Source organism: Trinickia symbiotica (assembly GCF_002934455.1).
Lineage (GTDB): Bacteria > Pseudomonadota > Gammaproteobacteria > Burkholderiales > Burkholderiaceae > Trinickia > Trinickia symbiotica.
In genome coordinates, this window is the sequence record NZ_PTIR01000003.1 from 227795 (window position 1) to 343131 (window position 115337).

The following is a 115337-nucleotide window of genomic DNA, read 5'->3' on the forward strand; positions in this document are numbered from 1 at the left end:
GGCTGCGCTGGATCATCAAGCGGCCCTCGGCCAGAAACTTCTGATAGTCGACTTCAGGACAAAGAGAGTCCATTCCCCGCTCCTCCAAATCGTTTTGCCACAGGCTCACGCCGATGAGAGCCGCAATATCGGGTGAACGTAAAACGTATACACGAACGATGTTCCAAATACTAAACGCACTGGAAGCGCCCTGTCAACGGCGGGAAAGCGCTGTCATGCCCCGCCGCGCAAGGCTGACACTACATCGCGGGAAATGCTGAACCTACCCCGGACAAACCCGCGGCGGCTTGTTTCCGCGCTTGACGTCTCCTGGACCATTCGTTTACTTTATCGAACATTGTTCATGTTTTCGAAGACTGATGCCGAGCGATGTTCAGGAGAGGCCAGCGGGGGAAGGTTTCCCCACTCCGGACGCGAACCACGGCCTGGCACACCGTTAGCAAGAGAGCCCGAAGTGACATACGAACTAACAGACGACCAGGTTCAGATCCGCGACCTCATCCGGCGCGTCGCGAGGGAGCGCGTGGCGCCGCGCGCCGACGAGATCGACCGCACGGCCGAGTATCCGCATGACATGTACGCACTACTTAAGGAATTGGGCCTCTTCACGCTACCGTTCCCCGACGCGTACGGCGGCGCTGGGAGCGTCATGTCGGCCTGTATCGCTGTCGAGGAGTTCGGACGCGTTTGCTACAACACCGGCTATCTTCTAGTCGTGCAGTGGACGCCGTTCGGCGCCATTCTCGAAGGCGGCACTGAAGCTCAAAAGGCGCGCCTGCTACCGGGCCTGGCCTCGGGCGAGCTGCGCGGCGCGCTTTCCATCACCGAAGCACAAAGCGGCTCCGACGTCTCCGGCATCCGCACCACGGCGCGACGCACAGAGGGCGGCTATGTGCTGAACGGTTCGAAGATCTGGTGCACGAATTCGCATATCGCCGACTTCATCCTCGTCGCGGCGAGGACGCTCGATGAGGAAGGCCAGCCGCTCGGGATCAATCTTTTCATCGTCGAGCGCAACACGCCCGGCCTCGCGATCGGCAATGAGGAAGACAAGATGGGTGCCCGCGGCGTAGCGTCGTGCCCGCTTTATTTCGACGACGCCTTCATCCGTTCCGAAGACCGTCTCGGCCCGGAAGGCGGGCAAGGATTCAAGGTGGCCATGGAGGCGCTCAACACGAGCCGCCCCATTGTGGCCGCGCGCGCGGTCGGCATCGCGCAGGGCGCGATTGATCACACCGTCAAATTCATTCAGGACCGCGTGGCATTCGGTCAGACCATCAGCAACTTCCAGGGCGTGCGCTGGATGATCGCCGACATGGTGACGCAAACGGAAGCCGCGCGCCAGTTGGTCTATCGCACCGCGTCGCTCGTCGACGCCGGCGTGCGCGGCCGGGAACTGGCCCCGATGGCCGCGATGGCGAAGATGTTCGCGTCCGATGTCGCCATGAAAGTCGCGACCGACGCCGTGCAGCTCTTTGGCGCGGCCGGCATCTCGAACGAATATCCGATCAACCGCTATTTCCGCGACGCAAAGGTGGTGCAGATCATTGAAGGCACCAACCAGATTCAGCGAAACATCATCGCGGACAACGTGCTTGGCCGCGTCAGGAAAAACTGACAAGACAGTTCGGCAAATGGGCAAGCGACAATAAAGAGGACAGGCAAATGGAAGAAATCGAAACGGTTGGCTTGGGGATTCACTGGGAAGACCTGCCCATTGGACGCAAGTTCAAGACCGTCGGCCGCACGGTCACCGAGACCGATGTCGTCAACTTCGTTTCCGTGACCGGCATGCTGGAGGTGCTGTTCACGAACACCGAATTTCTCCGGGAGCAATCGGCCATCAAAGGGCGCGTCGCGCCGGGCGCGCTGGTTTTTACGCTGATGGAAGGGCTGCTCACGCAAGCCACCATGCAAGGCGTCGGCTTCGCGTTCTTGAACATGGAACTCGACATCAAAGGTCCGACGTATGTCGGCGACACCATTCATGTGGAATGCGAAGTGACCGAATGCCGGCCAAGCAAGGGACGACCCGGGCTTGGACTCGTGCGTACGCGTAATCGCGTGATCAAGCAGGACGGCACGGAAGTGATGGTCTATACGCCGCTCAGGCTCGTGAAGGGCAAAGAATACAAGGCTTGAGCATGCACAACCCCCAACAACCGCTGCAACGGGCGACCGGACCGTTGGCCGGCGTCCGCGTGATCGATCTGACCATCAATGTGCTCGGCCCCGTCGCGACGCAGCTTTTGGGCGACATGGGTGCGGATGTCATCAAGATCGAACCGCCCGAAGGCGACCAGAACCGCAAGAACGGTCCCGGCCGTAACCCGGACATGGCGGTCTTCTACACGATCATGAACCGCAACAAGCGCAGCGTGATCCTGAACCTCAAGCAGGCCGAATGCCGCGAGGCGTTGCTCAAGCTCGTCGAGACGGCCGATGTCATCGTGCACAGCATGCGCCCGAGCGCGGCTGAGCGGCTCGGTATCGACTATGACAGCGTGAGAGCGCGCAACCCCCGCATCGTGTACGCATCGGGCGCGGGCTATCGCATCGACGGTCCCCACAAGGACCGCCCCGCTTTCGACGACGTCATCCAGGGCGAAAGCGGCATCGCCGCGATGAACCGCGATGCGGACGGATCGCCACGCTACTTCCCGACGGTGATCGTGGACAAGTTCTGCGGCTATGTGCTGGCGTCGTCGATCGGCATGGCGCTTTATCACCGCGAGCGCACGGGCTCGGGTCAGCTCGTTCACGTGCCGATGTTCGAGACGATGCTGCAGTTCAATCTATTCGAGCATCTGTGGGAAGGCGCGCTAGGGTCGAACGATGGGACCGGTCTCGGCTATCCGCGCATGTTCTCGCCGCATCGCCGGCCCTATGCGACAAAGAACGGTCACATCTGCCTGCTTGCGGTGAACAACGAACAATGGCGCCGCGTGCTGCGCGCGATCGATGCGGCTCACCTTCTCGACGATCCGCGTTTTTGCCACATGGCGGAACGCATGCGCAACATCAACGAGCTTTACCGCATCGTCGGCGACGCCATCCTTACCAAGACCACCGAGGAGTGGAACGCCATTTTCGCCTCGGCCGACGTGCCTCACGGTCCCGTGCGCGACCTGAAAGACCTGATGCAGGACACGTACCTGAAGGAGACCGGGTTCTTCCAGCGATTCGAGCACCCGACGGAAGGCGAGATGGTGATGACCTCGATTCCAGTTCACTTTTCCGAGTCTCCGGGCAATGTGCGCTATCTGCCGCCGAATCTCGGCGAGCACAGCGTCGAGGTTCTGATCGAAGCGGGCTACGGCGCGGATGAGGCGCGCGCGCTCGTTGCGCGGGCCACGGGGAAAGGCGAGGCGGTTTCGGAAGCGCTCAGCAAAGACTAATCGGCGCGCGAGCGCCTGGCACATCACGGAGGGAATCAATGAAGGGGCTCAAGGATAAGGTCGTCGTCGTTACAGGCGCCGCAGGCGGGATCGGAACGGCAATCAGCAAGCGGTTCGGCGAAGAAGGGTCCACCGTCGCCCTGTTTGACCTCAATCAAGAAGGCGCCGAACGTGTCGCGGCCGAAATCGAGGCGGCAGGCGGAAAGGCGCGCGCGTATCGCGTCGACATCACGGATCACGAAGGCGTCCACGCTGCCGTCGCCAAGGTCGAGCAAGAGCTCGGGCCGATCGAAGTGCTCGTCAACAACGCCGGCTGGGACATGGGCGCCTTCTTCCTGCAAACCGAAAAGCCGTTCTGGGACAAGGTCGTCGCTATCAATCTCTATGGACCGCTCAACATGCACCACGCCGTGCTCAAGCGCATGGCCGAACGCGGCCGGGGCCGCGTCGTCAATATTTCCTCGGATGCGGGACGCGTGGGTTCGTCGATGGAAGCGGTGTACTCGTTCTGCAAAGGCGGCCTGATCGCATTCACGAAGACGATGGCGCGCGAGATGGCGCGTCAGCAGATCCCCGTCAATGTCATATGCCCTGGCCCCACCGCGACGCCGCTTCTCGACAACCTCGCGCAAGGCGAAAAAGGCGAGCGCATCAAGGCCGCGCTCGTCAAGGCCGTGCCATTCGGGCGCATGGGTGAGCCTGGAGACATCTGCGGCATGGTCGCCTTCCTCGCAAGCGACGATGCAGCCTTCATCACCGGCCAGGTCATCAGCGTGTCCGGCGGCCTGACCATGGCCGGCTAAACGGCTCGGCCAGCGACATCCAACAACCACATCGGAACGCGACATGGAATTCAAGGACATTGTTTATCAGGAGGCCGATGGGGTCGCCACGATCACCATCAATCGCCCGAAGGTCTATAACGCATTCAACGCCAACACCTGTGAAGAGCTCATCAAGGCTTTCGGGCTCGCTGGATGGAACAAGGATATCGGCGTGGTCGTGCTCACGGGCGCCGGCGACAAGGCGTTCTGCACGGGCGGCGACCAGTCCGGCGACGGCTACAACGGGCGCGGCACCGTCGGCCTGCCGATCGAGGAACTGCAAAGCATCATTCGCGACATTCCGAAGCCCGTGATCGCGCGCGTGAACGGCTATGCGATCGGCGGCGGAAACGTGCTCGTGACGATCTGCGATCTCGCCATCGCTTCCGAGACCGCGATCTTCGGCCAGGTCGGCCCGAAGGTGGGCTCGGTCGATCCCGGCTTCGGCACGGCGTACCTGGCGCGCATCATCGGCGAGAAGCGCGCGCGGGAAATCTGGTACCTGTGCCGCAAGTACAGCGCGAAACAGGCGCTCGACTGGGGTCTCATCAATGCGGTTGTGCCGCCCGAGCAACTCGATGCGGAAACGAAGAAGTGGTGCGATGAAATTCTGCAGATGAGCCCGACCGCCATCGCACTCGCGAAGCGCTCCTTCAATATCGACACGGAGAATATCCGCGGCATCGGCGCCTTTGCGATGCAGGCGCTCGCGCTTTACTACGAGACGGATGAATCGAAGGAAGGCGGCAATGCATTCCGTGAGAAGCGCAAGCCGGAGTTTCGCAAGTATGTGAAGTAAGCAGGTGCGCGCGCTTTCGGGGCGATTTGCGGGATGACGAGCCGCCCCGAGGTTGCGCGCATTGTTGTCACCCGGTCGGCCTACGTCACCAGCGCATTTAACCGGTTCATTGCGAGCGCGGCATCGTCGATGATCTCGTCGAAAATCGCCTCGACTCGTTTGATTGCATCGGCAAAGATCGCCGCATGGCCATAGTCGATCATGCCCTTGCGCGTATCGCCGGTCACGTAGGCCTGGTGCGCAAGTGCGCCCATCACGTGAGGACGGAACTGCTCGAATTCAGTCACCTGCGCGCGATCCAGTTCCAAGACCGCTTCTGCGCTCTCATTACGCAGCACGCGGTGGTGATCGCGAATCGCAGATTTGACGACGACGCTTTCGCTGCCGTCTCCCGCCACCACCTTTGCCTTGATGTCGGGATGAATCCACAGTTCGTCGGCAACCATCATGCGCGTGCCCATGATCACGGCGTCCGCGCCCATCGCGAGGACGCCCGCAAGTTGCCGCCCGGTGCCGATGCCGCCGCCGATCACGACAGGCAAGCCGATTTCGCGAGGCGCCTGCGCCGCCTGCACAATGCTGCCAATTTGGTAGATGCCGGGATGGCCGCCGCATTCATTGCCGACGACGATCACACCATCGACACCCATGCGCACCGCCGTATGCGCATAGCGCACAGCGGGCACCTTGTGCAAAACCTTGATGCCCGCTTCCTTCAGCAGCGGCACGACCGCTTCGGGGCTTGCGCCGGCCGTCTCGACACAAGCAACCTTCTCGTCAATCAGGATGCGGATCTGCTCCTTGACTCGCTCCGCACCGCCCGCTTGCCGCGATAGGTAGAGATTGACGCCGAAGTTCTTCCCACCGGTGAGTTCGCGGCAGATGCGTAGCTCGTTGCGGAATTCGTCGGCGTCGGGAAAACCGGCCCCCACAATGAATCCCATGCCGCCCGCATTGACGACGGCCGCGACATAGCGGGCGTCTGACACGCGTGGCCCGAGACCACCGCAAAGTATCGGGTGACGGATGCCGAGCAGATCAGTGATCCGCGTCTTCAACAATTGTGGGCGCACCGTGCGTTCCCTTCCTGCAATTCAGTTGAATGAGACGGTGTGACCGCCGCCCACTGCGCTGGTTTGTCAATTGCTGTAGCGCCTTGCCATGCGAGCCCAGTCGGTTATTGCCCCGCTTGCCACGCCATGCCGCCGTTCTGCTTTCTCTCCGCCAGCGCAGCCTTCTCGATGCGCAACGCCTCGTGCAGCGACGCCAGTGCGCCCTGATCGATCACGCGCTTGACGGTTGCGACGAGATCCGGACGGCGGCTCGCGATCGTCCTCGCGAGGGCCCCAACACGCTCCATCAATTGATCGTGTGCGACGACCTCGTTGACGAGACCAATGCGCAATGCCGTGGCCGCGTCGAGCGGATCGCTCGTCAAGCTGATCTGCTTGGCCCACCTCGGCCCGACGATATACGGGAGCCTGGCGGTCATGCCGCCGCCGGCAAGCGCGCCGATTTTCGTATGAGTGTCGGCGAAGCGCGCTCGCTCGGAAGCGATGATGAAATCGCATCCCATCGCAAGCTCGAGTCCGCCAGTGACGGCAGCGCCGTTGACTGCCGCGATTGCGGGCTTCGAAAGGCGCGGCCACATGTCGATCATTTCCGCTACGCACGCCCGCGGCGCATCGGGCGCGGAAAAATCGTTCAAGTCGAGTCCCGCGCAAAATGCCGGATCGGCGCCCGTCACAATCAGCACCCGCAGGCTCTCGTCCGCTTCGAAGTCGCGCAAGGCATCGACGAGCGCGCCGGTCAGCGCAAGGTTGAGTGCGTTTCGCGCATCGGGCCGATTCAGGGTAAGCGTGAGAACGGCGCCCTCACGTTGCAGGCCGAGCCAATCCGCTTGTTTTACGGTCATGACGACACCTCATGCATGTTCAAGCTGCCGCAGCCAACGCCTCGTCCTGAATGCGGCATGCGTAGCGATTCAGGTGATATTCCATGTTGCCGAACAACACATCGAGCACCAGATGCCGGCGATAGTGATGGCCAACCTTGTATTCGTTGGTGATGCCGTAGCCGCCGTGCAGTTGAATACCCTGCTGCGTGACGAACTTCGCGCTGCGCGTGGTCTGCGCCTTGCACCCCGATATCTCCACGCTGCGGTGCGCGCCGTCTTCGCCAAGTGCGAGCAACGCGCGGTGTGAGGTCGCGCGCGCCTGCATCGCATCGATCGCCATGTCGGCCATGCGGTGCTGCAGCGCCTGGAAACTTCCAATCGCGACGCCGAATTGCTTTCGCGTCTTGAGGTATTCCGCGGCGAGCTCGATCACGTCTTCGATGTCGCCGACGAGCTCGGCGCAGATTGCGACGATCGCTTCGTCCACGGCAGCCTGCAGCCCATCGAACGCATTCCCTGCTTCGCCAAGCACGTCCGCTTCGGCAACGATGACGCCATCGAGCTGTACGTCGGCGGACGGCGTGCCGTCGAGCAGCGCGCACGTCTTGAGCGACACGCCCGCCTGCTTCGGATCGACACGGAACACGCCGATACCGCCCTTCTCGTCGGCCGCGCCCGCCGTGCGGGCGACGACGAGCAGCCGGTCAGCAACGGGCGCGCCCACCACGATCGTCTTGTATCCGTCGAGCCGCCAGGTGTTGTCGACAGTTCGCTTCGCCGTGGCGCTCACATAGTGCACCTGTCCACGCGCCTCTCGCTCGCTGTGGGCGACGGCATAGATCATTTCGCCTGCCACCATGTCACCGAGCCATGCCTCGCGCTGCCCTTCACGGCCACTGCGCGCAACGAGCGACGCCGGAAATACGCCGCACATCACATAAGGCTCCAGCACGAGTGCGCGGCCGAACTGCTCGGCCACGATCGCGCTTTCGACGGGCGAAAAACCCATGCCGCCCATGCTTTCCGGAACGGCAACACCGAGCCAGCCCATCTCGCCGAACGCGCGCCATGTCTCGCGCGAGAAGCCACCCCCTTGCGACGCCAGTTTGCTGCGATGCTCGAACGTATAGCTCTTTTGCAAGAAGCGCTGCGCGCTTTCCTGCAACATGCGCTGTTCGTCGCTCAACTCAAAGTCCATGCTGCATCCTCTGTAGAAAACGCCGGGCCGCCCCAAGTTCTCTGCCCCGCGGGCACGGCATCACAGGCCAAACATCGCCTTGGCGATGATGTTCCGCTGGATTTCGGCCGTCCCCCCATAGATCGTGCAAGCGCGGCGATAAAAGACCTCCGCCGCGAGCCCCGGCGCGTACTCAGGTCCAGGGAACGAAGCGCCGCGCAGTTCACGCTCTTCGTTCGGATCGGCATAGAACACGGCGCCATAGTCTCCAATCACCTCGAGCAGCATCTCCGTGAGCTTCTGATGGAGTTCCGATCCGCGCACCTTGAGCATCGACCCGATCGCCATGCCGCCGCTGCGCTCGTCGATTCCCTGGTGCAGAATCTTTTGCACGGCCATGTCGATTGCGCGGACCTCCAGTTCATGCTGCGCAAGCCGCGCGGCAAACGTCGGATCCGCAATGAGCGGCTTGCCGGCCGCCCGTTCACGAGACGCGTAGTGCCGGACCTTGCGCAGATAGCGCTTGAGCGCGGGCGCTTCGGCGCCGAGGAACGCACGCTCGTTGAAAAGGAGAAACTTCGTATATCCCCAACCCTTGTTCACCTCGCCGATCAGGTTCTCGGCCGGCACGCGCACGTTGTCGTAAAAGACTTCGGCGAGATGGTGGCAGCCGTCCAGTGTGCCGATGGGCCGCACGGTGACGCCCGGGGAGGACATATCGAGCAACAGGAACGAGATGCCCTTTTGCGGCTTGGCCTCAGTATCGGTGCGGACCAGCACGAAGTTCCACTGGCCGTAGCTGCCGAAGCTCGTCCAGATCTTCTGTCCATTGACGATGTAGTGGTCTCCCTCGCGCACGGCCGTCGTCCGCAGCGATGCGAGATCGGAACCCGATCCCGGTTCCGAAAAGCCCTGCACCCAGAACACTTCGCCGCGCTGAATAGGCGGCAGAAAGCGTCGCTTCTGCTCTTCGTTGCCGAACTCGCAGATCACCGGCCCGACGAGCGAGACGCCGGCCTGATTCTGCGCCGGCGCGCCTGCCAGATAGCACTCCTCTTCGAAGATGTAGCGCTGCATGGCGGTCCAGCCCGTGCCACCGTCTGCAACCGGCCAATGCGGCACCGACCACCCGCGCGTTTCGTGCAGGATGCGGGTCCAGCGCTGGGAATCGTCGTCCCCGGCGAGGAAACCCTGCTGCCCACGAAACGCCAGGTCCGCCGGCAAATGTTCCTTGAGGAACGCCCGCACTTCGTCACGGAATTCGATGTCCGCAGGGTCTACGCGAAAATCCATTGTTCTAGGGTCCAGTGATTCAGCTGCGTTGAACTCAATTGGTCTCGACTGCGCCCGAACTGGGATTGCCGACCAGTGTGCGCGGCGTGGGCGGCACGCGATAGAGCTCCTCCACGACGCTGCGCCGCCGGTCGAGCACGTTGCGCTGGCTGATCGCGCTCTTTGCGCTCAATTCGCCGTTGTCGATCGTCGGCTGCTCGGTTTCAAGCACGATGCGCACGATGCGCGCCGAGCTGCCGCCCGGACGCGCGGAAAGCTTGTCCACGCCCTGCTGGAAGAACGCTCGCACACCCCGGCTACCGACGACTTGCTCGGCGTCCGCCGCCGGGTCGTGAACGTCGTCGCAAAGAGCCCGGCAGGCTTGGATATCCGGAAAGACGAGCGCGGTCAGATAGTCCCGGTCGTGCCCCGCAATGACGATGTCTCGCGCATAGGCACCGAATACGTCGAGCGCATGCAGACGTAATTCCGCTACATTGACCCACGTTCCCGTGGACAGCTTGAAGTTCTCGGCAATGCGTCCGTCGAAGCGCAAGCCGAGTTCGAGGCGCTGCGGGTCAATGAACGTGCCCGCGTCGCCGGAGCAGAAATAGCCTTCTTCGTCGAACGAGGCCGCGGTGCGCTCGGGATCCTTCCAATAGCCAGGCGTGACGCAATCCCCGAAATAGCGGATCTCCCGCTTCGCGCCGACCGGCACCACCTTCACCTTCGTGCCGGGCACGGGCAATCCCGCGATCGCTTCTCGGCGCGGGTCCCAGGCCGCCGACATCGGCGTTGGGCCCGCCTCCGTGCAGCCAAGCCCCGACATGATCAACACACGTTGCCCGATGGTACGCAGCGCGAGCTCGTCGAACTCCGCCCAGATGTATCCGGGCAGGCTCGCGCCACCGTAGTAGATCAACGCAAGCTTGCTGAAAAACTTCTCGCGCAACGCCTTGTCCGCTTTGAGGTGCGGAATGAGCGAGGTCAGCCCCTGAGGCGTGTTGAGGTAGATAACCGGCGCGATTTCACGCAACGCCTGCACGGTCGGGCCGATCGCCTCCGGCGCCGGCTTGCCCGGGTCCATGTAGTAGGTCCCGCCGCCATAGAGCACCATGCCGAAGTTGTGCGTGCCGCCGAACGTGTGATGCCAAGGCAGCCAGTCCACCAGATCCGGCGGCCCGTCTTGAAGGAACGCGAACACCTGCGCGACCTGCTGGCGATTGCTGCACAGCATCCGCTGCGAATAGATGACACCCTTTGGCGCGCCCGTCGTCCCCGAGGTAAACATGATCTTGCCGATCGTGTCGGGGCCGACCGCGCTGAACGCCCTGTCGACCTCGACCGTGACCGGCGTTGTCAACCAGTCCGCAACGCGCGACGCATCGCGTCCCTCGGGCAGCGAGCCGGCGACGACACACTCGATGTCTCCGAACACCTCACGCAATGCGCGACCATACTGCACACCGCACTCTGCGAATACGAGACCCGGCTTGCAAACGGCAGCAAGATGCCTGAGCTTCACGAAATCTTCGGAGAGCAGCGAATAGGCGGGCGTCACCGGGATATAGGGAACGCCGACATGTAGCGCCGCAAGCGCAAATAATGCGTGCTCGAAGCTTCGATCCGAGAGAATCATCAGCGGACGCGAGGCGGACAGCCCTCGATCTAGCAGCGCCTGACCGAGTGCCCGGGCACCGTCCAATGCCTGCCTGTAGGTGAGGTATTCCCACGACATGCCGTCGCGCGTGCGCCTGGCGAGCAGTCCGCGATCGGGCGCAACGTTCGCCCAATGTTCGAGCCGCTCCGTCAAACGCATCGGATACGGTTGGAGCGGTTCCTTGAGTTCATACACCACGCTTCCGTCCGGACGCCGTTCGACGAGCGCTTCCATGCTGCCGAGGCGAATCGGGCGGAACGGTACATCCATCAGCGCATCGTGCGAAGCGGAACCAGCATCCATCTGGATCATCCTGTTGTTATCCGGTTAGACAGGGCCTGCGAGCCATTGCAACGCTACCGCGCATCCATCGGTCTCCACGGCCCAGTCCGCAACGAAACCAATAATTGAACGTTGATCACGTATACGAATTTAGCATAGCGCGAAATCGAACGCCCGTCTATCAGGCGTCACCCACATTGGACTGTCGACAAATCACACGCCGAGCGAGCCTGTCGTGCGCAACGTGTGCGTCGCCGTGACGATCCGGCGCCGGCGCGAGAACGTGGACAGCAAGAAAAAAATGGACTATTTTATGAACGTCGTTCGTATTTTTAAACTCCGCTCAGATGAGTAGCCATCTGCCGAGTCCTAGGAGCCGTCATGCAAGATGAAGTTGTAGTCACCGCTGCCGTTCGAACCGCCATTGGAGATTTTGGGGGGGCGCTCGCGACCGTTCCGCCCACGCAGCTGGGCGCCACCGTCGTGCGTGCGTTGCTCGACCGCACCAGTCTGCAGGGCAGCGAAGTCGGGCATGTTGTGTTCGGCAATGTGATCCATACCGAGCCTCGTGACATGTATCTGTCGCGCGTTGCAGCGCTCGAAGGCGGCGTCAGCGCCGACGCGCCGGCGCTGACGCTCAATCGTCTATGCGGCTCCGGCCTTCAGGCGATCATCTCCGCTGCGCAAGCGATCGCGCTCGGCGACACTGAAGTCGCCATCGGCGGCGGCTCGGAAAACATGTCGCGCGCAGCATACGTCGCGACTAGCGCACGCTGGGGATCGCGCATGGGCGATATTCGCCTGATCGATATGATGGTCGGTGCGCTCACCGATCCGTTCAGTGATTGCCACATGGGAGTGACCGCCGAGAACGTCGCAAAAAAGTGGGGCATTTCGCGCGACGATCAGGACAGACTCGCTGTGGAATCGCATCGGCGCGCCGCGGATGCAATCCTTGACGGCTATTTTCGGGAACAGATCGTGCCGGTTACGCTGCGTACGAAAAAAGGCGAGAGTGTCTTTGATACGGATGAGCATGTGCGGGCCGGGACGACGATCGAGGATTTGGCCAAGCTGCGTCCGGCATTCCAGAAAGACGGCACGGTGACGGCCGGCAATGCTTCCGGTCTCAATGACGGTGCCGCGGCAGTCCTCCTGATGACACGACGCAGTGCGGAGCAACGCGGCATTCGCCCGCTTGCGCGCCTGGTCTCTTATGCTCACGCTGGCGTCGACCCGCAATACATGGGAATCGGCCCAGTGCCCGCAGCGCGCAAAGCCCTGCGGCGCGCAGGCCTGAGCGTGGCGGACATCGACGTCATCGAGGCGAATGAAGCATTCGCTGCCCAGGCTTGCGCGGTAGCGAAAGAACTGGAATTCGACAGCGCCAAGGTCAACCCGAACGGCTCGGGAATCTCGCTCGGGCATCCGATCGGCGCCACAGGCGCGGTGATCGCAGTAAAAGCCATCCACGAGTTGCAACGATGCAGTGGGCGCTATGCATTGGTGACAATGTGCATCGGCGGAGGCCAAGGCATCGCGGCCGTCTTCGAGCGCATCTAGCTCTTGCCGGCGGGAATTTGCCGCCCCTGCAGTGCGGCGCGGCAGCGGTATTCGATCGCCGGCGCCGCGTGAGCCTGCTTGCTCAACCCTCATCGGCGAGCGCAGCGAGCCGGCCCTGAATCAGTGCACGGGCCTGCGCAACCATTCGGTTCACGAGTTCCGCGCAGGTCGGGATATCGTCGATCAGGCCGATCGCAAGACCGGCCGGGAACGTACCGTCATCCGTGTCGCCCGTCTCATACATCCGCTTGCCGCGCTCTCCGCTCACGAGCGGCTTCAGATCGGCGAACGTCGCACCTTCCTTGTGTTCCAGTTCCAACACCTGCTCCGCGACCGAATTCCTGAAAATGCGCGACGTGTTCTTCAGTGTGCGAAAGATCAGCGCGGTATTGAGCTCGTCATGCTCCACGAGCTTACGCTTGACGTTCTCGTGTATCGGCGCTTCTTGCGTGGCCATGAATCGCGTACCCATGTTGACGCCATCGGCGCCGAGCGCGAGTGCCGCGACCATGCCCCGCGCATCGGCGATACCGCCCGAAGCAAGCATTGGAATGCGCAGTTTCGCAGCGGCCGCAGGCAACAAGATGAGATTGGGCACGTCGTCTTCGCCCGGATGACCGGCGCACTCGAAGCCATCCACGCTCACGGCATCGCAGCCCAACGACTCAGCTTTGAGTGCGTGCCGCACCGATGTGCACTTGTGGATGACCTTGACTCCCCTGGCCTTGAACGTCGCCATGTAGGGTTCCGGATTGCGCCCCGCCGTCTCGACGATGTTGACGCCGCTCTCGACGATGGCTTGTACGTACTCGTCGTAGGGCACGGGCTTGATCGTCGGCAAAATGGTCAGGTTCACGGCGAAGGGTTGATCCGTCATCGACCGAACCCGTTCGATCTCGATGCGCAGCGCCTCCGGCGTGGGCTGCGTGAGCGCTGTGATGGTGCCGAGCGCCCCCGCGTTCGACACTGCAGCAGCCAGTTCCGCGCGTCCCACCCACATCATGCCGCCTTGCACAATGGGATATCGAATTCCAAGCAACTCTGTAATGCGTGTTTTCATTTGCGATCCTCTGATGTATGCCGGCCTCGCTCTGCGCCGCCGTCGGGCCCTAGCAAACCACCGTTTGTATTTACGAACACTGTACGATTATATACACTTAGTTCGAGTTGCCGACATCGGTTTGCAGCACGCGCACGCCAGCACGCTGCACGCACCAGGCATGAACGATGAGGAGCGTGGATGAATAAGCGGGACAACGAATTAGCCCCGGACGAAGCGTCGGCCCGTCCAACCCGGAACGATGCAGAAGAAGCCGTGCGAACGCTGATCCGGTGGGCCGGCGACGACCCTGACAGAGAAGGCCTGATACAAACGCCCGCGCGCGTCGCGCGTGCTTATCGCGAGTTCTTCTCGGGGTACCAGTCCGACCCAATGCAGATTCTCGCCACGACCTTTTCGGAGGTGGACGGCTACGACGAGATGGTGGTGCTTAAGGACATCCGCTTCGAAAGCTACTGCGAACACCACATGGTGCCCATCATCGGGCGCGCACATGTTGCCTATTTGCCCGAACATCGCGTAGTCGGCATTTCAAAACTCGCCCGCCTCGTCGATGTCTATGCGAAACGGTTGCAGATCCAGGAGAAGATGACGGTTCAAATTGCTGACGCGTTGAATACCGTCCTGCAGCCCAAGGGCGTCGCCGTGATCCTCGAAGCCGCGCACCAGTGCATGAGCACGCGAGGCGTGCATAAGCCCGGCGCATCGCTCGTGACTAGCCGAATGCTGGGCGCGTTTCGCGATGATCCGTCCACGCGGCGAGAGTTTCTTGCTATCGTCGGCAACGGCACCATCATGCCTTTGCCAAATAGCTGAAGGCCGGCGTCGGCTCCACCGATGTCGGCCTTCAAGGCATGGCAACACGAGTACCCGTTCGAACGCCGCGCTACGATTGCGCTAGGCCCGAAACTTGGCTGCGTTCACGCGTCGTCAGCGGCCGCTCATAAGAAACGTCCTCACGATTTCGCGCACTTACACCGTTGCTCATCAGTACCTCACGCCAAGCAGCAGGCACGTCGCTGGGCGTCAGGTCGTTGATCGCTTCTGAAATGCACACGCGAGCCGCGATAGCCCATACCCCCTCACGTTTTTCAAAGCGGTCGATATAACGCCCGACCGCCAGCGTGTTCGGTTTGACGCGATTGTCGCCGAAGAACAGCCAGTAGGTTTCCGCGTGGGCCGTGTCGCCGTGCAACTCGACGCTATGATTGAACACCATGTGATGGTGAGACAGTTGATACTCGGCGTGGTACGCGAACGCCCAATCGACGAATTCCTCCGCGTTCCCCACGAACGCGCCGTGATCGTCGATCGCGTCGGGATGGTATGCCGACAACGTCAACTCGCGGTCCATCCGATCGATCCCGCGGCAATACCGGTGCACGCATTCGAGTATGGCCTGTTTGTCCAGCAGCGCTTGAATGCGTAGGTTCAACGCTTCGCTCATGGCTTCCGCCGTTAGATAGTCATGGCGAAAAAGAAGATCACCGCGCCGATCAGCGCGCCGACGAAACAGTACCCCTCGCCTGCCGACAGCTCGGTTTCCTGCGCGCGGGCATGGCTTGCAATCGCACATCCGACGATACCCGCGAGCGCCGCGGCGCCCAGGACGGCAATCGTCATCACAATGTCGAAGATCGCGGAACGACCCAGTTCTTCGATGCGCACGTCATCCAGCAGCATCCACGCCGCGACCGCGGAGATCGACAGCAGGACGAGCGGTAGCCATACTCGCCGGGCTTCGCGAGCGCTCTCTTGCGTCAGCGCTTTCATCGCGCCTCCCCTTCGTGCGGCGTCAGCTCGAAGATATTGAGTGCCATGGCCCCCAGTACGCGGGCCACCCATTTCGATCGTTTTACGCGAGCCGGCCGGCCTGTTGAGGGGGGACCCTTGTCGACGGGCTGGTGACCATAGTGAAACGTGTAGTCCGCGAGAGGACCGCGTAAATCGCTGTCGAGAAAGAACATCGCATGTCTCCAATCAGGCCTTTGCCTTGCGGGCGCCTGTGTGGCGCCTCTTGATGGACATCCTAGGCGACGAAAAACCGTTATGCAACTACTCGTTCAATTAATCGCGTCGGTGTTTTCACTACCCGCAAGTGCAAGGTTTGCGGCGCGCGCGAACGCTAGCGTGACGCGCGCGTACACCGGCGCGTACCGAGCGCTCAACCGGAGCGCAGTCAGGCGAGGAAACCGCCCGCAATCGGAAGCCGCGGTGCTCATGCGGCTCCGGTATGCGAAAGCGGAACGCGTGGAGGTGATCAGGAAACCTGGAAGCCGCCGTCGACAGCCAGCAACTGGCCGGTGACATAGTCAGACGCAGGCGAAGCAAAGAAAAGCACCGCTTTCGCGATATCGGAAGCGACGCCAATGCGCCCAAGGGGCATGCGGCCGGGTTGCGTAATCGGCCCGCTCGCTTGGTGCACCTTGGTCGACGCGGCAGCGCCTTCGGTTGCCACGCCGCCGGGCAGGACCGCATTGACGCGAATCCCGTCCGCGGCGAATTCGAGCGCAGCAACCTTGGTCAGGTTGTTGACACCTGCCTTCGATGCGCCGTAGTCGCCGTTGTCAAAAATCACCGGCTGCAGCGAAGCCACCGAGGAAATGTTCACGATGGAGCCCCCGGACTTCGCCGCACGCATGCGTTTGATGCCTTCACGCATGCAAAGGAAAGTGCCGCGCAGATTGACGCCGAGCACCTTGTCCCACTTCTCGGCGGACGTCTCGACGAAATGCGTCTTCGGGTAGATGCCGGCGTTGTTGACGAGGACGTCGAGACGCCCGAGCTTCGCCTGCACGGTTTCGAACATCGCGAGAACCGACCCTTCATCGCCAATATCGACTTTGACGGCAATCGCCTTACCCGATGCGCTCTCGATTTGGTTGACGGTCTGCTGCGCTGCTTCCTCGTTCAGGTCGGCAGTCACCACCGCCGCGCCCGCCGACGCGAGCAGCAGCGCGGTCTCACGGCCGATGCCCGAGCCTGCCCCCGTTACCACGGCCACCTTCTGATCGAGACTGAATAGATTCGCCAGATTCAACGTGCTCACTGCTCCTCCTTTGGCTCGCCGCGCGAGCGGGTTTATTTTGTGAACGCCATTCGTAAACATAAACGCCCCGTCCTGGGGTGTCAAGGACGAGGAGGCGAATACCGGAAGGAGTAGCGCGAAGGGACCGGATGAGCAACGCCGCAGCGCATGCTATGCGGCATCCGGCGATGCGATTTCCCGCATGATCTCGAGCATCGACCGGTGATAGGGCTTATGAGGGCGATCTGCCCAAACCAACGATACTTCGGTCTCGCAAGATCCAGGCACATCCTCGATGTCGACGAACGAGACGCCCTGCACGGGCAAGTGGCGGCCTGAATCGAGCATGAGCCCAATGCCCAGCTCATTCGCGACGAGATTGAGCATCGTGTATGGGTGCCGCGCTTGCTGAGTGAGTCGAGGAGACAGATTGGCCTCGCGGCGCGCCGCTTCGAACGCGGCAAACACCGGCTGGGACATTTGCTGCGGGAACATGATGAGCGGATATTGCGCAAGATCGACGATGCGGATCGAGCGTTGTGTCGCTACCGGCCATGCCTCAGGCACGGCCGCCACCACGCGCAAACGCTCGATGACGACGCTTTCCAGTCCCGAGACATCCGCCAAACTCGTGACCACCACGCCCAGATCGATACTGCCATTCTTGACGCTCGCGACCGCCAAGGCGCTGCCGCGCTCGATCAACCGGACGTCCACGCCGGGCCATTGCTTGCGCAAGGCCTGAATGGCGAGCGGCATGATACGCATTGCACACATGGGCACGAACGCGATGCTTAGGCTCGCCAGCTCGTCGGCCGCTTGCCTGACACGCCGCTCGGCCAATTCCGCTTGTGCAATGAGCGGCTTCGCTTCCGTCAGCAGCGCGGCGCCGGCAGGCGTGAGCGAAACGCCGCGCGGCGTGCGTTCGAGGAGCTTGATGCCAAGCTGCTCCTCGAGGCGCATGATCGATTGGCTGAGCGGCGGCTGCGCCATGCCGAGCCGCGCGGCCGCGCGGCCAAAGTGCTGGGTCTCGGCGACTGCAACAAAGTGTCTCAGGTGACGCAATTCCATGGTGTGATATGACTTCGATATCGAGTGCCGCCAGCATATCGCCATCCCCCGCTGCGCCTCACCAAGGGCGAACCCTGATCACAATTCGAGCGAACGCGCCGAGGCCTGCCTTGGGCTAAAGCCATACCCCGTCCGTCCGCAAGTCTGCCCGCGGGTCTGCCCGCGCTTGACTGCGTACAGCATTCGCAATAGATTTAACTGAATGACGTTCTGAATTTCGAATGCAAGACTGACCTGATATCGGTACATGCCCGCGCCACGGGGAGCGTGGCGTCGAGATCACCCAAAACATCTGGAAGAGAGATGGGGCAAGAGAACAATTCAAAGCTCGAGTTCGAACTGCACGACCATGAACTGATGGTTTCGTGTGTCGGCGCCAATTCGCAGGTCGTTTATTCGAACCCGGTCTACCAGCGGGTCACGGGGTATTCGCTGCAGGAAAGCCAGGCCATGCAAGGTGCGAACCGCTTACGGGATGTCCCGCCGCAAGTCCTGGCCGATCTGGGAGCCGCCGTGCGGCAGGGCAAGCCGTGGTCCGGCCTCATCAAGCTTGCCTGCAAGAGCGAGCGGCTCGTCTGGTGCCGCCTGAACGCCGCCCCGCTCCTTTCTCATGGCCAATACATCGGATCTCTGATGGTCTTGAGCAAACCTGCTCAAGGGGAAATCGAGCGGTATGAAACGCTCTATCGCCGACTGCATTCGGACCGCGACAAGAAGCTTGGCTGGGAGCAAGGTCGCATCGTCCCTCTGAATTTGCTGGGGAAAATCACCCGCCAGATCCGCTCATTGGGCCTGAAACGGTACATCTGGGGTTGCGTGTTCGCGCTCGCCATGGTTGCGATTCTCGTCGTGGCGATCAACGGTAACGGCCTCGCCTCGTTCGCATTTTTGGCCGAGGTTTGCACCATTCTCCTCTCTACTGTGGCCGCCGGCGCCTTCCTGTCCCGTGCGATCGCCTTGCCTTTGCAAGACGCCGTGCAAGCTGCCATGAAAATGGCGGCCGGCGACCTATGCGCCAGCTACGGCAGCGAGCGATGCGACGAGATCGGCGATGTCATGCGAACCCTCAACCAAGTCAGTATCAACATGCGCGCCACCGTCCTCGATGTTCGAAACGGCGTAGCAGCGATGCGGCAGGCGACGACCGAGATCGCCGCAGGCACGATGGAGCTTTCGGGCCGCACGGAAACCCAGGCCAGCAGTCTCGAGGAGACGGCCGCATCGATGGAAGAGATCAACTCGACGGTCGGCAACAACGCGGACGCCGCCGGGCAAGCCAGCGACCTCGCCACACTCGCAAGCGAAGCGGCTGAAGATGGCGGTCTGGTCGTGAATCAGGTCATCGCGACGATGGCGCAGATCAAGGAATCGAGCCGCAAGATATCCGACATCATCTCTGTCATCGACGGCATCGCTTTTCAGACCAACATACTCGCCTTGAACGCAGCCGTTGAAGCGGCTCGGGCCGGCGAGCAGGGGCGCGGGTTTGCTGTCGTGGCCGGCGAAGTCCGCAACCTCGCCCAGCGCAGCGCGCAAGCGGCAAAGGAGATCAAGGCGCTGATCACGCAGAGCGTCGAGACCGTCGATGACGGATCGAAGCTCGTCGACTCCGCGGGTAAGACCATCGCCGAGATCGTCTCGCAGGTACGCGGCGTAACGGACCTGGTGGGCCAGATCGCCAGGGCATCGCGCGAGCAATCGGCGGGCGTCGGTCTGGTGAGCCAGGCTGTCGAGCAGTTAGATCAGATGACGCAGGTGAACGCGACGCTCGTTCAAGTGCATACGGAAGCCGCAGGCAACATCAAACAACAGACCGAGCGGCTCGCCGAGATGCTCTGCGTTTTCACGCTTTCCCGCGACGAGCGGAACCTGCACTTGTCCGCACCGGGGGACTGAATGACGACAATCAATCGCCATTCGTGCAAAGCCGCGCGGCCACTTCTTGCCCCATTTGAGCGCATGCTTCTGCGTGTCGTTGCAGAAGTTCCAGACGTAGTTCACCGCACGGCTTTGCCGATTGAGCAAGCCATTGAGGGATTTCACGCGGTAGCGGTAGACGAGCATCGTGCCGACGATGCTAACCCAGGAATGCCGCCTTTCGGCGGCGCCCCTTTCCTCCTCGGACTGAAGTCCGAGGTTTCTCGGAGCAAAATCTGATGAAAACCCTCGAAGAAAAGCACGCCTATGGCCTAAAGGTATTCGGCGAAATCATGGGCGAAGAAAAGGCAGCCGGCTTGCGCGCCGCAAGCGAGTCCAGCGGTTTTGGCGCCGACATTTCACGACTTGCCGTCAACTATGCGTTCGCGGATGTATGGGGCGACGACAAGCTCGAGCGCAAGCAGCGCAGTCTCGTGACGCTCGGCATCCTCATCGCCAGCCGCCAGACGCTCGAGCTCAAGAACCATGTCCGCATTGCGGTGCGCAACGGTTTGAGCGCACGCGAGCTGGAAGGCGTGCTGATTCAGGCGCTCCCCTATGTCGGATTCCCGGCAATCGCCTCCGCCACCACGGCCGTTCTCGAGACGCTGAGGGAACTCGGTATCGACACCACCACCCGAACTTCGGAAGAACGCGGGCTGCTGTAAAGCGGCCTTCGCTCGCACAGCTCCCCGAGGAGAACACCGTGGAAACAACAATCGTGGATATCGTGCCGACGATGCGCGAGCTCAATGTATCGAACGATTTGCTCGGCAATCAGGCCGCGCTGCAAGCCCGATGGGACGAAGACGGTTATTTGTTTTTTCGCGACGTACTGGACCACGAGCCGCTGGAACGAATGCGCGGCCTGCTCGTCGATCATCTGGACCGCCATGGCTTTGCGCTCCGGCAAGATCGCGAAGTGCGATGGACCGGTAAGGAACGCGAAAACTTCAGCTTCTTTCCCGTCAAGGAAATGAACGAGCAGCGCGCCGCGCGCATGGTGATGGAAGATCCCGCTATTCGCGCGTTCTTTCAACGCCTCTTCGGCGTACCGCTCTATTGGGTGCCGTTCACTGAATATCGCACTTCGCCTCCCGCCATCGACAAAAGCCGCACGCGCTTCGATTTCATTCACGCAGACGCAATCTACAGCGACCGGCTCGATTTCATCATCTGCTGGGTTCCGCTCAGTGATATTGACGCGCAGGTGGGCGGGCTGGCTGTTGCCGAGGGCTTGCACAACCTTCCCTCTCTGCATACGAAGGACGGCGACAAGATCAACCCGATCCAGCTATCGCAAGTACCGCGAGACGCATGGCGACGCACGAACTACCGCTTGGGCGACGTCCTCCTGATGAGCCGTTACACGCCGCACTCCGGTCTGAGCAATCACTCGGATCGCTTTCGGCTTTCGCTCGACACGCGCATTCTGCCGCACGGCGGCACGTTCCCGTTTGCGCCGCGCTTGCCCTACGTCGGCACACTGACGTCGATCACGCCGAATGGGATCGTCTTGCGCGATGGACAAGGCGAGCACGTCTTGCGGTTTGACGAAACGAGTTATCTGCGCGGCTTACAGGGCAACCGAGTGCGCGGCGAAGAGATCCGCGACGTCTATCAGCCGGGCTGCGAGGTCATCGTTGCGTATGAAGGCGACCTCGTTCAGACGATGCGGCCGCAGCATTGACATCCATTGACATCATTTCGCCGGAGCCTCAACCTCGTTCAAGGCCCCAGGCTTGACTTATCCGAGCCGTCACGCGCTGCCCGATCGCCACATGGCAGCCGTGATAAGCCAACAGCTGCTGTTGGTCTGGCAGCCTGATCAGCACCTCGTAGCGCTCGCCGCGGAACACGCAGTCCCGCACTTCGCCTACCACCCCGCTTTCATCCAAACGAACGTGTTGCGGGCGAACGAGAACCGGCCCGCGTTGCCCCTCTGCGCAGCCGAGTGCGTCCATCAACGGCTGCCCATCGATAGGCCCGAGCGGCTGTCCGGCTACCTCGAGCAGGCTCCCGTTCCCGATGAACCGCGCGAGCCACTCGGTACGTGGACGTTGATAGAGTTCCTCAGGCGTCGCCCATTGCACAAGACGCCCGCGGTGCATCACTGCAACGCGATCCGCGAGCGCCATCGCTTCAGCCTGATCATGGGTGACATAGACGAAAGTGGCACCGGTGCGTCGGTGGAAGTCCCGAAAAGCCTGCTCCATCGACGCACGCAGATGACGATCGAGGTTGGCGAGCGGCTCGTCGAGCAGCACGACTCTCGCTTCGCTCGCGAGACAGCGCGCCAACGCCACGCGTTGACGCTGGCCGCCCGAGAGGGCTTGCGGTGCGGCATCGGCGTATTCGGCGAGGTGCACCGATTCAAGTGCCTCGCGCACGCGCCGCTCATATTCCGCTGCGCGCACGCCGCGTAGTTTCAACGCGTAACCGACGTTTTGCGCGACGCTCATATGCGGCCAAAGCGCGTAGGACTGAAAGACCATCCCCATCCGCCGATGCTCCGGCGGAACGTGTGTGTCCGGGCTCGATAACACGCGATCGCCGAGTGCGATCTGCCCCGCATCGACGTCTTCAAAACCGGCGAGCATACGTAGCGTCGTCGTCTTGCCGCAGCCGCTCGGGCCGAGCAAAGCAACGAAGGCGCCAGCCGGTATCGCCAGGTCCAACCCATCCACCGCCGTTGCATCGGGATAACGCTTGCTCACGCCCCGCAATATCAAGTCCGCCACGGAATCACCCCTTTTGGCAGACGGTGCGAAAAGAGACCGAGCAGTCCCATCAGCGTCCCGACCAACAAGACGATTGCTACGGCAACGGCAGCCGCAAGTGCATTCTCGCCACTTTCGTTCAAATTGAAGATCAGCACGCCCAGCGTTTCGTTGCCGGCGCTCCATAGCAATGCCGAAACCGTCAATTCGCTGAACGCCATGAGAAACACCAGAACGGCTCCGGCAAGGGCCGACGGCGCCACGAGCGGCAACACAATGTCGCCGAGACTTCGCCTGTGATTGGCACCGGCAAGCCGCGCTGCCTCCTCGAGCGACAGGTCGAGCTGGGCGATGCTGGTTTGCACCGGCTTGAGCGCGACAACCATGAAGCGCGCCAGATACGCAAGGAGAATGATGATCAGGCTGCCGTAAAGGCTAATTTCGATGAACGGCAATGGACGGGCGAACAGCAAGATGCAGGCGATGGCCAGCACAACGCCCGGCACGGCGTACGGGATCTCGATGGCTGCAGCGAGCCACGCGCCTAACCGACCGGGACGGCGTACCAATTGCCATGCCACGGGCACGATCAACAAAGGCAACAGGACCGCGGCCGTAACGGCAAGCGTCGTGCTATTGCGCAGCGCACGCAAAGTCACGCCCTGTCGGCCGAGCATTTCCCCATAGGCCTGCAAAGTCAATGTGTGAGGGTTGAGCGCGACACCTATTGCAGGCACCAGCGAGCTCGCGACGAGCGCCAGCAGCGGGGCAAACAAGATCGCCGCAAGGATCAACGCCATCACCGCTTCGACGACTCCGCGCGCCCGGCCCAGGCGCAGCATGACGCGAGCGCTCTGGCCGGAAAGCCGATGCGCGGGGCGCGCCAGTAGTCGAGACTGCAACCCGATGCCGGCCAGGGCGACCGCGCCGATCAGCAGCGATAGCACCGCGACCTGGGGCAGCGTCGCGTTGCCGAAGCTCACCATCTTCTGATAGATCAGCGTAGGCAGCACGTAATAGCTGGCCGGAATGCCTAGCAGTGCAGGAATGCCGAAGTTGCCGAGCGCTGACACGAACACGAGCGCAGCAGCGGCAAGAAGACCAGGGCGAACCAGGGGGACAACGATGTCGCGCCACACGCGCACCCGGCTGGCGCCCGCCAGCAGAGCCGCTTCGATAAGATCCGCAGGCAACGCCACCAGGCTCGCCCGCAACGACAGAAATACCATTGGCGCGTACTGGATTCCCAACAACAGCGCGATGCCGCCGGCCGAATAGAGCGGCTGGGGACTACCAAGAGGTGGTGCAAGCCCCAGCGTCTTCAACAATGGACTGGCTGGGCCCGTGAGTTGCAGCCATGCGAGCGCCGTTACTTGCGGAGGGATCATCATCGGCAGCACGAAGCAGAAGGCAAAGATGCCCTTTGCGCGCAAGTCGGTCAGCGTCAGCGCGAAAGCAATGAAACCGCCCAGCAGTAGTCCGACGATCGTACCCAAAGCGCACGTATAGACGCTGTGGCTCAGCGCCTGCCAGGTGGAGGGCTCGGTCAGCACGTCCAACCCTGACGGATGGGTCGACCATTGCCGCGGGCTCAACGCTTCCCATACTAAACGCGCGGTTGGCGCGACGGTGAGCGCCGCCACGGCGAACACCGGCAGCAGGAACGCTCGATCACCCATTCGCGTGGAGCCCGCCGCGCGGGCCGCACGTGAGCCCGTCATTTAGCCGTCCCGAACAGGGCGTTGAAACGGGCCTTGTTGGTTTCGGCAGCCGCAAGCGCCCGGGCAGGATCGACCGGCAGCGGTTTGATCTGATCGCGACTCGGGAAACCGGGCGGAACCGGCAGCGAAGCGAGCGCAGGAATATAGCCCTGCGAAAGCACGAGCTTCTGACCGTCCTTGGACAGCAGGAAATCGACGAATGCCCGCGCCGTCTGAACGTGTCGCGCCTGTTTGAGGATCGCGACCGGCTCGGTGACCACACTCACGCCCTCTTTGGGGAATACGAATTCGATCGGGGCACCTTTTGCCTTTTCACGAATCGCCATGAAGTCAACCAGCATGCCGCAGGTCTTCGCGCCGCTCGCAATCGCGCTGAGTACACCGCCATTACCACCTTGCGCGCTCGCCCCGTTAGCTTTGAGCTTCTCGTAATAGGCCCAGCCAAGCTGCGGATTTGCGCTCAGCGCAGCGAGGTGAATCATCGCCGCGCCCGAATACAGGGGGCTGGGTAGCGTGACCTGGTTCTTCACCTCAGGCCGCGTCAAGTCGTTCCAGTTGGAAGGTTTGAATGGGCTGCCCGTGTTGTACGCGATGCCGGTCGTAATCAACTTCGTCCCGTAGTAGTAGCCCTCTTTGTCGTACAAAGTCGGGGCGTATTGTCCGCGCTCGTCGCTCAGATACGGTTGAAGCAGGCCCTTCTGCTTGAGGGCTTGCATGGTGAGGCTATCGGCGATCAACAGGACATCGGGTTTCGTCACGCCCGCGGCAATCTCAGCCTCGAGGCGTGTCATCAACTGAGACGTGCCGTCTCGCACCCATTCCACCCGTACTTCCGGATGGACTTTTCTAAAGGCGTCCACCGTTGTTTGCGCATCGGCGGTCGGTTGGCTGGTATAGAGCACGAGCGCATCGTCGGCTGCCTGCGCATAGCCTGCGCCGAACGGGGACACGAGCCATCCAAGCATGATGGCTGTAAAAAAACTTCTCGTATGTGCGCTCAAGGTTGCAGTCGGACGTGTCATTAGTCGCAAACAGGGCATGGCTGGCAAAATCCAGCAAGCTGCACGATTTGTGTGACGGGCCGATGAACCGCCTGCGAGCCGCGACGCCACCAAGCCAAACCCCGCAACGCCCTACGCGATGCGGGTTTATGACAGACTTTTCCGGAGGATCCAGGAAAAGATTTTGGTGGCCCCCCGGGAGTCGAAAGATTCAGCCTTTGCCAGTACCAGCAAGACAGCGTGGATTCTCAGCATCCGACATACCGCCAAAAATACCGTCGTTCATCAGTCCTTCAAACGTCTAATGATTCGGCGTTGCTCCCGCAAGCCGACTGCGGAGCAGCTTCCTTCTCTGTGCTAAGGCAGCGCAGATGCAGCGTGGCAAACCCTTATCACGTCAAGGCCCCGCTTCGCCTGGCATTGCCAGCATAGCCGGCGCAGTCGTATTGCGCCCGGTTAGCATCAGTCAGTCGTCAGGCAGGCGCTCGCGAGCGCCAGGCGCGCAACTTCCGCAAAATAACGGGCGCCCAGCGGGAGTATGTCGTCGTTGAAGTCGTATGCCGCGTTGTGCAACGGCACGCCACCCTTTTCGCGGACATCGCCGTTACCGATAAAAATGAAGTTGCCCGGAACGGCCTGAAGGAATGCGCCGAAGTCCTCCGAGATCATCATCGGCTGAACGTTAGCATCGACACCTTGTGCACCGGCCACTTTCGTCGCCGCGGCCACGGCGAGATCGACGTACTCGGGTGAATTCACTGTCGGCGCGAATTCGTGCGTGTATTCGAAGTCGCATTCGACTCCATGCATCCGGCAGATGCCCTCACTGACTTCGCGCATGCGTGTGGCGAGCAGATTCTGCACATTCGGCGAATAGCTGCGCGTGTCGCCTTTGATCGTTACGTTCGATGGAATCACGTTACGCAGACCGTCTGTGATGATCTCCGTGCACGAGATCACCGCCGGCAGGCTCGGATCAAGGTTACGCGAAATGATCGTCTGCAGACCGAGCACGATCTGCGAGGCGATCACGATCGGATCGACTCCCATATGCGGACGCGCCGCGTGCGTGCCTCTCGCCTTGATATGGATGACGAAGTTGTCTTCGCTCGCCATGATGCCGCCCGGCCGCGTCGAAAACGATCCTGCGGGCATGCCCGGCATGTTGTGCGCGCCGAAGATCGCATCGACGGGGAAACGCTCGAACAGGCCGTCTGCCATCATGGCCTTCGCGCCGCGTCCGTGCTCCTCCGCCGGCTGGAAGATAAACCGCACGGTACCGTTAAAGTCGCGCGCTTCCGAGAGCAAGCGCGCCGCTCCAAGCACCATCGCCATATGCCCGTCGTGCCCGCACGCGTGCATCTTCCCAGCGGTGCATGACGCATAGGCACGCCCGGGCGCATCCTCCGAAATGTTCAGCGCATCCATATCCGCTCGAAGGCCGATGGCGCGCGTCCCATCACCGACCTTGAGGTTCGCCACGACGCCGGTCCCGCCAATGCCCCGATGGACCTCCAAGCCAAAGCTCTCGAGAACCGTGGCGACGTAGTCGGATGTCGCGACTTCTTCGAACCCGGTCTCGGGGTTGCGGTGAAAGTGATGCCGCCAATGCTTCAACTTCGATTGCAGTGTGCTTTCCATGCTCGCGATATCCCTCAAAATCGACATAAAAGTCGCGCCTGCAACGGCTCGCCGCAGCTTCAGGAAAAACGGCGATCCCCCGCCGCACCGCCCCGTGGATGGCGGGAGGGTCCTGCAGGCAGTGCCTGCGGACGAATTCCTCCAGCCGCTGCAGCGTTCCATTGACGCGATGCCAAGGCGAAAATAATATTTCAAAGCATGCTCAATTCGGATGCGTTCCGCCCCGCAGCTTTGCAATAAAATTTCACGGCCTGCCCCATGACCATGCTAGACAACTACGATCTCAAGTTGCTGAGCGAGATCCAGCGCAACGCCGATACGCCCCAAAGCGAACTGGCGAGCCGCATCAATCTTTCGCCGGCGGCCGTCAACCGCCGGCTCCGCCGATTGGCTGACGAGGGAGTCATTGACCGCTACACGGCTATTCTGGCCCCGGAGAAGGTCGGCTATCCTCTAACGATCGTGAGCATGATCGAAGTCGAAAGCGAGCAAATCGACCTGCTCGACGCGATGAAACGCACTTTCGAGGCATGCCCGCAGATCCAACAGTGCTACTACGTGGCTGGCGAGTGGGACTTCGTGCTGATTTTCTCCGTCCGCCATATGGAGGAATACAACGACCTCACTCGGCAGCTCTTCTTCGCCAACAACAACGTCAAGCGTTTCAAGACGCTCGTCACGATGAGCCGCGTCAAGGCCGGACTTGACATACCGGTCGCGCCGTCAGCGTGAAGTCTCAGCAAGAAATGCGACGAACCAGCGACGATCGTGAGGCTCCGGCAAGCGCACACGATCCCCCGTTCAACGATTCCGATGCTCGGGATCGAGCCTTACCTCACGACGCCCTGGTCGTGCCACTCGCCACCGCCATATCGGCGCACGGTGATGGCACCATTGCGAATATCGCCGTTCTCGTCGAATTGAATGACTCCAGTGACGCCCTCCATCCGGAGTTCACGAAGCTTGGGCAGATACACCTTTGGGTCAGTCGACTGAGCCAACTGCATTGCATTCGCGAGCGCCATCGTGGCATCGTAGGAATATGGCGCGTACAGCTGAACCGGCACCCCGAAACGCTGCTGGTAGCGCTTGAAAAACGCCTCCCCCTGCGGCATGCGTGCGCGCGGCACACCTGCCAGAGTGCAATACATGTCGTCGTTCATCGACGCGCCTGCAAGCGCGATAAACTGCGGTGTGCAGGCCTCGTCTCCGGCAATCAGCTTCGCGTTGATTCCCAGCTTGCGCGCCTGTTGAGCGAACGCAGCGGCCTGCGTGTCTCCCCCTGAGAACATGATGGCCGACGGCGTATGGTTCTTGATGGTGGTGAGCACGGCCATCCAGTTGGTGGTCTTGTCCGTCCCATATTCGCGATCCACGACCGTGCCGCCTGCCGCTTTGACAGCCTTTTCTACTTCATCGGCCAAGCCTTGGCCATAAGCAGTCCGGTCGTCGACGATTGCTACCTTTGTCGCCTTCAGACCTTTCACAACGTAAGTGCCAATTACGTTGCCTTGCCGAACATCATTCGCCACCATTCGAAACACGTTCCGATAGCCCTGCTGAGTCAGCTTCGGATTTGTCGCGGACTCGGAAATCATTGGAATACCGGCATCGGCATAGATTTTTGAAGCGGGAATCGACGTCCCCGAGTTCGCGTGACCTATCACGCCCGCCACACGATCGTCCACCAACTTCTGGCCCACGACCATGGCCGTTTTTGGATCGGCCGCATCGTCCTGCGAATCGAGCACGAACGTGACGGCCTGTCCACCGATTCTCAACCGTTTCGCGTTCAGATCCTCGATCGCGAGGCGTACGCCATTCTCATCATCCTTTCCGATGTGTGAGAGTTCACCGGTCAGTGGCGAGACCTGCCCAATTTTCACGGTGACGTCGGCCTGAGCCGATATCGTCTGGAGGGCCAGTGCGACGCCAAGCATCGCGGGGAAAACTTTTGAGATGTTCATGATCGGAACTCGCATGGTGAAGTACTCGCGTGGCAAATGAGCGGCCGTTGCTTCCGCTCCAGTCCGGCACGTGCGCGCCGGCTGGATCAATGCTACGGAATGGCCTCGATCGCCAATATTGGCTATCCGAGCCGAAAGGGAATTTGCACGCATTCGAGGCGGCCGAAACGAGGAATCCTTGCGTTTGAGCGAGAAAGGGATACCGTCGTCGCCATCGCGGCGATGGCTCAGAGTTGCCTGGCGGGGGCGTCGGCGCGCCACATCGTTTGGCGAGCGAGCACCGATTCGGCGGTCTCACCGACCAGTTCCTCATACGCCGCAGGCGCGGTGGCCCCCTCCGTATTAATCACGAGTACGCGAGAACGGTGATCGAGCCCGGCCTGGCTGGCCAATTCCGGCTGCCGCAGCAAGACGGCAAGTCCAGCCAGCCCCGCGACGCCCGACTCGCCGCCCACGACTGGTATATCGCCTTCGCTGCCCGATGCCAGTACACGCATCGCGTCGATCGCATCGATGTCGCGGATCGTCATGAACTCGTCGACAGCGGGTTGCAGAAACTTCCATGCGAGCGGCGACGTCTCGCCGCAGGCGAGACCCGCCATAACGGAATCCACCGAACCTGTTGCCCGGGAGGGCTGCCCGGCCAAGGCACTCTGATATAGGCAATCCGCCTGCTGCGGCTCGACCGCGATGAACCGGGGACGATGTGCTCCATGGAACTCCCACATGTAGCTGATCAGTCCCGCGGCCAACCCGCCCACGCCACCCTGAAGGAAAACGTGCGTGAATGCAGGCGCATCGGGTCGACCGTTGCTCTGCGAGACGACCTCCGCGGCCACCGTGCCATAGCCTTGCATCACATCGCGTGGAATATCCTCATAGCCGTCGTAAGACGTATCCGAAACGACGTGCCAGCCGTTGACCGACGCGAGTCGCGCGGCCTCTTCCACTGACTCGTCATAGTTGCCGGCGATTCGGACGATCTCTGCACCGTACGCCGCAATCGCCGCTTCCCGCTCGACGCTCACGTTCGCATGCAGCACGATGACGCATCGGCAACCAATCGTCTGCGCAGCGGCCGCCAGTGCCTTACCGTGGTTACCGTCCGTCGCGCTGATAACCGTGAAGTGCGTCAGCAAATCCCGATAGCGCCCTTGGAACAATGCACGCGGATCCAGACCATGATCAGGCCACAACCGGAGAATCAGACGTACCAACGCGATTGGTGCGCCCAACGCCTTGAAGCTGCCGAGAACGGAACGCATCGACTCGTCCTTGAGGCTCAGGCCGCCGATGCCAAGCTCGGCTGCCAGCCCGGGAAGCTCGCGCAGTGGCGTCGCGGGCGACGATATCTTGTCCCAGCAAGACAGCCATGAGCGGCTCTGCTCCGCTTTCTCGATGCTCAGGATGCGCCTGAGTTCCTCGGGATACGGGGTGCGCGTGGCGCGGGGATTGGCGATCAGCATGGTCGTGGGATTCCAACGGTGATGTACGTGAGATAAGAGCGGGACAGGGATACCAACATCCGCCCACCGCACGGTGGTTGAGGACCATGCCAAGCGGCCAGTTCTCGCGAGGTGCCGCAGTGATGGAGATCGCGGTGCCAAGGCGAGCATCCCTGTTCCATGAAGAAGCGTTCGGGCGAGCGCCCGAGCTCATGGAGGAGAATGTTATTTCAGACAGCGCGGTATATACGCGCAACGTCGCGGATCGATATGCAATTTTCTTGCGTTTGCATACCACCCAGCTGAACGAGTTCTCCGCACATCGATGCGTAGCGGCAAGCGGAGGCCGATTCAGTCCGATGTCTTTTCGCGTACCGCGTTACGCAGATGGAGCTTCATGAAATCCGCTGCGGCCTCGCGCTGATCCTCGAGAAGAAAGTCAATCAGCGTGAGATGTTCGCGGCAGCGCCGTTCTGCCTGATCGCGGTCTACGGCCTTTCGATACTCCATCAGCCGGCGTAAGCGATCGAGACGACGCAAGCCGTCGAGAATAAAGACATTGCCCGAGCAGGCGGCGATCGTTTCATGCAGCCGGCTATTCGCGTCGAAGAGCGCCGCCGGCGACGCCGTTCGCACACCGCCGTTCGCGAGCCCCTCCTGCTCGATACGGCAGCGCATCAGCGCGTCGCGATCCAGCCGGAATGTCGGCTCGAGTATCCCGGCCGCCTCAATCAGCAGCCGATACCGGTAACCCTGTCGATAGGTCTCCGCAGACGTCAGCACGGACTGGAACATCCAGCCATGCCCCGGCCGTCTTTCGATCCATCCTTCCTGCGCCATCCGCCGCAGCACCGCATGGAGTTGCGCACGCGTGATGCCGTACCGCCGCATCAGTTCGTTTTCCGTTATGCGGTCTTCCAGGCGCCCCGCGAGACGATCTTCGGCAATCGCAAGATAGGTCTGCTCGTCGGCATCGACGGTTTCGATCTCGATGACGCCCGCGCCGCTTGCGGGCGCAATGCCCTCCGCTACCGCATAACCGCCGTCCGGATGTGCGGCGACGACTGATTGGGCAGCGAGCCGTTTGAGCGCCTCGCGCACCGGTGAGCGCGATACGTTGAACTGCTCCGCGAGCGCGCGCTCCGGCAACCGCGTACCAGGAGCCATACCAGACTGGGTGATGTGCTGGTGGATGTTCGTCGCGAGCACGTCGGCTAAAGCGCGGGGCATGGCAGTCGAAATGGTGGAATCCTGGTCATGCTATCACATTTCGTTTATTGGTTTTTTGATAGTACACAGAACCTCATCGCATGCCGCCCGACCATCCATCGGCAACCACCCGAAGGCGCGCTCGCCCACCATCTCCAGCGAATGGTTCCGCTTCTAGCGATTTGCCTGACACGTGCGCCGGCACTGTGGTTTACCCTGTATGGTACTAAAAACGCACAAAAAACCTTTACATCGTATCTTGTAAACATAAAATACAAGCCAGTTCCGATCGTGCGAGAGTCATATGTATCGCAGCAACCTTCCTACAGCAGGCTTTGCAGCGGCCGACGGCCGGGTGCCGCCGGCATGCGCGGATGCGTCCCCATCCGGCGCTCCGGGCAGTTCCGCCGTGCCGGCGCCGTGCAACAACCCTAGCCCGCCAGCGTTCGCACTCCCGCGCGGAAGCTGCGACTGTCACATTCACGTGTTCGACGCCGAGCGGTATCCGTTCGCGGCAAAGCGCTCGTACACGCCCGGCCCCGCGCTGATTTCGGATCTGCTTCAGTTTGAAAATCGCCTCGGCATTGAGCGCGTCGTCGTTGTGCAGCCAAGCGTGTACGGTACCGACAACGCCGCTATGCTCGCCGCGCTGAAGGAGTTGGGAACATGGCGCGCGCGCGGCATCGCGGTCATCGATCCGTACTCGATCACCGCGGCGGAACTGAGCGCGTTGCATGACGGTGGCGTACGCGGCGTTCGCCTCAATCTCGAGGTAAAGGGCGTGCGCGACGAGACAGTGGCCCTCTCGCAGCTCAAGCGTGCGGCACGGACTGTCGCCCCACTGGGGTGGTCGATCCAGATTTATGCCGATGTGGATGTCGTTGCCGCGCTCTCGCCCGCGATTGCCGAGCTCTCGGTTCCGGTCGTACTGGACCATTTTGCCGGCGTGCGCATCGCCAGACAGCCCGAGCAGCGGGATGCATTCGAGACGGTTCTGCAGCTAGTAAAGGCCGGCAATGTCTACGTGAAGCTCTCCGCCCCCTATCGTGCATCGCGGCAGGCGCCCGACTACGCCGATATCGCCCCGTTCGCGCAGCGGCTCGTCCAAAGCCGGCCGGACCGCATGCTGTGGGCGTCGGACTGGCCACATACGGGCAGCGCGAGTCATCGCGACGGTGACCTCGCGCGCATTGAGCCATTCCGCAAGGAAGACGCCGGCCGCGCGCTCAATCAGATGCTCGCATGGGCGGAAACCGCCGCTGTACTGCAACAGATTCTGGTCGACAACCCCGCACGACTTTATGGCTTTGCCGCCGAGGCAAGCTGACCCACCCGCTGCCCACCGAGGATTTTTTCATGTTTCGCACCCTTAACCCCGCCACCGAACAAGTTGTCGCAACCTTCGGCTCAGATACACCCGAGCGCATCGAGCAGGCGCTCGCGAACGCGCAGATTGCCCAGCGCGCATGGGCGAAACAGCCGCTGAATGTTCGCACCGCCGCCGTCGCGCGCATCGGTGAAGTCCTGCAACGTCGCAAGGCGGCGCTCGCGGCGCTGATCACGCTGGAAATGGGCAAGCCCATCGCCGAAGCGGAAGCGGAAGTCGAGAAGTCCGCATGGACCTGCCGCTTCTATGCGGAGAACGCGGGCAACTATCTCGGCGACGAAGCCGTGTCGAGCAACGCAACCGAAAGCTACATCGCGTATGACCCGCTCGGTGTCGTGCTGGCTATCATGCCGTGGAACTACCCGCTGTGGCAGTTCATCCGCTTCGCTGCGCCCGCACTCTGCGCAGGCAACGGAGCGATTCTCAAGCATGCGGGTAACGTGCCGCAATGCGCGCTCGTCATTAACAATCTTTTCGCCGAAGCGGAAGTGCCCGATGGACTCATCGCATCGCTGCTCATCGAACCGGAAAACGTCGCGGCACTCATCGACGACCCACGCATTGCGGCCGTGACGCTGACCGGCTCGACCGCCGTCGGCAAGCTGGTCGCCTCGCAGGCGGGCCGTGCGATGAAGAAGCAGGTGCTCGAACTGGGCGGTTCGGACCCATTCATCGTACTGGCCGACGCGGACGTGGAAGCCGCCGCGAAGGCCGCCGTCAAGGCACGCTTTTCGAACACCGGCCAGAGCTGCATTTCGGCGAAGCGCTTCATCGTCGACGAGACGGTCGCGGATCGCTTCGTCGAGCTGTTCTGCCAAGGCGTCGCGCAGCTCAAAGTCGGCGACCCTACACGGCGCGACACGACGATCGGCCCGATGGCGCGCGCAAATCTACGCGACGAACTGCATCGTCAAGTCGAGCGCACGGTCGAAGCCGGCGCTGTCCTCAAGGCTGGTGGCCATGCCATCGCCGGTCCGGGCTTCTTCTACGCGCCGACCGTGCTGGACCATGTCGCGCCCGATATGGCGGCGGCGGTCGAGGAAACGTTCGGCCCGGTCGCGGCCATTCTGCGCGTCAGCAGCACTGAAAAAGCCGTCGCGCTCGCGAACGCGACGGAGTTCGGCCTGGGCGCAGCGCTGTGGACTGCCGACCTGCAAAAAGCGAGGACGCTCGTGCGCCAAATCGAAGCTGGAGCCGTATTCGTCAACGGCCTCGTCGCGTCGGACGCCCGTTTGCCTTTTGGCGGCATCAAGCAATCGGGCTATGGCCGAGAACTCGGCGCCGCCGGCATCCGCGAATTCACCAACGTCAAAACAGTCTGGATTGGCCCCGCCGCCTGACTCCGCACCCTCGACCGTCCCCAAAGGAACCCGCCATGACCATCAAGACGCCCTCGGGAGCCGCCCTCCTGAAACCCGAGCAACTTACGACTTACGATCGCGGCGGCGGCGCCAGCACCACGCCGCTCGTCGGCAAGTCGGTCGGCTCGGACAGCTTCATCACCGGTTATACGTCGTTCGCACCCGGCGTGAAGATTCCGTTCCACAGCCATAACTGCCAGGAAAGCGTGGTACTCGTCCAAGGGCATGCGATCCTCGATATCGACGGCCTCGAATATGAACTCAAGCCGCTCGACACGACGTTCATTCCACCGAACGTGCCGCATCGATTCCGCAATATTTCGGAGACCGAACCGATGAAGATCCTGTGGATCTATGCGCGTCAGGACGCGACGCGCACGCTCGCAGACACCGGTGAGACCCGCCCCGTCTCCGCGGAGCATCAAAGCCCTTCTTCGAATTAACCCGATCAATCATCATGCGTATCCTCGTTTGTCCGGGCGACGGCATTGGCCCAGAAATCACCGCCGCATCCATCCACGTTCTCGGCAAAGCCGACCAGCTCTTTGACCTCGGCTTGGAATATCACTACGAAGACATCGGCTTCGCAAGCCTCGAGAAGTACGGCACGACGCTGCGCCCGGAAGTGCTGAAAAAGGCGCCCACCTTCGACGGCCTCATTCTCGGCACCATTTCGCATGCGGACTACCCGCCCCCCGACAAAGGCGGCCGCAACGTGTCCGCGGCGTTTCGCTGCGAGCTCGATTTGTATGCGAACGTGCGCCCGTCCCGTACACGTCCGTTCCTGACATCGAACATGCGCGAAGGCAAGAGCATGGACCTCGTCATCATGCGCGAGGCGACGGAAGGCTTCTACCCGGACCGAAACATGGCGCTGGGCTGGGGCGAAATGATGCCGTCGAAGGACATGGCGCTTTCAGTGCGCAAGATCACGCGACATTGCAGCGAGCGCATCGCGCGCCGGGCTTTTGAACTCGCGATGAAGCGCAGGAAGAAGGTGACCGCGATTCACAAGGCGAACAGCTTCCACATGACGGACGGCCTGTTCCTCGAGTGCGTGCGCAATGTGGCCAAGGATTTTCCGGAAGTCGAACTGAACGACCTTCTCGTCGACGCGTCGACCGCGCACCTTGTTCGCAACCCGGAAACGTTCGACGTGCTCGTCGCGACCAACTTCTACGGCGACATTATCAGCGATCTGGCCGCGGAACTTTCGGGCAGTCTGGGTCTCGGCGGTTCGGTGATGGCAGGCGACGCCCTGTGCTGCGCACAGGCGCAACACGGTTCGGCGCCCGATATCCAGAATCAGGACAAGGCAAACCCCACGTCGATGATTCTTTCGGTGAGCATGTTGGTGCGCTGGATTGGCGAACATCGCCAGAAATCGAACTTCGTCCGCGCAGCGGATGCAATCGACGCGGCGATCGACGCAGTGCTGGCAAATCCCGAAACCCGTACGGCCGATCTGGGTGGAACCATGGGCTGCACGGCTTTCGCCGAGCATGTCGCCGCGTCGGTCCAAAAGGCCTGAGTTGCGATCCGTCCGACGGAGCAGTCCCCTCTGTCGGAACACTACAACCATCAAGGAGACGTTCGATGATGGCAGCGTGGAATTCGCGCGCGTTGGGCAAGTAAGCCAGCCGGTCAAGACGACTACGGCTTCCTTGTCGAGAGCCACCACCGAAGGATTCAATATGCATTCCGAATCAATGGCAATGGACGTGCCGCCCGAAAACCGTCCCGCCGACATGGCGATCCGGCAGCGCGTGCTGCGAAAGAATGCTTGGCGACTGCTACCGTTGCTGACGCTCGCCTTCATCTTCAACTACATCGACCGCACGAGCGTCGGCTTTGCGGCACTGACGATGAACAAGGATATCGGTCTCACGCCGATGCAATTCGGCTGGGGCGCGGGCGTCCTGTTCGCCGGCTACTGTCTCTGCGAGATTCCAAGCAACCTCGCGCTGTACAGGTATGGTGCGCGCCGCTGGCTCACGCGCATCATGATCACTTGGGGACTTGCCTCGGCGGCGACCGCGTTCGTTCAGGGACCGACAAGCTTCTTCGTGTTGCGCTTGCTGCTCGGCGTTGCGGAAGCCGGCTTTTTTCCCGGGGTGACGTTCTTCCTGGCGTGCTGGTTTCCCGCACAATATCGCGTCCGCGTCCTCGCTTTCTTCATGCTCGGTGTACCGGTGTCGTCGATTATCGGCGGCCCGATGTCCGCGCTGCTGCTGGAAATGAACGGTATCGCGGGACTGCACGGCTGGCAGTGGATGTTCCTGATCCAGGGGCTTCCGGCCGTGCTGATCGGCTTCGCGGTCTACGCGCTGCTGCGCGATGACCCGAACGACGCTCACTGGCTCACGGACGACGAGCGCACCGAACTCGTCCGGATGCTCTCAGAAGAACCGCGGCGCAAGCCCACGACCGCATTGTTTGCCGCGCTCAAGGACGGCCGCGTGCTGCTTCTGGCGGCGACCCAGTTCGGCTTCATTCTCGGCTCGTATGGCGTCGGTATCTGGCTGCCGCTGATTCTCAGAGGTCACGGGTTCAGCGTCGTCAACGTCGGGCTTTTTTCGACCGTGCCTTATATTGCCGCCGTGATCGGCATGCTGATTTGGGCGCGCGCCGTCGATCGCAGCGGCCGACGCGTCTTCCACCTCGTCGCTTCATGCGCGGTAGGCGCCGCGGGTCTGGCGCTGTCGGCATGCGCCAATGGCATCGTGGTCGAAATGATCGGATTGAGTTTGGCCGTGGTGGCGGTCAGTTCCGCCCGCGCGATTTTCTGGACGATCCCGACTCGCTTTCTGACCGGTGTCGCGGCAGCGGGCGGCCTGGCCTTCATCAACTCGCTCGGGACGCTCGGCGGATTCGCCGGCCCCTATCTGGTGGGCTTTCTGAAGCAGACGACCGGCACGTTTTCCGCCGGCATCTGGGCGATGGCGGCCATTCTCGGCGTTTCCGCGGCGCTGGCCGCCACCCTCCCGGTACTTGCGCGCCAAGAGTAAACCCATCAAATTCCCGCGAGGGTCGACGCCACGGCGTTTCGCCGGGCGTCGATCAAACATTTTCCGACCAGGAGTACCACATGATCTTTGAAATGGCGCACATCGAAGTCCTGCCCGGCCATGCGGCAGGTTTCGAGGCCGGTGTCGCGCAAGCACTTCCCCTCTTCGCCCGCGCCCAGGGTTGCGGCGGCGCTGAGCTTCATCGCGTGATAGAAACCGAGAACCGATATGTCCTTCTCGTTCGCTGGGAAACCGTCGACGACCACATGATCGGATTTCGCCAATCCCAGGATTTTCAGACGTGGCGTCAACTCGTCGGCTCTCATTTTGCTCGACCGCCCGAGGTCTTTCATACGGAGGCGACCGAAGCCGGCCTTTGACATATCCGCGCGTTGGACGGCATTCTGAGCGACAATGTATGCCATTGCAAAACAGTACAATTTATCGATCGCTGCCGGGCTACCGACGGTGAAGGGCCGAATGCGCGACGCGTACGGTCTTGGCCACCTATGCTCTGCTGGAGGAACTGTGGGAGTTGCTGAATCCGAAATCCGCGAGGAGATCTGCGCGGTCGGCGCGAGTCTTTACTCCCGCCGATACACAGTGGGGAGCGCCGGCAATATCAGCGCGCGCCTTGATGATGGTTGGCTGATCACACCAACCGACGCATGCCTTGGCCGACTCGATCCCAACGATATCGCCAAAGTAGGCTGTGATGGGCAGCACCTATCAGGCGGGCGTCCCTCCAAAACGCTCGCGCTTCACCGCAGGATCTACGAGAATTCACCGGAAACGCGCGGAGTCGTACACACGCATTCGACGAGTCTGGTCGCGCTCACGTTGGCTGGCGTCTGGAGCACCGACGACGTCATCCCGCCAATCACGCCGTACTACGTGATGAAGGTCGGCCACGTGCCGCTCATCCCGTATCATCGGCCAGGCGCACCGGAGGTTGCCGACCAGGTCGCCGTACTCGCGCCGAAAGTGCGCGCGGTGTTGCTCGAGCGACTGGGTCCGGTCGTTTGGGAAAAAACCGTCTCGGCCGCATCGTTCGCTTTGGAAGAGCTCGAGGAAACGGCGTTGCTGTGGATGTCGCTCGCGCGCTCTGCCACGCCGATGTCAACGGACGCCATCGACGAGCTGCGCAATACATTTGGCGCCCGTTGGTAGCGCGCAACGACGCTCAACACGTCCCGCATCTAGCCATGAAAGTCCCAGCGGCGAACAGCATTAAAGACGACGACCCGACCGGTACCTACCATCACCCGACGGACGTGACCGCGGGTCAGTGGACCGTGAGTCCGTCCGAGCGGCCGCATCTGTACCGAATCCGGCATCGCCGTGCCAATGGCGAGCAGCACATCGATACGGTGGTCGACTACGACAACCTGAAGGCCAAGCTGCTGAAGTGGGATCGTGAAGGATTCGTCCGCCGCGAGCATGCCGGACCTGACGAGAAGCCCATCCATCGATCGACGTTCATGCGGGACCTGCTCGAGAGTGCTGGACAAACGCCCGGCGAGCGCGACGGTTCGCTCGCCGGCACACGTGTCGGTAATGTAGCGATGCCGCACGGAAATGGTGGGCCATTCGTGCCCGCCGTGAATCGCGCCTACCTCTTCGCCCCGCGGTTTGACAACGTTCTGCGGGACATCGTTGAAAATCGCCGTATTCTGCTGATCGGTCACACCGGCAGCGGCAAGACCAGTCTCATCGAGCAGGTCGCCGCGCACACCAATCAGGGCGTGCTGCGCTCGAATATGAACGGGCAGACAACGGTCGGCGATTTCGTTGGATTCTGGACCGTGAAAGGAGGCGAGACCCTCTGGGTCGATGGCGTATTGCCGACGGCCATGCGCGAAGGCCTTTGGCTGATCGTCGACGAAGTCGACTTTGCGGAGCCTGCGATCCTTGCGGTTCTGACTGCCGTGCTCGAGCCGGGCGGCCGCTTGCTGCTCAAGGAAAAAGGCAACGAAATCGTTGCGCCGCATCCCTCGTTCCGGCTCTTTGCAACAGCCAATGCCGTCGGGTCCATGGGGCAATATCGCCACCTTTATCAGGGCGCCAATGTCATGAACGAGGCGTTTCTGGACCGATGGCGCGTCTATCGCATCGACTATCTCTCGCGCGACGAAGAGGCACAGGTGCTGCTACGCACTTTTGGTCGGCGCGTGTCCGTGCAAATGGCGCAAACGCTGGCCGCGATCGCGGCGGACTGCCGCGAGGCCTTCATGCGAGAAGACCTGGCCAGCGCGTTCTCGACCCGAAGGTTGCTCGATTGGACCGAGCTCATGCTGCGCACCGGAGATCCGGAGGTCGCCGCCGGTCCGACCATCTACTCGAAAGTCGGCGCGGAAGATGTCGCGCTGATCCGTAGCATCATCCAGCACCATATCGATCCGCACGGGTGAGCGAATGGACCTCGGGCTGACGGAATCTGTCGACGATACGCTCGCCCATCTGTCCCGTCTGGCGCGGACGTTGACAGGACAGGACCGCCTGACGGTCGTGATCGCGGACGACGGCCCGCGTCTGCGCGACGATCAATTCGTGCTTCCGCCGGCCGTTGCTGGCATGGATGCCTCGCAGGAATTGATGACCGGCTATGTCGATCTGCTGGCTGCCCGCGCGCGTTTTGCAACTCAGGATGCGATCGAGCGCGTTGGCTCGCCCGTTGCGCGCCGACTCGCGCAGGCAATCGACGATCGGCGCGCGTGCTGCGAGCTGGCGCGCGCCTATCCCGGCGTGGCACCTTTTCTCACCAGGCTCCGTGCCGAAATGGCACGGGTAGCGGCCGCACAATGGACAACGCTGAGTTGGGCTGAAAAGCTCGCCTGGCATGTCGAACGCTATGTGTGGAACGAGCAGTCCACAGCAATCGAGTCCAGTCCCTCGCTGAATGCGGCAGTCCATGCGAGTATCGATCTACTCGAGGAAGCGAGCCGGTCGGCCTCGACGGCCGACAGCATGCGTATCGCGCTGCGACTCATCGAACGGATTCGCGAGCTCTCAGCGGGCGACGTGAACAACATGATGTTGACCGCCGACGCACAGGACACGCTCGATTCCCCTGCCACCAGAAACGAGTTCGAGTCGGACGGCTCGGACACAGGGGATGCTCCACCTTCTTCGCAAACATCGGCGTTGACCACGGGTGGCGGCCTCACCCGATCCGCGTCCGATGCAGCTCAACAGCCATCGGGCGACGCCGGCAAGCAGCCACATCGTCCTGCGATGAGTCGGGCTGCGCTATCCGTCCCGATCACGACGCAATTCGACCGCGAGGCCGACTTCACAGGCAAAGGCGACGCTATCCGATGGAGAAAGCTGAGAAGTACCGCGCGCGCGCAAACGGAATCGCTCAAGGCAAGGCTCGAACGCGCGCTTAAGGCCGACGAGCAGACCCATTGGAGGCGCGAACAGGAGCGCGGTGAACTGGACCGCCCTTCCCTTGTCAGGCTCGCCGTCGCGCCGGGCTACCGAACGCCGTTTCGCACGCGGCTCGTGAAACCGGGCCGCGACGCGGCCGTCACGCTCCTGATCGACCGCAGCGGCTCGATGGCCGGGCAGAAGATCGAACTCGCCACCCTGTGCGCCGCGGCGTTGAGCGACGCATTGAGCCAATTGAGCTTTCCGTTGGAGGTACTCGGCTACAGTTCGATCGAAGACGTTGAGATGCGCGAATACTACGAACGCTGGCTCGCGGCCGGCCACGCCTCATCCGGTTTCAACCGCTTCGTCGAACGGCTGGATTTACAGATCTACAAACGTTTCGATTCCGACAATCTGGTCGGTCTGACCTGCGTCGAATGCGGGCACGAGAACCCCGACGGCGAAGCGCTGAGTTGGGCCGCATCCAGGCTGCTCGCTCGCCGCGCACATCGTCACATTTTGATGGTGCTTTCCGATGGATATCCCGCAACTGGCGACGGCAATCCCGACGTCCTGCGTGCCGACCTGCAGGCACGAATAACCGAACTGCGCGAGCGAGGCGTCGAACTGGTCGGCGTGGGCATTCTCACTGACGCAGTCGAAACGTTCTATCCCACGAGCGCGGTCGTCGAACGATTGCAGGACTTGCCGAAGGCGGCTTTCGACGTGCTCGGCCGGACGCTACTCAAGCACAGGGAGTGGATGCTGGAACGATCCGATGCGTGAGCACGGACGAGAACTGGCGAGTGGACACGCGCGAACTGCTCAGCGCGTCGCGAAAAATACCGAAGCGGAATAGCGCCGCTTCGGCGGGCATTGCTTCAGGGTGCTGTCGACAGCGCCTTCTCGAAGAAATCGACAGTGCCGAAATTGCCGGACTTCAGCGCGAGCGCTAGCGGCTCACTGCCGCTGCTTGTCGTCCAGGGCACGCCCGGGTCAATGGGTGCGCCGATGCGCAAGGCGCAAACGCCGAGCGCCTTGACGACGGAACCTGACGTCTCTCCACCGGCAACGACCAGCTTGCGCACGCCATGGTGTCGAACCAGCTCGCTCGCGATCGTGGCCAATGCGCGTTCCATCAGCGCGCCGGCAACGTCCGCACCGAGCTTCTGCTGTGCGGCTCTTACAACGTCGGGCGCCGCGCTTCCGTAGATGAGCACGGGCCCGCCGGAAAGCCGCTCGGCACACCAGGCGACAGCGTCTTCGATTTGCCTGTCGCCCTCGGCAAGCTGCAGCGCGTCGAGCCGAAATGCCGGGCGCGAACGCTTCCAGTGTTCCACCTGGGCGTTTGTCGCCACTGAGCAGCTTCCCGAGAGAATCACGCCCGCCCCCACGACGTTCGGAAGATCCGACGCCGCCGATACGGACGCCGTCAATTTGCCGGCTCGCCGGAAGTTCTCCGGCAGGCCCATTGCAATGCCCGATCCGCCGGTCACGAGTGGATGGTCCGACAACGCGGCGCCAATACTGATCAGATCGCGATCGGCTACCGCATCGACGATGGCATATCGCGCCCCTTCGCTGCGCAGCGAATCGAACGCCGCCGCGATCGCATCCGGGCCACGAGAAACGGCGTCGAGCTTGACCGCCCCCACTTTGCGCCGGGTTTGCGATTGCAATACACGCACCAAGTTGGAATCCGTCATCGGGGTGAGCGGATGGTCCCGCATGCCGGATTCGCTGAGCAACACATCGCCGACGAAGAGGTGGCTCCTGTAAATCGTCCTGCCATTCTCGGGAAACGCAGGACAGGCAACTGCGAGGTCGACGCCGAGCGCATCGGCCAGCGCATCGGCGACCGGGCCGATATTGCCCTTCGGCGTCGAGTCGAAGGTGGAGCAATACTTGAAGAAGAACTGCTTGCAGCCGGCTTTTCTGAGCCACTCCAGCGCCGCGAGCGACTCACGTACGGCCTCCTGCGGCTCGACTGTTCGCGTTTTCAATGCGATGACGATCGCGTCCGCATCGTGCAACTCGGCCTGCGCGGGGACACCGATCGTTTGGACCGTGCGCATACCGCCGCGCACCAGCGTGCTGGCCAGATCCGTGCCGCCCGTGAAATCATCGGCAATACAGCCGAGGAGAGGTCTGCTCAATGCCATGCTCCCAATGGAATTACACCGCGCTGTCGACAAAGCCGAACAGGCGGCTGGCGTTGTCAGCGAGCAACTTGCGCCGCTCGATCGGCGCCGGTGCCCACGTCTTCACCAACGAGAAGTTACGCCCCTCGTCCTCATCACGGAAAGGCTCTATGTCAGTAGGCTTCGCGTCGGCCTTGCGCTCGCTGCCACCCGTGTGCGGCCAATCGCTTCCCCAGATGACCTGGTCCGGTGCCGCCTCGACGAGCGTGCTGCCGATCTGCGCGGTATCGGCGTAGAGCGGCTTTTGCAACGAGATCTGGTACGGCCCGGATAGTTTCACGAACACCTTCTTCGACTGCATCATGCCGATTAGCGCGGACATCCCGGGCTGTTCCGGTCCATCGGCGGCTTTTGCCAAGCCGAAATGATCGATCACAACCGGATGAGGCTGCGCCTGGATACGTGGCGCGAGGTCGGCGAGCACCGGCAAGGCCGCATAGATCTGAACGATGAACGGCTTGCCGCGCAGCGTCTGCACCGTTTTCTCCAGCCGCTCGACGGCAACATTCGTATCGTGGTTCTTGCCGACTTCGAGATTGATACGCACGCCCACCACGCCCGCGCCTGCCAAATCGTCTAGCTGCTGGCTCGAAAAGCTCGGGTCGATCACGGCAATGCCGCGGGCGTCTCGGCCGAGTTGTCCCAGCGCGTCGATCAGACATGCGTTGTCCGTTCCATAGACGCTCGGCTGTACGAGCACAGTGCGGCGCACATGAATGGCGGAGTGAAATCGCCGTAGATCCTGCACCGTGGCAGGAGGCGGCGTGTACTTGCGCTTCGCCGAATAGGGGAACTTCTCGGGATTGAAGATATGACAATGCGAATCCACCACGCCCGTCGGCACAGAAAAGCCGATCGGAGACATGTGCCCCAACTCCTTGCCCATTACCTTTCCGAAACCAATGAGAGATGCACCTCCCAGCGCGGCGCCGGTTGCGACCAGCATCTGCCTGCGATTGACCATGTTGCTGTCTCCTTCGTTTTTATAAGCGCATCCGTGGGCGACGCGCGGGTGCGTCATGTGCCCGCGCGTCGATCCGTCAACCAGCCAGCACGCGCGCGACTTCCCTACCGAAGGCCTTGCAGCCGAACGTGCCGCCGAGATCCGGCGTACGCGTGGCCGGGTTCTCGAGCACCTTGTCGACAGCCACTTCCATCGCCTTGCCCGCCTCGATGTAGCTCGGATTGCCATGGTGTTCCCCCATCCATTGGATCAGCATGGCCACCGACAGGATCATCGAAACGGGATTGGCCTTGTCCTGACCGGCGATATCGGGTGCCGAACCATGCTGGGCCTGCGCACAGCAGTGGGTATCGCTTGCCATCATCGAGCCGGCGAGCCCGAGGCTGCCCGATAGCTCGCTCGCTAGATCGCTGATGATGTCGCCATAGAAGTTGGTCGCCACCAGCACGTCGAAACGCTCCGGCGAGCGAACGAGATGTGCCGTCGAAGCGTCGACGAGCAGATCGTCGAGCTGCACCTCCGGGAAGTCCTTCGCCACGTCGCGCACGCATTCGAGAAACAGTCCGTCCGTCATGTGGAAGCTGTTCGCCTTGTGAATCGCGGTAACCTTCTTCTTGCGCTTCATTGCCAGCTCGAACGCACGACGGGCAATGCGCTCGCTGCAATGCCGTGTGATCTTGCGCAGCGAGATGGCCATATCCGGGCTCGGCATCAGCTCCGCCCACCCTTTCGTCATGTTGCGATCCGGATAGAAGCCTTCCGTCGCCTCACGCATGATCACGAGGTCCATCGTCTTGCCCTCGCGCATGTTGGACGTCAGAAAGGGGCGCGTGCGCGCAGGCCGGACATTGGCATACAGGTCGAGCCCGATGCGAAACCCAGCCGACACGTTGCGTCCGCCTTTTTCCGGCGCGGGGTAATCTGCATGCGACTGGGTACCAAGGATGATCCCGTCATAGCTCTTGGCCTTCTCCAGGACTTCATCGCGCAGCGTCGTGCCATATTTGTCGAGGCTCACGAAGCCGACGTCGTCGTAGTCGAATGAGAGCTTCAGGCCGAACTTCTTGTCTGCCGCCTGCAGCACCGCCATCGAAGCAGCCGTAATTTCGGGGCCAATGCCGTCACACGGCAACACCAAGATACGCATCGCAAATCTCCATAAAGTGGCGCCCTGTGCGCCAAAAAGTCGCCAGTAATTGTACTTCATTAAATGTTAGTACAATGCGAGTTCGTGTCCAGCAAGCACCAAAATTCGACCGAGACGAGAACGGCGCATCGCTGCGTCCAGCGGTCCAATGAGCGCATCCGTACGCTGGCGCACCCGGTACCACGCTGGCGAGCCCGCTTGGCCTGACCTATCAGCCTTACCATTTATCGACAGCAGGTTGCCGCGACGCAGGATTCTCGCGACTGTCCGAGGTCGTTTCCGATCGGCCGACGATCAACACGATGATGCCGCTCAGGGCAAGGAACCCACCCAGCATGACGAGCGCCCACACGTATGAATGGGTTGCCTGCCGAATCCATCCTGTCAGATAGGGGCCCACGAAGCCGCCAAGATTGCCAAAGGCGTTGATAAATGCGATGCCTGCCGCAGCAGTCGTACCGGCGAGCATGCTCGCCGGCAGCGTCCAGAAAATGGTGTTGGACACCCAGAGGCCGGTAGCGGCCACGCATAGCGCGATCATTGCGCTCCAGGGGTTAGCCGCGAGGCTCGCCACGACGAAGCCCACTGCGCCCAAGAACGCCGGCAGCGCAATATGCCACTTCCGTTCACCTGTCTTGTCCGAGTGACGGCCGATCAGCACGCTCGCGATAGCTGAGAACACGTAGGGAATTGCGGAGGCCACGCCGACTTCGAACGTGGTGAGATTGCCGAGGCTTTTCACGATTTGCGGCAGCCACAATGTGATGCCGAAAAAGGCCAGTAGCACGCAGAACTTGCAAAAGGCAAAAGCAAGGGTCTTCCCATGCACGAAAACGTCGCGTACACGCGCGGGGCCATGGCCGCGGCTCTCTTTCGCCCGTGCCTCCTCGTTGGTCCTGGCGATCAGCCATTCACGTTCGTCGGGCTCTAGCCATTTGGCGTCTTCCGGCCTCTCCGTCAGCCAGACGAGGGTGATCGCGCCAATGATGATCGCCGGAACGCCCTCGATGATGAAGAGCCACTGCCAACCGGCCAATCCACCGAAATGGTGAGCGAAATGAAGGATCGCCGTCGAAAGCGGACCACCGATGATCACGGAAATGGGATTGCCCAACATGAACACGGTAAGCGCCTTCGCTCGCTCCTCGGCCGGGAACCAGCGCATCATGTAGAAGACCAGCCCTGGGAAGAAGCCCGCCTCCGCTACCCCGATGAGCGCACGCAGCGTGAACAGCGAAGCCTCATTGAATACAAACGCCATGAGCGTAGCCAAGACGCCCCAGGTGATCATGATGCGTGCAAGCCAGACGCGTGCGCCGACTCGTTGCAGAATCAGATTGCTCGGCACTTCGAACGCGACGTATCCCACGAAGAGAATCCCGGCCGCGAATCCATATGTGCTCGGAGACAGGCCGAGATCCTTGTTCATCTCGAGCGCGGCAAATCCGATGTTGACCCGATCGAGAAAGTTGATCAGGAACATCACGATCATGAAGGGAATCAAGCGTCTCGAAACTTTCGCCATTGTTCGGGCGTGAATTACGGATTTCATAAGCCTAGCCTCCAGTGTTTTGTTTTATGCCCTGTCCCGGCCGCGGATTAAAAGAAGTGCTGCAAGCCGACGCCCACCATCGTTTGATGATTGGTTTTGGCGTCCGAGGGAGAAAGGGTGTAGATCTGTGCCGAATAGCCGTGCTTCGCGCGCTGGTAGTCGACCGTCGCGTAGACGTTCGTCGCCTTCGAGAGCGCATAGAGCGTCGTGAAGCCAACCTGATTGCGCGTGCCCTGCATGATCACGTTCTTTTTTTCGTTGTTCGGCTTCGAATAGAAGTACCCGGCTGCAACCGAAAACGCGGGCGTGATCAGGTATTGAGCGCCGAACTCGATCGTATCGACTCGATCGCCGGTCGCAGTCCATCGGGCGTTCGTGTACATGGTCGACACGCGCACCGGCCCGAACTGGTAGCGCGCGCCCGCGCCATACGTCCGATAGCTGCTGAGAGAGTTGGCTTCCTTGAGATTCGTCCAAACGGCGTTCGCGAGCAGTCCGCCGTTCTCGTACTTCAATCCGAAGCTTTCCGTGCTCCCGTTGGAAAACGCACCGGCCTGACCTCCGAAACCGTACAACGCGCCCAGTGTGAAGCCGGCAAGCGGTGCACTGGTGAGTTTTGCCGAATTGTCGACGCGCGCCCCGCCGATGCGATCGAAGTCCGTCGTGCTGCCATTGTTGCCGAGCAGTGCGTTCGCGGTGCCGGGACGGTGCATGAACGATCCCACGTAGTTGGAGACCGCGATGGAGGCAAAGTCGTACATGAAATCGTACTGACGCCCCATGCTCAGCGTCGCCCACGGCGATTTGACGCCGACCCACGCCATGCGGCCGAAGATGCGCGTGACGGCGGCAGTTGTCCCCGACGCATTCGTTCCTTGCCCGAACGTACCGTTGTTTCCGTTGAAACCGTTCTCGAGCTGAAACACGGCTTGCCAACCGCCGCCCAGGTCCTCATTGCCACGAAGACCAAAGCGATTGCCGTTGAACATGCCACTCGTTTCCTGCGTCTGAGCGTGTCCCCCGACGTTACTGGCGCGCTGAATCCCGATATCGATGATGCCGTACAGCGTGACGCTGCTTTGTGCGTATGCGCCATTCGCAAACAGACATCCCGCGGTTGCGCCCAAACCGATCAGCAAGTGCCGCATCTCCAAATCTCCTGTGTCCTCTATTTTGTTCTACGTAGCAACTACGTACAATTTATGGCGTGCGAACGCCCGAACGATGCAGGCCCTCGCGACGCCTTCTGCGCGGCAAGCGTTTAGGGGTCACATACCCGTCATATGTACTACATCGCATCGGGATACAATGTAATGCAAATGACATCTGCCTTTGCACCCACGTAAACCCGACCTGTGGGCGGACTCGGACGGTATCGGCATTCGCGCCGGACGGCGCGCGTGGAACATCGACCTTTGCCCCGATGCACAGGGACAAGTCAAATCAGAGGTGCGCCTCGGGTACGATGCGCGCCGCCTGCTGTTCTTCTTTTTCTTCGGCCTGCGCCTTGATCTTGCTGACCACATCGAGATGCTTGCGCATGAACGCAGCCGCGTGTTCGCGGCCGCCGCTCTCGATCAGGTCGAGCATCTCGAGATGTTCCTTGCATTGACGGATGAGTCGGGTCCGGTCCGTCGCGGCCTTGTACTCCATGAACCGACGAAGCTGGTTTTGACGTTCGAGAGCCTCGATGAAAAAGCGGTTGCCGGAGCAGCGCACGAGCATTTCGTGAAACTCCGAGCCGTTCTTGAACAGCATCGAACGAGGCAGCTTGAAGATGTCGCCTTCGAGCATTTCGGTCTGAATCTTCCGGGCTTTCGCGAATGCAGCTTTGTCGATACGAAAGGTCGGCTCCAGCAAGGCGGCGGGCTCGATCGCCATGCGGAACCGGTAGCTTTGGATATGCGCCTCGCGGTCGTGCAGAAAAGGATTGATGCGCCACCCCTGGCCGGGCTTGCGGGAAATCATGCCCTCGTTGGCGAGGCGGGTGAGCACCTTGAGCAGCTGGCCGCGCGGCACATCGAAGCGCCGAAGCAGTTCGGCCTCGTAAAACTCCTCCGCGATCTCTCCGCTGAGGCAGTCATCGGCGACCCGAAGATAGAGATCCTCGAGCGGGTCGACACCGAACGGCAACTTGGCGATGTCGATGCCATGCGCATCGACGGCCAGAAAGATCCCGCGGTTGGGTTCCTTCACCACGAGTCCGTGCTCGGCAAGCAACGCCAATCCGCGCCGGATCGGCGATCGGGAAAGGCCGAGCTCGGCAGCCAACGCTTCCTCGCGCAGATGTTCCCCTGCCGGCAGTGAACGCGTCCGTGCAATGTCGATGATCTTGGCCGCGACCTGGTCGGCCAGCGCCCCGGTTGTCTCAGTTTTCATAGTCAACGATCTGGTGATGCCTGTTGATACCACAAATTGTTGCGTGATGAAAGATAGGACACTGGGTGCATTCGGCGCCGGCACTTCGTTCGCCAACTGCATGGAGTCCGGTACGGGTCTTCCCGAACAGGCCTCTTCGTCAAACTGTACTATATTGCGCTTAAATACAATTTGAGCCGCAACCTATGACTCGCGCCCCTCGAATCAGCCTCGTGCATGCCACACCACTTGCCATTCAGCCGATCACTGAAAGCTTTACGCGTTGGTGGCCCGATGCGACGGTGTACAACCTCCTGGACGATTCGCTCGCGGCGAACCTGAAGCGCGCAGATGGCAACGTCGACGCAATGACTTCGCGTTTCTCGGCGCTCGTCGGTTATTCCCTGCGTACCGGCGCCGCCGGGGTTTTGTTCACGTGCTCGGCCTTCGGCCCGGCCATCGAATCAGCCCGACGTGGGATCGACGTGCCTATCCTCAAGCCCAATGAAGCGATGATCGAAGAAGCCCTCGGATTGGGGCGCAAGATCGCGCTTGTTGCGACGTTCCAGCCCGCGCTCGCCCCAATTGCTCGGGAGTTCCACGACTTCGCCGCGGGAAACAAAACGGACCTTCAGGTCACGTCCTGTTTCGTCGAGGGCGCGTGGCCAGCCCTGCAATCCGGCGACAAGTCCACCCATGACCGGCTGATAGCGGAGGCGTGTGCCCGTCTGTCTGACCATGACGTGGTCTGCTTCGCCCAATTCTCGATGACGAGCGCGCATGCGGCAGCCGAGGCGGCGTCTCGACGTCCGACACTGACCACGACAGACAGCGCGGTGAAGAAGCTGAAAGCGCTCCTTTCCCGTTAGTCATTCCAACGATTGGCGACAAAAAGATCGCCATACCTTCGTTTGCGGGCACGCTGCATCATCAGGAGACACATTGTGCGATTTTCGATCGGCAAGGCCATCAAGCCGCTCTACGTCCAGGTTCTGATCGGCGTGGTACTGGGCATTGCATTTGGAGCGGCCGAGCCTGCGCTCGGCACCGACATGAAAACGCTTGGCGATGCCTTCATCAAACTCGTCAAGATGCTGGTGGCGCCCATCGTATTCGCCACCGTGGTGACCGGAATCGCCAAGATGGGTGACATCAAGGCAGTCGGGCGCGTCGGCCTCAAGGCGCTCATCTACTTCGAGGTTGTCACCACGGGCGCGCTCGCCATCGGTCTCACAGTCGCGCATTTGCTGGCGCCTGGCAAAGGGATGAACGTCGATCCGGCTACACTCAATCTGGCGTCGGTCGCCGGCTACGCGAAGGTCGCGCAGGAATTGTCGCTCAAGGATTTCTTCATGCACATCATCCCCGAAAGCTTCGTGGGTGCATTCGTGCATGGCGACATCCTTCCGGTCGTCTTCATCGCCGTCCTATTTGGCCTTGCCCTCGCCCACGCCGAGCCACGCGCCGCCACGCTGATCAAAATCGTAGACGAGTTTCTCTATACGATGTTCGGCGTCGTGACGTTCGTCATGAAATTCGCGCCGATCGGTGCGTTTGGCGCAATTGCCTTCACTGTCGGCAAGTACGGCGTGTCGAGCCTGCTCGCGCTGGGTCAGCTGATGATGGCGTTCTATGCAACGTGCCTATTGTTCGTGCTGCTCGTGCTCGGCTTCGTCCTCAAGCTTTGCGGCGTCAACCTATTTCGATTCATTGCCTACCTCAAGACCGAAATTCTCATCACCCTAGGCACGGCGAGCGCGGAGCCCGCGCTGCCCCGGCTCCTCGACAAGCTCGAGCGGATGGGCTGCGAAAAGTCCGTTGTCGGTCTCGTCGTACCAACAGGCTATGCATTCAATCTCGACGGCGTCTGCATCTACCTGACCATGGCCGTGATCTTCATCGCCCAGGCGACGAATACCCATCTGACGCTAGGTCAGGAGTTGGTGATACTCTCGATGGGGCTCGTTACATCGAAGGGTATGAGTGGCGTACCTGGAGGGGGATTCGTCGCGCTCGCCGCAACGCTTTCCGCAGTCCATGTGCTTCCTCTGAGCGCGATCGCGCTTTTGGTCGGTATCGATCGATTCATGGGCGAGGCACGGGCGATCACGTCGATTATCGGTAACGCTGTCGCCGCCGTCGTTGTCGCGAAATGGGAAAAGGCGTTCGATCCACAGAAGATGCGTGACGCACTGTTTCACCGGGCCCAAGGTGCGGTCGATTCCGACGCGGAAACCTCGACATCCGGCCTCGCCACTGCCCGCGAGAGCCGCCCCCCAGCGTGAGGTCGTGATCACATGCGCGTCCGCGAAACATGGGGAGTGGGGCGCGTGTTTCACGGGCCTCTGCGCGCGACCCGCTTCGAACTCTGCCGCTTTGCCCGGCAAGATCTAGATGTGAGCCATCTCGATGACCATCACGCTCTCCTCTTCGCTCTCCAGTTGTGAGACTTGGTCAGGCAGGCGGCGCAACGGAGGCGCCAGCAACGCCATGGCGGGTCATAGCTTCGCCTATAAAACCGCTCGCCTTCATTTCTTCGATGAAGTCTCCAAGGAAGCGTGCTGCGACCGAACCCCGGTCCTTGGGGATGCCCATCGCCTGTTGAATCACCATGAACGGCTCATCCAGCAAGCGCAGACCGGCAACATTGCGCGCCTCGATTTCGAGCACCTGCTTCACGCCGGCCGCGACCTCGAGTCCGTTATCGAGAAACGTCTTGACCACAACTTGTGACGACGCCGCGCGTACCAGCTTTGCAGCTTGAATTTCGCGGGTCAGGAACAGATCATAGGCAGTCCCCTGCCCCACTGCGATGCGATTCGACGCAACGTCAACCTGATCATTGCGCGTGATTGGCGATTCCTGACGAACGAGGTAGCGGCCCTCGATCAGGATATACGGCGCCGTGAACGCGATCCCGGCGCCGCGAACCGGGTCGATCGCAAAAAAACCAATGTCGGCCCGCCCCTCGGTCACTGCCTCTACGGACTTTCTCGCCGTTTCGAATATCGCGAATTCGAGCTCGAGTTGCAGCCGTCGGGCAAGTTCGTGTGCAAGATCGACAGATATGCCGGTCGGCGGGGCGTCGGCCGATTGCCGGCTTGCAAGAACCGGGTTGCCGAGATTGATGGACGCACGCAATCTTCCGGTCGGAGCAAACGCACGAATGATAGATGGGTCGATATTCATAGAAGAGTCGTCGCGTCACCGGTGCGCCAGCGTGCCGGCGATCGCCTTTTGGAGAATAAGTGGAATTACGCCGCCTGCGCGCAACAAATCGACTTCGAGCGACGTCTCGACGGCGGCTATCGCCGTTATCGTGTCACCGCGACCATTCGCGCGAGCGATCTTCACGCCGACCGAGCATCTAGGAAACAGTGCGTCCGGCTCTACATCGACCTCGATCATGTCGCCAGGAGCGATGTGCAGTGTTGAAGGACTGACGCCAGCGGGCAGGCGTAACGGCAGGATGCCCATGCCGATCAGGTTGGATCGGTGAATGCGTTCGAAGCTGACAGCGAGCACGGCCCGTACCCCAAGCAGGCGCTGCCCCTTAGCCGCCCAGTCCCTCGATGAGCCCATTCCGTACCGCTCGCCCGCGACGAGCACGACCGAGTGCCCAGCCTCTCGGTAGCGTTGCGCCGCTTCGAAAATCGGCATCACTTCCCCGCTTGGAATGTGAAGCGTGTGGGCTACAGGGGCGTCGGGCTTCAGGAGATTCACGAGCGTCTTGTTGTAGAACGCTCCGCGCACCATTACCTCCCAATTGCCGCGTCGGGAAGCGAACACATTCAAGTCATCGCGATCGTCGCCGCATTCCACCAAGAAATCGGCAACAAAACTGTCTTTTGGAATAGCGCTTGCCGGTGAAATATGATCGGTCGTGACGTCGTCCCCCACCACCAGCAACGGATACGCGCGGTAGCTGCCAAGCTGCCCCGCTTCATCCAGCGAGGCAAACGGAGGACGCCGCAATATCGTCGAATCGGGGTTCCACGGATAGCGTGCGCTATCCGGCGAATCCAGCTCGCGCCATGCCGGGTTGTCGGCCGCTACAGCGAATGACTTTCGATAATCGCTTGGTTCGGCCGCGAGACGAAGGGCCGCGTCCACCTCTTCTTTCGTCGGCCAAAGATCGGACAGCCGGACCGCCCTTCCGTCCGGCGCCATCTGCAACGCATCATGGCTCAGATCCAACGCCGCATCGCCGGCCAACGCGAACGCCACCACCAGAGGCGGAGACATGATGAAGGCAAGATCCAGGTCAGGGTGAACGCGCCCCGGAAAATTCCGGTTCCCCGACAGGATGGCCACCGGCCGGATGGCGCTGGCCGAAATCCCCTCCTCAATCACGTCTGTCAAAGGGCCGGAGTTTCCGATGCACGTGGTACAGCCATAGCCGACGATGTCGAACCCGACTGCGGCGAGTTCCGACAAGAGTCCGGCTCGCCGGAGATAGGCACCCGCGGCAGGAGAACCGGGGGCCAGTGAGGTCTTTACCCATCGTGGCACTCTCAGCCCCAGGCGCCGCGCCTTGCTTGCAATCAATCCAGCGGCAATCAAGAGTGCGGGATCGGTGGTGTTCGTGCAGCTCGTGATGGCAGCAATGGCAACTGGATGAGGCGGCACGCCATGGAGAGCCGCGTGCGAATAGCAAGGGAATTGCTCGAGCGCCCTGCCTGTGTGCGCATAGCTCAAAAGATCCTGAGGCCGACGCGGACCCGCCACATGCATGCCGACTGCATCCAAGTCGATCTCGATCACGCGCGTATAGATGGGCTCGGCCTGAGGATCGAACCATAAGCCAGCACGGGTGCAAAGCGCCTCGACCAGCTCGATATTCTCGACGCTGCGGCCAGTGTCCCGCAGGTATTCGACGGTATTCGCGTCGACAGGGAAAAACGCCGTCGACGCGCCGTATTCCGGCGCCATGTTGGCGACCACGGCGCGTTGTCCGGCCGTGAGCGTCGAAACGCCAGGGCCGTAAAATTCGACAAACTCACCCGAGACGCCGATATCGCGCAGTCGCTTAGTAACGGTCAACGCAACATCCGTGGCGAGCACGCCGGGGCGAACCGCGCCCGTGAGCTTCACGCCGATCACATCCGGAATGCGTTGCATGACCGGCATGCCGAACATTACCGTTTGAGCCTCGAGCCCACCGACGCCCCATCCCAGCACGCCAATGCCGTTGATCATGGGTGTATGGCTGTCCGTGCCGATCATCATGTCGGGGACCGCCCATATCTCACCTGCGCGCTCCTCTGTAGTGACCACGGTGGCGAGCTGCTCGAGGTTGATCGTATGCATGATGCCGGTACCGGGCGGATGAATACGCACGCCGTTCAAGGCCTTCGATGCCCAGCGCAGGAACCGATATCGTTCGCCGTTTCGCCGAAACTCCAGTTGAAGATTGCCGCGTGCAGCGTCAGGCTGCGCGAAGTACTCCACTGCAAGCGAATGATCGACCGATGAGTCAACAGGCATGACCGGATTGAGCACCGCCGGATCGGCTCCCGCCTCGGCCAGCGAATCGCGCATGGCAGCGATATCCACGAGGGCCGGCGTGCTCGTCGTGTCATGCATGAGGACACGCCCCGGTTGAAACGCGATCTCATATTCGCTGCTGCCACTGTCGCACCACCTTAAGATGGCCTCGACCGCTCGCCGGCGTTCGTCGCCCGCGGTATTGCGCACGACGTTCTCGAGCAGCAGCCGCAGCACGACAGGCAGCCGGAATAGGCCTTGTCCGAACATGGCGGGCAGATCGACGAAGCGATACGACTTGCCGTTCACGACCAGCACGGCCGGCGAAGGAGCGTAGGTGTTTTCCATGGGCTATATTTTGTATTTTTTGTCAATGAAATACAATGCCGGATAAACCCGCGAGGGGCGTGCAGATCGCGATCGCATGGAACCGTGCAATCTGCCGCAGTTCGATCGCAAGAGGAAGCCAGGAATGTTTGCATACGTGGGCTCACGTACGACCGTCGAGCGCAGCGCACGAGGCGAAGGGATTAGCGTCTATCGAGTGCATCCCGACAGCGCACTCGAACTCGTTCAACTCGTCACCGATCTGATCAACCCGTCCTTCCTCGCACGGAGCGTCGACGGGCGCAGGCTTTACGCGGTGCACGGTGACATGGCGGACATCACCTCATTTGCGATCGATCCGCATTCTGGAAAGCTGACGTCGATGAACACCCAGAGCACGCGGGGTAAAAACCCTGTGCATCTGGCAATTGACCCGACCGGGAAATACGTGATCGTGTCCAATCACATCGGAGCCAGCCTCGCCGTGCTGCCGATCGCGCCGGACGGCTCACTCGAGGCTGTCTCGCAACTCTTGCCACTCGAAGGGCCGATCGGTCCGCATCGAATTGAGCAGACGCAAGCCAAACCGCACTTCAATCTGCTCGACCCCACGGGTCGCTTCGTCGTGGTGCCGGACAAGGGACTGGACCGTATCTTCGTTTTTCGGTTCGAGGGTGGAAAGCTCACGCCGACGGAACACGCGTTTATCGTCACGCGCGAAACGGCCGGCCCGCGACATGTCGCCTTTCATCCCCAAAACGCATATATGTACTGCGTCAACGAACTGGATTCCACGGTTACCAGTTACCGATACGCAGCAGACAGCGGCGCACTTATCCCGTTGCAGATATTGTCGACGCTTCCCGATACCTATACGGGCAATAGCCGCGCGTCGGAGATAGAGGTCGCGAGAAACGGGCGTTACGTATATGCGTCGAATCGCGGGCACGACAGCATTGCGATTTTCGCGATCGACCAAGCATCCGGTCGTCTGAGCTTCGTCGATGCGGAATCGACGCGGGGACACACGCCGCGCTATATAACGAGCACGCCCGACGGCCGCGTGATGTATGCGCTCAACGAAGACAGCGACAGCATCGTTGCCTTTGCGATTGACGACACGACAGGCCGCCTCGCATACACCGGATGCACGACTAATTGCGGCAGTCCTGTGTGCATGGTGTTTTCGGGCCGAGACGGGTGATTGCGAATGCCCGGATATGCCCTTCAGGCAACCGCGCGATGCGCCAGCGCCAAGCGTCCGATCTTCTGCCCGCTCGCTGGCGCGAGCGGCGGCCCGGCAGGCACATCGGAACGCACCTCACAGTGTGAACATTACACGTTGGCTGCCCGGTTTCAACTCCAGTTGCGTCGCCCTAATCCGTTCGGTCTGCTCAGGCGTAGCTCTCCGTGCTGCGAGGCGGGCGCACAGACCTTCGAGCTCGGCACGAACCAGCGACGATCGTGAGCCTCCCCGGCAAGCGCAAACGATCCCCTCCGTTCAACGATTTCGTTGCTCGGGATCGAGGCTTACCTGACGGCGCTCTGGTCGTGCCACGCCCCTTCCCTCGCAACTCGTCAAGCCTACTTCTGTTGCGCCTTCGTACACGACAACCTTCGCCAGGAATGCTTACGGACGCTTGCGACGCTATGGGAGCAACGCGATCAGTGGAGTTTCTCTGTATGCGAGCTGTCGGCGCGTGGGCGCGCGCCGAGGATTGTGCAGACGTCTTCAGTAACCGATCGCCAGTCCGTCACGACGGGGATCGGTACCGCCGAACAATGCACCGGCTGCCCGGTCAATCCAGATGGCGTGGCAGGTCCCGAGCGGGTTCTCCGCAGTGACGACAGGGTGACCAAGTTCGCGTAGTGCCGTTACCACCTGCTGCGGCACCGTGCGCTCCACTTCGAACGAGTTACCACGCGCGAACATTCTCGGATGATCGATCGCCTCTTGAACCGACATTCCGTAGTCGAGCGCATTCGACAATACCTGCAGCTGGCCCGCAGGCTGGAAATGCCCCCCGGTCACCCCAAAGGACATCACGGCTTCATCGTCCTTGGTGATCAATGCGGGAATGATTGTATGCAGAGGCCGCTTGCGACCCGCCAGTTCATTCGGATGTCCTTGCTCCAGCACAAAACCACATCCGCGGTTGTGAAGAAGCACACCCGAGCGCGGTGCTACCAGTCCGCTGCCAAAGTCGTCGAAGATCGAGTTGATGAGCGAGACGACGATGCCATCCTTGTCGACTACAGTTACGTAGACCGTATCCCGATGCTCGGGCGCACCGAAAGGCGTGAGGTCGGCAAGACGCTTTTGCATCGAGACCTTCGATGCCAGTTCCCGCACGTGGGACGATGATGTCAACCGGTCCCAATCAAACTCGGACGAAGACGGGTCGCACAGATATGCGTCGCGTTGGGTATAGGCAATCCGCGATATTTCGCCCTGCAGGTGGAATCGCTCCGCGCTCAGTGGAGCAAACCGGGCAACATCGAACGTTTCGAGCATTCCTGCGATCTGCAGAGCGATAATGCCCTGACCGCTAGGCGGACATTCCCAAAGACGATGGCCCCGATAGTCGCAGGAGACAGGCTGAACATACTCGGCCTTGAATTCGGCAAAGTCTTCCATCGTGTGACTGCCGCCCAGCCGCCGCAAGAATCCCACGATATCCTCGGCGATCCATCCGCGGTAGAAAGCCGCGGCGCCTTTCCTGGAAATCTCGCGGAGCGTTTCGGCAAGGGCCTTGTTCGTCTGCCGAGCACCCGCAGCCGGGGCAGCGCCCCGGTTGAGGAAAAGTTCCGCCGCCTCAGGCGTAGCCGACATCTTGGCCGTTTGCCGCCCCCAGTCCCTCGCCAGGCGTTCGGTCACCGCATACCCATCTTCGGCCGCCTTGATAGCCGGCGCCAGCAGCGTATCGAATGGTAACGCGCCGAACTCGGCAGCAAGCCTTTCCCAGGCTGAGAGCGCGCCAGGGACCGTCACCGCATCGGCAGAAGCCGGATTGATTGCCGTTTTCCCCGTCTCACGCAACCGTTCAACATTGACGGCCTTCGGCGCCCAGCCAGCACCATCGAGCGCTACGGGCGCATGCCCCGGCCTCTTTAGCAGCACGAAGCAATCGCCCCCGATACCGGTTTGGGTCGGCTCGACCACGGCGAGCATCGCGGCGATCGCAACGGCCGCGTCAATCGCGTTGCCGCCCGAGCGAAGTACATCAAGGCCGACAAGTGCGGCTGCGGGGTTGGAGGTCGCAACCATCCCTGAATGACCGACAGCCACCGATCTGCCGGGTACTTGAAAATCACGCATTGCTATTGTTCCAGTCAAATTTGATGAGGAGCGGCGCCAGGCCGCTCCGAGCCTGCGAACGTCACCGGATCTCAGTGCCAAAACTTTCCGATGACCGCGATCACACCGCTCACAAGGCAGACGACGCCGACAGCGAACACGAGCAGGTTGCTCGGGCGACCGCCAAATTTCTTGAGCGCGTCGATCTTCGTGAACGCATACAACGGCAGGAAATAGACGATGAACACGCTAACAGGCACCAGGGCAACCGTAATCAGGTCCACGACATCCAGATTGAAAATCGCGGAGGTCGTCGTGATCAGGAAAACGAGGCCGACGATCAGGCGGGAGAAACTCGCGCTATGCAGCGTCCTTTCGGACAGCCCGAAGAGGGTTCGACCGAACGTTCGAGCACTCTCTTCCGTGGCAAGGTAATGCGCCAGAAAGGACTTGATGACCGCCGTGAAGACGATGAGTTGTGATGCGATAGAGATGGCCGGAGTATCGAACTTTCGCGCAAGGAACGAGAGCACGGTCAGATTACTGGCTTTCACCTGTGAGAGCTCTGCAGGGGACAGCGCAAAGATGCAGCTCCACGAGAAGAACAGCATCGTAGAGACGGCCAGCAGGGTTGCCACCAACAGGATCTGCGGGACTTTGCGTACGGCTCGCGGGCCGTAGTACTTCTTCTGCGCGACGACGAAACTCGATGTGATTGAGGTAAAGCTAAAGGCGAACACGCAGAGCGGCAGGCCTTTCCATACGTTCAATGCCAGCGCGCTCACGCCACCGAAGTTCGTCGCCGTTGCCATCATGGCAGAATTCCAGTGCGGCGCGGCCATGAAACCGAAAATGATGATCGAGACGATGAACGGCGCGACGATGAAACCCATCGCCCGGACAACCACGTTCGTACCGTAACGCACGATCAGCATCAACGCAGCCACGCAGATCGGCGCGACGGCCCAACGGGAAAGCCCGTTGTAGTGCAACTGTGTCCGCGAAAAATCGAGGATCGTGTTCGTGATGGTGATGGTGTAAATCATCATCCCGGGAAACACGGTGGCGAAGTAGGTCGTCGTGAGAAATTTTCCCCAATTCGGCCCGAGAAATTCGATAGTCGTATCGAGTACGTTCCCTTCTCGCCCATCACGACTCGAACCGGCAAGCACATAGCGCGAGAGTGCGAGGTACGGGAAATATGTAATCGGAAACGCCAACAGGGACAGAATGACCATCGGCCAGAATCCGTGCAAGCCCAGACTGATCGGCCAGAATAACGAGCCTCCTCCCACCGCGCATCCGTAGATGCCCAAAACCCACATCGTGTCGTGCCGGCTCCAGCCTGAGCTCTCCGGCGCGACTGCTGCGCTGTTGCTTATGATTTCCATGTCTCACTCCAAGTCCTGCGCTCGACGGTCAGATCCGCAAGAGCTTTATTGATCAAGTGCCCGCCCCGCGCACGAGGCGGTATTGGTTGAAATAGAGGTGGGTATGTCTCCGTTTTGGACTGTTTGTCTGCCGTCACCTGGCAGCGTCTCACTTGCGCTTGATCGCTTTCCGAAACCGGATCATCGACACGATGACCGGTATCGCGACAGACATCTTTATGTTGAATTGGGATCTACTGGTTCAATACTAAACAGCATGGGTGCAATATCCGCGCGATTTTGGGCTCGCAAAAGAGATCGTTTCGCGATCTACATGCGGTATCCGAATCTTTGTTGCATCGCTTCCTGTGCACGGCCAACTGTCCCGCGGGCTACTCAAAATGCCCGGCTCTGCGGTGGGTCAGTCGGCAAAAAAAAGCCGGGTGTCCGCGAGAACCCCGGCTACGAAGAGCACGACTACTCCTTACCTTTTACTTTCGACAATCTTGCTGCCGTCCTGGCCCAGGTCCCACCAGAGGCCTGCCATGACCGCCAGCGACTCGCGCGCGACAGAGCCGAGGAAGTGCTCGTTCGGGGCATGTTGCGAGCAGGCCGGATAGGAGTGAGGCACCCACACCGTCGGCAGCCCAAGCGTCTCCGCAAAGATAACGTTGGGCACCGTGCCGCCCAGGTTTGGAATCAATGCAGGCTTCTTGCCCGTGGACTGAGAGATCGACTTCAGCGCCCAGTCGACCCACGGGTCGTCAAGGTCGAGCCGTGTAGCTGGGACGGCAGGTTTAACGATCACCTTGACCAGGTCCTTGTAGCCGTGGCAGGCGAGATGCTCCTCGAGGTACTTCTCGGTGTTCTGCCAGTCCGTGCCGACAACAAAACGCAGCTGGCAGTGAGCGCGTGCAGTCGGAGGCACTGCGTTGACCACCGCGTCCGGATTCCCGGCCTTGAAAGCGAGGACTTCGAGTGCGTTCCAGCCGAGCACACGCTCTGCGGAGGACAGACCTGGCTGGCCCCAGGTGGGATCAATCTCCGGTGCGTTGGCATCCGTGCCCAGCTCAATATCGGCGAGCGCCTCTCGGACCGCTGGCTGAATCGGCGGCGGAAGCAGCCCTTCGACAAGAATTCTGCCGTCCCGGTCGACCAAGGTGCCGATGGCATGAGCGAGAACGACCGCGGGGTTGCGAAGGACGCCGCCCCAGTTGCCCGAGTGATGCCCGCCATCACGCAGATTCACCTCGAGGTCGAAATTCAATTCCCCGCGCGAACCAAGGAAAATCGTCGGCCGCTCGGCCGAGACACGGGGGCCATCGGACGCAAGGAACAGATCGCCCTTCAGATATTCCTTCTCATTTGCACAGAGCTGATTCAGGCCCGGAGAATCGATTTCCTCGCCGGTTTCGAAGATGATCTTGACGTTATAGCCGAGGTTGCCCCCGCGTGCTTCAATGACTGCCTCTAGCGCCGCAAGGTTGACCGAATGCTGGCCCTTGTTATCCGCAATGCCACGCCCATACCAGCGATTACCGTCAACGACGATCTTCCACGGCTCGAGCCCCTTGTTCCATTGGTTGTCGTAGCCTCGGACAACGTCACCATGCCCATAGGTCACGACCGTCGGCAGATCGTCGCCCTCGTGACGGGTGGCAAGCAGCACCGGCGCGTCGATACCGGCGGGATTACTTACCAGTCTGGTTGTGAACCCGAGCCGTTCGAGCGTCGGTACCATCTCTTCATTGAGGTAGGCGTGAAGCGCGGAAGCCTGCTGCGCCTCCTGACTTTCCGTGCGAAATGCCACGCGACGGTCAAGGTCCGACAGAAACTTTCCCGAATCGTAAGTTGCTACTGCCGCGGCGATTGCTGATTCGCGATTGCCAATCTGTTTGGTCATTGTGATTCTCCCTTGCTCGTTAATCCTTCGCTCCCTGTATGCCTTGCGCGCACGAGGAGCGCTTTTCCCTGATCAAGCCGCCTTCGGATTCGGCCAAGCGCGTTGACGCTTCAATATGTCTTCGGCGCTCTCACCGACCAGATCCTTATAGACCTGCGGCGCCGTCGCCCCTTCCGTACTGATCAGCAAAACGCACGAATTGCTGTTGAGACCGACCGCTTTCCAGGCATCGGCGTTTGCATCGAGTACCTCTAGGCCGGCAAGGCCCGCGGCGCCTGATTCTCCAGAGATCACCGGGATATCCTTTACGTCACCGCTTGCCAGCACCTTCATCGCGGCGACCGCGTCGTCATCCGAAATCGTCATGAAGTAGTCAGCGCCCTTCACAAGAAAACGCCATGCGAGAGGCGACGTCTCTCCGCAAGCCAGGCCCGCCATTACCGAGTCAACGGAACCGGTGGCTTTCGCAGCCTCACCAGTGATGGCGCTCTGATACAGACAGTCGGCCTGCTTGGGTTCGACGACCACTACGGTTGGGCGGTTCTCACCGAACACCTCCCAGAGGTAGCTCAAAATGCCTGCGGCGAGACCGCCAACGCCACCTTGGAGGAAGACATGCGTGAAAGGCGATTTGCCATCGCCCTTGCCGCCGTATGCCTCAACAATTTCGGCTGCCACAGTGCCGTATCCCTGCATCACGTCGCGCGGAATGGCCTCGTACCCTTCATAGGAGGTGTCCGAGACGACCTGCCAGCCATTGACCTTCGCCAGACGTGCAGCCTCTTCCACAGACTCGTCGTAGTTGCCGGTGATACGCACGATCTCTGCACCATATGCGGCAATAGCTTCCTCGCGCTCGACGCTGACATTGGCGTGAAGGACGATCACGCACTTGCAGCCGATGCTTCGAGCTGCTGCCGCGAGCCCTTTTCCATGATTGCCGTCGGTCGCGCTGATCACCGTAAAGTCGCGAAGGCGATCCTTGTATGCGCCTTTGAACATCGACACTGGATCCATTCCCGCATCGGGAAAAAGGCGAAGAATCAATCGGACCAGTGCGATCGGCGCACCGAGGGCCTTGAAGCTGCCGAGTTCCGAGCGAACCGACTCGTCCTTGACGAGGACTTCGGCCACGCCCAGCCTGCGCGCGATGCCAGGAAGGCTGTACAGCGGCGTTGCACCTTCAGCAATACCGTCCCATGCGGAAATCCACCGCCGGCTTTCTTCCGCCTTCTCGACGGATAGAATCTCTTTCAGTTCGACGGGATAGGACGACCGGACCGCGCGACGGTTGGCGACAAACATGGGAACTCCGAGAAACAGGTTATTGGGTAAATGAGACGACAATACCGCTCAGGTGGAGAAATGTTACGGCCGCCCCCCCTGACTTTTTGACCATATTCGCGGCCCTCGATGCAACTTTGTCTCGACTTTATCGCCGTTATCGAAAGTCGTTCGCATAACCAGACTAAACGAGTGATGCTGAAGGTCGCGGCCTTCGCAGCGGCCACCGCTATCGGGATTTCGAGGAATGCGGCCCAGGCAGAGCCTGCCCAGCCCGCAACGGCGGGTGCCGCCGCGACTAGGAATACCCTTAACGCCATCAAGGCTCGCGGGTAACTCATCTGCGGCGTCGCGGGCGACCGTGCAGGATTCAGTCTGCTGGACGCGAAGGCTGTATGGAGGGACTTGGCGCCGATCTGTGTCGTGCAGTCTCCGCTGCCATATTCGGTGTGCCCGACAAGGTCCGATTCGTGTCGCTCACGAGCCTGACGCGCTTTACGGCGCCGCAGCCTGGCGAAGTCGATATCGCGGCACGTTTTACGACGTGGACCCTGCCCCGTGAGTCCAGCAGCAACGCGTCGCCATTGCTCGGGCACTGTACATGAAGTACAAGGTCATGCTTTTTGACGAGCCGACGTCTGCTTTGGATCCAGAGATGGTTAAGGAAGTACTAGACACGATGATCGCTCTCGCCCGGGACGGAATGACGATGCTGCGCGTCACGCATGAAATGGAATTCGCACGACAGGTCGCTGACCGCGTCGTATTCATGGATAAAGGGCAAGTCGTTGAATCGGGGAACCCCGCTGCGATGTTCGGCTCTCCCCGTTCGGGGCGACTTCAGAAGCTCCCCTCGGCCAGATACTGTACGAACAACAAGGGGATGGTGTTTTCCGGCCGAGACGGGTGATTGCGAACACCTGGATATGCCCTTCGGGCAACCGCGCGTTGCACCAGCGCCAAGCGCGCGATTTTCTGCCCGCTCGCCCGCGCGAGCGGCGGATCGACAGGCGCATCATCAGTTAAGTCAAACACCGACACAGCGTCGAGAAGATGCGCCGCCTATCCAATGTTTGATGAACGCACCTAGCAAGGTGACACATTACACGTTGGCTCCCGCTTCCTCCGGGAAGAGTGCGATGAAGTCAAGCATCTGCTCGCCAAGCAAATTCACGTGCGCTGACATGGCCTTGTCCGCAGCGTCTCCGTCTCCGCGCTCTATCGCCGCAATGACCTCCTCATGTTCGTCGATAGTATCGATCCGTCGACGCGTTTTCTGCGTGACGAGCTTGCGATAGGTCGAGACCCTGTTGCGCAAGCTTCGAGTCTGTTCGGCCAGAAACTCGTTCTGGCTCGCTTCATAGATGACCTCGTGGAAGCGTCGATTAACCTCGTAGAACCTATCGATTTCGTCGGAATGGACGATTGGTTTCAACTCCAGTTGCGTCGCCCTCATCCGTTCGATCTGCTCACGCGTAGCTCTCCGTGCTGCGAGGCGGGCGCACAAACCTTCGAGCTCGGCCATCACTTGAAACATCTCGAGGAGCTTACGAGCCGACAGCGCGGCAACCATTGCCGGTTGGCGGGGCCTCATCGTAATCAGCCCCTCTGAAGCGAGTTGCCGCAGCGCTTCCCGAATGGGCGTGCGCGAACAGTCAAAACGTTCCGACAGTTCAGTCTCTTCCAGACGTGATCCAGGAGGCAGCGCCCCCGACAGAATCTCGCCCTCCAAGGTTGTCAGGATTTCATCAGCGCGGGTCATTGTGTTCTCTCAGCGCAAGTCTGTATGCGGTTAGGCAGCCTTCATTGTCGCACGATTTGAGAGGACGCCTCAAAACCTATGCGGCCGCAACGATTCATGGCGAATAACTTGGCCAAAGCTGGTGCCTCCCCTGGACAACCTTTTCGCTGCCCGATCTCACTTCATGGTTTTCACCTACCCCCTCTCCTTCCTGCACATCCGTGTGACGCCCTGACATTGAGCGCTGGAAGGCTGATGCCCCTGGGGACTGTAAGGAAACGTCCTTGCCTGACAAGGAACTCGGGACCTTTTCGCGGCGAACCTTACGAATTCTTGGGACCGGCGAGGACCTTGCCGTGACGCGCTGACCCTCGGTTAGAATTCACTGATGCCTCTTGTTGTATTTTTATCAGTGGACTCTGTCGACACATGTGGGTAATGTTAGATACGTTGCATCGACATGTGAATGCAATAACGTCACTGTGGCGACGCAGCTTCGGCCAGCGATCGGCATTCACGGGGCGCCCCGGCGAGACCGAAGCAGGCACGCCGTGAAGTCAGATGACACGCACGGCAATGCGGCCGCGATGGGTCGGCGTTCGTCGCCGCCCACATTCGCGGTATGAGGAGATAAGCCGCTCAAGCGCGGCGCAGAAGACAAGGTTTGGACCAGATGAACAATGTTTTTCCCTACACGAAAAGAATGGCCGCGCGCCGCACGAAGCTCGCTTTGTCAGCGAGCGCCATTTGCATCGCCGGACTGACGGGGATACCGTCCACGACCCGGGCTGACGAGGGAGCAGAGCCTACGACAAGTGCGCCCGCTGCCAGTCCCTACCTGTCCGACTGGATTCATCAGAGCATCGGCGTGGTCGGCTCGAAGGACATCCGCTTCGGCCCATATAAGGTTAATGATGTCTATGCCGAGTATGAGTACTGGGGCCGAAAGGGACCGTTTGATCTGTACGGTTACGTTGATGTTCCGCGCACTTTCGGCGTGGGCAACTCGCACGACGGTGGCTACACGAACAAGGGCTCGCCCCTCTTCACGGAGCAGGAACCGCGCATCTCAATCGATCATCTTGTCGGCCGTAGCCTCGCTATCGGCCCGGTGAAGGAATGGTACGTCGCCTTTGACTGGATTTACGATCAAGGTCACAACACGGCTGGCCGGCAGAACACGCTATATGCAGGTCTTGGCACCGATCTGGCGGCACCCGGAAAGATGTTTCTCTCTGCGAACTTCTACGCACGCCAGCAATTCGAAAACTACGGCGCGCCGAACGCAAACTCCTTCGACGGATTCCGCTTCCAGATGAAATACGGCTATCCCCTCGGGACCTACTGGGGAGGCAATCTGTCTTATTTCGGTTTCTTCAACTACGACTTCGGTTCACGCCTCGCCGAGCAAACACAGGGCGTTCGGAGCGACAACGCTTTTGTCGCTACGAACGTGCTGAACTACGAGTTCAAACACCTGCGCTTCTGGACCGCAGCCCGCTACTTCCATAACGGTGGACAGTGGGCTGGCAAGACACTCGACTTTGGCGACGGTCCGTTCGCGAATGCCTCCACGGGCTGGGGCTGGTATGCCTACGTTGGATACCGATTCTAAACTCACTCATCTTTGAAGGACGCATTGTGGAAGCTTTGCGCAGTGTATTCGGCATCGTTGCTTTGCTCGTGATCGCTTTCGCGATCTCCAACAATCGCAGGGCAATCAACCCTCGTACGGTGCTAGCAGCGCTCGCGCTGCAGCTCGCGATCGGCGCATTCGCGCTGTTCGTCCCGCTCGGGCGCGACGCGCTCGGCGCTATAGCGCGCGGCGTGGGCAGCATACTTCAGAACGGCGAGAGCGGGATCGCGTTCATGTTTGGCGGTCTGGTCGGTCCAAAAATGTTCGAGGTATTCGGCAGGGACGGCTTTTCCTACGCCCTCCGCGTCCTGCCGCTGATCATTTTCGTGACGGCACTGATCGCCGTGTTGTACTACCTGCACGTGATGAAATGGATAATCAAGGTCATTGGAAGCCTGCTCGCGAAGGTCATGGGCATCAGCTCGATCGAAGCCTACTCGGCGGTTGCCACCATCTTTCTCGGCCAACAAGAAATCCCCGCGCTCGTGAAGCCGTTCATCAAGAAGCTCTCGGGACCGCAAATCTTTGCGGTCATGAGTAGCGGCATGGCGTCGGTTGCGGGGGCTGCGTTGGCAGGCTATGCCATGCTCGGAGTAAAGATGGAATACCTGATCGCGGCGTCGTTCATGGCCGTGCCTGGTGGCATTCTCTTCGGCAAAATCATCTGTCCGGTTACCGAGCCGAATCAGATCGAGGTCGACTCTCTTGAGTTCGACGAAAAGCGGGCCGCCAACGTGATCGAAGCGGCTGCAGCGGGCGGAGCCGTGGGAATGAAGATCGCAGTGTACGTGGCCGCGATGTTGATTACTTTCATCGGCCTGATCGCGCTGCTCAATAACATGGTATCGGGCATTACGGGGTACTTCGGATTCCACGACGTGACCTTGCAGTACTTGCTCGGCATAATCTTTTCGCCCATTGCGTGGTTGATCGGTGTGCCGTGGCACGACGCATCCATTGCCGGCAACTTCATCGGTGTGAAGCTCATCTTGAACGAGTACGTCGCCTACACCGGCCTGGCGCCATACCTACAAGCCACCACGCAGGTCATCGCAAGCGGTCTCCAGGTGCTCTCGCCGAAAACTTTGACGATTGTCTCATTCGCTCTTTGTGGCTTCGCCAACTTTTCGTCGATCGCAATTTTGACCGGCAGCTTCGGTGCGATTGACCCAGAGGTGCGGGGACGCGTCGCCAAATATGGGCTTCGAGCACTCGCGTCGGCCACTTTGTCGAATTTGATGAGCGCGACCATTGCAGGCCTCTTCGTCTCGCTCGCTGCAATGTAAATAAACAACGGTCTGCACCAATTGGACGCGTGAGTGCCGCGTCCAATTGTCATTTGGCTGCCGTCACGAAGGTTGATTTTCGTGCCCCCGGCTCGCTCTTTAACGTCTCCCCTCCACATCGAACGTAGACCTTACCCGGATGACCTCAGAACTCGCCCAAGCTCCTGCACGCAATGAATTGACGGAATTGGCCCTCAAGGCGTTGCATTTGATCGACCTCACGTCGCTGAACTCGGACGACACCGACGAGCGGATCGAGGCCCTGGTCGCATCGGCAGATACTCCCGTGGGCACGCCCGCAGCCCTATGCATTTACCCACGCTTCATCGGCACCGCGCGTAAGGCATTGCTCGCGCGCGGTCTGAAGATGCCGATTGCAACCGTCATCAATTTTCCGCAAGGTAATCCGGTACCGGGCGTTGCCGCGCGGGAGATCGCTGAGGCGGTGGCCTTGGGCGCAGACGAGGTCGACGTTGTCTTTCCCTACCGAGCGCTGATCGATGGAGATGCCCAAGTTGGCCGCGAATTGATCGACCAAAGCCGTGCGGCGGCAGGCGGAAAGTGTCTGAAGGTCATCATCGAATCGGGCGAACTCAAGGATCCGCAACTGATCCGGCTGGCGAGCGAGATTTGCATCGAGGGCGGCGCCGATTTCCTTAAGACCTCGACGGGCAAAGTCCCTGTGAATGCAACCCTGGAGGCTGCACAAATCATGCTCGGGGCGATCCGCGGATCGGGCCGGATCGTTGGATTCAAGGCGGCAGGCGGCGTGCGAACCGCCGATGAAGCCGCGGCCTATCTCAAGCTTGCCGAGAGGATTCTCGGCCCGACATGGGTTACGCCGGCAAGGTTCCGCTTTGGCGCCTCAAGTCTGCTCGCGAACCTGCTGGCGACTCTTGGTCATGGCAACGCGCCGACTCAAAACAACGTGTACTAAAGGAGGGAGTATCAGATGTTCCTTGCTCAAGAATTCATTCGGAAAAAGCGAGATGGTCTGACGGTGAGTCCGGAAGACGTCACCGCTTTCATCCAAGGGATCACCGACGGAAGCATTTCGGAAGGACAGATCGCGGCTTTCGCGATGACGGTGTTCTTCAATGAACTTAATGTCAACGAGCGGGTAGCATTGACGTTGGCACAGCGCGATTCCGGTACCGTACTCGATTGGTCTTCGTTCGATCTCAACGGACCGATCGTCGACAAGCACTCGACCGGTGGCGTCGGCGACGTGGTCTCGCTGATGCTGGGACCGATGGTGGCTGCGTGCGGCGGCTACGTACCGATGATCTCTGGTCGCGGTCTTGGTCACACTGGAGGGACGCTCGACAAACTCCAATCGATTCCGGGATACAACATCACCCCCGATACCCAGACTTTCCAACGTATCGTGCGCGAAATTGGTGTCGCGATTATCGGCCAGACTCTTCAACTCGCGCCTGCGGACCAGCGCATCTATTCGGTACGTGACGTAACGGCGACCGTCGAATCGATTTCGCTGATCACCGCATCGATCTTGTCGAAAAAGCTCTCGGCCGGCCTCACAGGTTTGGTCATGGACGTGAAAGTCGGTTCCGGTGCAGTAATGCCTACGTTCGAAAAGTCCGTAGAACTTGCAGCGAGCATCGTCGACGTAGGTAATGGCGCCGGAATGAAAACGACGGCGGTCCTGAGCGACATGAACCAGCCTCTCGCGCCGGTTGCCGGCAACGCGACCGAGGTGCGATGCGCTATTGACTATCTCACCGGGAAAACCCGCCCGAAGCGCCTGCACGACGTCACTATGACGCTTGCATCTCAGATGCTCCAGGTTAGCGGCCTCGCTCCTGACGAGCCGGCTGCGAGCGCAATGCTGAACCGCGCGCTTGACTCCGGTGCCGCTGCAGAGCGGTTCGAAAAAATGGTCAACGCTCTCGGTGGTCCCACAGACTTCATTAACGCCGTCGATCGGCATCTTCCGGATGCGCCGGTAAAAGTACCGGTTCCCGCACCGAGAACCGGTTGGGTTCAACGTGTCGACTGCCGGGCCGTTGGGATGGCTGTGGTCGCTTTGGGGGGCGGGCGCATGCGAGCGGAAGATGTGATCGATCCCACCGTTGGTGTTTCGGGAGTGGCAGAGTTGGGGCAAATGGTCGAGGCCGGATATCCGCTCGGTTACGTCCATGCGCGCGATGAGGCTGCCGCGGCACGTGCCGTTGCAGACTTGCAGCGCGCGTATACGCTCGGCGACGAACGTGAGCAGGAGCCGCCAACCATTCATCGAGTTATGTGCCAATAGATGCTTGAGGAGTGAGCAGCCATGCGAGCAATCGTTCTAGTTTTGGATTCACTAGGTATTGGCGCAACACCAGATGCCGATCGCTTCGGTGACATCGGTGCCAATACTCTCGGCCATATAGCAGCGCGTTGTGCCGGTGGTCATTGTGACGTCGCAGGCGGCCGGAAAGGTCCATTGCACATCCCTAACCTCGAGGAACTGGGTCTGGGGCTTGCGAGCCAACTGGCTTCCGGCCGTATCCCCGACGGTTTGCACGTCGCCCCCTCGTTATCCGGCGCCTATGGCGCTGCATGCGAACGCTCGACTGGCAAGGACACACCATCCGGGCACTGGGAAATGGCAGGCGTCCCCGTGACGTTCGACTGGGGATATTTCAGTGCCCCGACGAACACCTTTCCGCATGAGTTGCTTGAGAAGATCGTGAGCCGCGCGAATCTTCCGGGCTACCTCGGCAACTGCCACGCATCGGGTACGGAAATCATCTTTGCACTCGGCGAGGAACACGTTAGAACGGGAAAGCCGATTTTCTATGCTTCTGCAGACTCTCTTTTTCAGATCGCTTGCCACGAAGACCGTTTCGGCCTGGAGCAGCTATATCGTCTATGTGAGATCGTCCGCGAGGAAGTCGACGCGTACAACATTTGCCGGGTCATCGCACGACCTTTCAACGGCGAGACGGCAGAAACTTTCCGCCGAACCGGTAACCGAAGGGATCTGGCAGTGCCGCCCCCGGCACCCACGGTGCTTGAAAAGCTCCATTTCGCTGGCGGCCAGGTCATTGCTATCGGCAAGATCTCCGACATTTTCGCAGGCGTCGGGGTGACGCAGAAACTGTTCGCGCATGGGATCGACGAACTCTGGGAAGTCACGTTGAATGCCGTCCGCGACGCACCCGAATTCAGCATCGTGATGACAAACTTCGTCGACTTCGATCAAAGTTTTGGTCACCGCCGTGATGTCGCAGGCTATGCAACTGCCCTCGAGCAATTCGACCGGCGGTTGCCTGATCTTAGAGCGCTGCTGCGAGATGACGATGTCCTGATACTCACCGCCGATCATGGCTGTGACCCGACCTGGCCCGGCAGCGATCACACGCGAGAACATGTTCCCGTGCTGGTCTCCGGCCCGAGAGTCCCTTGTCAAAACCTCGGCGTGCGGGAGTCCTTCGCTGATATCGGGCAGAGTCTCGCGGTGTGGTTCGGTCTGCCCGCCTTTCCCGACGGCCGCTCGTTTTTGACCGGTAGGGCGTGAGTGGGGACATCGGGGCCTAGGTACCCAACTTCTCCTCGCCCCTAACGTTGAGCGGCCGCACGCCGGCTCGTGTTCGCTCGCGCGTCAGTTCCTGCGAGGTACTCCAATCGTCAAACAGAGGCATATATGAACGAAACCGAATCTGTTATCGGTCGCAAGAAGCGACACGTCGAAATTGGTGCGACAGCACTACCGCGCTGCGTCTTACTACCAGGCGATCCAGCGCGAGTTCCAGTAATCGGCAGTACGTGGGATAGGTATGAGGACGTCTCCTTCGTTCGCGAATATCGACTCGGCGTTGGTGCCATCGGCGGCATATCCGTCGCCGCGTGTTCGACCGGCATCGGTGGCCCCTCCACGGAAATTGCGGTGCTAGAGCTTGCTGAGGCTGGTCCCGATACGTTCATCAGGGTCGGCACCTGCGCGGCCCTCCAAGAACATATCAGGCCGGGAGATCTAGTCATTCAGCACTCCGCAGTCAGACTTACCGGTACAGTCGACGCGTACGTCAACCGCGATTTTCCTTCGGTTGCCGATCTCCAGGTTACGAACGCGCTCATCGCAGCGTGCAATGAGCTTGGCATCAAATACCACGTGGGCATGACGGCTAGCGTTGATTCCTTTTATGGCGGGCAAGGCAATCCCCTGCCAGGTGGACATTCGATGACTGACCTCACAGGCCCTGCAGAGTATCTGCGGTCCCGAAAGGTTGCGACGTTTGAAATGGAAGCGGCGACGCTCTTCGTACTCGGCTCGCTCTTCGGACTTCGAACCGGAAGCGTCTGCGTGGTCGGTTCTAACCGGGTTACCAATGAACGGCTCGAAGTCGACACCGCAGTCCTTCCTGCTTGCACTGTCGCGTCGATGGCCGCGGCATCCCTCTCGCTCCGGTAGTTACTCGCTGCGAATCATTGATACGGCTCTCTACAATACGCCGTAGGCCGGCCAGGCTACCTCGCAATTAAGGAAAGTATGAGAAGTGCCGGGCACACGTGTGCCCGGCACTCCTTCAATCGCGAACACTGCAGTCGGCCCAATTCGTTTTCGCTGGCGAATGAGGTCATGCCGCCGACGAAGCCGTAAGCATCCGCACAAAACGTTGCCTAAACGCGATCGTCGACTTTGAACGCCGAAACCAGTCTCGTCAGTTCCGCCGCCTGTTGTTTCAAACTATCCGCAGCCGCCGCGCTTTCTTCCACCAAAGCCGCATTTTGCTGGGTCGTCTGATCCAGCGACTGCACGGCACACTGGATTTGATCGATGCCTGCGCTCTGCTCTAAACTCGCCTCGGCAATCTCGCGCATCATCGCACTCACGCCTTGCACCTGCGCAACAACGTCACCCATCACCTTGCCGGCCTGGCTGACGAGCAGCGACCCGGCGCTCACTGTTCCCGCGCTGTGCTCGATTAGTGCCTTGATCTCCTTGGCCGCCTGTGCACTTCGCTGCGCCAGATTTCGCACCTCCGTCGCAACGACAGCGAACCCCCGCCCCTGCTCCCCGGCCCTGGCCGCTTCCACCGCCGCATTCAATGCGAGAATGTTTGTCTGAAACGAAATACTGTCCATCATGGCGATGATCTCAGAGATCCGCTGCGACGCCGCGCTGATCTGCTCCATCGTGCTAACGACATCACCGACAATCTGTCCACCACGCGCCGCTGCATCCGACGCGCCGCCGATCGACTCGGCGGCGGTCGTGGCCCTCTCGGTGTTGTTTCGCACGACCGCCGTGATCTGCTCCATCGACGACGCGGTCCGCTCGAGATTGCTTGACTGCTCTTCCGTCCGTTGGCTGAGATCCGCATTGCCCGACGCGATCTGCGTCGCCCCTGTCGCGATCGCCGCAGAAGCCGCGCGAATCCGGTGCACGAGCCTGGACAACGACGATACGAATCGGTTGAATGCTTCGGACAACTGCCCGATCTCGTCCTGGCTATCAACCGTCATGCGGCGCGTCAAGTCGCCCTGCCCGCTGGCGATCTCCGACAGCAGCATCGCCGCGCGCCGGATCGGCGAACTAACCGCACGCCCGACCAGCCAGATCACGATCAGCGAGACACTCAGTCCCGCCACCGCCGCTACCAGCGTCGCACTCAGGATCGCCCGCGTCACCGGCCCGAGCAATTCAGCCTGCGGCACCTCAACCACCACATACGAATCCAGCTCAGGAACGAACGACGTCGCGATGAAGCGGGATCCGCGGTCGCCCACATAGCACAGGTACGCATAGGGCTTGCCTGCCAGAAGCACCGACGACACATCGTGGGGCAGCCCTCGCTCATCCTTCAGGAAATGCTTGCCGTCCATTAGCGAAGTTTCACGGTGCATGATAATCGTCCCGTCTGAACGCACGAGATACGCCAATCCGGTTTCGCCGATTCCATAGCCCTTGATCGCCTTCGCCAGCTCCTCCGCGGAAAAGGCAATACTGGCGGCGCCGATGGGCGTGCCGTTAAGCTCGACGCGACTGTTGATGAACATGAGGTCGACAGTCCCCTCGTGATCCATGTTCACTTCGAATGGCTTGCGGGACGATAGGAAGCGCGGCAGCCACTGATCTTTATCGGTAAGCTTCTGCTGCAGGCCGGCCTCGTTGTAGTAGTTGCCGCTCTTCACCGACGCCCAGCCCACGGATGTCGCCTTCTGCTCGTCCTTCACATTCCGCGCCAGCTGGATCCAGTTGCGTGCGCTGGCGTCGGGTTCTCCGTCGGCTTCCCATTGAAGCAGGAACGCATCGCGCGCCAAAGTACGCACTGCAGCGATCGGCCCGGCCATCTGACGCTGTACGTCAGCGCGAATGCCATTGACGGCACTGGGCAATTCCTCCTGGATTACGCGATCGCGTACCGCACCGCTGATCAAACAGACGCTCAGGCCGCTCGAAATAGCGACGAATACGAGCAGACAACTCGCCATGCTGACAACCAGCTTGTTCTGAATAGAAAGTTTGCGCCAGAATTGCATGCTTAGAGTTGCTCTTGATAACAGTTGGGTATGAGCCTGCCTGATTGATCGGCATGCCGTCGCAAAACCGCATCACTGAATGGGAATTCGGGATCTGGTCGCTCCGCGCAGCCGGTTCGCCACTTCAATCGAGCGTCTTGCCCATGTCCTCGACAACCTTCTTGGCATCCCCAAAGACCATCATCGTCTTTTCCATGTAGAAGAGCTCGTTGTCGAGGCCGGCATAACCCGACGCGAGCGAGCGCTTGTTGACGATCACAGTTTTTGCCTTAAACGCCTCCAGGATCGGCATCCCGAAGATCGGGCTTCCTTTGGTATATGCCGCGGGGTTCACGACATCATTCGCGCCAAGAACGATCGCGACATCTGCTTGGGCGAACTCGCTGTTGATGTCTTCCATCTCGAAGACCTGATCGTATGGCACTTCTGCTTCTGCAAGCAGCACGTTCATATGCCCAGGCATCCGCCCTGCAACTGGATGAATGGCGTACTTGACCTGAACGCCCATTGAGACAAGCTTTTGCGCTAGTTCCTTGACGGCATGCTGCGCCCGCGCAACCGCCAGGCCATAGCCCGGAACGATGATCACCGATTCAGCGTTGCTCAGCACGAATGCCGCATCGTCTGCGCTCCCGGTCTTGACGTTGCGTTGAGCTTTCGCGCCAGCAATATCGCTACCACCGCCACCGCCTAGACCACCAAGAATCACACTAACAAACGAACGATTCATGGCCTTACACATAATGTAGGAGAGGATCGCACCGGAGCTCCCCACAAGCGAGCCAGCAATGATGAGCATGCTATTGTTGAGCGAGAAGCCAATGCCGGCGGCCGCCCAGCCCGAATAGCTGTTCAACATTGACACAACAACGGGCATATCTGCGCCGCCGATGGGGATGATCAACATTACGCCCAGCAGCAAGCCAAGACCGATTACAAGAATCATATCCGCCCAACTTTGCGTGTCCCAAAAACCGACGACAAAAGCTATCGAGAGAAGGCCAAGAAGCAGATTGAGCATATGCTGCCCTTTAAATTGCATGGGCGCACCTTGAAAAAGCCGAAATCTAAATTTTCCGGAGAGTTTTCCAAATGCGATGATCGAACCGGTGAACGTGGCAGCACCGATGAATGCCCCGATCGCCAACTCCACTCGGTTTCCGCCAGGAATCGGTGCCCCGTGTGCAGTGATCTGAAACGCCCAAGGCTCTTCGGTCGCGGCCACAGCAATGAATACCGCTACAAGTCCGATCATGCTGTGCATGAATGCAACGAGTTCCGGCATTTTCGTCATCTCGACACGATATGCAATAACGGAGCCGATCCCGCCCCCGACAAGCATGCCGATCATTACCCACCCTAGTCCCAGTGCTGAGCCAGCGATCGACGTTATCAGGGCAGCCGTCGTGACGACTGCGATCGCCATGCCTGCCATGCCGAAGAGATTCCCGCGTATCGAAGTCGTGGGATGCGACAGACCTTTGAGGGCATGGATGAGGCAAACGCTGGCCAAAAGGTAGAGCAATGTGACAAGGTTCATTGACATCTCTTAGTTCTCCTCTTCTCTCGTTCCCGTCTTTCGCTCTTTCTTCCTAAACATCTCGAGCATGCGCCGAGTTACGAGGAATCCACCGAACATGTTCACCGATGCCAGAGCCACTGCCAGCACGCCCATCGTTTTGCCAAGCGGAGTGACGGTCAGGGCTGCCGCGAACATTGCGCCCACGATGACGATTGCTGATACAGCGTTTGTTACCGCCATCAGCGGCGTGTGGAGTGCCGGGGTGACATTCCACACGACGTGGTAGCCGACGTAGATTGCCAGCACCAGGATAATGATGTTGATGATTAGATGCGATACCAGTTCCACTTCAAATCTCCTCCGTTTCACGCTCTGGAGCGATCACGCAAGCCGCAACAATTTCGTCATCGTCGGGGATACTGATTGCATCGGCACCCTTCGGCAAAACCAGCTTGACGAAGTCCAGAACGTTCCTTGCGTACAGGGCCGATGCATCGGCAGCAACCAGCGCAGGAAGGTTTGTTTCGCCGACAAGTGTTACGCCATGCTTCACCACGGTGCGGTCCGCTTCGGTGAGCGGGCAGTTGCCACCGGTGCCATCTGGTCCCTTTCCAGCAGCGAGGTCGACGATCACCGAACCTGGCTTCATGGAACGAACCATTTCCTCCGTGATGAGCGTGGGCGCCGCGCGTCCCGGAATTAGCGCAGTAGTAATCACGATATCTGCCTGAGCGACGCGTTTGGCAACAGCCGCCTTTTGACGATCGAGCCAGCTCTGCGGCATCGGACGCGCATAGCCGCCGACGCCCTCCGCAATTTCCCGCTCTTCATCCGTTTCATAGGGAACATCGATGAACTTCGCGCCCAGCGATTCCGCTTGCTCCTTCACCGAAGGCCGAACGTCGGAAGCCTCGATCGACGCGCCAAGTCGCTTCGCCGTTGCAATCGCCTGCAGGCCAGCAACACCAACACCGAGAATGACCACACGCGCCGCCTTCACCGTTCCGGCGGCAGTCATCAGCATCGGAAAGAACCGCTGGTATCTGTCGGCAGCGATCATGACTGCCTTGTAGCCTGCAATGTTCGCCTGGCTCGAGAGAACGTCCATGCTCTGGGCGCGCGTCGTCCGTGGCACAGCCTCCAGCGCGAATGCGGTAATACCGGCAGCCGCAAGCTTCCCGACTCCCGCGGAGTCAAAGGGATTGAGCATGCCTACGAGCGCAGAGCCCGGCCTCATCATTTCCAGTTCCCGAGCTGAAGGGGCGCGCACTTTCAAAATCAGGCCGCAGCCGAAGACACCAGCAACGTCAGTGATCTGCGCTCCCGCGGCCTCGTAGGCCGCATCATCTGCAGCGGCAGCCAATCCTGCCCCGCTCTGCACAAGAACAGAGTGTCCAAGCGCAACGAGTTTCTTCGCAGTTTCCGGTGTGACGGCAACGCGCGACTCGCCCGCTACCGTCTCGGCGGGTACGCCAATTTGCATGAGCTCCTCCTAAGAAAATCGTCCGGATCGTCATCAGTTTCCAGACCGTATGAAGGGATCAACTCTTCAAGAACAATTCATTTTCTTGTTTTGTGGTTGCAACGCGGGTTCGAGATGACGACACCCTCCCCGTCTCTGCGCTCGGGCAACACCCAAAAGCGCCGACGATGTATGACATTCGGCAGCACACGATGTCAGCTCTCGAGCTGTGCCAGTTCACTCAGCACTTCTGCCAACACCCGTGCCCCAGCGAACGCATCGTCGGGAGTAATCGATTCTGCCTCGTTGTGCGTAATGCCAAGATGGCACGGTATAAAGACCATCCCTGATGGACAGACACCGTGGAGGTATCTCGCGTCATGCCCCGCTGCGGAGTAGAGCTCGAATTTGCTGATTCCGAGGCGGGCCGCAGCTGAGTCGATGCGCTGCCGCATGTGATCGGGAAAGTCGAGCGACATGGCCGTCGACAGCTCCTTCACGTCGACGCGGCAGGGAGCCGCGTTCTGCTGGCAGATACCGTCAATGGCGTCCCCCAGTTTCCTGAGCACGTCCGAGTCAGGGTGACGGAGATCGATAGAGAATGTCACGCCACTCGGAACCACCGAGGGTGCGTTCGGCGTTACAGTAAACTGCCCGATGGTGAACTTCACGACGTCTTCCTCGTCGTGAATATGCTCGATCAGTGCACCGACCATAGCCGTAGCCGCGAGCAGCGCATCTTTTCTTTCGCTTCGCAAGGAGGTGCCAGCATGGGCCGCTTCGCCTTCTACGACGACGCGAAACGTACGCTTGCCCTGGATGCCGCTGACCACGCCAATAGTCTTTCCGAGACGTTCCAGCACAGGCCCCTGCTCGATATGCGCCTCCACATAGGCGAACGGCACGCCGCCCAGTGCGCGCAGGGGTACGTCAGCGAGCGCGGTGGCGGCCTTATCGAGCGCCTCCGCGACTGAGACGCCCGTGGCGTCCTTCACCGCCTTTATCTCGGCCAGGGTACGGGCGCCAGCGAACACCGCCGAGCCCATCATGCCAGGCGCAAAACGGGAGCCTTCCTCGTTCATCCACGCGACAACGTCGATAGAGCGCCTCAGGGGAACACGCGACGCCGCAATCGATTCGCATGCTTCGAGTGCTGCCAGGACGCCATACACACCATCATACTTTCCGCCGGTCGGCTGGCTGTCCAGGTGAGAGCCCGAGACGACCGGAGCAGCAGATGAGTCAGTGCCGCAGAGCCGCAAAAACACGTTACCAACCTCGTCTCGCGACTCGAGCATTCCGAATGATCTTCCCCATTCGATCAAACGTCGACACGCGGCAAAGTCTTCGTCGGACAACGCTAGACGATTGACACCGCCGGTGACTGTGGCGCCTATACGCGCAAGCGCTTGATGGCGCTCCCACAGTCGCTCCTTCGAAACGTTGTCGGAAAATGGGTTGCTCATGATGTCTTCATGATCTGAGTTGGCACGGCTCGCGGATCCCGCGGCAGCCACCGCCCTTGCCCAACCGTCGCGTGGAATTCTGCGACCAGTTGATTGAAGAGGGCCGGCTCTTCCAGGTTCAACGTATGCCCAGCCTTCGGCAGGACGGCGAGGCCCGAGGCAGGAATCGTCCGTTTCAGAAAGATTCCCGGCTGCAGGCAGTGGTCATCCTCATCGCCCACAATCACCAAGGTCGGAACCTGCATGTCCTTCAGCCGGTCTTCGAGGTCATAGAGCGACGGTCGACGCGCCTGCACCCCACGCATCGTCATCGCTGCGCCGAGAGCGGAGTGCTCGCCAAGGTGGGCTTGAAACTCCGCCCAGCCACGCGGATCCTTCACCAGAAAAGCGATGCGTGACGCCGCCAGACCGTACGTTTTCGAGTACTGCCCAGAGCCCTGTGCCAAAAACTGCTTCGCCACCTCGTTTGAGACGCCTCGAAAGTACTCCTCGTGCTGCTTTTCCGCGCCATAACCGGCTCCGGCGACAACGAGCGACAGCGCGCGGGAAGGACGCAGCAGACCGAAGTGCAGTGTGGCGAAGCCGCCCATCGACAAACCGACGATATGCGCTTTCTGTACACCGAGTTCATCGAGCACGCACCCGATGTCGAGTGCTGCGCGCTCCTGGCTGTATGCATCGAGCGATTCGGGCACATCGGACGGAGGATAGCCTCTTGCGTTGAACGCGATGCACCGATTGCGTCGTGAGAAGTAGCGCATCTGCGGCTCCCAGCCGCGCATATCCCCACCGAATTCATGCACGAAGACGATGGGATCGCCTTCGCCTGCTTCCTCGTAGTAGAGGTTGATCCCGTCGGATGTCTTGATGTACGGCATCGCTTCCCCCGATCAGAACAAGCTCGGCGGAACTTCGATCTTGCGAGCGCGTTCCACCATGGCCGGCAGCAGGTCGCAAAACCGATCAGCCCATAGCTCCGGGACCGTCAAGCTCACCTTGACGAAGCGCTCACCGAAGCGTTTCGTGTGATACGTGCCCTGACGGATCATCACACCCTTTTCCTGATAGGCTGCCACCAGCGCTTCCGGATTGACGCCCGCATCGATGGTCTCGATCACGAGCAGGTTAGCGTTTGATGGAAAGACCGGTATTGCGAGCCCTTCGATCGCCTTTGCAGTTTCTGCGACCACCGACTGATTACGGCGCTGACGCCTCCAGATATCCGGGAACCATTGTGACTTCGTCTTCAGGCCAGCGATCGCGGCTCGCTGCGACAGCACGTTACTGCCGAGGTTGTTCGGCGATGCCGTCGCGAGCTTCTCGATGATGTCGGGGCTAGCCAGAACGGCTCCAAGACGCATGCCGGCGAGGCCGAGCCACTTCGAGAAGCTGTAGGTGACGATCGTCTTTTCAGGGTAAAACTTGTATGCCGGTGTGAATTTTTCGGCGAAGTGGCAGTAAGTCGCGTCGTGGATCAAGTATGCGCCGACCGACCGTGCGATATCTGCGATCGCGCGAATCTCGTCTTCGGTATGGCACGTGCCGAGCGGGTTGTTCGGATCGACAAGATAGATCACCCGCGTCTTTTCCGACACCGCCTTTCGCAGTTGCTCGACAGTCAGCTTGTAACCCTGCTCGGCATTATAGATAGGCAGTTCCACCACGTTCGAACCCGCCCTGCGGGCGAACGCCATCGGCCATGCCCAACTCGGGTCCGTCGTAACGAAGTCCGTACCAGATTCGCAGATGTTCGCGCACACGTTATAGAGCGCCTCGACGGCCCCGTCCGTCACCAACACCGATGCATCGGGAATACCCATGTCTTCGCGGATCAGTTTGCGCAGCTCTTCAAAGCCGGCGGGGGGGGCGTAAGCGTGATATTCGCCGCTCTCCATCGCCTTGATTACGGCTTCACGAACCGACTCGTGCGGCTCATAGTGGTTAGTGTTCTGGCCGAGCCACATAAGCCCAGGCGTGTTGCAGAGCTTGTCGAAATAGAGGTTGCGAATTTCAAAGTTCTTCATGATTGATCCTTCAGAGACTCCGGCCGCGGGGCGACAAGGGCCCAGCCACTGCTGGGGCGATATATCGACCTACACGTTGTCCAGCAGAAAAATAATTCGTTCTTAACGAACTACAAATTTTGGTTTCAGTGGATGCGGTTCGGTTACACCACCGTGCGGCGCGACGCAATGCCGCCGTCGACTGTGAACACGGTACCCGACGTATAGCCTGATCGAAACGACGCGAGAAACAAGAAGAGGTCGGTAATTTCGTGGACCTTCGCCGGTCGCTTTAGCGGGTACTTTTCGAGCAGCTCGTCATAACGCTCGGCGCTGCCGAGCTTGTTCTCGGCGAATTTTTTCAGCATGTTGTAGATGCGCGTCGTGTCGACCGGACCGGGGTTCACACCGACAACGCGAATGTTGTCATCGAGGCTGCGGCCGCCGATTGCACGCGTCATCGCCATGATCGATGCGTTGCCCGCAGCACCTTCGATGTAGTTCGGGTCGCAGATTTCGCCGCCATTGCCGATGTTGTTAAGGATCACGCCGCCACCGCGCTGCTTCATCTTCGGGTAGATGAGGCGGATCATGTCAGCATAGCCGAAGCCCTTCAGTGCCCAGCCGTCACGCCATTTCTGCGCGTCGATGTCAAAGAGGGTACCGCTAGGAATCACGCCGGCATTGTTGACAAGAATGTCGATATCGCCCGCTTCCTCCGCGATGCGCTCGCAAGCGCCCGTTTGCGTCATGTCGACCGCCGTGACGCTTACCTCGACCTTGAAGTCTTCGCGTATGTTTAACGCGATTTCGTTTAGCTTTTCCTGCGAACGGGCCGTCAGATGAAGGTCGCAGCCTTCCTGCGCGAACGAGTAGGCCAAGCCCTCACCGATACCCTGCGAGGCGCCGGTGATAAGAACTTTTTTTCCCGATAGTTGCAAATCCATGATTTCTTCCAGCGATAGTGATGAGGTTGAGGTATCGGAAGACAGCGTGGTCCTCCGTTTAGGAATTTCATTCGTTCGGGCCCAGCCCAGCTCGCATATACGACGCTTCAGCTAGCGACGACCAGTCGCTTTGCTCATAGCCGTTGGCGAGGGCCTGAAGCAAGCTGTCCCGGACGACACCCGCTAAGGGAAGCGGCACGCGCGCTGACTCGCCCGCCTCGAGGGCGAGACGAATATCCTTGGAACCGAGCGGCAGCTTGAAGCCCACCGGTTCGTATTCGCGCTTGCGGATGAACGAGCCGTATCCGCGGTAGACGGCGCAAGGGAAAAGCGCCTCGAGGTAAACGTCGAGCATGACGTTGCGATCCACGCCATGCGCAGTACCGAGGGCCGTTGCTTCGGCCATGGCTTCGATCGCCGAGGCGATCATCATGTTGCCCGCCAGCTTCACCAGGTTCGCCTGAAAGGGTTCCTCGCCCACATGCCATGCCTTACTGCTGATTGCGTCGAACAATGGCGTGAGTCGCTCGACCGCTGACTTTGTCCCGCCCACGATGAGATTGAGGGTACGCGCCGCCGCCGCATCTGGCCGTCCGAAGACGGGCGAACCCACATACTCGATACCGGCGGCAGCGTGTAGTTCTGTGAGCTTCCTCGCGTAGCGGACCGAGATCGTTGCCATGTTGACGTGCAACAGCGGCTTGTTGACGCCCCGGAGCCACCCCCTATCGATCAGGGTGTCTTGGATCGCGTCATCGTGTGCCAGCATCGAAAAGACGATAGCGTCCTGCGCTGCCTCGACGGGACTCGCCGCGACATGTGCGCCGAGCTCAGCAAGTTCGTTCATCGGCTCCTGAAAGCGATCCCAAATGGCGACCTGGTGCCCTGCCTTCAAGAAATTCCGGACGATTCCTGCGCCCATCGCACCGATACCAATAAAACCGATGTTCATGAAAGTGCTCGCTGAAAAATGGTTGCGACCAACCGAGTACAATTCAAACTGATCAGCCGTAGCGACCGCCGCCCGCGAACCAATCGTCGAACCTCGTGTTCGTCGAAACGATCACGTTGCGTTTGATCAGGTATGACTTCAACGCGTCCCAGCCATTCTCATAACCGTAGCCGCTATCGCCATAGCCGCCCCAAATTGATCGAGGATCGTTCTTGTGGTGGTCGTTAATCCAGATCATTCCCGCCTTAATCTTGCCGGCAACCCGATTCGCGCGCGAAACATCTCGGGTCCAGATTGAAGCACCCAACGCGTACGGTGAATCATTGGCGAGCCGCAACGCATCGGCTTCGTCTTCAAAGGGAGTGACAGCCACCACCGGACCGAAAACTTCCTCACGAAAGAGTTCCATCGAGGGACTGACATCAGCGAAAATCGTGGGTGCAACGAAGTTGCCTGCGTTCAATGGAGCGTCGAGCAGAAGCGGCTCGCCACCAATCACGAGCCGTGCACCCTCCGCCTTAGCCAATGCGATAAATCGTTGACTTTGCCGAAATGACGTCTGCGAAATTACAGGACCAACGTCGGTGCCGAGGTCGGCCGGATCACCAATGCGCAGCGCGCGGACTCGCTGAGCGAACGCGGCGATAAATTTTTCATAGATGCTACGCTGAACGAGGAAACGGCTCGCGGAGACACATGTTTGCCCGGCTGCGATGAACGCTGCGAAAACCGCGCCAGCCGCTGCTTCTTCGATATCGGAGTCTTCAAAGACCACCACCGGCGTCTTCCCGCCCAACTCCAGGGTGCAGGGAACCAGACGCTCGGCCGCCGCGGCCGCAACACGACGGCCTGTGGCCGTTCCGCCCGTGAGGTCAATCCGTCTTACCTCTGGCGCCGCACACAGCGCTGCGCCAGTTGCGCCCTCGCCTGTCGCAACATTGACGACGCCGGGAGGAATGCCAGCTTCCGTACACCATGCCGCGAGAACAAGAGCCGTGCAGGGTGCGAGTTCCGATGGTTTGATCACGACGGTGTTGCCCACAGCCAGCGCCGCCGCCATTTTCTTAACGAGGATCAGAACGGGATGATTCCACGGAGTCAGCAGTGCACAAACGCCGTACGGTTGCCAACTCGTCGTGGAGGCAAATCCACCGCGCAACCGATTTGACTCGCCTTCGAGGCCGGGTGCAATACCGGCAAAGTACTCGATCCACTCGGGAATCCGTGACATCTGCGCCTGCATTTCGCGCAGTGGACGACCCGTGATCGCAGATTCCCAACTTGCCAGAGCCTTGATTCTGCGGCGAATCAGTTCGGCGAGACTTCGAAGGAGGCGAGCGCGATCCAGCGCGTCGAGGGTGGCCCACCCCTCCTGCGCCGCAGCGGCGGCACGGGTCGCCTTCGCAACATCATCCACTTCGGCAATCGCCATATAGGCGATTACCTCGTTGCTCGCGGGGCTGCGCACCGGCAATCGCCCCGATCCGATGATCTCTTGGAAGCGGCCATCATAAAACACATGGTGACCGTCTTTGGCCTCAGGAAGAATATTCTCAAGCGGCATGATTTTCGTCTTCGTCTGTCTACTGAACCAATTTCTGAAAGTTGGGTAAGCGTGCAATCAAGCCGACAATGTCACTGCCTAAAAGCTCGTGTGCGCCGATGGAGCAGCGCTGCGCGCTTGTGAACCTGCCACTGGATCGCTGCGATGATGTGGCCAGTTCCCCCATAGTCGAAACCGTCTGCTCTGGGAGGAAAGTGACATGCCGACACCTTGCAACGCGTCGTCTGAGCATGCTCATTTGCTCCACCCTGGATCCAGTTGACCGCACGAGGAGGCCTCCGCCTCGGCAGCAGAAATCGGCCCGTCGCCACCACTCTGTGACAAGTTGGAAGTTCGTCGATATTTAAACCGCTAGCATTGCAAGTCGCTCCGGAGCCGGCGGGAAAACGTGCCATGCCCCGTCTTGGTGACGAAAAAAGAAGATGGCAACGGGACCGTCCGTCCGTAGTGTCTCAACGCATACATAGCATTCACGTTTGGATCGCCTGTTTATGAACTTCGTGACCCGAACGCCCATCGCAGGATCGGGAGCGAGCCAGTGCTCGACCATCAAACGCAACGAGTTTTGCCCACTCGCCATCGACTTCCCCTTCATCGCACTGAGGCCGCGGTCCTGTCGACACAGATCTCTGGCACCTCGGCCCATCCTGGCTGAGTCCACCATGGCCCGCCAGACATCGATACGCCACCTCCAGCTCGAACATCAGCGCACCGTACGAATGCAAATATACTCTTCTTGTATTTACTAGGCCAGCAGTTTGAATACATGGAGGCCTATGGTCTTCCCTAAGTGCCCACTCACACGTTGCTCTTCTGCAAGTCGGCGCGTGCGTGCGCCGCCATGCAATGACTGCGGCGCGGCGCACGAGAGATGGGATGCTCGCGCGCGATATGGTCCGCGTCTCATGTTCGACGAGACAGCGCTCCACGCCAGTTAGCAAGCCCCGACCACACGGTCGGGGGCTCTTGGGGGCGGATTTATGGAGGCGCTCGTGCCCCCTGTCGAAACAGCAGAGAGTTGATAACGTCGCGGCTTCAGGTAGCGCGACCAATTAACGGTTCACGAGCTTCGCCGGAACCAGCAGGATCATCGCGGCGCCTAAGGTCACGACGCCGGCGGACACGTACATCGCGATCGTCGCGGAATGCGTGAGATCGCGAAGCCAGCCAATCAGGTAAGGGCTCACGAAGCCAGCCAACCCCGCGAACGCGTTGATGGCTGCGATACCGGTGGCAGCTCCCGTTCCGCTCAAAATTGCCGTTGGCAGGGCCCAGAAAAGCGGCCCCGGCGTTAGTACTCCTGCGGCTGCCAACGACAACCCGAGCATCGACAGTGGCACGTTGGACCCTGCCCACACTGTGATCAGATAACCGATCGCGCCCATCGCCATCGGAATGATGAGGTGCCATCGGCGCTCACCCGTGCGGTCAGAGTTCTTGCCGAACGAAATCATGCTCACTGCGCCGACGACAAACGGAATCGCGGAAAGCAGGCCAATCATGATCGGGTCCCGTACGCCCGATCCGCGAATCAACGTTGGCATCCAGAAGGTCAGCCCGTACTGCCCCATGATCACGCAGAAGTAAATCAATGCCATCAGCAAGATGCGGGCGTCGCAAAATACCTGTCCAACCGTACTTGCAACACGCGTCTGGTGCGCGCTCGTACCATCCAGCGCGTTCGTCAGAAGCTCGGCCTCCTCAACTGTGAGCCATTTCGCGTCTCCAGGGCGATTGGCCAGATAGAAGAATGCGGCCACACCAAGAACGAGAGATGGAGCAGCTTCGATCAAAAACAGCCAGCGCCAACCCGCATATCCGTGCACGCCTTTGAAAGCTTCCAGCAGGAAACCTGAGAGCGGGCCCCCAACGATACCGGCCAACGGAATACCGACCATGAAAATGGCCAGGACGTGCGAGCGCCGACGCGCCGGGTACCACTGCATCAGATACAACACGATTCCAGGATAAAAGCCAGCTTCCGCAGCGCCGAGAAAGAACCGCAACACGTAGTACTCGGTTGTCGTCTGCACGAAGAAGAAGGCCCCGGAGACGAGTGCCCATGTCACCATAATGCGGGCTATCCACGCCCGGGCACCCACACGCTGCAACATGAGGTTGCTCGGCACTTCGAATAGGAAATATCCGATGAAGAATACGCCTGCCCCCAGCCCGTACGCGGTTTCGCTGAAATGAAGATCACCTAACATTTGCAGCTTGGCGAAACCGACGTTTACCCGGTCGAGATATGCCGCCACATAGCACAACACCAGGAAGGGGATGAGCCGAAGCGTCACCTTCCGATACGTCTGCTCTTCGAACCCTGCTCCGCGCCGGACGCCTGCATCGATGTCTACAGCCCCGCTCATAGTTTCCTCCCTCATTTCGCCCAAGCGATGGAAAAGATAGTACGTTTGTATTCGGATGGAACGCTGTTGTGTACTAATGATATGCGTTCAAAATACAAAGCAAGGTTTTTTTTAACGATCTTCCGGTTGGGCTGGCAACTGAAGGTTGCTGCAATGCAAGGTGAGGCCAAAGGATCGCGCGGGACGGCCCTCACGGCAGCACACTCTGATGCTCTAGAATCGCGGATCGTCGAGCAGCTCGATACGCTTGGCGATGCGCAAGGAAACATCCCTGACGGCGCTAGAAGCACGAGAAGCACGACCGCCTCGTCGCATCAAGGGACGTCCGTCGGAGGCGGCCGAAATGGAACGGCATCCATGCTCGGTAAGAGGCAAGTGAAAAATCGCCGCGTTGATACGTTGCAGTCCGATTGGAGTCGCGCGAAACGGCGTAACGCATCGCCTCACGGCAGTGTCGGTCGGGTCGCGGCACTGTAACCGGTGCAGTTTTGCGCGCACCTGGTCGCCAACTCGTTGAACCGGAAACGGGTCAATGGTCGGCGAAGCATCAAGGATGGCCGACAACGGCGGAAGCGCCGGAAAGTCTTCTTGATAACAACGATGGCGCCGTGCGGGGCACAACTTTCAGCGACCACCAACGCAACGAACCCCGCAGGCAACGCGTGCCTGAATGGCCGACATGCTACGGCTAGTACGCACGATGCTGTGGTTCCGTCCGCGGGTGCGCAGCTGTTTCAACGCCCGTTTCAGGAAGATGCAACATCACGAAACAGCTTGGGTGGCAGACACTCCAGATCCGCGACGTTGTCGTGTTGGCCTGATGCCGTCCACACAAGTCATTCGCTTAGCAAAATAAGACCTTCTGCGTATCGGTTTCCGCTGAGAGAACAGCAAGATCCAGGTGACCATTCGCGAGCAGCGGCTGGAGTTCCGCCGTGGGGGCGCATTGCACCTCTCTTACGCTCGCTGACGCCCTACTCCCATGCCGACGGAGTACACAACCGAGGCGATAATAAGACCGACAAACCACGCATACGTATAGATTTGCATGAATACGTCCGGTACCGACGGGAACGCCGACGGAAAGGCAGTCTTCAGAAAACCCGGAAGATTGGGAATCGCCCCGCACGCAAAAGCGACGACCGCAATCGGATTCCATCCGTTCTTGTATGCATAGATGCCGTCTGGCTCGAAGAGCTGCGCCGAATCTAGCTTCGTACGCCGCACAAGAAAGTAATCAACGATCATTACCCCCGCTACCGGCCCAAGCAATGCCGAATAGCCGACCAGCCAAGTGAAAATATAGCCCTGCGTGCTCGAAAGAATCTTCCACGGCATCATCGCGATAGCAATGGTGGCCGTGATCATACCTCCCATGCGGTAGGAGATACGACTTGGAGACAGACTTGCAAAATCATAAGCAGGCCCAACTAGATTGGCGGCCAAATTGCAGCACATCGTGTCCAGCGTCAGGATCACCAGTGCTACCCCAACGCCGATGCCCGTCATCCGGCCGGTTAGGTCGATCGGGTCCCAGACGGCCTTACCATAGATCGCGACGGTCGCAGAAGTGACGACAACAGACATCAGGGAGAGCAAGGCCATCGGTACGGGCAAACCGACCGTCTGGCCAACGACCTGATCCCGCTGGGATTTCGCAAAGCGCGTGAAGTCAGGGATATTGAGCGCAAGGGTCGCCCAGAAACCGACCATAGCGGTGAGATTCGGCCAAAACGTCACCCAGAACAAACCCTCTTTCGCCCCACCCTTCACAAAGGCAGACGGCGCCGAGAGCATCGCACCGACACCACCTGCCTTTGAAGTTGCCCACCAGACGAGGGCAACACACATTGCAATCTTGACCGGGGCCGACAAACTCTCGAGTCGGCGGATCGACTCGGTACCGTGGAGAATGAAGTAGAGTTGCAAGGACCAGAAGGCGAGGAAACAACCAAGTTGACCCGCCGAAATGCCGAGCACCGGCAACACCGCCCCGGTCAACGCATTTCCGGTGAGAATATTCGCCAGCGAGTACATCGCACTTCCGCCAAGCCAGGTGTGGATGCCGTACCAACCGCAAGCGATTACCGCGCGCAAAACCGCCGGCAATTTGGCCCCCTGCGTACCGAACGACGAGCGCACCAGCACGGCGAACGGGATGCCGTACTTTGCGCCGGCATGACCAATGAGCAACATCGGCAGAAGTACAATCATGTTGCCGAGCAGGACAGTGAATACCGCCTGCCACGGTGACATGCCCTGCCCGGTCAAACCGGATGCGAGCATGTATGACGCAACGTTCATCACCATCCCGACCCACAGTGCGGCGAAGTGCTGCCATTTCCAGGTGCGCTGACCGGCACCTGTCGGTGCGAGATCTTCGTTGTACAGTTCGTCCCCTAAACGCTGCTCGCCTGCACTACCTACAGCAGTAACCTGACTCATGACGCCCGCTCCTTCCCGTGTCGTCGACCTAATATCCAGTAACCGCTGCATCGGCGAGCGGCAGATGACTTCACTGCATGTCGGTTCCTAAAAATCGCCTCCAGCCCTGCTCGCCTTCAATCTTCGCCCTAAGCGATGGATGCGATCGAAACCATCATTCAAAAATGCTCTTGCGATCGCGATTGCACTGACGAACGAGATCGCGAAGCGGGTCTTCTTGCATTCCAATGTAGAGCGTCTGAATACAAAGCCAGCCACTTAAGATCCATTGGACGCATCTTCCGGATACAAAAAATATTCAAACATTCCGGTTTACCCTAGGCTGCTCAGACACGACAGGCCTACGCCTCAGTGCTGGAGATAAGAACTGTCCTCCCCGCCGTTCAACGACGGCCAAGGTACGGGCGACCCCGCGCGACCGCATCGCACACTCGGTCGCTACATTCAAGCTCTCCAGCGCATGGTCAACGAAACAGAAGCCTTATTCAGATAAGTGACGAACCTGTGAGCGAAAAGGACCGGGACGATGCAGGTCCGGTCGCGATCCATGCGATCGGTCGCACCACGATTGTCATCGCACACCGCCTGTCGACCGTACGCGCCCTGGACCGCATCCTCGTGTTCAATGCCGGCCGAATAGTGGAAGCTGGGACACACAGCGCATTGCTGCCCGCGATAGCAGCCACTATCGGAGTCTGTTTGAATGCCAAGCTGGCGAAATTTCGCCGCAGGTAACTGTGCGGACGTCTAAGTGATCGCGTTCAAGGACATCAATTCGAACTGACTTGCAGCTCATCAAGCGACTTTCCCCCGCTGCCACTTGTCGTTGAATTCCTCGAACACGAGAACTCTGTCAAACCGTGATGACCGCGCGCCCGCGCTTGGCAGTCAGCGCGACGACTGCCAGTGCCAGTGGAAGAAACGACAGCCAGAGCACTGTGTTCCATCCATATGCGGCGAGCAGTCCGCCAGACAGGAAGGACCCAAGGGCCGTCGCTCCGAAGACGAGAAAATCATTAAGCGATTGCACGCGCGCCTTTTCTTCCGGTCGATGGCATTCGAGCACGAGAGCCGACGCCCCGACAAAGCCGCAATTCCAACCCACCCCGAGGAAGATGAGTGTGGCCCAGAAATGAGCAACATCGACACCGAGCAAGCCGGTCGCCACCGATAGCGCCGTAAGCGCCAGTCCGGCCATAACCACCCTTAGTGCACCGAAGCGCGCGATCAGCCTACCCGTGAAAAAACCCGGCGCGTACATCGCGATGACGTGCCACTGAATACCGAGATTCGACGATGTCTGCGATAAGCCGCAAATTTCCATCGCCAAAGGGGCAGCAGTCATGAGAAAGTTCATGAGAAGGTACGACACGACTGCGCAAATCACAGCCGTAACGAACCGCCCCTGGGTGACGATAACGGCAATCGGCCTGCCGCGTGCAACTGTTGCCACGGCCGGCTTGGGCAGACGGACACCTCGCAGCACGATTGCGGACAACGCAGCTACCGCGCCCTGCGCCAAGAAGGTCGCAGCAAAAGTGTACTGTGACCACATATTCATGGTCCAGGTGACGAGCTGAGGCCCGATCACACCCGCAAACACCCCACCTCCCATGACAAACGAAAGCGCCCGCGAGCGACGATCGTGAGGTACGCAATCAGCGGCTGCAAAACGAAAAGAAAGCACAACCGCAGCATATGCGCCGCCGAGGAACGTCGCACTGCAAAACAGCCAAAACGAGCCCAACACGACGGCCCAAGCTGCAAGCAAGCCCGCCAACACACCTAAGCCAGTTCCCACCATGAAGGCGACACGACGTCCGTAGCGTTGCGCGACAGCCCCCGCCGGCAAAGAGCTCGCAGCCATGCCGACGACGAAGATGGATACAGGCAGGGTAGCCAGCGCATGACTGGGTGCAAATGCGTTTCCGACGATCGCGCCCGTTGCATAGATCACGGTCGAGTTCGCACCAGCCAGCGCCTGAGCGATTGTCAGCCTCGCGACGTTCCCGTTGGCATGCGCGTGAAGAAACGACAATGGAGCGCCATGCAAATTGCCGGGGTTTGCGTCTGACATTGGGTCAAATCTGTTAATCGCGGCCTCGCCGCAGTTGAGAATCGATTTCGTCGAACAGGAGCGTTCGCTAAAGCGGGTGTTGTGTTTCGCAAAGGAATGGAGCTGCCAGCCGGGAGTAACGACGCCTAGGTCTCACTCGCTGCTGCCCATGACCAGGACCATCCGGAATCGCACGTCGCCACTCCTTACCCTCCGGTAGGCATCAAGTGCCATCTGCAATGGCATCGTCTCGATCATCGGGCGCACGCTCGTCAGGACACTGAAGTCCAACGCCCTTTCGCTCTGGTAGGGCGTGCCGGTCAGCGATCCCGCCACGCTCTTTTGTCCAACGACAAGCTGGCCGGTCGAGACCGACAGCGGGTCCTTGGCCACGCCCAACACCATCAGCCGGCCCTGGGGCGCCAGACCGCCCATCAGCTCCGATACCGTCTCTGCATTGCCGATCGTGGTCACGAGCGCCTGAGCGCCGCCCATCGCCTTGAGCTTTTCTGCGGCGTCCTCGACACGGGTGTCGATGTAGATATGCGCCCCCAGTTTCAGCGCGTCTTCCGCGATGTCCTGCCCTCTGCCGACCGCCACGACCTTGAAACCCATCTTGCGCGCGTACTGCAACGCCATGTGCCCCAAGCCGCCGATCCCCAAAACGGCCACGATGTCCCCAGGTTCGGCACCCGACTTTCTTAGCGCATTGAAGGTCGCAATACCGGCGCACAGAATGGGCGCCGCCTCCTCGGAACTCAACTCGTCGGGAATGGAGACGAGACCCGTGCTGCGTGCCACCATCATTTCGGCGTAGCCGCCGTCGCAACTGGAGCCTACGATGGGCTGGTTCGTGCACAGCTGAAATTGCCCGCGCCGACATTGCTCACATGCGTTGCAATGGCCGCCGAGCCGGCCCACACCAACTCGTTGCCCGACCGTCCAGCGCGCCGGAGTTCCTGGACCGACTGCAGCGATTCGGCCGACCACCTCGTGGCCAGGCACCCGGGGAGGCAGCACTGCCGGATCAACATTTTCAATCGTGCCGGCATCGGCACCGCAAATGCCGCAGGCTTCGACCTCGATCAACACTTCGCCCTCGCCCGGCGACGGGGTCGCGCGCTCAACCAGTTCCAACATGCCAGGTTTCGTCACCTGCATGGCTCGATAGGTTTTTCTCATGCTCATCGGTCACAAGTCAGTCATAGGGACAAAGATCGCATGCTGCCTTCCGTCAGCGTTCCGGCTTCAAGTCGTTTCCCGGCCCCGCTGGGCAACTATCGTACTTACCCCCTGCTGGCAGCATCGATGGCGCCCACCAACATCTGATGTCACGAGGAGAGCTATCGTCGACCTTCGGCTTCAGCGGAATTCTTCTCCGATTCGATTCCACTGCCAAACGAGATAAAGTTTCACTCATTGAAAGAAAAACTTTGTGTCCATGAAAACACCTGTTCATCTAAATGCATTGCGTGCATTCGAGGCGAGCGCGCGCCACCAGAGCTTTTCGGCGGCCGCGGTCGAACTGCACGTCACTCCTGCGGCAGTCGGCCAACTAGTACGCGCACTGGAGCAATGGTTGGGAACCCCTCTGTTCCATCGCGGAACCGGCGGTCGAGTTCGACTTGTCCCCAGTGAGGCAGCGGAACGAGCGTTGCCGGATATCCGGGCGGGGTTCGATCTACTTGCCTTGGGCTTGGAAAGACTCAGGGAGGGATCGACTAGCGGCGTTCTCACCGTAGCCATCAGCCCCTCCTTCGCCGCCAAGTGGTTGCTACCGCGAATTGAACGATTTCAAACCGCCTGGCCAGACACAGACGTACGCCTGGACACAAACCTTAAACCGGTGGATTTCGTTGCGCATCGAATCGATATCGGCGTGCGCTACGGCACGGGAAACTGGCCAGGACTGAGGGCGGACAAGCTGATGGACGAGGAAGTCTATCCAGTTTGTTCGCCCGGCCTGCTCCGCAAACATGGGCGCTTGCAGAAGCCGACTGACCTGGCCCGCCAAACGTTGATCCACGATTTGTCGATGGATAGCCACACGGCTTTTCCGACTTGGGACGCCTGGCTGCAACGGGTGGGGGTGACGAATGTTCGTTCACGACGCGGCATGAAAATCAACAATTCAGCCGCCGTTCTGCAGGCGGCGATCGAAGGGCAAGGTGTCGCGCTCGCGCGCAGCGTAATGGCGCACGATGACGTAGCAACTGGGCGCCTCGTCCGGCTGTTTCCGAAAATCAGATTTGCCTCGCCCTTGGCTTACTACGTCATATATCGGGCCGAGGCGTCCACGCAGCCAAGGCTCGTCGCGTTTCGCGATTGGTTGCTCAGCGAGGCGGCAGCGCCGGTCTAACAAACGGTAACATCACTGCGCCAATGATACTTTGCAGGCCCCGACGTCCAATCGAAGGAAGTTGGTACGTTACGTTTCTGAAGATGCAAGTAGATGGCACTCCGCTCGAACCGATGGTCGAACCATATATAACTTCCGGCGGCAACCCTGGTCGTCCCATTGGTGCCATTCGTCAATCGTCCAGCCCGTACGGACGATAGGGCTGTAAGGACGATGGCTCATTTTGCCAGGCAGCTCCAAGCATAACGGCGCGCACATCTACCCGGGCAGAACTTCCCCAGCTCGCAGCCGAGCGGCAATTCGTAGTACTGGCTACATATTGGGATAATTTGGGCCGCCGCCACCTTCCGGCGTGACCCACACGACGTTCTGCGTCGGGTCCTTGATGTCGCAGGTCTTGCAGTGCACGCAGTTCTGTGCGTTGATGACGAGGCGATCACTGCCGTCGTCGTTCTTCACGAACTCGTACACCGCCGCCGGGCAGAAACGCCCCTCCGGCCCCGCGTACGTACGCAGGTTCACGTTCACCGGCGCGCTCGCATCCTTCAGCGTCAGGTGCGCCGGCTGGTTCTCCTCGTGGTTCGTGTTCGAGATGAACACGGACGACAGCCGGTCGAACGTCAGCTTTCCGTCCGGTTTCGGATACTCAATCGGCGTGCATTGCGACGCCGGCATCAGCATTTCGTGATCCGCGTGCTTGTGGTGCAGCGTCCACGGCACCTTGCCGCCCATCACCTTCTGCTCGAGCCCGACCATCAGCGTGCCGAGGTACAGGCCCTTCGCCATCCACTGCTTGAAGTTGCGTGCGCGGTACAGCTCCGTGTACAGCCACGATTGCTTGAACGCGTCCGGGTACGCGTTGAGCTCGTCGCTCTGGCGGCCGGCCTGTACCGCGTCGAATGCCGCATCGGCCGCCAGCATACCGGTCTTGATCGCCGCGTGGCTGCCCTTGATCCGCGACGCGTTCAGGAAGCCCGCGTCGTCGCCGATCAGCGCGCCGCCCGGGAACACCGTCTTCGGCAGCGACATCAGGCCGCCCGCCGTGATTGCGCGCGCGCCGTACGACACGCGCTTGCCGCCTTCGAGAAACGCGCGGATCGACGGATGCGTCTTGTAGCGCTGGAATTCCTCGAACGGCGACAGATACGGGTTCGTGTAGCCGAGGCCGACCACGAAGCCGACCACGACCTGGTTGTTGTCCATGTGATACAGGAACGAGCCGCCGTACGTATCGGACTTCAGCGGCCAGCCGGCCGTGTGGATCACGAGGCCCGGCTTATGCTTCGCGGGATCGATTCCCCACAGTTCCTTGATGCCGATCCCGTATGCCTGCGGATCGGCGTTCGCGTCGAGCTTGAACTTCGAGATCAGCTGACGGCCCAGATGGCCGCGGCAGCCTTCGGCGAACAGCGTGTACTTCGCGTGCAGCTCCATGCCGAGCTGGAAGTTCTCGGTCGGCTCGCCGTCCTTGCCGACACCCATGTTGCCGGTGGCGACGCCCTTCACCGAGCCGTCGTCGTTGTATAGAATCTCGGCAGCCGGAAAGCCGGGGAAGATCTCGACGCCGAGCGCCTCAGCTTGTTGCGCAAGCCAGCGCGTGACGTTGCCCAGCGAGATCACGTAGTTGCCGTGGTTCTTGAAGTTGTCCGGAAGCGCCCAGTTCGGCGTCGAGATCGCGCTTTTCTCCGACAGGAACAGGAAGCGGTCTTCGGTCACCTCTACCGTGAGCGGCGCGCCGCGCGCCTTCCAGTCGGGGAACAGCTCGGTGAGCGCGCGCGGGTCCATTACCGCGCCCGACAGAATATGCGCGCCTATCTCGGAACCCTTCTCGAGCACGCACACGCCCATCTCGGTGCCTTTCTCGGCAGCCCGCTGCTTGAGCCGTATCGCCGCCGACAGCCCCGCGGGGCCGCCGCCGACGATCACGACGTCGTATTCCATCGAGTCCCGCCCATTCTGCGCGGATGCAAGTTGAGAGTTCATGCTCGAAACATTCTTTGTAAAGGTTATTCTCAGCGTACCGGCTTTGAACTCGAATGGTGCTCGCATAAGCAAAGCTTATGGAACACAAACTGGCGGTGCTGCTAGCCTCGCCCACCGCTAAAATAATAAGCACATGAGGCAATGAGCATTGCGAGTCCGACCACCTCTGAAATCACTGCCGCGCGCGGCGGTGACAGGAAAAGCTGCAATAAACGTCGCGCGGCCAAGCAACTTAACAAAGCGATCGCGATCGCCGCCATCGCCACGAAAGCACCTCTTTCGATCTCTTGCATCTGGACTCCCCCGCCCGAGTGCATGTTAGAGCGCCATACTGCCACGCATCAGAGTGCTTCTATCACCTCACTCGCACCTGATCTCCAACTTATGGGCGATTAACAGAATCGCTTATGCAAACGTTGAGTTCCGCATTGGAGCGCAGACTGGGCGCATCAATCTGACAAAGGGTGCGTCCGTGAACAAGTACGATGTTGTCGTGATAGGTGCGGGTGTGCTCGGGACCTCGGTAGCCTTCCACCTGTCAAAGCTCGACGCAAAGCAGGTGCTGGTACTCGACCGGGCGACGATCGGCGCTGGCACAACGTCTCAGTCGTCCGGAATCCTGCGTACGCACTATTCGGTGAAAGAAAACGTCGAACTGGCGCGCAAGTCCTGGTCGGTGTTCAACGACTTCGCCAACTATCTCGGAGATGACGAAGCGTCGTGCGGCCTCGTCAAATGCGGCTACATGATCGTCGCCAGCGACGATGACAAGCTTGAACCGCTGCGCGCATCGCTTGATCAGCAGAAACAGCAGGGTATTCCGCTCGAACTGCTCGACGCGCGCGAAGCACAAGAACTCATGCCGATCGCGACCTTCGACGACGCTGCGCTCATCGGCTTTGAACCAGAAGCCGGTTTCGCCGACGCCTATCTCACGGCGACCGGTTTTGCGCGCGCCGCGCGTCGCGGCGGCGTGACGATCCGCGAAAACGTCGCCGTCAACAAGTTGCTGATCGAAAACGGAAAAGTGGTCGGCGTATCGACCAGCGCCGGCGATTTCGCGGCCGGCATCGTCATCAGCACGCAAAACATTTGGACGCCGGAACTCGCCGGCTGGACGGGCAAGGCGCTGCCGATCGCCCCGGAGCGTCACGCGGTACTTGCGCTCGAATGTACTGAAGCACCCTACACATTCACGATGCCCGTCTTTAAGGACCTCGCGTCGGAAGGCATGCTCTATTACCGCAGCTACGGCGGCAACCAGATGCTGGTTAGCGAAGGCGTGGTCGGAGAAAAACTGAACACTGCCGACACGGAACAGGGTGACATTCCGATGGATTACATCGTCGACGTCGGCGCGCAAGTCGCGGAGCGGTTTCCCGCCTACGAGACTGCGGGCATCGCGTCGTCGTGGACGGGCGTGTACGACGTGACCCCGGACTGGAATCCGGTGCTCGGTGCGTTGCCGGGCATCGAAGGTCTGGTCGTGGGCTACGGCTTCTCGGGTCACGGCTTCAAGCTCTCGCCGACGGTCGGCAAGATCCTCGCGCAGTACGCGCTCGGTCTGCAGACGGATGTATCGCTTGAACCGTATTCGATCGAACGCTTCGCAACCGGCAAGCTACTGACCGGCAAGTATGGGCTCGGCGCCGTCTCCTGACGCGAACGCACCGGCCGGCCTTGCGATCCGGCCGCTCACATCATTCGCATCGCAACCTTGGCGCAACGGCGGCGGAACCATGCGGATGCTCGCGCAGGATGTCGACGGCGGCTGGCGCATCAGTCTCGCGGATGTCGAACGCGACGGTCCATACTCGCGGTTCGCCGGCATGACCCGCGTGTCGCTTGTGATAGAAGGTGCAGGCGTCACACTAGACGACGGCACGATGCGCGTCGAACTGCGACCCGGTCGCCCTTCCGAATACGACGGGGGCGCCACCTGGCACGCCACCTTGCGCGACGGCCCTGTCGTCAAGCTCAACGCGATGGCCGCGCGCGGGCGATACCGGGCGCGCATCACGCCGCTCTACGAAGCGGCGCATGTGCAGACCGGGTGCTTCGCGCTTGTTGTGACGCTGCGCGCCAGTTGCATCGTTTGCGCGACAGACAGCACAGATGCGATTGTTCTTGACGCTGTGCACGTCGCGTCGCGAATCGCCGACGGCCCTGCGCTCGATATTGCGCCGTCGAATATCAAAGACGACGGCAAAGTGTCAATCGAAGCATCACCAGATGCGCCTGCACCATACGGCGCGCTTGTCATCATCGAAGCCGTGTCAGGCGGCCGGCGCGGACGCTGACTCTCTCCCGAGCAAAGGAAAGCAAGCATGAAGATCATGACTGCAGTTAAACGTGTTGTCGATTACAACGTGAAGGTTCGCGTGAATGCAGACCAGACGGGCGTCGATATCGACAGCGTGAAGATGTCGATGAATCCGTTCGACGAAATCGCCGTCGAAGCGGCGACGCGCTTGAAGGAAGCCGGCCACGCTAGCGACGTCATCGCAGTAACCTGCGGCCCGGCACAGAGCGTGGAAACGCTGCGCACGGCGCTCGCCATCGGCGCGGACCGCGCGCTGCACATTCAGACAGACGTTGAGTTGCAACCGCTTGCGATCGCGAAACTGCTGAAGGCAGCAGTCGAACGCGAGCAGCCGCAGATGGTCATTCTTGGTAAGCAGGCCATCGACGACGACGCCGGACAGACAGGCCAACTGCTCGCCGCGCTGCTCGACTGGCCGCAGGCAACGTTTGCGAGCGCCATCGAAATTCAGGGCAATACAGCAACCGTCACGCGTGAAGTGGACGGCGGCTTCGAAGTGATCGAGCTGGACCTGCCGGCTGTCGTGACAACCGATCTGCGCCTGAACGAGCCGCGCTACGTGACGCTGCCCAGCATCGTCACTGCGAGAAAAAAGCCGGTAGGTATGCTCACGCCGGCCGAACTCGGGGTCGATCCGGCGCCGCGTCTGAAGACGTTGAAAGTCGTCGAGCCGGCAGCGCGCAAGGCCGGCGTGCGCGTTCCTGACGTCGCCACGCTGATTGACAAACTCAGAAACGAAGCGAAGGTAATCTGAATGACCACTCTCGTCATTGCCGACCATGAAGCCTCTGTGCTGAAGCTCGCCACGCTGCATACGGTAAACGCCGCGCGGCAATTGAATAACTGCGTGCACGTGCTCGTCGTCGGGCACGATGTAGGCGCCGCCGCAAAAGCGGCCGCCGCGATACAAGGCGTCGACAAGGTGATCCTGATCGACGCGCCGCAGCTCGCCGACGGTCTCGCCGAGGACGTCGCCGCGCAGGTGCTGATGCTCGCGCCGTCGTACACGCACGTGCTGTTCTGCGCGACCGCCTTCGGCAAGAACGTCGCACCGCGTGTCGCCGCGAAGCTCGACGCCTCACAAATTTCCGATGTCACCGCAATTCATTCGGGCGATACCTTCGATCGCCCAATCTATGCGGGCAACGCGATCGCCACGGTGCAATGCGACGACCCGATCAAAGTTGCCACGATTCGCACGACCGCATTCGATGCCGCGCTCTCGGACGGTGGCGGCGCGCCGATCGAAACGCACGACGCCAGCGAAGGCACGCGCCGCGCACGCTTCGTTCGTCGCGAGGTCGCAAAGAGCGAGCGGCCGGACCTGACGTCGGCACCCATCGTCGTATCGGGCGGGCGCGGGTTGGGCAGCGCGGACAACTTCGCGCTACTCGATCCGCTGGCGCAGAAGCTCGGCGCGGCAGTAGGTGCATCGCGCGCCGCAGTGGATTCAGGCTTCGCGCCAAACGACTGGCAGGTCGGACAGACCGGCAAGATTGTCGCACCCCAACTTTATATCGCGGTCGGCATTTCCGGCGCGATCCAGCATCTCGCCGGGATGAAGGACTCCAAGGTCATCGTCGCCATCAATAAAGATGCGGACGCGCCGATTTTTAGCGTTGCCGACTATGGCCTTGTAGACGACCTTTTTGCCGTCTTGCCAGAAATAACGAGTCGAATTTGACGGGGAGTTTTCGCAGGATGCCCTCCTGGCGCGGTCTCAGGAGGCGTCCCTTGCGCCCGCATATTGCCTATGGTTCCCGAAGCGGGTGCCCGACGTCTCCATCATAGAGCGCTTCGCCATCAACTGTGTCGGACGGGCAGCCCTGCAGCCGATTGAAAATGCGGCGTAGGATCCAGATCGTCCGCTTCAACATTCAGATCGATCACGCACGGATGATACAGCCCGCCAATCAAGGGCGCGTCGAGGGTTCGTGCCACTCCCCGGACCGCTTCGCCAGCCGGGTCCACAAGGCCCCCCCCCCGCATCGCCTCCCCACTTCGCAGACGGATGAGATCTTGCTGGATCTGCCTGTCCGCATGGGGAGTCAGAACGAGCAGCGGTGAATTGCCGCATTCGACGATTACCCGCCGAGATGAGACGCGGGGCGCGCCTACGACGAACGTCGCACAAGCGCCGCTCTTTTACGAAGGGCGCCGACGAGCCACATCATGACCAACGACAGCAATATCCAGAGCGTCGCCGCGGCCAGAATCGCGGGACTGATTTGCTCGCGAAGGCCAGACCACATCTGCCGGGGCAATGTGAAGTACTGCGGACTTGGTAAAAGAAACAGCGCGAAAACAACCTCATCGAAAGACGTGATGAACGCCAGGACTGCGCCCGCCGTTACGCCCGGCATGATGAGCGGTAGCGTGACCTTGCGGAAAACCATCCACGGTGGCGCCCCCATGATCGCGCCGGCTCTTTCGAACGATCGATCCAGGCCGCTGACAGAAGCAAGGACCGTGACTACGACGAATGGGATCCCGAGCGCAGTATGCGCGGCAATCAGCCCCCAAAGATTGTCGACCAGGCCAACTTTCGCGAAAACGAAATAGGTTCCGGCGCCTGTAACGATTGTCGGCACCACCATCGGGGCAAGAATAAAGCTCATCATGAGCGACCTGCCAGGCAGAAGGCGCTGCCTTAGACCTAACGCTGCCGCGGTCCCGATTGACGCCGCGAGCATGGTAGTCGCGACGCCGACGACGAGGCTATTCCTCACCGAAAGCAACCAGCGAGGGTTGCTGAAGAATGAGTCATACCAACGAAGGGACCACGCATCGGTATGCAAGTGCAACATTGCCCGTGTGAATGTGAAATAGGGCTCGGCGTTGAAGGACAACGGAATGATTACCAGGATCGGCGCAACAAGAAAAAGGAAGATCGTCGTGCAGATCAGTACAAAAATAACGTTCCATCCTTTCTCGACGGGCGAGCGAAACGGCTGAGTATGAACGTTCATCCTTATCCCATCCTCAGGTTTTCAGCACCGATAAGACGGTTGTAGACGAAATAAAGGGCCAGCACCACAACCAGTAGCACGATGCTCAGTGCAGCGGCCAGACCCCAGTTGAGCGAGGTCTGGATGTTGAAAGCAATCATATTGGAGATCATCTGTCCCGACTGTCCGCCGACAAGAGCCGGTGTAATGTAGTACCCAAGGGCCAAGATCAAAACCAGCAGCGCGCCGGCCCCTACCCCCGGGAGCGTGATAGGGAAATAGACCTTCCAAAAGGCGCTAAACCGTCCGGCACCGAGCGATTGTGCGGCCCGCATGTAACTGGGAGGTACCGCGACCATCACGCTGTAAAGCGGAAGTATGAAGAACGGCAACAGGATGTGTGTCATCGCAATCAAGGTGCCGGTAAGGTTGTAGATCAGCATTACGCGATTGTTCTCATTTACCACGCCAGCGAGCACGAGAAGATCGTTCACGACGCCTTGGGACTGCAGCAGCACCATCCATGCGGTAACCCGAACCAGCATGGACGTCCAGAATGGAACCAGCACCAGGATCATCAGTCTGTTCGCGGTTGCCTTCGAGCTCGTCGCCATCAGGTAAGCGATCGGATAGCCCATTACGCCGCAAAGAATCGTTACGGCGATAGCCACCCCAAAGGTCTTCAAATATAAAGACCGATAAATCCGCTCATCCTGCGGTTGGGAGGCAATACTTCCTTTTTCATTGCGGCGGAAGTCTAACGCCGAGAGATAGTTGTCGAATGTGAATGCGCGTGTAGCACGCGCCAGCATGGGCATTATTTCCGGTTCACCCCAGGCCGGGTCAATATTTGCGAACCACTGGCCGGTAGGAGCATCGTCAGTAGCCGCGGCGCGCCGAGCAGTACGTTCTACGACGGATCGCAGCCCTGGGCGCTCAGCGTTCAGTCGGCTCGCGACAATGCCCAGCTTGCCCTGATCTCTGGCCGTAACGAGATCGCGAGCCAGGCTCTGCCAGACCTGGTTCCCTGTTGTCACCTTCGAACCGCCATCGAGCGTACGAGCCGTATTTGGCAGAAGATCGCGCAATGTCGGATCATAGATACTGACCTGAAACATCTTGGCGATTGGCACGAGGAAGGTCAGCACGAGGAACAGAATCACGGGCGCGACTAGTAGCATCGACTTACGTGTCTCGCGCCGTCGTGCTTTTTGAACTCGCGTTTTCAAAGCGGCGCCCCACTGTTGCTGAAATGAAGCGTCCCGGTTGTGCGTCTCCGCCATAGTCATCGGGCTCATCGCTATGCTCCTACTGCCAGTAGTGCACGGCTATCAGCCGAGCGCCAGCCGATAGGCAACGTCTGCCCGGCCTGGAGCGAACCCAGGCTCGACGTGTTCGCCAGCTTCACTGTGATCTCGTTGCCGCCCGGGATTCGACATGTCAAGCGGACGTGATCGCCGAAATACGTCGACTCTACGATCTGAGAACTCACCTGATTCTCGAGCGCTCCGTCCTGGCCTGCCAGCGATACCCTTTCCGGCCGCAATACAAGGGTGACACGCGTACCCGCCACCAGTGGCTTGCTCGCCAACGCTTCGAATCGGCAAGCGCCGTGCGTGATCTTCGCGCGGTAGTTCCCGCTGTCGGACGCATAACATTCGTCTACGACGCCTTCCAGAAGGTTGTTGTCACCCACGAACCGCGACACAAACTCTGTGTTCGGCGATTCATAAATCTCAGTGGGCGGCCCGATCTGTTCGATCGCTCCATTGTTGAAAATCGCGACCCGATCGGACATCGCCAAGGCTTCGTCCTGATCGTGGGTTACATACACGACCGTTACGCCCAGCATCTTATGCAGGTGCTTGATTTCGGTCTGCATGTGCTCGCGAAGCTGTTTGTCCAGTGCGCCAAGCGGCTCGTCCATCAAGACAAGAGTTGGCTCGAATACCAGCGCTCGAGCCAGCGCAATACGCTGCTGCTGTCCCCCTGAAAGCTGCGCGGGCCGCCGCGACGCGTAATTCTGCATCTTGACCATCTGCAAGGCCCGGGTTACGCGCTCGCCGATCTCGCTCTTTGACATCTTCCTTGCGACCAAGGGAAACGCCACGTTATCTGCAATCGACATGTGAGGAAACAGGGCATAGTTTTGGAACACCATGCCGATACCTCGCTTATGGGGTGGCGTCGTGGTCAGGTCCACGCCACCAATGCTAATGGTCCCCGCAGTGGGCGCCTCGAAGCCTGCAAGCATCATCAGCGTCGTCGTTTTTCCTGAACCCGACGGACCCAGTAACGTGAGGAACTCGCCGCGCCTGACCGATAGCGAGAGTGACTTGACGACGTGGGTACTGCCATCGTAGCTCTTCTCCACCTGCGAGAAGACAACGTGGTCAGCATCGACTCGCTCAGCGTTCCCTCGTTCTCGCTGGTGGAAGACGTTTAGCATGTTCATAACGTTCCTCTTAGCGGGCCATCCACGCAGCCCAACGGCGATTGATTTCGTCCTGTTCATCGTTCCAGAACGCCGTGTCGCTGGCGAGCCCGACCTTCAGATTCGCAGGTGATGTCGGCAAATTCTCTCTCAGAGATGCGTCCACCAATGGCAATGCAGAACGACGCGCGGGGGCATAGCTGATGTATTTCGTCTGCGCAGCAAGCTGAGGCGCCGAAGTTGCAAAGCGAATAAAATCGAGCGCGGCCGCTTTATTCTTACTGGCCTTCGATACAGCAAACACATCACCGTTGATGATCTGGCCTTGCCAAAGGATTCCGAAAGGCTTCTTGTCCTTCGTGATGGCGTCCGTGAATCTCCCATTGCCGCCTTCTGTCATCACGACCTCTCCATCGGCGAGGAGCTGGACGGACTGTGCCTGCGCCCCCCAGAAGATCGCGTTGGCCTTGATAGTGTCAAGCTTCTTGAACGCACGCTCGAGGCCGGCCGGCGTGCGCAGGGTTGCGTAAACCTTGTCTCGCGGTACGCCATCAGCCATGAGCGCCCACTCGAGGTTTCCGTTCGGTTTGTTGCTTAGCCCGCGCTTGCCCGGGAACCGCTTCAGATCAAAGAAGTCGGCAATTGTTGTAGGCTGCGCCCCGGTGAACTTGCGCTTGTCATACGCAATGACGTTCGACCAGAGGATCGTTCCGACGCCGCAGTCCATCAGGGAACCCTGCACGAAGTCGGAAGACGCGGGCTTGCCATCCTGACCGTTTGGAAGCGAGCTCGGCTTTATCGGGTCAATCAGTCCTTCGTCGCATGCGCGGGCGGCATCCTGGAATTCAAGATCGATTACGTCCCACGCACCGGACCCCGCCTGCACCTGCGAACGAAGCTCTGCCAGCCCGCCGTTGTAGTCGGCGGGAAGGACTTTGGTCCCGGTCTTTGCGGAGTACGGCTCAAAGAAGGCCTTCGACTGGCTTGCGGTATACGCACCACCGAACGAAGCGACGACCAGTTGCTGTGCACTGGCGGACGTAACAGGAAGAATCGCGCTCAGCAAGACGAAAAGACAGGTCCGAGCGTGCTTCTGTGTTTTGCGGATTTGCATACTAACCCCTTTACATTGCGTTGAAGTGAAATCGCTACAGAGCTGCCACGTTTACGTTCGCGCCAGTGCCTGTTCAAGATGTCGTGCAAGTTCAAGAATCGCTACGTCCTTGCCGGGTGCTCCGATGAGTTGCACACTGACTGGCAATCCCTTGTCATCGGTGCCGGCAGGCAGTGCTACGGCCGGTGCGCCGACCAGATTGAAAAAGGATGTAAAAAGCGTCAGTGCGTTACCGATCGGGAGAAGCTGATCCCCGACCGGTATCCGGCTACTGCCTGTCTCAGGCGCGACGACCGGACATGTGGGAGTGAGGATGGCATCAATGGCCTCGAAATGCCGCATGAACGACGCCCGATACCCGCTCAGCAGCCGTTGGCATTGCACATAGCTTTCGGCCGACAACTGCTGACCCAGGACGAAGCCGCTGCGGATATCGGGCCCATACTGCTCACCCGACGACGCGATCAATGGCGAGTGATACGCCAAAGCTTCGGCCAGTTGAATCGTGAGAGATACGGTCCGAGATTCAGCATGTTCCGGCAGCTCGATCTCGTGGAAAGTAGCGCCGGACGCCCTTAGAAAGGCAACTGCGAGTTCATATCCGGCTCGAACCCCAGGTTCGAGAGCAGAAGTCCAGCCGCGTGGAATTCCGATACGAAGGGAATCCAGCGAGCCATCCGTCCCGAAGACCGGCAGATCCGTCAGCGAGTCGATCACCACAGAGACGTCATCCGCATTCCCGGCGATGACGCCCACATGGTCAAGCGTCCAGCAGAACGGAATAACGCCAGTAGCGTCCAACAGTCCGAACGTCGGTTTGAAGCCTGTTACCCCGCACAATGCTGCGGGCACACGCACTGATCCTCCTGTATCAGTACCTAACGCAAAAGGAACGATTCCGGCTGCGACAGCAGCTGCTGAGCCACCGCTGGAGCCCCCCGCCAAGCGCCGTTGATCCCATGGGTTCACCGTCGTGCCGGTGAACTGATTCTCCCCTGTCGCACCATAGGCGAACTCGTGCATGTTCGCTTTTCCAACGAGGACTGCTCCCGCTCCCGCCAGCTTCCGAACGACAACGGCATCTTCGTGCGGATAGTAGTCAGCCAATACCTTGCTTCCCGCCGTTGTCCGGATCCCTCCAGTTTTGAATACATCTTTCGCCACGTACGGGATACCGTCGAGTATTCCCCGCCGCCTACCAAGTTGCCGGCGCTCATCGGCCGATCTTGCCTGAGCGCGGCCGCGATCACCGGTCACCGTGATCAGGCTCTTGAGCAGCGCATTGGTCGCTTCCGCGAGCGCGAGGCTGTGATCAACAACCTCCAAGGCTGTGACATCTCCACGCGAAAGCGCCTTGGAAATGCCCCTCAGGGTGTTGCCGTTCGTTGGCTTCATGGCTGACACTCCATGATCCAGTACGGGGCTTGGTCAGCAAGATCTTTTGCCCGGATTGCTGACAGCTGCTCTAGCAGGCTGGACAGATCCGAGACGACGCCAAAACGCGGGTTGACCAGCTCTTCGAGATCTTTCTCGCTCCAACGACTGCCGAAGAACTCGCGATTTATCGCAATCAGTGTTCTGAGAGTAATCGGATCGTCCATGGCGCTCACACCACCGTCAGTTTGCGCGGATAATCGGTCAGATATTCGAATCCATCTGCCGTCACAACGATCGAGTCTCCTACTCGCCCGCCGAACTCTCCTTCGATCGTGATGCCGCCGTCAACTGCGAAAGTCATACCTGCTTCCAGGGTCCGCTGCTCGCCGCGCTTGAGTTCCGGAGTCTCGAGGAACGAGTAGCCTATCGAGCGCCCGGTCCGATATCCCGGGGCGAATCCCGCGTCCCGATAGACCTCTTCAGCGGCAGCGTTGACATCTTCACAGCGCACACCCGGCCTGATCTGCGCGAGTGCGGCTTGCTGCGCCGCCACGGCGGCCTCATACACTCGAGCTTGCTCGTCAGTCACTGATCCGACGAAGAACTCCCGGTCGAAGCCGAGCTTGTAGTTCTTGAAGTTGGCGATGCCGCAAAAGCACAGATAGACCGGGTCGCCGCGCTTCAGTGCGCGAACCGAGGATCGACGGTGCACAAGACAGACATCACGTCCGGACTGGAGGATTTGAAGGTTGTAGATCGTCGGCGAAACGAATCTATCCTTGTGTTCATCGAGGAACGAAGCGGCTTTTCGGGTTCCCCCAGCAATGACTGCCAGTGCAATCTCGTACTCCGGCACGCCCTCCCGGATGACTTCCTTGGCCGCCTCGACCATCGCAACAGCCACCTGCCCGGCTTGCCGCATGACCGCGATTTCGTTTTCAGACTTGATCGTCCTGAGGTCAAAGATGATCTGCCCAACATCGGCCAGGCTGTCGGCCTCAACGGGAAGTGCACCCGCAACGAGCGGCGGCATTTTCGCGCGCTCGATCCCCACGCGCTTTGCCTTCGAAGCCTGCAGTACCTCTCGCAGCGGCTTTCGCCATTCATCATCGATACCATCGGCCCAGGGGCGGATATCTTTGACCCAGGTCATCAGACCGCACATCTCGGATTCCATCAACGGCGTGATCAAGACCGGCTCACGATCCTGAGAGATCACCATCAGCGTAGGGCGGCCAAATTCAACACCCAGGTAGTTCCAGAAACCCCCGAAGTAGGCCACTGAGTCTGGATCGCTAATCAACGCCACATCGATACGGGCGCGACGCAGCGCGTCACGCAGGTTGCCCACCCGGCCAGCATATTCGTCCACATGTCCTCCTGTTGTTAGCTGTATGCAACAAGTACACAGCTCGACTCTAGGAGCACCAATTTGGCATGTCAAGTGGCATCTTCGCTAGGGTCGCCCTACGCTTTCCTTTCCGAAGAAATTGGACGACATCGACAGTTCCGGCTTTTATTCAGCGACTTACAACACATCACGACCCACCCTGCGCCCCCCTCCGCGCGACGTAACCGCCGGCCGATGCCATCACGCAAAGTTTCCCCTTGTTCGCAAACCGTGCTAAGCTGTGTACAGGTTGCAGAAAGCTACTGATGACGTCTATCATTGGCCGGCATGAGCGCCGCCATAACTGGGTGGCGCGCCGACTACCGCATCGACACTTGTGAAGGATTTTTCAATGGCACGCGTGGTCAAACTCAAGGGGCAAGCTCCGCGGCCCACCTCGAAAGCGCCAGCAGTTCGCGGCCAGACGCCGGATATCTATCGGACATTGCGCGATCGCATCTGTAGCCTCCACTATCCGCCAGGTACAGTGCTGGGAGAGACCGTGCTTGCGGAAGAATTCGAAGTCAGCCGCACGCCTATTCGTCAGGTTCTGCAGCGGCTCGAGTACGAAGGTCTCGTTGAAACAAAAAACGGCGTCGGTACGATCGTGAGCGGCGTTGATTTTCGAGATTACCGTGATACCTACAACTTTCGGTTGAGGCTGAGCGAGATGCTGGGTGACTTTTGTTCGCCAACCGATGCTCCGCAGGCGCTTGAGCGCATCGAGCGGCTGATTCCGCGCGCTGCGGCGCTATCGAACGCCTCTCGCAACTTCGACGAATTCTGGGCAATCCTTCACGAACTACATTTCTCGATCAACGAACTGATCAGAAACAGAGAACTGCGACAGACGCATGACCGGTGCTATTTTCAGGCATCACGTGTCTGGTACAACTTCGTTAGCGATCTTTGGGAAGAAGAAATCGAGTATTTGAATCGTGAATTGGAAGAGTGCTGCCGGGCACTCCGCGCGGCAGACATGCGCGCCTTGGGCCTAGTGCAGCGCAACTACATTTCCTTCGGATTGGCTCGCATCGCACGATTCATAACCGGCTAATCGGTCACATCCGTGACTTCGTCAGCTTGTCGACTATGTCGACAAGCACGCGTTTTTTGATAGATAGGAGTCCTTATCATGACTGGCAATACCGGATTCGAAGCCAAGCTTGATGGTGGCCGCCATGACCGCGCAAAAGTTGGATTTGTGCTGCTTGCGACCGAGCAGACGATCGAAGATGACATGTTCACCTTACTCCCGAAGGGAGTAGGTATCCATTTCACAAGGGTCCCTAATCCTGACAGCATTACGAGGGAGTCCCTCGATAACATTGCATCCAGCCTTGCTGATGCAGCGGCTCGAATCCTTCCTGACGGCAGTCTCGACGTTATCTGCTACGGTTGCACCTCCGGTAGTCTGGTCGTCGGCGAAAAGAAAGTTTTCGCCGAACTGAACCGTGGCGCTCCAAATGCGAAGACCACAAGCATGATCACCGCGGTGATTCGCGGACTTCGTGCCGTCGGTGCCAGACGGATCGTTATCGGTACGCCTTACCTCGACGAGATCAATGTCATGGAAAGGTCCTATCTGGAAAACGCGGGCTTTGAAGTATTGGCTATCCATGGCCTCCAACTAGAGAAAGACAGCGATATGGTGCGAGTCACGCCTGACAGCATCGTCCAAATGGCGCTTTTTTTGGATCGGCCAGACGCCGACGCGATCTTCATCAGCTGCGGGGCACTCAGATCGATCGAAGTCATCGAGGAGATCGAACAGCGGACTGGGAAGCCAGTCATCACCAGCAATCAGGCTGTCGCCTGGGACGTCATGAGGCTTGCAGGGTTGCCGGACCGTATCTACGGGTTTGGTCGGCTTCTTTCGTTGTACTGAGTATTTGCCGAAACGCGGTGCAGAAGCCCCAAGTGCTGGGAGCAGCAATGAAACGTACTCGGTCACCTATCGATCTTCGTGCCTTGGAAGCGTTCGTTGTCGTGTGTGAGACCGGCTCGATGACCGCAGCCGCGAAGCACCTTCAGGTCAGCCAAAGCGCGGTAAGTCAATCCGTTGCCGCTCTGGAGCGAGAGCAAGGTACGGATCTGTTCGACCGGGACAGCCGTCCACCGCGTCCTAATCTGGCTGGGCGTGCCCTGTTGGAACTTGCCGGTCCACTGCTCCAGCATGCGCATGCTGTTAGCGGCCGGATCAGGGATGCTTCGCTCGCGGGCAGCCTGCCTGTACGCCTCGGATGCGTCGATTCGTTCGCGGCGACCGTCGGGCCGGAGATCGTCCGCGCGATGTCCAGCTCAACTCGCCAGATCGAGATGTGGTCCGGGCTCACGCCGGCGCTTTCCGGACAAATACACAACGGTGAAGTCGATGTTGTTGTGTGCACGCAGACGGCAATCAATAACCACCGCATTGTCGAGCTCCCGCTTCTCTCGGAGGCGTTTCTGGCGGTGGCCTCTCGCCGCTGGCTTGATGGGCGCTCTCAAAAAGATTCACATTGGCGGCAATTGGCTGCTGAACTGCCGTTGATACGGTATACAGCACGATCGGTGATTGGGCAGCAGGTTGAACGTCTGGCACGACATCTGGGGATCAGCAGTCCGCGTCGATACGAATTCGACGCCACCGATCCGATGCTCAGTCTGGTCAGCGCAAATCTTGGATTTGCAATTTCGACTCCGCTTTGTCTGTGGCAGGCACGGCACTATCTTAGTGACATCGCCGTTTTTTCGCTCCCGACAGGGCGACTCAGTAGACGAGAGTTTTTCATCCTGCACAGGCAGGGGGAGTGGGTTGAGTTCGCGGAACATATCTCTTCGCTCACCGCTCGGGTGTTGGATGAACTAATCTGTCCCGCACTCGCCTGCAGTTTGCCCCAGCTACCGGCGGACGCATTGCTTTCGAAACTGGTGAACTAGAAGACTTTCATGAGCGATCTCTACACGCTGACGCGCGGACACGCCCCGCTTCTCATCTCTATTCCGCATCTCGGCACTTACATTCCCGACGCTCTTCGAAATCAGTACACGGAGGCGGCGTTGACAGTCGCCGATACCGATTGGCATCTTTCGCGACTTCGCAAGAATCACGCTAACGTGCTCTTATGGGAAGCGCACTCCATCGCAAGCGTCCTGCCCCGTCTGTTCGAGGGCAAGTTGCCGGAGCTAAACATTGGCACGCAGGACGGCCGAACAGCAGCGGAAACCGTTCTGCAAGCGACGGTCAATGCCGCTCAGGAGAGCAACTACCCGTGGGTTGCCAACGGACGTTTCAAGGGCGGCTTCATCACCCGTCACTTTGGTGCTCCACGACACGGGGTTCATGCAGTGCAACTGGAAATGTGTCAGATCACGTACATGGAGGAAGCGCCGCCGTTTGCGTTCGTGCCGGAACGGGCGCAAGCGGTAGGACCAACGCTACAGAAGATGGTTTCGAGAGCATTGGAAGCGGTAGTCGCACTGTAACAGGTAAGCGCCCAGTAGACGATGTGGCTGTGCGGGCCACTCGTGGCGGGACACTCAAGGCATGGGGGCCATGCGGTAAGGCCGCCAGTTCTGTGTGACTCAGCATATCACCCTATGGTATCCGGCTTTCGATTTCGCTCTGGCGATCCGGCGCCTGAGGCGGTCAACTTACATCGTCAACGCGCGCTCCCGGCGCTGCGTACGAAAATAGCAGCCCGACGGACCAGGCCGTTGCGCGTATCCGAACACGCGAACACGGAAGCTTTGTCGGCTTTCGAACACTCGCGTCGCAAGCCGCACATCTCCTCTCCGCTCTCGACATTTCGGGCCACGACAGGCCGAGCCGCGCCTTGGCACTGCTCTTGCTTTTTGCTGATGTCACGCCTGATGTTTAGATGTCACTCCAGACAGCGGCGACGGCCCCGCCGCCGGATGGCTTTTGACTCTAGCGTCGAGACGAAATGTTTGTCAGCCGATAGAATCGGCCCTTTTGACGGCAGGCCAAAATGATAGGCCTAAATGGTTGGGAACCATCTTGTGAGGAACGCGAAATGTCAAGGAAAGAACAAGTAATGGGGGATAGAGATCATCGCGCTTGGGTAGGTCCGCCTGATTATTACGATCGCTTAGGTGCCGTACAATTTGTTACATTGCTTCTACTGGGATTGAGAGAAGAACACTTTTTATTGGATATCGGGTGTGGGTCGCTTCGTGGAGGCAGGTTTCCTCTACTATACCTCAATTCCGATCGTTATTTCGGCATCGAACCAGAAGAATGGTGTCTTCGGCAAGGCATCGAGGCGGAAGTTGGTTCCGCGCTCATTAGCCTAAAGCGCCCCAAGTTTTCATTTAATTCAGATTTTAGCGCCTCCGAATTCAATTGCCAGTTCGACTACATAATTGCCGCCGGGATTTTTATGCACGCGAGCAAAACTCAAATTAAAACATGCCTAACATCAGTATCGCGAAGTCTGCGATCGCATGGGAAATTCTTGGCGGCTTTTCTCGCGGGAGATTCAGACAGCACGAATACAGACTGGTCGTATCCGGAAGTTCAGTATTACAAGAGTTCGACTCTTAATTCGCTCGCCGAGGAATGCGGGTTAGACCTCGCTCTCATCGATGCTCCGCACCCACTGGGGCACCAATGGATTGTTCTTACACACGCAAAAGAGCGGCAACACATAAGCCATCACCTTAGTTTCGATGCTTTCTCGTGGAAAGAGTATCTTTCCTTTCAATTATTGAAACGCGGGATATCCCCCAAGAATCATGAAGACTATTTGCGTCATGACCTAAGCATGGTTATTCACAATGACGACAGGTCAGTTGTTCCGCAAGCTAAATTCGTCACGCAAGCAATAAAAAGCGTCGCCGGGAAGAACTAATAAAGAACGCCGTGGATCCTCTTAGGCTTTGCGAGCCCGCTCTTGATTTCTAATTCAAGGCAATAGAGCGCACGTAAAACGAGCATCGCATGCCCCGCAAACCGAATCTGGATTCCGCCGGCGAGCCAGCGCTGCCGTCGATCCCGAAGGAACTGATCGATCAGTTCTTGAAGGGTCCGATGACCGCCGAGACTGTGCAGCTCGCGCCGGCCGCGTTCAAGGGGCGCTCATCGAGCGTGCCCTGTGCGCGGAGCTTGGCCACCATCTGGCCTATCCGAATGGCGCGAGTCGGACGCGCAATACGATCAACCAGCGCAACAACAGCAGTGGCAAGACCGTGCCGACTGGTATCGGTCCGCCACGGCTGGAAGTTCCACGCGACGGTGACGATACTTTCCAGCCGATCCTAATTCCCCGGCGCGAACGCCCTGGCGAAGATGCCGCGACCAAACGATTGGGCTGGTGCCGCGAGCCATCACCGCCGGATGGCGCTGCGCCGCCTATGAATAGAAGGCCGCCATAAGCCAGTTTCGCAATCCTTTATAAGCATCGCTCGAGCAAGACCATTCCAGAATGAGACCGCATCCGCAACCCGTTATGCGTTCGTAGGCTTTGCACAAGAAAATTTTGACACTTTTGAACTCCGGCATTACGGCACCCATCAATGCTACCCCGACCTGCCCGGCGAACTATGAGATGAAACGGGCTATACGTGCGAGACTGAATGAGATGTAGTTCCGTTGTACTAGTCCAAGAGCGCGCATGTCCCTGGCGCGCAGCGCCGAGCAACACTCCTCCAGCTCCCAATTGAGGTACTTTACCTCCTCGTCCCATAAAATGGCCACAATATTGAGCCGAAGGCGCGATGCTTGCAAGTAACAGCGATCATGCGTTTGGCGAACTTCTCCGTTCGTTATCAGACCGTTGATTACCGAATGCAACTCATGGAGGATTTGCCAGAATGCTTGGAGACTCGCTTGCTGGTGTTGCAGCGTCTTCGCTCCGACGGCCAGTCGTTGCATCCGCTCGAGCGCTTTGGGAGCGTGTGCAGGAGAACAGAAGTCGCCGAGCATCTCACTCAATCTCAGCTGGAATGCGTAAGTGTCACGGTATTCTCGAAGGTCACCGCCGCTGACTATCGTACCAACGCCGTTCCTTGTTTCCACGAGGCCTTCGTACTCGAGCTTCTGAAGATTTTGCCGGATTGGTGTGCGACTGACCTGGAATTCCTCCGCAAGTGCCGTCGCCCCTAGTACTGTGCCGGGGGGATAATAAAGAGTACAGATCCGATCACGCAACGTTTGGTAAATCCCCGACATCCGATAGCGGACTGCTGATGCCTTGCCCACGGTGCCAGCACTTGACAGCTTTGTTCTTGCAACGCGTGCCATCAAAGACCTCCCCCGGAGCGACCGGCTGCCGGGAAATTGTTAGTAATGCACTGATTAATCCAAAACCGGTTGTCGTCAACCGTACATACTTCACTTAGCGCGGCGCCCAGCGCGCCCATCCCGCGCGCGGTCTGCAACGTCTCTTGGAAGAAAGTCGGTGAAACGTCGATGGCCCCTGATCTTTCAATACCAAAACGACGCAAAAATTGTGCGCGCCCGCTCGCGAGCTGCGTAGCAGCGTCAGCCTTCACCGCTTCGGCGTCGGCGCCGCTGAGTATCCGGGTCACCAGTTCTCTCGCTCGATTTGATCGCCACGCTTTGACCCGGCGCTCAGGGTGCGCAATTGAGCGCCGGAATACAGGGTGGGAGCCATGGCGGCGGCGCTCGTGTAGCTGTTTTGCCGTGATGCCTGGCTCGGTTTCGAGCCATTGTTGGGATTTTCGGCCAAGTGTGCTTCGCGCATTCGACGCAGCAGATCCAATGAATCCATGCGGAACACGCGCTTGGCGGTGATGCGTCGGTCGAATTTCCCCCGCTTGCCACGCTGTCCCAAGACTCGACAGGAAGTCCGCGAGTGGTACCTCACTGGCTGACTTCATTTCCGTCGGCACACCACTGGAAGCGCTCCAATCTGCGACGCGCTGTTGTGCGAGCGTACGAAACCGCGTACGCAGGCTGCGTTTGGTTGCCTCGGGAATAGAGGCGGACCGCAGGACGCGCTCGAGCGGCGTCAACGGCGCCTCATAGCGCTTGGTCACTTTGGCGCCGTGACGCGTCTTCGATTTCAGTTTGAATGACGGCTGGAAGGAAGTTGATATACAGCCGCGACACTTGATAAAGGGAGGCAAGCGTCTCGGTGGCTTCGAGGCCTCGTAGCCTGCCGCACCCGACGAGGCGACGTACGACGGCGCCATTCTTTTGCTCGACCCACGCCTGATCGTTTTTCTTATACGCACGCGACCGCGTCAGCTCGATACCCTTTGCCTTGCAGAAGTCAAAGACCGCCTCGTTCATGAAAGCACTACCGTTATCGTAGTCCAGACCACGCAAAGGAATCGGTAAGGCGATGTGCTCGAGAACGAAAGCGCCGCTGCGAAACGGCATAGCAAGACACTCGGTCCAGCCGGTTGCGATATCCGTCATCACAAAGCTGTGTACGAAATCGCCGTCAATCTTCGTGCCACCGCAATGCTCAACGAAATCGACCTCCAGATAAGCGGGCAGCGGATCGTTCCAGTCAGTGAAGGTCCTGATCGGCACTGCACGGCGAATCGCATTGCCGACTCCGCCAGCGCGTCGGCGCTGGCCGCTGAAGGCTTGCGCCGCACATCCTGCAACAGCCGATCAATGGTAGCGGCGCTGATCTGCGCGAGCCGCTGGCGCACGCCCTTCGATAGTGACAGATGACCATGCCGTGTCATCGAGTCGATCAGCGTCGGGATGAGCGCCTTCAGCCGTTTGCCGCAGATCCGGTCGGCCGCCTCCCACAGCGTGATCAGCGCGGCACGCACCTCATCGTCATAGCGTCGTTGCGGGCCTGGCTTCGCCCTCGGCGGCTGCGGCTCTCGGCACAGCACACGGATCGCGTGTTTACGGTGGTAGCCCGTCAATTCAACGAATTCGTCCAGGATCTGGCGCTTCTCGTTCCGGTCGGAGCGGCGGTACCGCTCGCCAACTGCCTCAGTCAATTCCCGTCTTGTTCTCATGCTGAGCCGCCTCGTCACAAGTCGCCCTCGCCAGCCGTCTGACGAGTAGCAAAAATACTTGAGGCAACGAGCCTAGCTCGGTAACAAAAAACCTGAGTCAATGCGCCGGTCCTTTGACAATTACCTTGGCCGCCGGAGACGACGAGCTACCGGCGGCGCCGGAAGAGCGGGGTTTTACGATGGCTGATCGCATCGAATAAGAAGCGAACAGCCATGCCCGGGACCTACGTGACGGACCATCAGGTCCGACTATATATGAGCAAGCGCAAACATCACACTCAGCAAGTCGCCGCGGCCATGGCGGGTATGAGCGTTCACACGGCCCGGCGCATCGAGCATGACGGCCGTCTGCCGTCGCAGAAGCCACCGCGCACATGGCACACTCGATCCGATCCATTCAGAAGTCCGTGAGAGCGAGGTGGTGCCATTGCTGCGCCACGCGCCTCGGCTCAAGGCCATCACGCTGCTGAGCAAGCTGCAGGAGGCGCATTCCCGGCCTGTTTCCTGACAGCATGCGGCGTAGGCTCGAGCGGCGCGTCAGCCAATGGCGCGCGCTGGAAGGCCCCGGCCAGGAGATCTTCTTCCCGCAGCTGTCAATGGTCATGCAATTTTCGTAAGCGCGAATTTAAGCGCACCTAGAATCGGAAGCTGAACGAGCGCAGGCTTGCGTCCGCAACTACAACTTGCGGACGCAACCGATGACACAGAACGAAGTTGATTTCCTTCCCCTGCGGGTGACCGGCGTGACGGCGGCAGGCAAGCGCAAGTTTGACGCTGAGGGTAAGCGCAAGCTGATTGACGCCTGCCTGCAGCCGGGCGCGTCAATTGCCGGACTGGCGTTGAA

Annotated in this window: 101 protein-coding genes and 5 pseudogenes (1 of these 106 cut by a window edge); 45 read left to right on the forward strand and 61 right to left on the reverse strand. The window is 60.0% G+C overall.

Annotated elements, in window-relative coordinates:
- Positions 1-73: the 5' portion of a Zn-ribbon domain-containing OB-fold protein gene (locus tag B0G57_RS07220; protein ID WP_102606990.1), read on the reverse strand. Its footprint begins 293 nt before the window's first position; only the first 73 of its 366 coding nucleotides appear in the window; its start codon is at positions 71-73; its stop codon lies off the left edge, out of view.
- Positions 74-454: 381 nt separating this feature from the next.
- Between B0G57_RS07220 and B0G57_RS07225 the strand changes: the two genes are divergently transcribed.
- The 5 genes from B0G57_RS07225 to B0G57_RS07245 are packed head-to-tail and all read left to right on the forward strand — an operon-like array spanning position 455 to position 5021.
- On the forward strand, positions 455-1618 hold the full coding sequence (locus B0G57_RS07225) for an acyl-CoA dehydrogenase family protein (RefSeq protein ID WP_102606991.1): 1164 nt from the start codon (positions 455-457) through the stop codon (positions 1616-1618).
- A 47-nt stretch (positions 1619-1665) separates the two neighbouring features.
- On the forward strand, positions 1666-2142 hold the full coding sequence (locus tag B0G57_RS07230) for a MaoC family dehydratase (RefSeq protein ID WP_102606992.1): 477 nt from the start codon (positions 1666-1668) through the stop codon (positions 2140-2142).
- Positions 2143-2144: 2 nt separating this feature from the next.
- On the forward strand, positions 2145-3398 hold the full coding sequence (locus B0G57_RS07235) for a CaiB/BaiF CoA transferase family protein (RefSeq protein WP_102606993.1): 1254 nt from the start codon (positions 2145-2147) through the stop codon (positions 3396-3398).
- Positions 3399-3436: 38 nt separating this feature from the next.
- Positions 3437-4201 carry a glucose 1-dehydrogenase gene (locus tag B0G57_RS07240; RefSeq protein ID WP_102606994.1) on the forward strand — a complete coding sequence of 255 codons (765 nt, stop codon included), beginning with the start codon at positions 3437-3439 and terminating at the stop codon, positions 4199-4201.
- Between the two features lie 43 nt (positions 4202-4244).
- Positions 4245-5021, forward strand: coding sequence for an enoyl-CoA hydratase-related protein (locus tag B0G57_RS07245; RefSeq protein ID WP_102606995.1), 777 nt, complete (start codon positions 4245-4247; stop codon positions 5019-5021).
- A gap of 80 nt (positions 5022-5101) precedes the next feature.
- Here B0G57_RS07245 and B0G57_RS07250 read toward each other — a convergent pair whose 3' ends face one another.
- From B0G57_RS07250 to B0G57_RS07270, 5 genes are all read right to left on the reverse strand, one after another.
- Positions 5102-6094: an NAD(P)H-dependent flavin oxidoreductase gene (locus tag B0G57_RS07250; RefSeq protein WP_102606996.1), complete on the reverse strand. Its 993-nt coding sequence runs from the start codon at positions 6092-6094 to the stop codon at positions 5102-5104.
- Positions 6095-6198: 104 nt separating this feature from the next.
- On the reverse strand, positions 6199-6936 hold the full coding sequence (locus tag B0G57_RS07255; RefSeq protein ID WP_102606997.1) for an enoyl-CoA hydratase: 738 nt from the start codon (positions 6934-6936) through the stop codon (positions 6199-6201).
- Between the two features lie 19 nt (positions 6937-6955).
- Positions 6956-8116 carry an acyl-CoA dehydrogenase family protein gene (locus B0G57_RS07260; protein ID WP_102606998.1) on the reverse strand — a complete coding sequence of 387 codons (1161 nt, stop codon included), beginning with the start codon at positions 8114-8116 and terminating at the stop codon, positions 6956-6958.
- Between the two features lie 60 nt (positions 8117-8176).
- Entirely contained in the window at positions 8177-9388 is a 1212-nt protein-coding gene (locus tag B0G57_RS07265; RefSeq protein WP_102606999.1) for an acyl-CoA dehydrogenase family protein, read from the reverse strand.
- A gap of 34 nt (positions 9389-9422) precedes the next feature.
- The gene (locus B0G57_RS07270; protein WP_102607105.1) at positions 9423-11330 is read right to left on the reverse strand and encodes an AMP-binding protein; all 1908 of its coding nucleotides are present in this window, start codon (positions 11328-11330) and stop codon (positions 9423-9425) included.
- 360 nt (positions 11331-11690) lie between these two features.
- On the opposite strand from B0G57_RS07270, the gene bktB reads away from it, so the two are divergent.
- Positions 11691-12872 (forward strand): beta-ketothiolase BktB, encoded by a 1182-nt coding sequence (gene bktB, locus B0G57_RS07275; RefSeq protein ID WP_102607000.1) that lies wholly within the window; start codon positions 11691-11693, stop codon positions 12870-12872.
- 82 nt (positions 12873-12954) lie between these two features.
- On the opposite strand, the gene B0G57_RS07280 is transcribed toward bktB, so the two are convergent.
- Positions 12955-13932 (reverse strand): NAD(P)H-dependent flavin oxidoreductase, encoded by a 978-nt coding sequence (locus B0G57_RS07280; protein ID WP_102607001.1) that lies wholly within the window; start codon positions 13930-13932, stop codon positions 12955-12957.
- Between the two features lie 180 nt (positions 13933-14112).
- Between B0G57_RS07280 and folE the strand changes: the two genes are divergently transcribed.
- Positions 14113-14748, forward strand: coding sequence for a GTP cyclohydrolase I FolE (gene folE / locus B0G57_RS07285; RefSeq protein WP_102607002.1), 636 nt, complete (start codon positions 14113-14115; stop codon positions 14746-14748).
- Between the two features lie 70 nt (positions 14749-14818).
- Here the strand turns inward: folE and B0G57_RS07290 are convergent, their stop codons facing one another.
- From B0G57_RS07290 to B0G57_RS07310, 4 genes are all read right to left on the reverse strand, one after another.
- The gene (locus B0G57_RS07290; RefSeq protein WP_102607003.1) at positions 14819-15379 is read right to left on the reverse strand and encodes a nuclear transport factor 2 family protein; all 561 of its coding nucleotides are present in this window, start codon (positions 15377-15379) and stop codon (positions 14819-14821) included.
- 11 nt (positions 15380-15390) lie between these two features.
- On the reverse strand, positions 15391-15615 hold the full coding sequence (locus B0G57_RS07295; protein WP_223258640.1) for a hypothetical protein: 225 nt from the start codon (positions 15613-15615) through the stop codon (positions 15391-15393).
- A 577-nt stretch (positions 15616-16192) separates the two neighbouring features.
- Positions 16193-16981 (reverse strand): SDR family NAD(P)-dependent oxidoreductase, encoded by a 789-nt coding sequence (locus B0G57_RS07305; RefSeq protein ID WP_102607106.1) that lies wholly within the window; start codon positions 16979-16981, stop codon positions 16193-16195.
- Between the two features lie 150 nt (positions 16982-17131).
- On the reverse strand, positions 17132-18031 hold the full coding sequence (locus B0G57_RS07310) for a LysR family transcriptional regulator (RefSeq protein WP_102607006.1): 900 nt from the start codon (positions 18029-18031) through the stop codon (positions 17132-17134).
- Between the two features lie 303 nt (positions 18032-18334).
- Here B0G57_RS07310 and B0G57_RS07315 point away from each other — a divergent pair, with 303 nt between their 5' ends.
- Positions 18335-19927, forward strand: a complete 1593-nt coding sequence (locus B0G57_RS07315) for a methyl-accepting chemotaxis protein (RefSeq protein ID WP_102607007.1) — start codon at positions 18335-18337, stop codon at positions 19925-19927.
- A gap of 27 nt (positions 19928-19954) precedes the next feature.
- Here B0G57_RS07315 and B0G57_RS31605 read toward each other — a convergent pair.
- Positions 19955-20095 (reverse strand): annotated as a pseudogene (locus B0G57_RS31605) (RNA-guided endonuclease InsQ/TnpB family protein); the annotation flags it as partial.
- Positions 20096-20187: 92 nt separating this feature from the next.
- On the opposite strand from B0G57_RS31605, the gene B0G57_RS07325 reads away from it, so the two are divergent.
- Both B0G57_RS07325 and B0G57_RS07330 read left to right on the forward strand, forming a co-directional pair.
- Positions 20188-20616, forward strand: coding sequence for a carboxymuconolactone decarboxylase family protein (locus B0G57_RS07325; protein WP_102607008.1), 429 nt, complete (start codon positions 20188-20190; stop codon positions 20614-20616).
- A 38-nt stretch (positions 20617-20654) separates the two neighbouring features.
- A complete protein-coding gene (locus B0G57_RS07330) occupies positions 20655-21638 on the forward strand; it encodes a phytanoyl-CoA dioxygenase family protein (RefSeq protein WP_102607009.1) in 984 nt (327 codons plus the stop codon).
- Between the two features lie 28 nt (positions 21639-21666).
- Here B0G57_RS07330 and B0G57_RS07335 read toward each other — a convergent pair whose 3' ends face one another.
- From B0G57_RS07335 to B0G57_RS07350, 4 genes are all read right to left on the reverse strand, one after another.
- Positions 21667-22689, reverse strand: a complete 1023-nt coding sequence (locus tag B0G57_RS07335; RefSeq protein WP_102607010.1) for an ABC transporter ATP-binding protein — start codon at positions 22687-22689, stop codon at positions 21667-21669.
- Entirely contained in the window at positions 22677-24389 is a 1713-nt protein-coding gene (locus B0G57_RS07340) for an ABC transporter permease (protein ID WP_102607011.1), read from the reverse strand. Before B0G57_RS07340 ends, B0G57_RS07335 begins: the two co-directional genes overlap by 13 nt.
- Entirely contained in the window at positions 24386-25339 is a 954-nt protein-coding gene (locus tag B0G57_RS07345) for an ABC transporter substrate-binding protein (protein ID WP_223258641.1), read from the reverse strand. The genes B0G57_RS07340 and B0G57_RS07345 overlap by 4 nt, the downstream gene beginning before the upstream one ends.
- A 513-nt stretch (positions 25340-25852) precedes the next feature.
- Entirely contained in the window at positions 25853-27031 is a 1179-nt protein-coding gene (locus tag B0G57_RS07350) for a M20 aminoacylase family protein (protein ID WP_102607013.1), read from the reverse strand.
- Between the two features lie 264 nt (positions 27032-27295).
- Between B0G57_RS07350 and B0G57_RS07360 the strand changes: the two genes are divergently transcribed.
- Complete coding sequence (locus tag B0G57_RS07360) at positions 27296-27763, forward strand: Lrp/AsnC family transcriptional regulator (RefSeq protein ID WP_102607107.1); 468 nt, start codon at positions 27296-27298, stop codon at positions 27761-27763.
- Positions 27764-27861: 98 nt separating this feature from the next.
- On the opposite strand, the gene B0G57_RS07365 is transcribed toward B0G57_RS07360, so the two are convergent.
- The 3 genes from B0G57_RS07365 to B0G57_RS07375 all read right to left on the reverse strand — a co-directional run bounded on the left by B0G57_RS07365 (position 27862) and on the right by B0G57_RS07375 (position 31673).
- Complete coding sequence (locus B0G57_RS07365) at positions 27862-28998, reverse strand: branched-chain amino acid ABC transporter substrate-binding protein (RefSeq protein WP_102607108.1); 1137 nt, start codon at positions 28996-28998, stop codon at positions 27862-27864.
- A 227-nt stretch (positions 28999-29225) separates the two neighbouring features.
- The gene (locus B0G57_RS07370) at positions 29226-30464 is read right to left on the reverse strand and encodes a diaminopropionate ammonia-lyase (protein WP_102607015.1); all 1239 of its coding nucleotides are present in this window, start codon (positions 30462-30464) and stop codon (positions 29226-29228) included.
- A gap of 330 nt (positions 30465-30794) precedes the next feature.
- Positions 30795-31673, reverse strand: a complete 879-nt coding sequence (locus tag B0G57_RS07375) for a GntR family transcriptional regulator (protein WP_102607016.1) — start codon at positions 31671-31673, stop codon at positions 30795-30797.
- A gap of 283 nt (positions 31674-31956) precedes the next feature.
- On the opposite strand from B0G57_RS07375, the gene B0G57_RS07380 reads away from it, so the two are divergent.
- The 9 genes from B0G57_RS07380 to B0G57_RS07420 all read left to right on the forward strand — a co-directional run bounded on the left by B0G57_RS07380 (position 31957) and on the right by B0G57_RS07420 (position 41566).
- Positions 31957-32979, forward strand: coding sequence for an amidohydrolase family protein (locus tag B0G57_RS07380; protein ID WP_102607017.1), 1023 nt, complete (start codon positions 31957-31959; stop codon positions 32977-32979).
- Positions 32980-33008: 29 nt separating this feature from the next.
- Entirely contained in the window at positions 33009-34379 is a 1371-nt protein-coding gene (locus tag B0G57_RS07385; protein WP_102607018.1) for an NAD-dependent succinate-semialdehyde dehydrogenase, read from the forward strand.
- A gap of 35 nt (positions 34380-34414) precedes the next feature.
- The gene (locus B0G57_RS07390; protein WP_102607019.1) at positions 34415-34843 is read left to right on the forward strand and encodes a cupin domain-containing protein; all 429 of its coding nucleotides are present in this window, start codon (positions 34415-34417) and stop codon (positions 34841-34843) included.
- A gap of 14 nt (positions 34844-34857) precedes the next feature.
- Entirely contained in the window at positions 34858-35931 is a 1074-nt protein-coding gene (locus B0G57_RS07395; protein ID WP_102607020.1) for an isocitrate/isopropylmalate dehydrogenase family protein, read from the forward strand.
- Between the two features lie 163 nt (positions 35932-36094).
- Entirely contained in the window at positions 36095-37408 is a 1314-nt protein-coding gene (locus tag B0G57_RS07400; RefSeq protein WP_102607109.1) for an MFS transporter, read from the forward strand.
- An 80-nt stretch (positions 37409-37488) separates the two neighbouring features.
- Positions 37489-37788: an antibiotic biosynthesis monooxygenase family protein gene (locus B0G57_RS07405; RefSeq protein ID WP_102607021.1), complete on the forward strand. Its 300-nt coding sequence runs from the start codon at positions 37489-37491 to the stop codon at positions 37786-37788.
- 100 nt (positions 37789-37888) lie between these two features.
- The gene (gene otnC, locus B0G57_RS07410) at positions 37889-38578 is read left to right on the forward strand and encodes a 3-oxo-tetronate 4-phosphate decarboxylase (protein WP_189595328.1); all 690 of its coding nucleotides are present in this window, start codon (positions 37889-37891) and stop codon (positions 38576-38578) included.
- A 35-nt stretch (positions 38579-38613) separates the two neighbouring features.
- The gene (locus B0G57_RS07415) at positions 38614-39819 is read left to right on the forward strand and encodes an ATP-binding protein (protein WP_102607022.1); all 1206 of its coding nucleotides are present in this window, start codon (positions 38614-38616) and stop codon (positions 39817-39819) included.
- A gap of 4 nt (positions 39820-39823) precedes the next feature.
- Positions 39824-41566 (forward strand): cobaltochelatase CobT-related protein, encoded by a 1743-nt coding sequence (locus B0G57_RS07420; RefSeq protein ID WP_102607023.1) that lies wholly within the window; start codon positions 39824-39826, stop codon positions 41564-41566.
- A gap of 95 nt (positions 41567-41661) precedes the next feature.
- Here the strand turns inward: B0G57_RS07420 and otnK are convergent, their stop codons facing one another.
- The 6 genes from otnK to B0G57_RS07450 all read right to left on the reverse strand — a co-directional run bounded on the left by otnK (position 41662) and on the right by B0G57_RS07450 (position 49119).
- Complete coding sequence (otnK, locus tag B0G57_RS07425) at positions 41662-42942, reverse strand: 3-oxo-tetronate kinase (RefSeq protein WP_102607024.1); 1281 nt, start codon at positions 42940-42942, stop codon at positions 41662-41664.
- A 13-nt stretch (positions 42943-42955) separates the two neighbouring features.
- On the reverse strand, positions 42956-43945 hold the full coding sequence (locus tag B0G57_RS07430; protein WP_158256606.1) for an amidohydrolase family protein: 990 nt from the start codon (positions 43943-43945) through the stop codon (positions 42956-42958).
- A 76-nt stretch (positions 43946-44021) separates the two neighbouring features.
- Entirely contained in the window at positions 44022-45092 is a 1071-nt protein-coding gene (locus B0G57_RS07435) for an isocitrate/isopropylmalate dehydrogenase family protein (protein ID WP_102607111.1), read from the reverse strand.
- Between the two features lie 217 nt (positions 45093-45309).
- Complete coding sequence (locus B0G57_RS07440; RefSeq protein ID WP_158256607.1) at positions 45310-46584, reverse strand: MFS transporter; 1275 nt, start codon at positions 46582-46584, stop codon at positions 45310-45312.
- A gap of 107 nt (positions 46585-46691) precedes the next feature.
- Entirely contained in the window at positions 46692-47792 is a 1101-nt protein-coding gene (locus B0G57_RS07445; protein WP_102607027.1) for a porin, read from the reverse strand.
- 295 nt (positions 47793-48087) lie between these two features.
- Positions 48088-49119, reverse strand: a complete 1032-nt coding sequence (locus B0G57_RS07450; protein ID WP_199189624.1) for a GntR family transcriptional regulator — start codon at positions 49117-49119, stop codon at positions 48088-48090.
- A gap of 116 nt (positions 49120-49235) precedes the next feature.
- Between B0G57_RS07450 and B0G57_RS07455 the strand changes: the two genes are divergently transcribed.
- Positions 49236-49871, forward strand: coding sequence for an aspartate/glutamate racemase family protein (locus tag B0G57_RS07455; RefSeq protein ID WP_223258642.1), 636 nt, complete (start codon positions 49236-49238; stop codon positions 49869-49871).
- A 75-nt stretch (positions 49872-49946) separates the two neighbouring features.
- The gene (dctA, locus tag B0G57_RS07460; RefSeq protein ID WP_102607030.1) at positions 49947-51287 is read left to right on the forward strand and encodes a C4-dicarboxylate transporter DctA; all 1341 of its coding nucleotides are present in this window, start codon (positions 49947-49949) and stop codon (positions 51285-51287) included.
- A gap of 169 nt (positions 51288-51456) precedes the next feature.
- Here dctA and B0G57_RS07465 read toward each other — a convergent pair whose 3' ends face one another.
- Together B0G57_RS07465 and acnA are read right to left on the reverse strand one after the other, a co-directional pair.
- Positions 51457-52191 (reverse strand): transporter substrate-binding domain-containing protein, encoded by a 735-nt coding sequence (locus tag B0G57_RS07465; protein WP_102607031.1) that lies wholly within the window; start codon positions 52189-52191, stop codon positions 51457-51459.
- 15 nt (positions 52192-52206) lie between these two features.
- Complete coding sequence (gene acnA, locus B0G57_RS07470; RefSeq protein WP_102607032.1) at positions 52207-54837, reverse strand: aconitate hydratase AcnA; 2631 nt, start codon at positions 54835-54837, stop codon at positions 52207-52209.
- Positions 54838-54961: 124 nt separating this feature from the next.
- On the opposite strand from acnA, the gene B0G57_RS07475 reads away from it, so the two are divergent.
- Positions 54962-56020: a lactonase family protein gene (locus B0G57_RS07475; protein ID WP_102607033.1), complete on the forward strand. Its 1059-nt coding sequence runs from the start codon at positions 54962-54964 to the stop codon at positions 56018-56020.
- A gap of 117 nt (positions 56021-56137) precedes the next feature.
- On the opposite strand, the gene B0G57_RS32105 is transcribed toward B0G57_RS07475, so the two are convergent.
- The 5 genes from B0G57_RS32105 to B0G57_RS07500 form a co-directional block, all read right to left on the reverse strand.
- A complete protein-coding gene (locus B0G57_RS32105; protein WP_146013355.1) occupies positions 56138-56308 on the reverse strand; it encodes an FCD domain-containing protein in 171 nt (56 codons plus the stop codon).
- A gap of 240 nt (positions 56309-56548) precedes the next feature.
- Positions 56549-58135 (reverse strand): gamma-glutamyltransferase, encoded by a 1587-nt coding sequence (gene ggt, locus B0G57_RS07485; protein ID WP_102607034.1) that lies wholly within the window; start codon positions 58133-58135, stop codon positions 56549-56551.
- Positions 58136-58206: 71 nt separating this feature from the next.
- Positions 58207-59505: an amino acid permease gene (locus tag B0G57_RS07490; RefSeq protein ID WP_223258643.1), complete on the reverse strand. Its 1299-nt coding sequence runs from the start codon at positions 59503-59505 to the stop codon at positions 58207-58209.
- Between the two features lie 463 nt (positions 59506-59968).
- Positions 59969-61387 carry a M20 family metallopeptidase gene (locus B0G57_RS07495; protein ID WP_102607035.1) on the reverse strand — a complete coding sequence of 473 codons (1419 nt, stop codon included), beginning with the start codon at positions 61385-61387 and terminating at the stop codon, positions 59969-59971.
- A gap of 72 nt (positions 61388-61459) precedes the next feature.
- A complete protein-coding gene (locus B0G57_RS07500) occupies positions 61460-62692 on the reverse strand; it encodes a diaminopropionate ammonia-lyase (protein ID WP_102607036.1) in 1233 nt (410 codons plus the stop codon).
- 544 nt (positions 62693-63236) lie between these two features.
- On the opposite strand from B0G57_RS07500, the pseudogene B0G57_RS07505 reads away from it, so the two are divergent.
- A pseudogene (locus B0G57_RS07505) lies at positions 63237-63541 on the forward strand (ATP-binding cassette domain-containing protein); the annotation flags it as partial.
- 232 nt (positions 63542-63773) lie between these two features.
- Here the strand turns inward: B0G57_RS07505 and B0G57_RS07510 are convergent.
- Positions 63774-64433 (reverse strand): GntR family transcriptional regulator, encoded by a 660-nt coding sequence (locus B0G57_RS07510; protein ID WP_102607037.1) that lies wholly within the window; start codon positions 64431-64433, stop codon positions 63774-63776.
- A gap of 652 nt (positions 64434-65085) precedes the next feature.
- Between B0G57_RS07510 and tsx the strand changes: the two genes are divergently transcribed.
- From tsx to B0G57_RS07540, 6 genes are all read left to right on the forward strand, one after another.
- A complete protein-coding gene (gene tsx / locus B0G57_RS07515) occupies positions 65086-66027 on the forward strand; it encodes a nucleoside-specific channel-forming protein Tsx (protein WP_102607038.1) in 942 nt (313 codons plus the stop codon).
- Between the two features lie 26 nt (positions 66028-66053).
- Positions 66054-67334, forward strand: coding sequence for a NupC/NupG family nucleoside CNT transporter (locus B0G57_RS07520; protein ID WP_102607039.1), 1281 nt, complete (start codon positions 66054-66056; stop codon positions 67332-67334).
- A gap of 139 nt (positions 67335-67473) precedes the next feature.
- Positions 67474-68271, forward strand: a complete 798-nt coding sequence (gene deoC, locus B0G57_RS07525; protein ID WP_102607040.1) for a deoxyribose-phosphate aldolase — start codon at positions 67474-67476, stop codon at positions 68269-68271.
- A gap of 15 nt (positions 68272-68286) precedes the next feature.
- The gene (gene deoA, locus B0G57_RS07530) at positions 68287-69609 is read left to right on the forward strand and encodes a thymidine phosphorylase (protein ID WP_102607041.1); all 1323 of its coding nucleotides are present in this window, start codon (positions 68287-68289) and stop codon (positions 69607-69609) included.
- A 21-nt stretch (positions 69610-69630) separates the two neighbouring features.
- Positions 69631-70860: a phosphopentomutase gene (locus tag B0G57_RS07535; RefSeq protein WP_102607042.1), complete on the forward strand. Its 1230-nt coding sequence runs from the start codon at positions 69631-69633 to the stop codon at positions 70858-70860.
- 126 nt (positions 70861-70986) lie between these two features.
- Entirely contained in the window at positions 70987-71754 is a 768-nt protein-coding gene (locus tag B0G57_RS07540) for a nucleoside phosphorylase (protein ID WP_102607043.1), read from the forward strand.
- 209 nt (positions 71755-71963) lie between these two features.
- On the opposite strand, the gene B0G57_RS07545 is transcribed toward B0G57_RS07540, so the two are convergent.
- The 11 genes from B0G57_RS07545 to B0G57_RS07600 all read right to left on the reverse strand — a co-directional run bounded on the left by B0G57_RS07545 (position 71964) and on the right by B0G57_RS07600 (position 86111).
- Positions 71964-73826, reverse strand: coding sequence for a methyl-accepting chemotaxis protein (locus tag B0G57_RS07545; protein ID WP_102607044.1), 1863 nt, complete (start codon positions 73824-73826; stop codon positions 71964-71966).
- Between the two features lie 124 nt (positions 73827-73950).
- Positions 73951-75372, reverse strand: coding sequence for an NAD(P)(+) transhydrogenase (Re/Si-specific) subunit beta (locus tag B0G57_RS07550; protein ID WP_102607045.1), 1422 nt, complete (start codon positions 75370-75372; stop codon positions 73951-73953).
- A gap of 3 nt (positions 75373-75375) precedes the next feature.
- Positions 75376-75696: an NAD(P) transhydrogenase subunit alpha gene (locus tag B0G57_RS07555; protein WP_102607046.1), complete on the reverse strand. Its 321-nt coding sequence runs from the start codon at positions 75694-75696 to the stop codon at positions 75376-75378.
- A 1-nt stretch (position 75697) separates the two neighbouring features.
- Positions 75698-76831: a Re/Si-specific NAD(P)(+) transhydrogenase subunit alpha gene (locus tag B0G57_RS07560; protein WP_102607047.1), complete on the reverse strand. Its 1134-nt coding sequence runs from the start codon at positions 76829-76831 to the stop codon at positions 75698-75700.
- Between the two features lie 194 nt (positions 76832-77025).
- The gene (locus B0G57_RS07565; RefSeq protein WP_102607048.1) at positions 77026-78276 is read right to left on the reverse strand and encodes a M20 family metallo-hydrolase; all 1251 of its coding nucleotides are present in this window, start codon (positions 78274-78276) and stop codon (positions 77026-77028) included.
- A complete protein-coding gene (locus tag B0G57_RS07570) occupies positions 78273-79154 on the reverse strand; it encodes an alpha/beta fold hydrolase (protein ID WP_102607049.1) in 882 nt (293 codons plus the stop codon). Before B0G57_RS07570 ends, B0G57_RS07565 begins: the two co-directional genes overlap by 4 nt.
- Before the next feature lie 12 nt (positions 79155-79166).
- Positions 79167-80300: a pyridoxal phosphate-dependent aminotransferase gene (locus tag B0G57_RS07575; protein ID WP_102607050.1), complete on the reverse strand. Its 1134-nt coding sequence runs from the start codon at positions 80298-80300 to the stop codon at positions 79167-79169.
- Positions 80301-80443: 143 nt separating this feature from the next.
- On the reverse strand, positions 80444-81226 hold the full coding sequence (locus tag B0G57_RS07580) for an SDR family oxidoreductase (protein ID WP_102607051.1): 783 nt from the start codon (positions 81224-81226) through the stop codon (positions 80444-80446).
- Positions 81227-81293: 67 nt separating this feature from the next.
- A complete protein-coding gene (locus tag B0G57_RS07585) occupies positions 81294-82178 on the reverse strand; it encodes an NAD(P)-dependent oxidoreductase (protein ID WP_102607052.1) in 885 nt (294 codons plus the stop codon).
- Positions 82179-82230: 52 nt separating this feature from the next.
- Positions 82231-83742 (reverse strand): aldehyde dehydrogenase family protein, encoded by a 1512-nt coding sequence (locus B0G57_RS07590; protein WP_102607053.1) that lies wholly within the window; start codon positions 83740-83742, stop codon positions 82231-82233.
- Positions 83743-84794: 1052 nt separating this feature from the next.
- Complete coding sequence (locus tag B0G57_RS07600) at positions 84795-86111, reverse strand: MFS transporter (RefSeq protein WP_102607054.1); 1317 nt, start codon at positions 86109-86111, stop codon at positions 84795-84797.
- Positions 86112-86138: 27 nt separating this feature from the next.
- Here B0G57_RS07600 and B0G57_RS30845 point away from each other — a divergent pair, with 27 nt between their 5' ends.
- Complete coding sequence (locus B0G57_RS30845; RefSeq protein ID WP_146013351.1) at positions 86139-86588, forward strand: hypothetical protein; 450 nt, start codon at positions 86139-86141, stop codon at positions 86586-86588.
- Positions 86589-87068: 480 nt separating this feature from the next.
- Here the strand turns inward: B0G57_RS30845 and B0G57_RS07605 are convergent, their stop codons facing one another.
- On the reverse strand, positions 87069-88556 hold the full coding sequence (locus B0G57_RS07605) for an NCS1 family nucleobase:cation symporter-1 (protein WP_102607114.1): 1488 nt from the start codon (positions 88554-88556) through the stop codon (positions 87069-87071).
- Positions 88557-89060: 504 nt separating this feature from the next.
- On the opposite strand from B0G57_RS07605, the gene B0G57_RS07610 reads away from it, so the two are divergent.
- Positions 89061-89291: a hypothetical protein gene (locus B0G57_RS07610; RefSeq protein ID WP_199189630.1), complete on the forward strand. Its 231-nt coding sequence runs from the start codon at positions 89061-89063 to the stop codon at positions 89289-89291.
- Between the two features lie 118 nt (positions 89292-89409).
- Here B0G57_RS07610 and B0G57_RS07615 read toward each other — a convergent pair whose 3' ends face one another.
- On the reverse strand, positions 89410-90633 hold the full coding sequence (locus B0G57_RS07615; RefSeq protein WP_102607055.1) for an MFS transporter: 1224 nt from the start codon (positions 90631-90633) through the stop codon (positions 89410-89412).
- A gap of 132 nt (positions 90634-90765) precedes the next feature.
- Positions 90766-91794, reverse strand: coding sequence for an alcohol dehydrogenase (locus B0G57_RS07620; RefSeq protein WP_102607115.1), 1029 nt, complete (start codon positions 91792-91794; stop codon positions 90766-90768).
- 259 nt (positions 91795-92053) lie between these two features.
- Between B0G57_RS07620 and gcvA the strand changes: the two genes are divergently transcribed.
- Positions 92054-92971 (forward strand): transcriptional regulator GcvA, encoded by a 918-nt coding sequence (gene gcvA / locus B0G57_RS07625; protein ID WP_102607056.1) that lies wholly within the window; start codon positions 92054-92056, stop codon positions 92969-92971.
- Between the two features lie 312 nt (positions 92972-93283).
- Here gcvA and B0G57_RS07630 read toward each other — a convergent pair whose 3' ends face one another.
- Both B0G57_RS07630 and B0G57_RS07635 read right to left on the reverse strand, forming a co-directional pair.
- Positions 93284-94954, reverse strand: coding sequence for an electron transfer flavoprotein-ubiquinone oxidoreductase (locus tag B0G57_RS07630; protein WP_102607057.1), 1671 nt, complete (start codon positions 94952-94954; stop codon positions 93284-93286).
- A gap of 101 nt (positions 94955-95055) precedes the next feature.
- The gene (locus B0G57_RS07635) at positions 95056-95247 is read right to left on the reverse strand and encodes a hypothetical protein (RefSeq protein WP_146013352.1); all 192 of its coding nucleotides are present in this window, start codon (positions 95245-95247) and stop codon (positions 95056-95058) included.
- Positions 95248-95426: 179 nt separating this feature from the next.
- On the opposite strand from B0G57_RS07635, the gene B0G57_RS07640 reads away from it, so the two are divergent.
- From B0G57_RS07640 to B0G57_RS07655, 4 genes are all read left to right on the forward strand, one after another.
- Complete coding sequence (locus B0G57_RS07640) at positions 95427-96614, forward strand: NAD(P)/FAD-dependent oxidoreductase (RefSeq protein ID WP_102607058.1); 1188 nt, start codon at positions 95427-95429, stop codon at positions 96612-96614.
- A 79-nt stretch (positions 96615-96693) separates the two neighbouring features.
- The gene (locus B0G57_RS07645; RefSeq protein WP_158256608.1) at positions 96694-97254 is read left to right on the forward strand and encodes a HutD family protein; all 561 of its coding nucleotides are present in this window, start codon (positions 96694-96696) and stop codon (positions 97252-97254) included.
- Between the two features lie 27 nt (positions 97255-97281).
- On the forward strand, positions 97282-98031 hold the full coding sequence (locus B0G57_RS07650) for an electron transfer flavoprotein subunit beta/FixA family protein (protein WP_102607060.1): 750 nt from the start codon (positions 97282-97284) through the stop codon (positions 98029-98031).
- Positions 98032-98961, forward strand: a complete 930-nt coding sequence (locus B0G57_RS07655) for an electron transfer flavoprotein subunit alpha/FixB family protein (RefSeq protein WP_102607061.1) — start codon at positions 98032-98034, stop codon at positions 98959-98961.
- Positions 98962-99080: 119 nt separating this feature from the next.
- On the opposite strand, the gene B0G57_RS32245 is transcribed toward B0G57_RS07655, so the two are convergent.
- From B0G57_RS32245 to B0G57_RS07695, 8 genes are read right to left on the reverse strand one after another with little or no spacing between them, the layout of a single operon-like run.
- The gene (locus tag B0G57_RS32245) at positions 99081-99362 is read right to left on the reverse strand and encodes an N-formylglutamate amidohydrolase (RefSeq protein WP_332888231.1); all 282 of its coding nucleotides are present in this window, start codon (positions 99360-99362) and stop codon (positions 99081-99083) included.
- Positions 99363-99391: 29 nt separating this feature from the next.
- Complete coding sequence (locus B0G57_RS07665; protein ID WP_102607062.1) at positions 99392-100246, reverse strand: ABC transporter permease; 855 nt, start codon at positions 100244-100246, stop codon at positions 99392-99394.
- Positions 100247-100248: 2 nt separating this feature from the next.
- Positions 100249-101523, reverse strand: a complete 1275-nt coding sequence (locus tag B0G57_RS07670) for an ABC transporter permease (RefSeq protein ID WP_102607063.1) — start codon at positions 101521-101523, stop codon at positions 100249-100251.
- 2 nt (positions 101524-101525) lie between these two features.
- On the reverse strand, positions 101526-102680 hold the full coding sequence (locus B0G57_RS07675; RefSeq protein ID WP_102607064.1) for an ABC transporter ATP-binding protein: 1155 nt from the start codon (positions 102678-102680) through the stop codon (positions 101526-101528).
- Between the two features lie 10 nt (positions 102681-102690).
- Positions 102691-103773 (reverse strand): ABC transporter substrate-binding protein, encoded by a 1083-nt coding sequence (locus B0G57_RS07680; RefSeq protein WP_102607065.1) that lies wholly within the window; start codon positions 103771-103773, stop codon positions 102691-102693.
- A gap of 51 nt (positions 103774-103824) precedes the next feature.
- Positions 103825-105168: an amidase gene (locus tag B0G57_RS07685; protein ID WP_102607066.1), complete on the reverse strand. Its 1344-nt coding sequence runs from the start codon at positions 105166-105168 to the stop codon at positions 103825-103827.
- Positions 105165-105374 (reverse strand): hypothetical protein, encoded by a 210-nt coding sequence (locus B0G57_RS07690; RefSeq protein WP_102607067.1) that lies wholly within the window; start codon positions 105372-105374, stop codon positions 105165-105167. Before B0G57_RS07690 ends, B0G57_RS07685 begins: the two co-directional genes overlap by 4 nt.
- A gap of 5 nt (positions 105375-105379) precedes the next feature.
- Positions 105380-106522 carry a M24 family metallopeptidase gene (locus tag B0G57_RS07695; RefSeq protein ID WP_102607068.1) on the reverse strand — a complete coding sequence of 381 codons (1143 nt, stop codon included), beginning with the start codon at positions 106520-106522 and terminating at the stop codon, positions 105380-105382.
- A 370-nt stretch (positions 106523-106892) separates the two neighbouring features.
- Between B0G57_RS07695 and B0G57_RS07700 the strand changes: the two genes are divergently transcribed.
- The 6 genes and pseudogenes from B0G57_RS07700 to B0G57_RS30855 form a co-directional block, all read left to right on the forward strand.
- Entirely contained in the window at positions 106893-107597 is a 705-nt protein-coding gene (locus tag B0G57_RS07700) for a GntR family transcriptional regulator (protein WP_102607069.1), read from the forward strand.
- 78 nt (positions 107598-107675) lie between these two features.
- Positions 107676-108428, forward strand: coding sequence for a maleate cis-trans isomerase family protein (locus B0G57_RS07705; RefSeq protein ID WP_102607070.1), 753 nt, complete (start codon positions 107676-107678; stop codon positions 108426-108428).
- A gap of 47 nt (positions 108429-108475) precedes the next feature.
- Positions 108476-109462, forward strand: a complete 987-nt coding sequence (locus B0G57_RS07710; protein WP_102607116.1) for a LysR family transcriptional regulator — start codon at positions 108476-108478, stop codon at positions 109460-109462.
- A gap of 9 nt (positions 109463-109471) precedes the next feature.
- Positions 109472-110008, forward strand: coding sequence for an N-formylglutamate amidohydrolase (locus tag B0G57_RS07715; protein ID WP_102607071.1), 537 nt, complete (start codon positions 109472-109474; stop codon positions 110006-110008).
- A 551-nt stretch (positions 110009-110559) separates the two neighbouring features.
- The gene (locus tag B0G57_RS30850) at positions 110560-111396 is read left to right on the forward strand and encodes a class I SAM-dependent methyltransferase (RefSeq protein WP_146013353.1); all 837 of its coding nucleotides are present in this window, start codon (positions 110560-110562) and stop codon (positions 111394-111396) included.
- A gap of 89 nt (positions 111397-111485) precedes the next feature.
- Positions 111486-111823 (forward strand): annotated as a pseudogene (locus tag B0G57_RS30855) (transposase); the annotation flags it as partial.
- A 262-nt stretch (positions 111824-112085) separates the two neighbouring features.
- Here the strand turns inward: B0G57_RS30855 and B0G57_RS07720 are convergent.
- The 4 genes from B0G57_RS07720 to B0G57_RS31625 are packed head-to-tail and all read right to left on the reverse strand — an operon-like array spanning position 112086 to position 114298.
- The gene (locus B0G57_RS07720; RefSeq protein ID WP_102607072.1) at positions 112086-112787 is read right to left on the reverse strand and encodes a GntR family transcriptional regulator; all 702 of its coding nucleotides are present in this window, start codon (positions 112785-112787) and stop codon (positions 112086-112088) included.
- Positions 112787-113545, reverse strand: a complete 759-nt coding sequence (locus B0G57_RS31615) for a hypothetical protein (protein WP_223258644.1) — start codon at positions 113543-113545, stop codon at positions 112787-112789. The genes B0G57_RS07720 and B0G57_RS31615 overlap by 1 nt, the downstream gene beginning before the upstream one ends.
- Positions 113529-113930 (reverse strand): transposase family protein, encoded by a 402-nt coding sequence (locus B0G57_RS31620; protein WP_223258645.1) that lies wholly within the window; start codon positions 113928-113930, stop codon positions 113529-113531. Before B0G57_RS31620 ends, B0G57_RS31615 begins: the two co-directional genes overlap by 17 nt.
- A complete protein-coding gene (locus tag B0G57_RS31625; protein ID WP_233215970.1) occupies positions 113930-114298 on the reverse strand; it encodes a hypothetical protein in 369 nt (122 codons plus the stop codon). The genes B0G57_RS31620 and B0G57_RS31625 overlap by 1 nt, the downstream gene beginning before the upstream one ends.
- Before the next feature lie 408 nt (positions 114299-114706).
- Between B0G57_RS31625 and B0G57_RS31630 the strand changes: the two are divergent.
- Both B0G57_RS31630 and B0G57_RS07735 read left to right on the forward strand, forming a co-directional pair.
- Positions 114707-115083, forward strand: a pseudogene (locus B0G57_RS31630) (IS21 family transposase); the annotation flags it as partial.
- A gap of 108 nt (positions 115084-115191) precedes the next feature.
- Positions 115192-115337: pseudogene (locus B0G57_RS07735) on the forward strand (IS66-like element accessory protein TnpA); the annotation flags it as partial.

Bases quoted from the DNA above. Each gene is read 5' to 3' on its own strand.
- B0G57_RS07230 (WP_102606992.1), top strand. From the start codon at position 1,666: ATGGAAGAAATCGAAACGGTTGGCTTGGGGATTCACTGGGAAGACCTG.
- B0G57_RS07235 (WP_102606993.1), top strand. From the start codon at position 2,145: ATGCACAACCCCCAACAACCGCTGCAACGGGCGACCGGACCGTTGGCC.
- B0G57_RS07240 (WP_102606994.1), top strand. From the start codon at position 3,437: ATGAAGGGGCTCAAGGATAAGGTCGTCGTCGTTACAGGCGCCGCAGGC.
- B0G57_RS07245 (WP_102606995.1), top strand. From the start codon at position 4,245: ATGGAATTCAAGGACATTGTTTATCAGGAGGCCGATGGGGTCGCCACG.
- B0G57_RS07255 (WP_102606997.1), bottom strand. From the start codon at position 6,936: ATGACCGTAAAACAAGCGGATTGGCTCGGCCTGCAACGTGAGGGCGCC.
- B0G57_RS07260 (WP_102606998.1), bottom strand. From the start codon at position 8,116: ATGGACTTTGAGTTGAGCGACGAACAGCGCATGTTGCAGGAAAGCGCG.
- B0G57_RS07265 (WP_102606999.1), bottom strand. From the start codon at position 9,388: ATGGATTTTCGCGTAGACCCTGCGGACATCGAATTCCGTGACGAAGTG.
- B0G57_RS07270 (WP_102607105.1), bottom strand. From the start codon at position 11,330: ATGGATGCTGGTTCCGCTTCGCACGATGCGCTGATGGATGTACCGTTC.
- bktB (WP_102607000.1), top strand. From the start codon at position 11,691: ATGCAAGATGAAGTTGTAGTCACCGCTGCCGTTCGAACCGCCATTGGA.
- B0G57_RS07280 (WP_102607001.1), bottom strand. From the start codon at position 13,932: ATGAAAACACGCATTACAGAGTTGCTTGGAATTCGATATCCCATTGTG.
- folE (WP_102607002.1), top strand. From the start codon at position 14,113: ATGAATAAGCGGGACAACGAATTAGCCCCGGACGAAGCGTCGGCCCGT.
- B0G57_RS07290 (WP_102607003.1), bottom strand. From the start codon at position 15,379: ATGAGCGAAGCGTTGAACCTACGCATTCAAGCGCTGCTGGACAAACAG.
- B0G57_RS07295 (WP_223258640.1), bottom strand. From the start codon at position 15,615: ATGCTGCTGGATGACGTGCGCATCGAAGAACTGGGTCGTTCCGCGATC.
- B0G57_RS07310 (WP_102607006.1), bottom strand. From the start codon at position 18,031: ATGGAATTGCGTCACCTGAGACACTTTGTTGCAGTCGCCGAGACCCAG.
- B0G57_RS07315 (WP_102607007.1), top strand. From the start codon at position 18,335: ATGGGGCAAGAGAACAATTCAAAGCTCGAGTTCGAACTGCACGACCAT.
- B0G57_RS07325 (WP_102607008.1), top strand. From the start codon at position 20,188: ATGAAAACCCTCGAAGAAAAGCACGCCTATGGCCTAAAGGTATTCGGC.
- B0G57_RS07340 (WP_102607011.1), bottom strand. From the start codon at position 24,389: ATGACGGGCTCACGTGCGGCCCGCGCGGCGGGCTCCACGCGAATGGGT.
- B0G57_RS07350 (WP_102607013.1), bottom strand. From the start codon at position 27,031: ATGGAAAGCACACTGCAATCGAAGTTGAAGCATTGGCGGCATCACTTT.
- B0G57_RS07360 (WP_102607107.1), top strand. From the start codon at position 27,296: ATGCTAGACAACTACGATCTCAAGTTGCTGAGCGAGATCCAGCGCAAC.
- B0G57_RS07365 (WP_102607108.1), bottom strand. From the start codon at position 28,998: ATGAACATCTCAAAAGTTTTCCCCGCGATGCTTGGCGTCGCACTGGCC.
- B0G57_RS07370 (WP_102607015.1), bottom strand. From the start codon at position 30,464: ATGCTGATCGCCAATCCCCGCGCCACGCGCACCCCGTATCCCGAGGAA.
- B0G57_RS07375 (WP_102607016.1), bottom strand. From the start codon at position 31,673: ATGCCCCGCGCTTTAGCCGACGTGCTCGCGACGAACATCCACCAGCAC.
- B0G57_RS07380 (WP_102607017.1), top strand. From the start codon at position 31,957: ATGTATCGCAGCAACCTTCCTACAGCAGGCTTTGCAGCGGCCGACGGC.
- B0G57_RS07385 (WP_102607018.1), top strand. From the start codon at position 33,009: ATGTTTCGCACCCTTAACCCCGCCACCGAACAAGTTGTCGCAACCTTC.
- B0G57_RS07390 (WP_102607019.1), top strand. From the start codon at position 34,415: ATGACCATCAAGACGCCCTCGGGAGCCGCCCTCCTGAAACCCGAGCAA.
- B0G57_RS07395 (WP_102607020.1), top strand. From the start codon at position 34,858: ATGCGTATCCTCGTTTGTCCGGGCGACGGCATTGGCCCAGAAATCACC.
- B0G57_RS07400 (WP_102607109.1), top strand. From the start codon at position 36,095: ATGCATTCCGAATCAATGGCAATGGACGTGCCGCCCGAAAACCGTCCC.
- B0G57_RS07405 (WP_102607021.1), top strand. From the start codon at position 37,489: ATGATCTTTGAAATGGCGCACATCGAAGTCCTGCCCGGCCATGCGGCA.
- otnC (WP_189595328.1), top strand. From the start codon at position 37,889: ATGCGCGACGCGTACGGTCTTGGCCACCTATGCTCTGCTGGAGGAACT.
- B0G57_RS07415 (WP_102607022.1), top strand. From the start codon at position 38,614: ATGAAAGTCCCAGCGGCGAACAGCATTAAAGACGACGACCCGACCGGT.
- B0G57_RS07420 (WP_102607023.1), top strand. From the start codon at position 39,824: ATGGACCTCGGGCTGACGGAATCTGTCGACGATACGCTCGCCCATCTG.
- otnK (WP_102607024.1), bottom strand. From the start codon at position 42,942: ATGGCATTGAGCAGACCTCTCCTCGGCTGTATTGCCGATGATTTCACG.
- B0G57_RS07430 (WP_158256606.1), bottom strand. From the start codon at position 43,945: ATGGTCAATCGCAGGCAGATGCTGGTCGCAACCGGCGCCGCGCTGGGA.
- B0G57_RS07435 (WP_102607111.1), bottom strand. From the start codon at position 45,092: ATGCGTATCTTGGTGTTGCCGTGTGACGGCATTGGCCCCGAAATTACG.
- B0G57_RS07440 (WP_158256607.1), bottom strand. From the start codon at position 46,584: ATGATCGTGATGTTCCTGATCAACTTTCTCGATCGGGTCAACATCGGA.
- B0G57_RS07445 (WP_102607027.1), bottom strand. From the start codon at position 47,792: ATGCGGCACTTGCTGATCGGTTTGGGCGCAACCGCGGGATGTCTGTTT.
- B0G57_RS07465 (WP_102607031.1), bottom strand. From the start codon at position 52,191: ATGAATATCGACCCATCTATCATTCGTGCGTTTGCTCCGACCGGAAGA.
- acnA (WP_102607032.1), bottom strand. From the start codon at position 54,837: ATGGAAAACACCTACGCTCCTTCGCCGGCCGTGCTGGTCGTGAACGGC.
- B0G57_RS07475 (WP_102607033.1), top strand. From the start codon at position 54,962: ATGTTTGCATACGTGGGCTCACGTACGACCGTCGAGCGCAGCGCACGA.
- ggt (WP_102607034.1), bottom strand. From the start codon at position 58,135: ATGCGTGATTTTCAAGTACCCGGCAGATCGGTGGCTGTCGGTCATTCA.
- B0G57_RS07490 (WP_223258643.1), bottom strand. From the start codon at position 59,505: ATGGAAATCATAAGCAACAGCGCAGCAGTCGCGCCGGAGAGCTCAGGC.
- B0G57_RS07495 (WP_102607035.1), bottom strand. From the start codon at position 61,387: ATGACCAAACAGATTGGCAATCGCGAATCAGCAATCGCCGCGGCAGTA.
- B0G57_RS07500 (WP_102607036.1), bottom strand. From the start codon at position 62,692: ATGTTTGTCGCCAACCGTCGCGCGGTCCGGTCGTCCTATCCCGTCGAA.
- B0G57_RS07510 (WP_102607037.1), bottom strand. From the start codon at position 64,433: ATGACCCGCGCTGATGAAATCCTGACAACCTTGGAGGGCGAGATTCTG.
- tsx (WP_102607038.1), top strand. From the start codon at position 65,086: ATGAACAATGTTTTTCCCTACACGAAAAGAATGGCCGCGCGCCGCACG.
- deoC (WP_102607040.1), top strand. From the start codon at position 67,474: ATGACCTCAGAACTCGCCCAAGCTCCTGCACGCAATGAATTGACGGAA.
- deoA (WP_102607041.1), top strand. From the start codon at position 68,287: ATGTTCCTTGCTCAAGAATTCATTCGGAAAAAGCGAGATGGTCTGACG.
- B0G57_RS07535 (WP_102607042.1), top strand. From the start codon at position 69,631: ATGCGAGCAATCGTTCTAGTTTTGGATTCACTAGGTATTGGCGCAACA.
- B0G57_RS07540 (WP_102607043.1), top strand. From the start codon at position 70,987: ATGAACGAAACCGAATCTGTTATCGGTCGCAAGAAGCGACACGTCGAA.
- B0G57_RS07545 (WP_102607044.1), bottom strand. From the start codon at position 73,826: ATGCAATTCTGGCGCAAACTTTCTATTCAGAACAAGCTGGTTGTCAGC.
- B0G57_RS07550 (WP_102607045.1), bottom strand. From the start codon at position 75,372: ATGTCAATGAACCTTGTCACATTGCTCTACCTTTTGGCCAGCGTTTGC.
- B0G57_RS07560 (WP_102607047.1), bottom strand. From the start codon at position 76,831: ATGCAAATTGGCGTACCCGCCGAGACGGTAGCGGGCGAGTCGCGCGTT.
- B0G57_RS07565 (WP_102607048.1), bottom strand. From the start codon at position 78,276: ATGAGCAACCCATTTTCCGACAACGTTTCGAAGGAGCGACTGTGGGAG.
- B0G57_RS07570 (WP_102607049.1), bottom strand. From the start codon at position 79,154: ATGCCGTACATCAAGACATCCGACGGGATCAACCTCTACTACGAGGAA.
- B0G57_RS07575 (WP_102607050.1), bottom strand. From the start codon at position 80,300: ATGAAGAACTTTGAAATTCGCAACCTCTATTTCGACAAGCTCTGCAAC.
- B0G57_RS07580 (WP_102607051.1), bottom strand. From the start codon at position 81,226: ATGGATTTGCAACTATCGGGAAAAAAAGTTCTTATCACCGGCGCCTCG.
- B0G57_RS07585 (WP_102607052.1), bottom strand. From the start codon at position 82,178: ATGAACATCGGTTTTATTGGTATCGGTGCGATGGGCGCAGGAATCGTC.
- B0G57_RS07590 (WP_102607053.1), bottom strand. From the start codon at position 83,742: ATGCCGCTTGAGAATATTCTTCCTGAGGCCAAAGACGGTCACCATGTG.
- B0G57_RS07600 (WP_102607054.1), bottom strand. From the start codon at position 86,111: ATGAGCGGGGCTGTAGACATCGATGCAGGCGTCCGGCGCGGAGCAGGG.
- B0G57_RS30845 (WP_146013351.1), top strand. From the start codon at position 86,139: ATGGAAAAGATAGTACGTTTGTATTCGGATGGAACGCTGTTGTGTACT.
- B0G57_RS07605 (WP_102607114.1), bottom strand. From the start codon at position 88,556: ATGAGTCAGGTTACTGCTGTAGGTAGTGCAGGCGAGCAGCGTTTAGGG.
- B0G57_RS07615 (WP_102607055.1), bottom strand. From the start codon at position 90,633: ATGTCAGACGCAAACCCCGGCAATTTGCATGGCGCTCCATTGTCGTTT.
- B0G57_RS07620 (WP_102607115.1), bottom strand. From the start codon at position 91,794: ATGAGAAAAACCTATCGAGCCATGCAGGTGACGAAACCTGGCATGTTG.
- gcvA (WP_102607056.1), top strand. From the start codon at position 92,054: ATGAAAACACCTGTTCATCTAAATGCATTGCGTGCATTCGAGGCGAGC.
- B0G57_RS07630 (WP_102607057.1), bottom strand. From the start codon at position 94,954: ATGAACTCTCAACTTGCATCCGCGCAGAATGGGCGGGACTCGATGGAA.
- B0G57_RS07635 (WP_146013352.1), bottom strand. From the start codon at position 95,247: ATGCAAGAGATCGAAAGAGGTGCTTTCGTGGCGATGGCGGCGATCGCG.
- B0G57_RS07645 (WP_158256608.1), top strand. From the start codon at position 96,694: ATGCGGATGCTCGCGCAGGATGTCGACGGCGGCTGGCGCATCAGTCTC.
- B0G57_RS07650 (WP_102607060.1), top strand. From the start codon at position 97,282: ATGAAGATCATGACTGCAGTTAAACGTGTTGTCGATTACAACGTGAAG.
- B0G57_RS07655 (WP_102607061.1), top strand. From the start codon at position 98,032: ATGACCACTCTCGTCATTGCCGACCATGAAGCCTCTGTGCTGAAGCTC.
- B0G57_RS07665 (WP_102607062.1), bottom strand. From the start codon at position 100,246: ATGAACGTTCATACTCAGCCGTTTCGCTCGCCCGTCGAGAAAGGATGG.
- B0G57_RS07670 (WP_102607063.1), bottom strand. From the start codon at position 101,523: ATGAGCCCGATGACTATGGCGGAGACGCACAACCGGGACGCTTCATTT.
- B0G57_RS07675 (WP_102607064.1), bottom strand. From the start codon at position 102,680: ATGAACATGCTAAACGTCTTCCACCAGCGAGAACGAGGGAACGCTGAG.
- B0G57_RS07680 (WP_102607065.1), bottom strand. From the start codon at position 103,773: ATGCAAATCCGCAAAACACAGAAGCACGCTCGGACCTGTCTTTTCGTC.
- B0G57_RS07685 (WP_102607066.1), bottom strand. From the start codon at position 105,168: ATGAAGCCAACGAACGGCAACACCCTGAGGGGCATTTCCAAGGCGCTT.
- B0G57_RS07690 (WP_102607067.1), bottom strand. From the start codon at position 105,374: ATGGACGATCCGATTACTCTCAGAACACTGATTGCGATAAATCGCGAG.
- B0G57_RS07700 (WP_102607069.1), top strand. From the start codon at position 106,893: ATGGCACGCGTGGTCAAACTCAAGGGGCAAGCTCCGCGGCCCACCTCG.
- B0G57_RS07705 (WP_102607070.1), top strand. From the start codon at position 107,676: ATGACTGGCAATACCGGATTCGAAGCCAAGCTTGATGGTGGCCGCCAT.
- B0G57_RS07710 (WP_102607116.1), top strand. From the start codon at position 108,476: ATGAAACGTACTCGGTCACCTATCGATCTTCGTGCCTTGGAAGCGTTC.
- B0G57_RS07715 (WP_102607071.1), top strand. From the start codon at position 109,472: ATGAGCGATCTCTACACGCTGACGCGCGGACACGCCCCGCTTCTCATC.
- B0G57_RS30850 (WP_146013353.1), top strand. From the start codon at position 110,560: ATGTCAAGGAAAGAACAAGTAATGGGGGATAGAGATCATCGCGCTTGG.
- B0G57_RS07720 (WP_102607072.1), bottom strand. From the start codon at position 112,787: ATGGCACGCGTTGCAAGAACAAAGCTGTCAAGTGCTGGCACCGTGGGC.
- B0G57_RS31620 (WP_223258645.1), bottom strand. From the start codon at position 113,930: ATGACGGATATCGCAACCGGCTGGACCGAGTGTCTTGCTATGCCGTTT.